This is a genomic window from Pseudonocardia acidicola (genome assembly GCF_012911935.1).
Lineage (GTDB): Bacteria > Actinomycetota > Actinomycetes > Mycobacteriales > Pseudonocardiaceae > Pseudonocardia > Pseudonocardia acidicola.
The window spans coordinates 1-113775 of sequence record NZ_JAAXLA010000011.1; the positions used below are offsets into that span (position 1 = coordinate 1).

The 113775-nt window shown below is 70.4% G+C and carries 106 protein-coding genes and 8 pseudogenes; 60 read left to right on the forward strand and 54 right to left on the reverse strand.

The window, feature by feature from the left end; genetic code table 11:
* The 4 genes and pseudogenes from HF526_RS08175 to HF526_RS08190 form a co-directional block, all read left to right on the forward strand.
* Positions 1 to 329 (forward strand): annotated as a pseudogene (locus HF526_RS08175) (bifunctional DNA primase/polymerase); the annotation flags it as partial.
* Complete coding sequence (locus HF526_RS08180) at positions 326 to 616, forward strand: hypothetical protein (protein WP_169380745.1); 291 nt, start codon at positions 326 to 328, stop codon at positions 614 to 616. The pseudogene HF526_RS08175 and the gene HF526_RS08180, both read left to right, overlap by 4 nt.
* 89 nt (positions 617 to 705) lie before the next feature.
* Positions 706 to 1389 (forward strand): hypothetical protein, encoded by a 684-nt coding sequence (locus tag HF526_RS08185; RefSeq protein WP_169380746.1) that lies wholly within the window; start codon positions 706 to 708, stop codon positions 1387 to 1389.
* A gap of 22 nt (positions 1390 to 1411) precedes the next feature.
* Positions 1412 to 2512 carry a hypothetical protein gene (locus HF526_RS08190; protein WP_169380747.1) on the forward strand — a complete coding sequence of 367 codons (1101 nt, stop codon included), beginning with the start codon at positions 1412 to 1414 and terminating at the stop codon, positions 2510 to 2512.
* Positions 2513 to 2546: 34 nt separating this feature from the next.
* On the opposite strand, the gene HF526_RS08195 is transcribed toward HF526_RS08190, so the two are convergent.
* Entirely contained in the window at positions 2547 to 3161 is a 615-nt protein-coding gene (locus HF526_RS08195; protein WP_169380748.1) for a hypothetical protein, read from the reverse strand.
* 160 nt (positions 3162 to 3321) lie between these two features.
* On the opposite strand from HF526_RS08195, the gene HF526_RS08200 reads away from it, so the two are divergent.
* From HF526_RS08200 to HF526_RS08220, 5 genes are all read left to right on the forward strand, one after another.
* Complete coding sequence (locus HF526_RS08200) at positions 3322 to 3510, forward strand: hypothetical protein (RefSeq protein WP_169380749.1); 189 nt, start codon at positions 3322 to 3324, stop codon at positions 3508 to 3510.
* Positions 3511 to 3881: 371 nt separating this feature from the next.
* Positions 3882 to 4250 carry a cupin domain-containing protein gene (locus HF526_RS08205; RefSeq protein ID WP_169380750.1) on the forward strand — a complete coding sequence of 123 codons (369 nt, stop codon included), beginning with the start codon at positions 3882 to 3884 and terminating at the stop codon, positions 4248 to 4250.
* Positions 4251 to 5269: 1019 nt separating this feature from the next.
* On the forward strand, positions 5270 to 6268 hold the full coding sequence (locus HF526_RS08210) for an extracellular solute-binding protein (RefSeq protein ID WP_169380751.1): 999 nt from the start codon (positions 5270 to 5272) through the stop codon (positions 6266 to 6268).
* Positions 6269 to 7105, forward strand: coding sequence for an ABC transporter permease (locus HF526_RS08215; RefSeq protein WP_169380752.1), 837 nt, complete (start codon positions 6269 to 6271; stop codon positions 7103 to 7105).
* Positions 7069 to 8232, forward strand: a complete 1164-nt coding sequence (locus HF526_RS08220) for an ABC transporter ATP-binding protein (protein ID WP_169380753.1) — start codon at positions 7069 to 7071, stop codon at positions 8230 to 8232. The genes HF526_RS08215 and HF526_RS08220 overlap by 37 nt, the downstream gene beginning before the upstream one ends.
* A 57-nt stretch (positions 8233 to 8289) precedes the next feature.
* On the opposite strand, the gene HF526_RS37320 is transcribed toward HF526_RS08220, so the two are convergent.
* The 4 genes and pseudogenes from HF526_RS37320 to HF526_RS08235 all read right to left on the reverse strand — a co-directional run bounded on the left by HF526_RS37320 (position 8290) and on the right by HF526_RS08235 (position 11115).
* Positions 8290 to 8520: an aromatic-ring hydroxylase C-terminal domain-containing protein gene (locus HF526_RS37320; protein ID WP_420821602.1), complete on the reverse strand. Its 231-nt coding sequence runs from the start codon at positions 8518 to 8520 to the stop codon at positions 8290 to 8292.
* 553 nt (positions 8521 to 9073) lie between these two features.
* Positions 9074 to 9497 (reverse strand): annotated as a pseudogene (locus HF526_RS37325) (IS110 family transposase); the annotation flags it as partial.
* Between the two features lie 67 nt (positions 9498 to 9564).
* Positions 9565 to 10059: a translation initiation factor IF-2 gene (locus tag HF526_RS08230; protein ID WP_169380754.1), complete on the reverse strand. Its 495-nt coding sequence runs from the start codon at positions 10057 to 10059 to the stop codon at positions 9565 to 9567.
* A gap of 228 nt (positions 10060 to 10287) precedes the next feature.
* Positions 10288 to 11115, reverse strand: coding sequence for a nuclease-related domain-containing protein (locus HF526_RS08235; protein ID WP_211176940.1), 828 nt, complete (start codon positions 11113 to 11115; stop codon positions 10288 to 10290).
* A gap of 337 nt (positions 11116 to 11452) precedes the next feature.
* Between HF526_RS08235 and mobF the strand changes: the two genes are divergently transcribed.
* The gene (gene mobF, locus HF526_RS08240) at positions 11453 to 16003 is read left to right on the forward strand and encodes a MobF family relaxase (protein WP_169380755.1); all 4551 of its coding nucleotides are present in this window, start codon (positions 11453 to 11455) and stop codon (positions 16001 to 16003) included.
* Positions 16004 to 16045: 42 nt separating this feature from the next.
* On the opposite strand, the gene HF526_RS08245 is transcribed toward mobF, so the two are convergent.
* The 10 genes from HF526_RS08245 to HF526_RS08290 form a co-directional block, all read right to left on the reverse strand.
* A complete protein-coding gene (locus HF526_RS08245; protein WP_169380756.1) occupies positions 16046 to 16714 on the reverse strand; it encodes a hypothetical protein in 669 nt (222 codons plus the stop codon).
* 244 nt (positions 16715 to 16958) lie between these two features.
* Positions 16959 to 17285, reverse strand: a complete 327-nt coding sequence (locus tag HF526_RS08250; RefSeq protein WP_169380757.1) for an SMR family transporter — start codon at positions 17283 to 17285, stop codon at positions 16959 to 16961.
* A gap of 97 nt (positions 17286 to 17382) precedes the next feature.
* Positions 17383 to 18402 (reverse strand): NAD(P)-dependent alcohol dehydrogenase, encoded by a 1020-nt coding sequence (locus HF526_RS08255; protein WP_169380758.1) that lies wholly within the window; start codon positions 18400 to 18402, stop codon positions 17383 to 17385.
* A 124-nt stretch (positions 18403 to 18526) separates the two neighbouring features.
* Positions 18527 to 20095 (reverse strand): purine-cytosine permease family protein, encoded by a 1569-nt coding sequence (locus HF526_RS08260; protein ID WP_211176942.1) that lies wholly within the window; start codon positions 20093 to 20095, stop codon positions 18527 to 18529.
* A 134-nt stretch (positions 20096 to 20229) separates the two neighbouring features.
* Positions 20230 to 20490 (reverse strand): ferredoxin, encoded by a 261-nt coding sequence (locus HF526_RS08265; protein WP_169380759.1) that lies wholly within the window; start codon positions 20488 to 20490, stop codon positions 20230 to 20232.
* Entirely contained in the window at positions 20487 to 21854 is a 1368-nt protein-coding gene (locus HF526_RS08270; protein ID WP_169380760.1) for an NADH-ubiquinone oxidoreductase-F iron-sulfur binding region domain-containing protein, read from the reverse strand. The genes HF526_RS08265 and HF526_RS08270 overlap by 4 nt, the downstream gene beginning before the upstream one ends.
* 153 nt (positions 21855 to 22007) lie before the next feature.
* Entirely contained in the window at positions 22008 to 22475 is a 468-nt protein-coding gene (locus HF526_RS08275; protein WP_169380761.1) for a hypothetical protein, read from the reverse strand.
* A 74-nt stretch (positions 22476 to 22549) separates the two neighbouring features.
* Positions 22550 to 23764 (reverse strand): aromatic ring-hydroxylating oxygenase subunit alpha, encoded by a 1215-nt coding sequence (locus HF526_RS08280; protein WP_211176943.1) that lies wholly within the window; start codon positions 23762 to 23764, stop codon positions 22550 to 22552.
* Between the two features lie 115 nt (positions 23765 to 23879).
* A complete protein-coding gene (locus HF526_RS36835) occupies positions 23880 to 24896 on the reverse strand; it encodes a LuxR C-terminal-related transcriptional regulator (RefSeq protein ID WP_169380762.1) in 1017 nt (338 codons plus the stop codon).
* A gap of 153 nt (positions 24897 to 25049) precedes the next feature.
* The gene (locus tag HF526_RS08290; protein WP_169380763.1) at positions 25050 to 25628 is read right to left on the reverse strand and encodes an SMI1/KNR4 family protein; all 579 of its coding nucleotides are present in this window, start codon (positions 25626 to 25628) and stop codon (positions 25050 to 25052) included.
* Positions 25629 to 25758: 130 nt separating this feature from the next.
* Between HF526_RS08290 and HF526_RS08295 the strand changes: the two genes are divergently transcribed.
* Complete coding sequence (locus tag HF526_RS08295) at positions 25759 to 26532, forward strand: TetR/AcrR family transcriptional regulator (RefSeq protein WP_169380764.1); 774 nt, start codon at positions 25759 to 25761, stop codon at positions 26530 to 26532.
* Between the two features lie 63 nt (positions 26533 to 26595).
* Here HF526_RS08295 and HF526_RS08300 read toward each other — a convergent pair whose 3' ends face one another.
* Entirely contained in the window at positions 26596 to 30084 is a 3489-nt protein-coding gene (locus HF526_RS08300; protein WP_338051367.1) for an indolepyruvate ferredoxin oxidoreductase family protein, read from the reverse strand.
* Positions 30085 to 30280: 196 nt separating this feature from the next.
* Here HF526_RS08300 and HF526_RS08305 point away from each other — a divergent pair, with 196 nt between their 5' ends.
* The gene (locus HF526_RS08305; RefSeq protein WP_169380766.1) at positions 30281 to 30721 is read left to right on the forward strand and encodes an Lrp/AsnC family transcriptional regulator; all 441 of its coding nucleotides are present in this window, start codon (positions 30281 to 30283) and stop codon (positions 30719 to 30721) included.
* A 9-nt stretch (positions 30722 to 30730) separates the two neighbouring features.
* Here HF526_RS08305 and HF526_RS35195 read toward each other — a convergent pair whose 3' ends face one another.
* From HF526_RS35195 to HF526_RS08335, 7 genes and pseudogenes are all read right to left on the reverse strand, one after another.
* Entirely contained in the window at positions 30731 to 30988 is a 258-nt protein-coding gene (locus HF526_RS35195; RefSeq protein ID WP_239028444.1) for a hypothetical protein, read from the reverse strand.
* 145 nt (positions 30989 to 31133) lie between these two features.
* Positions 31134 to 31796, reverse strand: a pseudogene (locus tag HF526_RS37330) (CRISPR-associated endonuclease Cas3''); the annotation flags it as partial.
* Positions 31797 to 32047: 251 nt separating this feature from the next.
* Entirely contained in the window at positions 32048 to 32227 is a 180-nt protein-coding gene (locus tag HF526_RS08315) for a DNA ligase-like domain-containing protein (protein ID WP_169380767.1), read from the reverse strand.
* A gap of 36 nt (positions 32228 to 32263) precedes the next feature.
* Complete coding sequence (locus HF526_RS08320; RefSeq protein ID WP_169380768.1) at positions 32264 to 33073, reverse strand: hypothetical protein; 810 nt, start codon at positions 33071 to 33073, stop codon at positions 32264 to 32266.
* Positions 33070 to 34803, reverse strand: coding sequence for a TraM recognition domain-containing protein (locus tag HF526_RS36840; protein WP_169380769.1), 1734 nt, complete (start codon positions 34801 to 34803; stop codon positions 33070 to 33072). Before HF526_RS36840 ends, HF526_RS08320 begins: the two co-directional genes overlap by 4 nt.
* Positions 34800 to 35927, reverse strand: coding sequence for a hypothetical protein (locus HF526_RS08330; protein WP_169380770.1), 1128 nt, complete (start codon positions 35925 to 35927; stop codon positions 34800 to 34802). The genes HF526_RS36840 and HF526_RS08330 overlap by 4 nt, the downstream gene beginning before the upstream one ends.
* Positions 35928 to 36113: 186 nt before the next feature.
* The gene (locus HF526_RS08335) at positions 36114 to 36422 is read right to left on the reverse strand and encodes a hypothetical protein (RefSeq protein ID WP_169380771.1); all 309 of its coding nucleotides are present in this window, start codon (positions 36420 to 36422) and stop codon (positions 36114 to 36116) included.
* A gap of 506 nt (positions 36423 to 36928) precedes the next feature.
* Between HF526_RS08335 and HF526_RS08340 the strand changes: the two genes are divergently transcribed.
* The 10 genes from HF526_RS08340 (at position 36929) to HF526_RS08390 (ending at position 47341) form a co-directional block, all read left to right on the forward strand.
* A complete protein-coding gene (locus HF526_RS08340) occupies positions 36929 to 37690 on the forward strand; it encodes a DUF6879 family protein (RefSeq protein ID WP_169380772.1) in 762 nt (253 codons plus the stop codon).
* Between the two features lie 11 nt (positions 37691 to 37701).
* Entirely contained in the window at positions 37702 to 38547 is an 846-nt protein-coding gene (locus tag HF526_RS08345) for a Scr1 family TA system antitoxin-like transcriptional regulator (RefSeq protein ID WP_169380773.1), read from the forward strand.
* Between the two features lie 325 nt (positions 38548 to 38872).
* A complete protein-coding gene (locus HF526_RS37335; protein ID WP_211176945.1) occupies positions 38873 to 39367 on the forward strand; it encodes a TetR family transcriptional regulator in 495 nt (164 codons plus the stop codon).
* Positions 39368 to 39692: 325 nt separating this feature from the next.
* On the forward strand, positions 39693 to 40757 hold the full coding sequence (locus tag HF526_RS08360; protein ID WP_169380774.1) for an ABC transporter substrate-binding protein: 1065 nt from the start codon (positions 39693 to 39695) through the stop codon (positions 40755 to 40757).
* 68 nt (positions 40758 to 40825) lie between these two features.
* Positions 40826 to 41770 carry an ABC transporter permease gene (locus HF526_RS08365; RefSeq protein WP_169380775.1) on the forward strand — a complete coding sequence of 315 codons (945 nt, stop codon included), beginning with the start codon at positions 40826 to 40828 and terminating at the stop codon, positions 41768 to 41770.
* Positions 41767 to 42603: an ABC transporter ATP-binding protein gene (locus HF526_RS08370; RefSeq protein ID WP_169380776.1), complete on the forward strand. Its 837-nt coding sequence runs from the start codon at positions 41767 to 41769 to the stop codon at positions 42601 to 42603. The genes HF526_RS08365 and HF526_RS08370 overlap by 4 nt, the downstream gene beginning before the upstream one ends.
* Before the next feature lie 49 nt (positions 42604 to 42652).
* On the forward strand, positions 42653 to 43753 hold the full coding sequence (locus HF526_RS08375) for a cupin domain-containing protein (RefSeq protein WP_211176946.1): 1101 nt from the start codon (positions 42653 to 42655) through the stop codon (positions 43751 to 43753).
* Between the two features lies 1 nt (position 43754).
* A complete protein-coding gene (locus HF526_RS08380) occupies positions 43755 to 45314 on the forward strand; it encodes an ethanolamine ammonia-lyase reactivating factor EutA (RefSeq protein ID WP_169380777.1) in 1560 nt (519 codons plus the stop codon).
* Between the two features lie 36 nt (positions 45315 to 45350).
* Positions 45351 to 46328: an EamA family transporter gene (locus HF526_RS08385; protein WP_169380778.1), complete on the forward strand. Its 978-nt coding sequence runs from the start codon at positions 45351 to 45353 to the stop codon at positions 46326 to 46328.
* Positions 46329 to 46348: 20 nt separating this feature from the next.
* Positions 46349 to 47341 carry a substrate-binding domain-containing protein gene (locus HF526_RS08390; RefSeq protein ID WP_211176947.1) on the forward strand — a complete coding sequence of 331 codons (993 nt, stop codon included), beginning with the start codon at positions 46349 to 46351 and terminating at the stop codon, positions 47339 to 47341.
* Positions 47342 to 47407: 66 nt separating this feature from the next.
* On the opposite strand, the gene HF526_RS08395 is transcribed toward HF526_RS08390, so the two are convergent.
* Together HF526_RS08395 and HF526_RS08400 are read right to left on the reverse strand one after the other, a co-directional pair.
* On the reverse strand, positions 47408 to 48397 hold the full coding sequence (locus HF526_RS08395; RefSeq protein WP_169380779.1) for an amidohydrolase family protein: 990 nt from the start codon (positions 48395 to 48397) through the stop codon (positions 47408 to 47410).
* Complete coding sequence (locus HF526_RS08400) at positions 48397 to 49014, reverse strand: MarR family winged helix-turn-helix transcriptional regulator (protein ID WP_169380780.1); 618 nt, start codon at positions 49012 to 49014, stop codon at positions 48397 to 48399. The genes HF526_RS08395 and HF526_RS08400 overlap by 1 nt, the downstream gene beginning before the upstream one ends.
* A gap of 109 nt (positions 49015 to 49123) precedes the next feature.
* Here HF526_RS08400 and HF526_RS08405 point away from each other — a divergent pair, with 109 nt between their 5' ends.
* From HF526_RS08405 to HF526_RS08420, 4 genes are all read left to right on the forward strand, one after another.
* The gene (locus tag HF526_RS08405) at positions 49124 to 50191 is read left to right on the forward strand and encodes a class III extradiol ring-cleavage dioxygenase family protein (protein WP_169380781.1); all 1068 of its coding nucleotides are present in this window, start codon (positions 49124 to 49126) and stop codon (positions 50189 to 50191) included.
* Positions 50188 to 51045, forward strand: a complete 858-nt coding sequence (locus HF526_RS08410; protein ID WP_169380782.1) for an alpha/beta fold hydrolase — start codon at positions 50188 to 50190, stop codon at positions 51043 to 51045. Before HF526_RS08405 ends, HF526_RS08410 begins: the two co-directional genes overlap by 4 nt.
* Before the next feature lie 123 nt (positions 51046 to 51168).
* Positions 51169 to 52368 carry a Rieske 2Fe-2S domain-containing protein gene (locus HF526_RS08415; protein ID WP_239028445.1) on the forward strand — a complete coding sequence of 400 codons (1200 nt, stop codon included), beginning with the start codon at positions 51169 to 51171 and terminating at the stop codon, positions 52366 to 52368.
* A gap of 220 nt (positions 52369 to 52588) precedes the next feature.
* A complete protein-coding gene (locus tag HF526_RS08420; RefSeq protein ID WP_211176949.1) occupies positions 52589 to 53770 on the forward strand; it encodes a Gfo/Idh/MocA family protein in 1182 nt (393 codons plus the stop codon).
* Positions 53771 to 53786: 16 nt separating this feature from the next.
* Here HF526_RS08420 and HF526_RS08425 read toward each other — a convergent pair whose 3' ends face one another.
* From HF526_RS08425 to HF526_RS08460, 8 genes are all read right to left on the reverse strand, one after another.
* Positions 53787 to 54683 carry an alpha/beta fold hydrolase gene (locus HF526_RS08425; protein WP_169380785.1) on the reverse strand — a complete coding sequence of 299 codons (897 nt, stop codon included), beginning with the start codon at positions 54681 to 54683 and terminating at the stop codon, positions 53787 to 53789.
* Between the two features lie 6 nt (positions 54684 to 54689).
* Positions 54690 to 55280: an NADPH-dependent FMN reductase gene (locus HF526_RS08430; protein ID WP_169380786.1), complete on the reverse strand. Its 591-nt coding sequence runs from the start codon at positions 55278 to 55280 to the stop codon at positions 54690 to 54692.
* A gap of 3 nt (positions 55281 to 55283) precedes the next feature.
* On the reverse strand, positions 55284 to 56321 hold the full coding sequence (locus HF526_RS08435) for an LLM class flavin-dependent oxidoreductase (protein ID WP_239028447.1): 1038 nt from the start codon (positions 56319 to 56321) through the stop codon (positions 55284 to 55286).
* A gap of 144 nt (positions 56322 to 56465) precedes the next feature.
* Positions 56466 to 57410: an AraC family transcriptional regulator gene (locus HF526_RS08440; RefSeq protein WP_169380788.1), complete on the reverse strand. Its 945-nt coding sequence runs from the start codon at positions 57408 to 57410 to the stop codon at positions 56466 to 56468.
* A gap of 631 nt (positions 57411 to 58041) precedes the next feature.
* Complete coding sequence (locus tag HF526_RS08445; protein WP_211176951.1) at positions 58042 to 58347, reverse strand: hypothetical protein; 306 nt, start codon at positions 58345 to 58347, stop codon at positions 58042 to 58044.
* Entirely contained in the window at positions 58344 to 59168 is an 825-nt protein-coding gene (locus tag HF526_RS08450; RefSeq protein ID WP_169380789.1) for a DODA-type extradiol aromatic ring-opening family dioxygenase, read from the reverse strand. The genes HF526_RS08445 and HF526_RS08450 overlap by 4 nt, the downstream gene beginning before the upstream one ends.
* Positions 59168 to 60115, reverse strand: coding sequence for an alpha/beta fold hydrolase (locus HF526_RS08455; RefSeq protein ID WP_169380790.1), 948 nt, complete (start codon positions 60113 to 60115; stop codon positions 59168 to 59170). The genes HF526_RS08450 and HF526_RS08455 overlap by 1 nt, the downstream gene beginning before the upstream one ends.
* Positions 60116 to 60349: 234 nt before the next feature.
* Positions 60350 to 61438, reverse strand: a complete 1089-nt coding sequence (locus HF526_RS08460) for an SDR family NAD(P)-dependent oxidoreductase (protein ID WP_211176952.1) — start codon at positions 61436 to 61438, stop codon at positions 60350 to 60352.
* A gap of 153 nt (positions 61439 to 61591) precedes the next feature.
* Here HF526_RS08460 and HF526_RS08465 point away from each other — a divergent pair, with 153 nt between their 5' ends.
* From HF526_RS08465 to HF526_RS08500, 8 genes are all read left to right on the forward strand, one after another.
* Positions 61592 to 62479 carry a LysR substrate-binding domain-containing protein gene (locus HF526_RS08465; RefSeq protein WP_169380847.1) on the forward strand — a complete coding sequence of 296 codons (888 nt, stop codon included), beginning with the start codon at positions 61592 to 61594 and terminating at the stop codon, positions 62477 to 62479.
* A gap of 631 nt (positions 62480 to 63110) precedes the next feature.
* On the forward strand, positions 63111 to 64433 hold the full coding sequence (locus HF526_RS08470; protein WP_169380791.1) for a Rieske 2Fe-2S domain-containing protein: 1323 nt from the start codon (positions 63111 to 63113) through the stop codon (positions 64431 to 64433).
* 2 nt (positions 64434 to 64435) lie between these two features.
* Complete coding sequence (locus tag HF526_RS08475) at positions 64436 to 64927, forward strand: aromatic-ring-hydroxylating dioxygenase subunit beta (RefSeq protein ID WP_169380792.1); 492 nt, start codon at positions 64436 to 64438, stop codon at positions 64925 to 64927.
* A 261-nt stretch (positions 64928 to 65188) separates the two neighbouring features.
* Positions 65189 to 65962: an alpha/beta fold hydrolase gene (locus tag HF526_RS08480; protein ID WP_169380848.1), complete on the forward strand. Its 774-nt coding sequence runs from the start codon at positions 65189 to 65191 to the stop codon at positions 65960 to 65962.
* A 77-nt stretch (positions 65963 to 66039) separates the two neighbouring features.
* Positions 66040 to 66879: an alpha/beta fold hydrolase gene (locus HF526_RS08485; protein ID WP_169380793.1), complete on the forward strand. Its 840-nt coding sequence runs from the start codon at positions 66040 to 66042 to the stop codon at positions 66877 to 66879.
* A 20-nt stretch (positions 66880 to 66899) separates the two neighbouring features.
* The gene (locus HF526_RS08490) at positions 66900 to 67853 is read left to right on the forward strand and encodes a DODA-type extradiol aromatic ring-opening family dioxygenase (RefSeq protein WP_169380794.1); all 954 of its coding nucleotides are present in this window, start codon (positions 66900 to 66902) and stop codon (positions 67851 to 67853) included.
* Positions 67829 to 68200 carry a bifunctional 3-phenylpropionate/cinnamic acid dioxygenase ferredoxin subunit gene (locus tag HF526_RS08495; RefSeq protein WP_420821600.1) on the forward strand — a complete coding sequence of 124 codons (372 nt, stop codon included), beginning with the start codon at positions 67829 to 67831 and terminating at the stop codon, positions 68198 to 68200. The genes HF526_RS08490 and HF526_RS08495 overlap by 25 nt, the downstream gene beginning before the upstream one ends.
* The gene (locus HF526_RS08500) at positions 68200 to 69129 is read left to right on the forward strand and encodes a DODA-type extradiol aromatic ring-opening family dioxygenase (RefSeq protein WP_169380795.1); all 930 of its coding nucleotides are present in this window, start codon (positions 68200 to 68202) and stop codon (positions 69127 to 69129) included. Before HF526_RS08495 ends, HF526_RS08500 begins: the two co-directional genes overlap by 1 nt.
* Positions 69130 to 69203: 74 nt before the next feature.
* Here HF526_RS08500 and HF526_RS08505 read toward each other — a convergent pair whose 3' ends face one another.
* Positions 69204 to 69344 (reverse strand): hypothetical protein, encoded by a 141-nt coding sequence (locus HF526_RS08505; protein ID WP_169380796.1) that lies wholly within the window; start codon positions 69342 to 69344, stop codon positions 69204 to 69206.
* Between the two features lie 139 nt (positions 69345 to 69483).
* Here HF526_RS08505 and HF526_RS08510 point away from each other — a divergent pair, with 139 nt between their 5' ends.
* On the forward strand, positions 69484 to 70281 hold the full coding sequence (locus HF526_RS08510) for an IclR family transcriptional regulator (RefSeq protein ID WP_169380797.1): 798 nt from the start codon (positions 69484 to 69486) through the stop codon (positions 70279 to 70281).
* Between the two features lie 30 nt (positions 70282 to 70311).
* On the opposite strand, the gene HF526_RS08515 is transcribed toward HF526_RS08510, so the two are convergent.
* The gene (locus HF526_RS08515; protein WP_169380798.1) at positions 70312 to 71529 is read right to left on the reverse strand and encodes an NAD(P)/FAD-dependent oxidoreductase; all 1218 of its coding nucleotides are present in this window, start codon (positions 71527 to 71529) and stop codon (positions 70312 to 70314) included.
* Between the two features lie 182 nt (positions 71530 to 71711).
* Here HF526_RS08515 and HF526_RS37340 point away from each other — a divergent pair, with 182 nt between their 5' ends.
* Together HF526_RS37340 and HF526_RS08520 are read left to right on the forward strand one after the other, a co-directional pair.
* Entirely contained in the window at positions 71712 to 72047 is a 336-nt protein-coding gene (locus HF526_RS37340) for a DUF6907 domain-containing protein (protein ID WP_420821601.1), read from the forward strand.
* Between the two features lie 76 nt (positions 72048 to 72123).
* Positions 72124 to 72786, forward strand: coding sequence for a TetR/AcrR family transcriptional regulator (locus HF526_RS08520; protein WP_169380799.1), 663 nt, complete (start codon positions 72124 to 72126; stop codon positions 72784 to 72786).
* Positions 72787 to 72843: 57 nt separating this feature from the next.
* Here the strand turns inward: HF526_RS08520 and HF526_RS08525 are convergent, their stop codons facing one another.
* The 7 genes and pseudogenes from HF526_RS08525 to HF526_RS08550 form a co-directional block, all read right to left on the reverse strand.
* Entirely contained in the window at positions 72844 to 73092 is a 249-nt protein-coding gene (locus HF526_RS08525) for a hypothetical protein (protein ID WP_169380800.1), read from the reverse strand.
* Positions 73093 to 73134: 42 nt separating this feature from the next.
* Positions 73135 to 73437 carry a bifunctional 3-phenylpropionate/cinnamic acid dioxygenase ferredoxin subunit gene (locus tag HF526_RS08530; RefSeq protein WP_169380801.1) on the reverse strand — a complete coding sequence of 101 codons (303 nt, stop codon included), beginning with the start codon at positions 73435 to 73437 and terminating at the stop codon, positions 73135 to 73137.
* Between the two features lie 49 nt (positions 73438 to 73486).
* Positions 73487 to 74375 (reverse strand): annotated as a pseudogene (locus HF526_RS35215) (3-phenylpropionate/cinnamic acid dioxygenase subunit beta).
* Positions 74372 to 74743: an aldo/keto reductase gene (locus HF526_RS35220; protein WP_239028451.1), complete on the reverse strand. Its 372-nt coding sequence runs from the start codon at positions 74741 to 74743 to the stop codon at positions 74372 to 74374. Before HF526_RS35220 ends, HF526_RS35215 begins: the two are co-directional and overlap by 4 nt.
* Before the next feature lie 28 nt (positions 74744 to 74771).
* Positions 74772 to 75089, reverse strand: a pseudogene (locus HF526_RS37345) (aldo/keto reductase); the annotation flags it as partial.
* A 21-nt stretch (positions 75090 to 75110) separates the two neighbouring features.
* A complete protein-coding gene (locus tag HF526_RS08545) occupies positions 75111 to 76478 on the reverse strand; it encodes an aromatic ring-hydroxylating oxygenase subunit alpha (protein WP_169380802.1) in 1368 nt (455 codons plus the stop codon).
* Positions 76475 to 77416 carry an alpha/beta fold hydrolase gene (locus tag HF526_RS08550; RefSeq protein ID WP_169380803.1) on the reverse strand — a complete coding sequence of 314 codons (942 nt, stop codon included), beginning with the start codon at positions 77414 to 77416 and terminating at the stop codon, positions 76475 to 76477. The genes HF526_RS08545 and HF526_RS08550 overlap by 4 nt, the downstream gene beginning before the upstream one ends.
* A gap of 561 nt (positions 77417 to 77977) precedes the next feature.
* On the opposite strand from HF526_RS08550, the gene HF526_RS08555 reads away from it, so the two are divergent.
* From HF526_RS08555 to HF526_RS08640, 17 genes and pseudogenes are all read left to right on the forward strand, one after another.
* Positions 77978 to 78949, forward strand: coding sequence for an aldo/keto reductase (locus HF526_RS08555; protein WP_211176956.1), 972 nt, complete (start codon positions 77978 to 77980; stop codon positions 78947 to 78949).
* 661 nt (positions 78950 to 79610) lie between these two features.
* Positions 79611 to 80990 carry an aromatic ring-hydroxylating oxygenase subunit alpha gene (locus tag HF526_RS08560; RefSeq protein WP_169380805.1) on the forward strand — a complete coding sequence of 460 codons (1380 nt, stop codon included), beginning with the start codon at positions 79611 to 79613 and terminating at the stop codon, positions 80988 to 80990.
* A 26-nt stretch (positions 80991 to 81016) separates the two neighbouring features.
* A complete protein-coding gene (locus HF526_RS08565) occupies positions 81017 to 81562 on the forward strand; it encodes an aromatic-ring-hydroxylating dioxygenase subunit beta (RefSeq protein ID WP_169380806.1) in 546 nt (181 codons plus the stop codon).
* 106 nt (positions 81563 to 81668) lie between these two features.
* Complete coding sequence (locus HF526_RS08570; protein WP_169380807.1) at positions 81669 to 82574, forward strand: VOC family protein; 906 nt, start codon at positions 81669 to 81671, stop codon at positions 82572 to 82574.
* 106 nt (positions 82575 to 82680) lie between these two features.
* Positions 82681 to 84141 carry a 4-hydroxyphenylacetate 3-hydroxylase N-terminal domain-containing protein gene (locus HF526_RS36845; protein WP_169380808.1) on the forward strand — a complete coding sequence of 487 codons (1461 nt, stop codon included), beginning with the start codon at positions 82681 to 82683 and terminating at the stop codon, positions 84139 to 84141.
* A 30-nt stretch (positions 84142 to 84171) separates the two neighbouring features.
* The gene (locus tag HF526_RS08580; protein ID WP_169380809.1) at positions 84172 to 85011 is read left to right on the forward strand and encodes an alpha/beta fold hydrolase; all 840 of its coding nucleotides are present in this window, start codon (positions 84172 to 84174) and stop codon (positions 85009 to 85011) included.
* A complete protein-coding gene (locus HF526_RS08585; RefSeq protein ID WP_169380810.1) occupies positions 85008 to 85520 on the forward strand; it encodes an aromatic-ring-hydroxylating dioxygenase subunit beta in 513 nt (170 codons plus the stop codon). The genes HF526_RS08580 and HF526_RS08585 overlap by 4 nt, the downstream gene beginning before the upstream one ends.
* A gap of 31 nt (positions 85521 to 85551) precedes the next feature.
* Positions 85552 to 86901 (forward strand): Rieske 2Fe-2S domain-containing protein, encoded by a 1350-nt coding sequence (locus HF526_RS08590; RefSeq protein ID WP_169380811.1) that lies wholly within the window; start codon positions 85552 to 85554, stop codon positions 86899 to 86901.
* Positions 86902 to 87145: 244 nt separating this feature from the next.
* Positions 87146 to 88240 carry a zinc-dependent alcohol dehydrogenase gene (locus tag HF526_RS08595; protein ID WP_169380812.1) on the forward strand — a complete coding sequence of 365 codons (1095 nt, stop codon included), beginning with the start codon at positions 87146 to 87148 and terminating at the stop codon, positions 88238 to 88240.
* Positions 88241 to 88271: 31 nt separating this feature from the next.
* Positions 88272 to 89438 (forward strand): acyl-CoA dehydrogenase family protein, encoded by a 1167-nt coding sequence (locus tag HF526_RS08600; RefSeq protein ID WP_169380813.1) that lies wholly within the window; start codon positions 88272 to 88274, stop codon positions 89436 to 89438.
* A 95-nt stretch (positions 89439 to 89533) separates the two neighbouring features.
* On the forward strand, positions 89534 to 90382 hold the full coding sequence (locus HF526_RS08605) for an alpha/beta fold hydrolase (RefSeq protein WP_169380814.1): 849 nt from the start codon (positions 89534 to 89536) through the stop codon (positions 90380 to 90382).
* A gap of 196 nt (positions 90383 to 90578) precedes the next feature.
* Positions 90579 to 91649: pseudogene (locus HF526_RS08610) on the forward strand (IS630 family transposase); the annotation flags it as partial.
* Positions 91650 to 91932: 283 nt separating this feature from the next.
* Positions 91933 to 92337, forward strand: a pseudogene (locus HF526_RS08620) (IS5 family transposase); the annotation flags it as partial.
* A gap of 463 nt (positions 92338 to 92800) precedes the next feature.
* A complete protein-coding gene (locus HF526_RS08625) occupies positions 92801 to 93043 on the forward strand; it encodes a hypothetical protein (protein WP_169380815.1) in 243 nt (80 codons plus the stop codon).
* 457 nt (positions 93044 to 93500) lie between these two features.
* Positions 93501 to 94610, forward strand: coding sequence for a hypothetical protein (locus HF526_RS08630; RefSeq protein WP_169380816.1), 1110 nt, complete (start codon positions 93501 to 93503; stop codon positions 94608 to 94610).
* Positions 94611 to 94937: 327 nt separating this feature from the next.
* Positions 94938 to 95198, forward strand: a complete 261-nt coding sequence (locus HF526_RS08635) for a hypothetical protein (protein WP_211176957.1) — start codon at positions 94938 to 94940, stop codon at positions 95196 to 95198.
* Positions 95195 to 95605 (forward strand): PIN domain-containing protein, encoded by a 411-nt coding sequence (locus tag HF526_RS08640; RefSeq protein WP_169380818.1) that lies wholly within the window; start codon positions 95195 to 95197, stop codon positions 95603 to 95605. The genes HF526_RS08635 and HF526_RS08640 overlap by 4 nt, the downstream gene beginning before the upstream one ends.
* A 335-nt stretch (positions 95606 to 95940) precedes the next feature.
* Here HF526_RS08640 and HF526_RS08645 read toward each other — a convergent pair whose 3' ends face one another.
* From HF526_RS08645 to HF526_RS08660, 4 genes are all read right to left on the reverse strand, one after another.
* The gene (locus tag HF526_RS08645; RefSeq protein WP_169380819.1) at positions 95941 to 96516 is read right to left on the reverse strand and encodes a hypothetical protein; all 576 of its coding nucleotides are present in this window, start codon (positions 96514 to 96516) and stop codon (positions 95941 to 95943) included.
* Positions 96513 to 97436, reverse strand: a complete 924-nt coding sequence (locus tag HF526_RS08650) for a ParA family protein (protein WP_169380820.1) — start codon at positions 97434 to 97436, stop codon at positions 96513 to 96515. Before HF526_RS08650 ends, HF526_RS08645 begins: the two co-directional genes overlap by 4 nt.
* A gap of 998 nt (positions 97437 to 98434) precedes the next feature.
* Complete coding sequence (locus tag HF526_RS08655; RefSeq protein ID WP_169380821.1) at positions 98435 to 98656, reverse strand: FDXHR family putative zinc-binding protein; 222 nt, start codon at positions 98654 to 98656, stop codon at positions 98435 to 98437.
* Positions 98657 to 98877: 221 nt separating this feature from the next.
* Complete coding sequence (locus tag HF526_RS08660) at positions 98878 to 100041, reverse strand: tyrosine-type recombinase/integrase (RefSeq protein ID WP_338051369.1); 1164 nt, start codon at positions 100039 to 100041, stop codon at positions 98878 to 98880.
* 247 nt (positions 100042 to 100288) lie between these two features.
* Here HF526_RS08660 and HF526_RS08665 point away from each other — a divergent pair, with 247 nt between their 5' ends.
* From HF526_RS08665 to HF526_RS08680, 4 genes are all read left to right on the forward strand, one after another.
* A complete protein-coding gene (locus HF526_RS08665; protein WP_169380822.1) occupies positions 100289 to 101071 on the forward strand; it encodes a hypothetical protein in 783 nt (260 codons plus the stop codon).
* Positions 101072 to 101957: 886 nt separating this feature from the next.
* Entirely contained in the window at positions 101958 to 102476 is a 519-nt protein-coding gene (locus HF526_RS08670) for a hypothetical protein (protein ID WP_169380823.1), read from the forward strand.
* A gap of 320 nt (positions 102477 to 102796) precedes the next feature.
* Complete coding sequence (locus HF526_RS08675; RefSeq protein WP_211176958.1) at positions 102797 to 103912, forward strand: type IV toxin-antitoxin system AbiEi family antitoxin domain-containing protein; 1116 nt, start codon at positions 102797 to 102799, stop codon at positions 103910 to 103912.
* Positions 103913 to 103922: 10 nt separating this feature from the next.
* Positions 103923 to 104870: a nucleotidyl transferase AbiEii/AbiGii toxin family protein gene (locus tag HF526_RS08680; protein ID WP_169380824.1), complete on the forward strand. Its 948-nt coding sequence runs from the start codon at positions 103923 to 103925 to the stop codon at positions 104868 to 104870.
* Positions 104871 to 104884: 14 nt separating this feature from the next.
* On the opposite strand, the gene HF526_RS08685 is transcribed toward HF526_RS08680, so the two are convergent.
* From HF526_RS08685 to HF526_RS08695, 3 genes and pseudogenes are all read right to left on the reverse strand, one after another.
* Positions 104885 to 105229: a tyrosine-type recombinase/integrase gene (locus HF526_RS08685; protein ID WP_338051370.1), complete on the reverse strand. Its 345-nt coding sequence runs from the start codon at positions 105227 to 105229 to the stop codon at positions 104885 to 104887.
* A 50-nt stretch (positions 105230 to 105279) separates the two neighbouring features.
* Positions 105280 to 105513 (reverse strand): annotated as a pseudogene (locus tag HF526_RS08690) (transposase); the annotation flags it as partial.
* A gap of 121 nt (positions 105514 to 105634) precedes the next feature.
* The gene (locus HF526_RS08695) at positions 105635 to 106363 is read right to left on the reverse strand and encodes a GntR family transcriptional regulator (RefSeq protein ID WP_211176959.1); all 729 of its coding nucleotides are present in this window, start codon (positions 106361 to 106363) and stop codon (positions 105635 to 105637) included.
* Between the two features lie 241 nt (positions 106364 to 106604).
* Between HF526_RS08695 and HF526_RS08700 the strand changes: the two genes are divergently transcribed.
* Together HF526_RS08700 and HF526_RS08705 are read left to right on the forward strand one after the other, a co-directional pair.
* On the forward strand, positions 106605 to 107648 hold the full coding sequence (locus HF526_RS08700) for an SIS domain-containing protein (RefSeq protein WP_169380853.1): 1044 nt from the start codon (positions 106605 to 106607) through the stop codon (positions 107646 to 107648).
* Positions 107642 to 108529, forward strand: a complete 888-nt coding sequence (locus HF526_RS08705; protein ID WP_169380826.1) for an N-acetylmuramic acid 6-phosphate etherase — start codon at positions 107642 to 107644, stop codon at positions 108527 to 108529. The genes HF526_RS08700 and HF526_RS08705 overlap by 7 nt, the downstream gene beginning before the upstream one ends.
* On the opposite strand, the gene nagA is transcribed toward HF526_RS08705, so the two are convergent.
* The 5 genes from nagA to HF526_RS08730 are packed head-to-tail and all read right to left on the reverse strand — an operon-like array spanning position 108501 to position 113663.
* The gene (gene nagA, locus HF526_RS08710; RefSeq protein WP_338051371.1) at positions 108501 to 109604 is read right to left on the reverse strand and encodes an N-acetylglucosamine-6-phosphate deacetylase; all 1104 of its coding nucleotides are present in this window, start codon (positions 109602 to 109604) and stop codon (positions 108501 to 108503) included. The two genes, HF526_RS08705 and nagA, sit on opposite strands and share 29 nt — an antisense overlap.
* Positions 109605 to 109627: 23 nt before the next feature.
* Positions 109628 to 110569 (reverse strand): ROK family protein, encoded by a 942-nt coding sequence (locus HF526_RS08715; protein ID WP_169380828.1) that lies wholly within the window; start codon positions 110567 to 110569, stop codon positions 109628 to 109630.
* Positions 110570 to 110606: 37 nt separating this feature from the next.
* Complete coding sequence (locus HF526_RS08720) at positions 110607 to 111641, reverse strand: zinc-dependent alcohol dehydrogenase family protein (RefSeq protein ID WP_169380829.1); 1035 nt, start codon at positions 111639 to 111641, stop codon at positions 110607 to 110609.
* A 34-nt stretch (positions 111642 to 111675) separates the two neighbouring features.
* Entirely contained in the window at positions 111676 to 112668 is a 993-nt protein-coding gene (locus tag HF526_RS08725) for a Gfo/Idh/MocA family protein (protein ID WP_169380830.1), read from the reverse strand.
* Positions 112668 to 113663, reverse strand: a complete 996-nt coding sequence (locus tag HF526_RS08730; RefSeq protein WP_169380831.1) for a Gfo/Idh/MocA family oxidoreductase — start codon at positions 113661 to 113663, stop codon at positions 112668 to 112670. The genes HF526_RS08725 and HF526_RS08730 overlap by 1 nt, the downstream gene beginning before the upstream one ends.
* Positions 113664 to 113775 lie beyond the last annotated feature (112 nt).

The following is a 113775-nucleotide window of genomic DNA, read 5'->3' on the forward strand; positions in this document are numbered from 1 at the left end:
CGGCGCCGGCCGCGCCGATCGTGCTGCCCACCCAGCGCGCCAGCGCCTACCTGCGCAAGATCCTGGAAGCCGAGGCCGACCGGGTGGTCGCCGCCGTGCCTGGCACCCGGCACGCCACGCTGCTGGCCGCCGCGCGGACCCTGGGTCGGCTGGTCGGGGGCGGGGCGCTCAGCGCGCAGGAGGCCCGCGACGCGCTCACTGCCGCGGCCGCCGGGCACGTCGGGGTGGAGGGCACCACCCGCGCCGAGGTCGACCGGACCATCGCCGACGGGCTCGCCTACGGCGCCCGGCTGCCGCGGCGCATCGACACCACCCGCAGCGCCCGGTGAGCGCCGCCCGGTATGTCGCCGAGGCGATCGGTCCCCGCCGGGTCGGCGGGGTCTACCGCTGCGGCTACTGGGGCATCACCTACCGCGTGGAGAGGATCCACACCGGCCCGGGCGGCCCGATCCCCTGGTCGGAGTGGGCGATCGCCGAGCCCGACCTCGACGGCCCGATGCCGGGCCGCACCCGCACGCACTGCACGGCCTGGGACCCCGGAGTCGACACCGAGCGCCCCGACCCTGGCCAGCGCCGGCCGCCACCGAACGAACGACAGGAGGGAGCAGGGGCATGACCATCGTGGCGAGCGCCGGGCCGCGGGCGGCCCGGCGCGCCCGCCGGTGCCGGTCGATCGGCCCGGGTGCGGTCCCTAGGCTGTTGCGGGTGCCGACCCCTGAGCGCCGCGTCCACGAGGGCCGCGCGGTGATCAACCGCGCCGAGCTCATGCGGCAGCTGCAGATCGGCGAATCCACCGCCGAGCGCTGGTATCGGGAGCGGGCCGAGAACGGCCACCCCGAGCCGGTGCACCGCGAGGGCCGGCGGCTGTACTGGGACGAGGACGAGCTGATCGGTTGGGCCCGCGACTGGATCGCCCGCGACGCCGAGCCGCAGCAGAAAGTGGTCGAGGGCCGGGCGCTGCTCAGCCGCGCCGAGCTCGCCCGCCGGCTGAACATGCGCGAGCAGACCCTGGCCGACCTGTACGCCGCACGGGAGACCAGCGGGCACCCGGAGGCGGTGCACCGCGAGGGCCGGCGGCTGTACTGGGACGAGGCCGAGGCGATGGCCTGGGCGCAGGAGCGGGAGGCGGCGAAGAAGGCCACGCTCACCTCGGTCGATCGCAGCGGCGAGCCCGACGAGTTGGTCGACGCCGAGGAAGCCGCCCGGCTCCTGGGCTACGCCAGCCCGCGGACGATCACCAGCTATCTCGCCCGCAACGTGGGCTACTTCCCTGACCCCGACGACGTCGAGGGACGGCGCTGGCACCGGCGCACGCTGTGGGCGTTCGCCGACCGGCGCTCCCGTCCTGGCCGCGCCGGCCACGCCAAGACCCGATCCGACCAGCGCTAACCGCCGCGCCGGGGACGAGACCATGTCGCTGACCAGTCAGCTCGCCCGGGGAGACCTCGGCCGGTGGTTCGCCCAGACGATGCCCGGCACGACGGCCGTGGCCGCCGAGGTGGCAGACGCCGCCGCGCGGGTGCGTCCGGTCCGCCCGCAAGCCGGGGCCGTGCTCGGGGACCGGCATTGGGCCGACGTCGGGGGCGCGTTCGGCGCCCGATTGGCCGCGCTGGTGCAGGCCGCCCCGCCCTACTACGGGCTGTATGGACTGGTCTCCCCTGGTCTACTGACGCTGCGGGCGGCACACGAGATCGCCGCCGGCTACCCGTCCCACGCCGCGCTGACCCCGGCCGAACAGCTACGCGCCCTGGACATGCGCCCGACCCCGGCCGGCTGGCGCGACCTCGGCGGGGCCTGCCCGGACCCGGACCCGGATCCGCCAGCGTGGGGTGACGCTGTGTTCGCTGAACTGGCCGCCCGCACCCGCGGCTACCACGACCGGCACGCCCCGACCGGCGCGGTCGGCGCACCCGGCGCCGAGGCCGGGCTGGCCCGGGTCTACGGGCTGTGGTCGGCGTGCGAGGACATCTACCGCTCCGGCGTGATCAGCGAAGAGCTCGAGGAGCTACTCGACCTCGACCGACCCACCGTCGACCAGTTGCGGGCCGCCACCCCGGTAGCGGTCGTGGACGAGCTCGTCGGGCTGACCCGGCGGCTGGCCGAGTCGGGCAGCCTCACCACGCTGCGCGGCTGGGCCGGGAACCCGGAACAGGGGCAGCCGCTGGGCTGCGCCGGCCCGGTGTTCGCGACCCACTGGGCCGACGGGGACCTACTGGTCGGGGACACCCTGCTCGACGTCAAGACGGTGATGCGGGCCGACCACCCCGACCGCACCGGCCGGTGGCTGTGGCAGATCCTGGCCTACGCCTGGCTCGATACCGCCGGCGACCGGTACCGCATTCGGGCCGCCGGGCTGTACCTGGCCCGCCACGGCGTGCTGCTGCGTTGGGGCGTCGACGAGCTGGCCGCCCGGCTGCTCGGGGACGGCCGCGCGGTATCGACAACGCAGCACGAGTTTCTGGAGATCGCCGCCCGCGCCGCGACCAGCGAGGGTGCCCGCCTAGCGGCTTGATCGCCGCGTCAGGCCGGGCGTTACACCGCGGCTCTCATGCGCCGAACCTCCACTCCCATCCGCCGCTGCCGCCGAAGAAGCCTGGCCGGAATGTGAGCGTGCCAGACGTGCTGCGGGTGTCGAGCACGATCGACCCTCGGTACTTGGATGCTGGGGTGAGGGGATCGGTGGGGAACATGTCGCTCGAGCGGAGACAGGAGAATGACGGCCCGGACGCGACCGACGACTCGGTCACTCCGTCTGGTCCGACGACCGCCCACTCGCTGGGGCTGATCGCGTACCCGGCGTTGGTCTCCATTGCGGTGGTGGTCTCTGCGCGAATGTCGACCCGCACGAAGTGACCGTTCTCCGGCTTCTGCGAGTACGAGGCCTCGCACTTCGGATCAACCGTGATCTTGTCAATGACGAAGGTGACCTCTTGGGTGCTGCCGTCGGCTGTGGTCCATCCGGCTGGCTGGCCGACCTGCTTGATGGTCAGGCCACGTTCGGACTTCGGCAATGCCGCCGCGGTGGTTGTTGGCGGTGCCGCGGTCGGAACGTTGGGCGCGGGGGGGTTGCTCGCGGGCGGGCTGTCGCTGCAAGCGGTGAGGACGAGAGCCGCCGTCGCGACGGCGGTGCAGAGCAGGGTGTGGCGGGCGGCGCGGCGCATGCTTGATCATCGCCGCGTTTCGCGTGAGCGTTATGGGTCGGTCGCCGGTTTATCGCCAGATCGCCAACTTTGTTGATCAGGGCTGACGAGGCGGTGACTTGAGCAGTCCCTGCGAGGCCCGCACGACCTGCGTCCGCACCGGGTCCGGCACTTCCCGAAGGTGCAGCGCGAGGACGGCGAGGACCTCTGCCACGGTGAAGGCGATGTTCTGCCGTTCGAGGCCGGCGTACTGCTAGTGGATCGCGTGGTGGCGCAGCCATCGGCCGGTCTCGTCGATCAGAGCCTGGCCGGCGCGCAGGGCTTCGAAGCGGCGGCGCTGGTGCTCGTTCACGGGGGTCTGTCGCGGTGACTCACTATGACCACCGACCCAGCTCAGCCTCCGCCCCGCCGGTCGGCTCTCACTGAGGAGGACCTCGAACACGCCCGCGTGCTCACCCGCAAGGCCCGGCCCATCGGCCCTGAGCAGGCCGTGGTGATTCGGGGGTCTTCGGGGCCCGCCGCCCGGGCGATCAACAAACCGGCCCGCAGGCTCGAGGGATGACCTCAAGGGGAACTGAGGGTGAGCGCCGCGGGTGACGTTCGTCGAGCCCGCCTCGGCGATAGGGCGCGCTGACCGAACTGGGCGCACCGGTCACGGTCACCGCCCTGGCCCCCCTTCGCCGAGACCACCGCATGCCTGGCCCAGCTCGCGCCGAGCCTCCACAGCTGAGAGAGACCGTCATGAACATCGTCGACGTTGCCGGCGCACCCGCACGGCGGGCCCCCATTCCCGACGGGCCGACGGTGCGGCCGCTTCTCGCCTCGGACAGCGGGGCCCCGGTCGCGGTCCTCCACGTGACCCTGCCCGCCGGCGGTCGCCTGCCCGAACACGACCACGGGCCTTCCCACGTCGTGCTGTTCCCACTGCAGGGTCAGGTCCGGCTGCATTACGACGGCAACGACCACGACCTGGGCCCTGGAACCGCGACCCACATCCGGGTCGGCGAGCGTGTCAGCCTCGCCAACCCGGGCCCTGACCCTGCCGAGCTGCTCGTCGTGGCCGCCCCGCCCGACTTCGCCGCCGCCCTTTCCGCATGGCCGACCGTGTAGTCCGGCGCCCGGGACCGACCAAGGGACGCTGCATCGCGGCTGCGGCGCGGTACCGGAAGCACCGGCGGGTCTGAGTTGGGTACCGGCGCCGGCGCCGCGGGCTCGGCATCACGGCGGCCGAGAGCTTCGGCAGGGTCGTCGGTGACGCTGCCGCTCAAGAGCGATCTTGGGACGTGTCGCAGCTGCTTTGTTCTTTATTGCTTGCCCGTCGGCATGCTGCGACGGCGACGCCGCATGCGCTGGAAGCGCTTGCCGCGCGGATTGACTACTGATACCTCACGAGACCGGACAGGCCGAAGTGCTCAGAGGGCCCGCATGATGTGGTGGCACGGCCCGGATGGCTACCGGCCCGCGTTCCCACATCCACGAGGCGGCCTACCTCACCCAGGATCTCGACGCGGCGCTGGCGATCACCCGCAGCCGACTGCGTGCTGGCGAATGCGCCGATACAGACCGGGGCCAGCACCGGAGAGGGCCTGCGCCGTTACCTCGCCGAGGACGTCCTGCCGCACGTGCCCGCCGACCTGGACTTTCGTCGCGTCTCCCGGATGGTGGACCAGCGCCGAGTCGTCGAGGAGGCCGTCGTCGGTTCACCCACGACCGGGAACTGCCGTGGCTGCTGCCGGGTGTTGCGCCGACCCACCGGCGCGCGCAGGTGGCCGCGATCTCCGTCGTCACGTTCCGGCACAAGGCGAATCCCGGTGTCGTCGAATCGCGGATCTCCACCCACCGCACGCTGTGGGACTACTTCGGGCTGCTGGCGCAGCCGGGCCTCGACCCCGAGTGGGATCACGCCGTGGGCGGCGCGGCGCCGGTAGGCGTGGCTGACGGTGGCCACCGTGGTGGCCCCGCTCCGGGCCAGGTCCCGGACACTGGCCAGCTCGGCGCCCGGCGAAGACCTGCCTGGCGGTGTCGGCGCCGGGCTCGAGGTAGCGGGTCATGGCTGTCCGCGACGTCCCCGTTCGGGATAGCCTCGTCCAGCTCTTGTTCGGTTCTGGCACCGTACAGAAGGGCTACAGATGCGACGTGGTCCCCGGTTCGTGGTGGCGCTCGCGGCGCTGTGTGTCGCGGCGCTGCTGGTTTCTTGCGGGTCGTCCGCCTCGCCCGCTGCCCCCGGCACGGCGACCGCCTCCGGCGCCCTCATCGTCAACGGCGCCGGCACCTTGGCGGCGCCGTTCGAGCAGGTCATCGCCGCGTTCAAAGAGCGCAATCCGGGGGTGACGGTGCAGTCGCGGTTCGCCGGCAGCGTCGAGTTGATCCGAGGGATCACCGAGCTGAACACGCCGGTCGACGTGCTCGGCGTGGCGGACTACTCGCTGATCCCGGCGAAGATGTTCGGCGCCGCCGGCGGCCGCCGGTTCGCCACCTGGTACGTCGGCTTCGCCTCCAACCGAATCACCTTCGCCTATACCGACCGCAGCAAAGGCGCCGCCGGGCTGACCCCCGACAACTGGTATCGGGTGCTCGCCCAGCCAGGGGTCCGTATCGGCCGCTCCAACCCGGACACCGACCCGTCGGGCTACCAGGTCCTGCAGATGCTCGCGCTCGCGCAGGCTTACTACCGCGCCCCGGACCTGGCGGCCGGGGTGCTGGCCAACTCCCCGCCCGCGACCCTGGTCGGCACCGAGACTCAACTGCTGCCGGCGCTGCAGTCCGGGCAGATCGACTATCTGGGGATCTACCGCTCGGACGCGCTGCAGCACCGGCTGCGCTTCATCGACCTCCCGCCGCAGGTCGACCTGTCCGACCCGGCGCAGGCCGCCACCTACGGGACCGTCAGCACCCCGACGTCCTCGGGCGCCCAGACCGGGAAGCCGATCGTCTACGCCCTCACCGTGCCCAGCGATGCACCGAACGCGGCGCTGGGGGAACGGTTCGTCGCGTTCGTCCTCAGCCCGGCCGGGCAGCAGATCATGCGCGACAACGGGTTCACCGTGCTCAGCCCGCCGGTCGCCGGCGGGCGGGTGCCCCCGTCGCTCCAGCCGATGACCACCCCGGCCGCGCTGCCCGGAGGCTGAATGCGGCCCGCAGCCGACATCGCACCGCGCCGACCGTGGCCCGCGGGGCTGTTCTCGGCGGCGCTGTGGCTGCTGAGCGGGCTGTTGCTGGGCTTCATCGCGCTACCGGTGCTCCGGCTGGTCACCGCCAGCTCAGTCATCAGCCTCGGGCACGCTCTCACCGACACCGACCTGCGGGCCGCCCTGGTCCTCAGCGTGCAGGACGCCGCCCTCACGGCCGTCCTCGCGACGCTGCTCGGGGTACCGCTGGGTTATCTGCTGGCCCGCCGCAGCTTCCCCGGCCACGCCCTGGTGCAGGCGGTGGTCGATCTGCCGTTGGCGGTGCCGCACACCGTCGCCGGGATCGCGCTGCTGTTGGTGTTCGGGCGAGCCGGCTGGATCGGGGCACCGGCCGACGCAGCCGGGGTGAGCTTCTACGGCAGCCAGGCCGGGATCGTCGCGGCGATGCTGTTCGTCAGCGCACCGTTCGCGGTGAACAGCGCCCGGGTCGCGTTCGAGGCACTCGACCCGAACATCGAACGCGCCGCGCGGAGCCTGGGCGCCACCCCGGGGCAGACGTTCCGGCGGGTCAGCCTCCCGCTGGCCTGGCGCGGGGTGCTGACCGGCACCGTCCTGGTCTACGCCCGCTCGATCAGCGAGTTCGGCGCGGTGGTGATCCTGGCCTACTACCCCGCAACGGCCCCGGTGGCGATCTACAACCGGTTCCTCACCTCCGGGCTCACCGACTCCGCCGCGGCCGCGGTGCTGCTGCTGGCCGTCGCGCTGGCCACCTTCCTCGTGCTCCGCACGCTGGCCTCGGGATGGCTCGTGGCCGGCAACCAACCGGCCCGGGGCTGATCCGGGTGCTCGCGATCTTCGGACTCGTCACCCGGGCCGGGTCCTTCCGGCTGGGCCCGGTCGACCTGGTCGTGCCCGACGACCGGGTCCTGGTCGTGCTCGGCCCATCCGGTGCCGGCAAAAGCATGCTGCTGGACACCATCGCCGGGTTCCGGGCCCCCCGGCACGGGCAGGTGCGCCTGGGCGGGCGCGACATCACCGCCCTGCCCGCCGAGCAACGCCGGATCGGGATGGTTTTCCAAGACGCTGCGCTGTTCCCACACCTGTCCGTCCGAGACAACGTCGGCTTCGGCCCGCGCCTGCGCCGGCGCAGCCCGACGGTCGATGACCTGCTCGATCGCTTCGGGATCGCCCACCTCGCCGACCGGGCACCCCGTTCCCTCAGCGGCGGGGAGCGTCAACGCGTCGCCCTGGCCCGGGCCCTGGCCACCCAGCCGGCCGCGCTGCTGCTCGACGAACCCCTTACCGCGCTCGACCAGCCCGTCCGCGAGGAGCTGCGCGACGTACTGCGCGGCACGCTCCACGACCTGCAGGTACCAGCCATCCACGTCACCCACGACCGCGACGAAGCGCTCCGCCTCGCCGACGACCTCGCCATCCTCGACGCCGGGACCCTGCGCCAGACCGGCCCGGCGAACCACCTCACCCGCCACCCCACCGACGAGGTCACCGCCCGCCTGCTCGGCTGGACCGAACTCGGTCCAGCCCACCGCGACATCGACGGTCTCCACGTCGGCGAGCTCCCGATCGACCACCCCGCCCCGATCCTGCCGGTGGCCGCACTGACCGTTTACTACCGGCCCGAAGAAGTCGTCATCGGGCCAGCAGCCGAAACGTCCGAGGCAGCACTGCGCTGCCATGCCCGGATCGCCCACGTGCTGCCCACCCTGCCGCTGGCCCGAGTGCAGCTGCACACCACCCCCACGATCACCGCGCTACTACTGCACCGCGAACTCGAACACCTGCCCCAGACCCCCAGCCTCGAAGTAGAGGTCGCGATACCACCCCACGCCATCCGCGTCATCAGAACCGGGGGAACAGCCGGCACCAACACCGCCCTGAACAGCGCCACATCACCATCACGGTGCCCCTCGGAGCAGCACACACGGATTCCTCATCATGACTGAGACATCCGGGCGCAATGACCGACGACCCCGACCACCAGGGCACGTCCCGGCGATGGATCATTCGCGAGGTCGAGGGCCCGCTGGGCCGTCGAGACCCACTACATCGACCTGTACCAGATGCACCGGCCGCGCGACGGCGGTGTCGTCCCAGGTGGCAGCGGGCTGACGCCAGGCGATGTAGCCGTCGGGGCGCACCAGCAGCGCCCCGGCTTCGCGGATCTCGCGGATACGGGCCCAGTCCCGGTAGGGGTCCTCGACAGCCCTGTCGCCGATGACGACGGCGCGCAGGAAGGCAGGCCGAGCTTCGCGACGGCGCGCTCACAGGACCGTCCGGCGAGGCCGGTCACGAGGGAGAACTTGCCCTTGCCGGTGACGTCGAGGGTGGAGATCCGCTGCCCGTCGGCGTCGACGAGCCAGGTGTGCCGGAGCTCGGCGCCGGGACGGGTGGTGGCCTGCAGATAGAGCTGCGGGTCCCGGGCGAAGGTCTCCTCACCGACGCTGGGGTCGGGCGGCATCACGCGATCGCCACCCGCTTCGACCTGCTCGGCACCGGCCCGGCCGGCAGGCGCTGCACCGTGCTGCGGATCGGCTGAACGCCGGCCACGACCGAAACGCCGGGAACCCAAAGGTCCCCGGCGTTTCCCCATGCTCAGCCGCGCGCCGCCGCCGGGTGGGAAGGCGCCGCGTTTCGGATCCGCCCCGGGCCAAGCGCCGAGCCCTGGCCCGCTGCGCGAGATACAGACGCAGAGCACATAGGTGCGGCTCCCCCGCCGGGCGTTCGCCCAGGTCAGAACCGCATCGACGTCAGCGCCGATGATCTCATGGTCATCCGAGGGCACCCGTACCGAAGGCAGCTCCCCGATCCGCAACAACCGCGCCAGCCACTCCGCATCACGCCGGTCGGTCTTCACCCGATCCCCGGGCGGGCGTTCCAGCTTCGACGGCGCCACCACCTCACACCGCACCCCCGCCGCGGCCAACGCCCGGGCCAGACCGAACCCCGTCGGACCGGCCTCATAGGTCACCGCCACCGGCCCCGGCAACGATCGCACCCAGTCGAGGATCGCCTCGGTCCGCGGCGACAACCGCAACGTGACGATCTCCCCGACCTCGTTGTCGATCATGCAGCCCACGACTGATCGGGCGTGAACATCCAGGCCCACGCACGTACGCTCCATCAGCACCGGCGCCTCCCGTAAATGCGGCACCGCCACCCGCCGTGACGGTGACCCGCGCCAACTTACGAGCGAGGCGCCGGCCCTCATACGGTCTAGTCGTGGCCCCCGCGCGCTAGACCCGTGAACCTCGCCGGCCGCAGTCGGCGGGCGCCGGTCAGCCGGCGACAGGGGCGGGTGGCGCCGGCTCCGGTACGGGCGCCGCCGCCACCGGCGCGGTGGCCATGGCCGCCGTCGGGGTGGCGTTGGCACTGGTCGCGGCGTGTCCCCGGTGCTCCCGCAGCAGCGCGCGGACCCGCTTGACCGGCAGGTCGAACAGTGCGGCCAGGTCCTCGGCGCGCCGGCCGAGGGCGTGTAGCTCGGCGAGCACCGTGGTCTGCCGCTGTTCGAGGGCGGCCAGCGCGGCCGCGGCGTCGTCCCGTACGGCCTGGCGCTGGCGGTCCAGGTCGGCCAGTGCGGCATCCCGGCGGGTGATCACCGCGTCGGCCTCACCGGCCGCCGTGGCGTAGTCGGCGAGCGCGGCATCCTCGCGCTTGCGTCGCTCGGCCTGCTCGGTGTCGAGCCGGTCCCGCGCCGCGGTGAGCCGCTGCAGGCGGTCTGCGCCGGCGTCGGAGCGGCGGGCACGGCGCGGCCGGGTGCTGTTGGAAGTCATCGTGGGTCCCCCATCCCTTGGTGATCATCCCTGTCTGGGTGAGCGTAGGTGGCGACCAGCGCGAACGCCTCAAGTTTGTGATCGCTGCGAGGGGGAGACGGGCCGTCGACCGCTGTGCGGGCGGGCCAGGCCGGAGCGAGAGCCACCGGAGCGGGCGGAAGCGGGCCGGAACGGCCGCTGAGGCCTCCAGCCGGGAAGCAGGCCGGCACGCCGCTCCCGATCTCCGCCTCATCCGCGCCACGTGTCGGCCTGGCGGGCTACCGCGTAGAGCTCGTGAACCCGCTGGTCGGACAGGGTGCGACGGGCGTGGCGCAGTGCCCGGGGCAGCTGCGGAGCGGGCACGATGAGGACGCCGTCGCGGGTCTGGCGGCGGCCGGTGACCCGCGCCCCGACTACGGCGGTCACCGGCCGTACCGGCACTGGTGCACCGCCGGCGGCGGCGGCCAGAAGCCGGGCCGCGCGGGCGGCTTCGGTGAGGGCGTTGCGGGTGTAGAACGTCGCGGCCCCGTTCACGGTGACGACGTGGTCCCCGACCCACACGGTGGCCCCGGGGTGATGCTTGGTGTTGACCGTGGCCACCCCGGCGGGGCCGAGCACGACGTGGTCGATGTCGGCGCCCTGGTCGCCGACCGGGACCGCGTGCAGCACGTGCCAGCGCGTCGAGCGGTCGGTCAGCCGGGCCCACCACGGGTCGGTCAACCGGCGCAGGTGGCGGGCGGTGATCCGCTCCCCGGCCGCGCCCACCCGCCAGGCACGTTCGCGGGTGCGCAGCCCGAGCAGCCGGGCCAGGGCACTGCGGATGGGCGTCGCGGCGCGCAGCTCGGCGGCGACGTCGGCGGCCGCCTGCCCGGGCCGGTCGGCCGGCAGGTCGTGCCCCTCCCCCGCGGGTGGCGGCCGCCGCGCGGTGGCGGGGCCGGCGGCCGGTGGGCCGCCGTGCGGGACCGCGAGATCGGCGTCTGGGTCGTCGTCGAACAGCCAGTGCGGCGGCGGGGCCGGTACCCCGGCGGCGGCCCGGACCGCACCGTCGGCCGGCTGCCGCGGTGGAGCGATATGCATCCCGATGAGGTCCGGGGAGAAACCGGTCCCGCCCAAGGACGGCGGCGGGCCCGGTTGAGCCGGCGCCTGCGGGCCGGGCCGGTCACGTAGAGCCGGTCATGTCCAGCGCGGCGCCAGCGCCACACCCTGTCTCGCCCCTCACCCATACGCCTCGTTGCCTCTCCGAACGCCTCACACGCCTCTACAGGCTCTCCAATCGGCCTTCCTGCGCTACTCCGCCTGCCGCACTTCCTCACCCGCCAACCTGCTCGCCAGCCTGCACTGGCACAAGCCAGCACAAGCCCAATCAGCCACAATGGACCTATGCATTAGTTAATGATCTTGGTATGGTGGCCCCGTGCTGACGATCACCGCGGTGTCCGCCGGGGCGGTGGACTACCTACTACGCGGCAGTGGTTGCGCTCAGCACGCCCACGCCTCCTCCCCCGCCGAGGCGGGCGTGGAGCGGGCGGTAGACCTGGATGGTGGCGGCGCGCAATACCTGCTGGCGTCGGCGGAGCACGAGCCGGCCGGGGTGTGGTTCGGGGCCGGGCTGGAGATGGTCGGGATCGCCCCGGGAACCCAGGCCGGCGAGGCCGATGTGCGGGCGGTGTTCGGCAAGTTGCAGCACCCGAGTGCGGTGGACGAGGACGGCAGCCCGGCGTTTCTGGGGCGCCGGCCGCGGCAGTTCCGCTCGACCGCGGACCGGGTCGCGGCGCGGTTGGCGGCGGAGCCGGACGCGTCCGAGGAGCGGATCCGGGAGATCAGCAATGAGGTGCGGGCGTCGGGTCGGAAGCCGGTGGCCTACTACGACCTGACGTTCTCCCCGGTGAAGAGCGTGAGCGTGTTGCACGCGGCGCTGCTGGCCGAGGGGCGGACCGCGGACGCCGCGAAGGTGGTCGGAGCCCACCGGGAGGCGATCGCGGAGGCGATGGCGTGGGCGGAGGAGCAGGCCGCGTACACGCGCTCGGGCTATCACGGCAAGACGGTGGACGGGCGCTCGGTGGGTGTCTACGAGCGGGCCACCGGGCTGGTGTGGACCCGCTGGGATCACTCCACGAACCGCAATCAGGAACCGCAGCTGCACTCGCACGTGGCGGTGCTGAACCGGGTGGTGACGGCCTCGGATGGGGAGATCCGGGCGTTGGACGGGGCCGGGTTCAAACCGATCAAGCAGGGCATCGACGCGCTCTACCGCAGCGCGTATGAGCGGCTTTTGGGTGAGTGGCTGGGGGTGGTGTTCGCGCAGCGTCCGGACGGCAAGGCGCGGGAGATTCTGGGCATCGACCAGGAGCTTCTGGCTGCCGCGTCGGGGCGGGCGCGCCAGGTCGAGGCGAACCTGGAGGTCATGGTTCGTGAGTTCGAGGCGACCCACGGTCGGGCGCCGTCGCCGGCGCAGCGCAAGGCGATGCACCACCGGGCCTGGGCGCAGGACCGGGCCGCGAAGACCCACGACGTCAGCCCCCGCCGCCAGCTGGACAACTGGGCCGCCACCCGCCGCGGTGAGCTGCGGACCAGCCTGGTCAACGCCGCCGGGCACGCCCAGCACGTGGCCGAGTACGGGCACCCCGACCAGCGCGATTATGCCCACCGCACCCGCGAGGAGGTGCTGGCCGCGGCGGTGGAAGCGGTGCAGGCCCAGTACCCGACGTGGCGGCTCGGGAACTTGATCGACGAGATCGAAAAGCAGGTGCGGCGCACCCCCAGCATGGTCGGGTCGTACCCGGAGCTGGCGAACGAGGTGCTGCGCCAGGGCGCCCGCTACGGGGTGGTCGCGGTGACCGCGCCGGACCCGGGGCCGGTCCCGGTGGCGCTGCAACGGGAGGACGGCAAGAGCAAGTACCGGGCGCTCAACGACGAGCGCTACACCACGGTTGACCAGCTGGCGACCGAGGTCGGGATTGTTGCCCGGGCCCGGCTGACCGGGGCGCCGGCGCTGGCGGGTGCGGAGCTGGAGCTGGCCCGGGTGGAGCTCATCGCCGCTGGTCTGGGCCCGGATCAGCAGGCTGCGGTGCTCGGCATCTTGTCGTCTGGCCGGTGCGGGGACGTGCTGATCGGCCCGGCCGGGGCGGGTAAGTCGACCACCGTGGGGGCGCTGGCGCGCACCTGGGAAGACCGGGTCGGGGGCCGGGTGATCGGGCTGGCCACCTCCCAGGCGGCGGCGATGGTGCTGGCCGATGACGGTGTGGCGGCGGTCAATACCACGGTGTTCCTCAACCGCTTCACCCCGGACGCGAACGGGAACGTGGCCGAGCGGGTGCGTCCGGGCGATCTGTTCATCCTCGACGAGGCCGGCATGTCCTCCACCGCCGAGCTGGAGGCGATCTCGCGGATCGTGGCCACGGGCGGGGGCAAGCTGCTCTACACCGGTGACCACGAACAGCTGGTCGCGGTGGGTGCGGGCGGCATGCTCGAGCTGCTGGCCCGGGACAACGGGGCGTTCGAGCTCACCGAGGTCCACCGCTTCACCCAGGAGTGGGAGCGCGAGGCGTCGGTGCGGCTGCGCGCCGGGGACGAGTCCGTGCTCGACCTGTATGAGACCCACGGACGGCTGCGCGGCGGGACACGGGACGAGATGGCCACGGCCGCGGTCCGCGGCTACCTCGCCGACACGATCGCGGGGAAGGAATCGCTGCTGATCGTCGGCCGCAACGACGAAGCGACCGAGTTGTCGGCGCAGATCCGGGCCGAGCTGGTCGCGCTGGGCCGGGTGGCGCCGGAGGTCATCGGCACCGCGCGGGACGGCAACCTGATCGGGGTCGGGGATGTCATCCAGGCCCGCCGCAACGACTGGACGATCCGGGTCGACGGGCCCGGGATGGTCACCAACCGGGTCACCTACCGGGTGCTGGGACGCGACCCGTTCACCGGGGCGCTGCGGGTAGCGGACAAGAACGGGCTGGTCGCGCACCTGCCCCACAGCTACGTCGAGCAGCACGTCACCCTGGCCTACGCGGTCACCGACTACGCCGCTCAGGGCCTGACCGTCGACACCGGACACGACCTGGTCGACATCTACACCCGCCGGTCCAGCGCCTACCCGGGCGGTACACGCGGGCGGGAGTGCAACACGTTCTACGTGGTCTCGGTCCAGGAGCCCGACGCCCACCAGCCGGAGCGGCTGGAGTCCACGGCGCGGGCGGTCATGGCGCAGATCCTGGCCAACGCCGATGCCGATGGGACCGCGGCGGAACTGGAGCGCCGGACCGGGGTCGAGGCCGGCCGGTCGCTGGCCTTCGTCGGGACGCAGTGGGACCTGCTGACTGCCGAGTACGGCCGCGACCGCTACACCGACACCCTCGCCGGGCTGCTGCCCGAGGGCTGGATGGACCAGGTGATCGGCGAGACCGGGTACGGGCGGTTGATGCGCACCGTGCGGGAGGCCGAGCTGGCCGGGCACGACCCCGCCGCGGTGCTGGAAGAGGCGGTGACCGCGCGCGGGCTGGTCGGGGCGGACTCGGTGTCGGACGTGCTGCGGTGGCGGATCCGGAGCCTGACCGGGGACCGCACCCCCGAGCGGCAGGTCCCCGCCGGGGACTGGGCCGCGCTGACCGTCCCGATGGGCGGGCCGGTCGGGGACTACGCCCGGGTGCTCGCGCAGGTTGCGACCGCGCGTCAGCGCGAGCTGGGGTGGCGCGCCGCCGAGGAGCTGCCCGCGTGGGCGTTGGAGCACCTCGGCGCGCCCCCCGCCGACCAGCAGCAGCGGGTTGAGTGGGAGCGCCGCGCCGGCATCGCTGCGGCCTACCGGGACCTGGCCGGGGTCGCCGACACCTCGATCTCGCTGGGGGCGGCGCCGTCGCGGGAGCAGGTGTTCCACCGCGTGTTGTGGCAGCAGGCCTACGCCGCGCTCGGGGCGCCGACCGACGCGCTGGACTACGCGATGGCCAGCGACAGCGAGCTGCGGGGGATGCGGGAGGACTACCGGCGCGAGCAGACCTGGGCGCCCTACTACGTGGCCGAGGAACTGCGCGATGCCCGGCTGGCCGCGCAGAGCTACCGGCAGGACGCGGTGCTGTGGCGGGCCGAGGCCGAGCAGCTGGCAGCGGGCTCCCCCGAGCGTGCCCAGGCCGACGCCGACCTCGCCCAGGCCGAGCAGCTCGCGGATCTGTACGCCGCCCGCGCTGAGCACCTAGCCGCCATCAACACCGCCCGCGACCAGTGGTTCCGCGACGCCGCCCCCGCGCGCACCCGGTACGAGATGGCCGGGGACGAACTGGTCCGCCGCGGCCTGCCTCGGGACCCGCAGCCCACCGTCGGGGAGCAGACCGAGCTGTTCGGCGTCGTCGAGCCCGACGAGACCCCCGCCCGCCAGCGCGGGCGAGATGTAGAGCCCAACGACACACAGCTGCGGCTCGACCTCGACCTCGACCGCGGCGACGAAACGGTCGCGGACGAGCCCGTCGTGGTGGTGCGGGCGCCGGCGCAGGGCGAGCCCGCCCCCGGGCAGGAAGCCGGTCGCGACCAGCACGAACACACCGGACCGCGGCCCACGAGGAGCGCCCAGGACCTGGATGACGAGTCGTTGCGGCGGGAGGTTGTCGATGAGAACCAGGTTGAGTTTTTCGCCGCCGCCCCCGCCGTGGCCGATGTCGCCGCAGCGGGGCCGCTGCGCGGCGAGCCGGGCGCAGTGACCGCCCCCGAGCACGGCGCCGGGGCCGGCCCGGTGACCGTCGGGGAGGCCCGTCGGCAGGCCAAGATCAGCGCAGCACTGCGCGCCGCGCGCGGTCAGGACCCGGAACCGACCGGACGAGTGCAGGACTGGGAGATAGACCGCGATCAGGCCGCAGACCAGCGCGCCGACGCCCACCGCAGCCGCGACCACGGCGAAGCCCCCGACCGCAGCCGCGAGCTTACCCTGGACCGCGACCTCGACAAGGACGCCGACATGGGAATGAGGATCGGCTTCTAGAGGCTGCCCGCCCGGCACATCAGCCGAGACTGGGTCAGGCGGTCAGCGCTCCACCCCAGGGGGCAGCACCATGTCCTGCACGATCCACCGACTCACAGAAGAGCTCGGACAGAACACCCGGGGGTAGTCGTCGACGTACTGCTCCAGTGGCGGCTCGACGAGCTCCATCTGACCGTAGGCCGGGATCGACCACACCGCGCCGATCGATTCCATCAGCGACCGGTGCAGCGCGCCGCGGTGCTCGGCGTTGAGGATCGACACGACCTGCGTGCGCAGGCTGTAAAAGTCGGTCGGCCAGTGCTGGCCGTCCTCGTCGGCGATGCCCTGGGCGCCGATGTAGATGTGATCGTGTAGCCGCGGGACATCGTCCCAGCCCTCGACCCACAGGTGCGTAATCCGGGTGATGTAGAGCCGGCCGGGAAGGAACAGCCCGACCGTGCCGCCGCCGGGCCGCCGGTAGTGCGGCCCGACCTTGAGGTGACTGCCCTCGCGACGCAGGCTCGCCAACGCGGCCGCCACCGCCGCCTCACGGGCCTGCTCAGCAGCGGTGACGATCTCCCGATGACCGCCCTCGGTCGCGGCCTGGTGCAGCACCCCCAGGGTCACCGGGGTCTCCAGGTACAGCTCCACCGCATCCCGCGGCGGCCGCTCCCCCGCAGCCGGATCGAACAACGGCAGGGCGGGGGTCCGCGCAGGGTTGAGGGTCGTCACTGGTCTTGCCCCTCCCCCAGCCGCCTGGAACAGCCCGTTCGGGGCATGAGGGTACGGCGTCGTCCGGACACCAGTTCCTCACCGAGGTCGGATGCTCTGCCGATCGGCCACGCACCCGCCGTCCCCGCCGGTACCTGCGGCGCAACGTTGCCACAGGGCAGGGAGCGGACTTGCTCCCAGCGTTCCTGCGGCAGCCCCGATACCGGGGCTCTCGCGCCTTTGCGATGGCGACTCGTGGGGGGGCTCAGTGCGCACTAGAACCGGTCAGGTTGAGCCCGACGACCCCGGCGACGATCAACAGGACGGAGGCGACCCGCACGAACTCGGCCGGGTCGCCGAACCAGATCATCCCCGCCAGCGCGGTCCCCACCGCCCCGACACCGGTCCAGGCGGCGTAGGCGGTCCCCACCGGCAGATCGCGCAGACCGGCCGTCAGGAACGCGAAGCTGATCACCGCACAGGCCACGAACGACACGGTGGGCCACAGTCGCCGGAACCCCTCGGAGTACTTCAGCGACACGGCGAAGGCAGTCTCGAAGAAGCCGCCGAGGACGACGAACACCCAGGCCACGGGAGACCTCCAGGGAGCGGGGACAGGGACGACCGCCTGCCCGGGTCGTGCAGAGGGCACAGCCGGGCAGGCGGTCAACGGCGTGGCTCTCCGCCGGTCACGGCACGAGGACCGCGCGGCCCCGGACGAGCCCCTTCTCCAGGTCGTCGAACGCCCGGTGGGCCTCAGTGAGCGGGTACGACACGACGTGGGACTGCAGCAGGCCCCGCTCGTACAGCGCGATCAGCTCCGTCAGGTCCTGATAGGTGCCGACCATGTTTCCCTGCACCCGGAGCTCCTTGAGCACCAGTTCCATGGTGGGGATGCTGCTGGTGCCGCCGTAACCGACGGCCGAGTACAAGCCCTGGGCGCCGAGCAGGCTCACGCTCAGGGCCGGGGCGTCCCCCTCACCCACGAAGTCGAAGACCGCGGTGGCGCCGGCACCGCGGGACGCCTCGGCGACGACCTCCGCGGCATCGTCACCGGCCACGTGGTCGGCGCCGACCGACTTCGCCAGGTCACGAGCCGCCTCCTTCGGGTCGACCGCGACGATGACGCAGTCGCTCATCGCCCGCAGCATCTGGATGGCCAGGTGGCCGAGGCCACCGCACCCCAGGATGACCGCGACGCTCTCGGAGGTGAGGTGGGAGACCTCCCGGTGGAGCGCGTGGTAGGCGGTGATGCCGGCGTCGGCCAGCGGGGCGACCTCACGGGTGTCCGTCGTGGACGCGAGCGGGACGAGCGCCCGCGCGTTCGTCCGCACGAACTGGGCCATCCCGCCGTCCACGGCGAGACCGACGAACTGGCCCTCGACGCAGTGCTGGTCCTCGCCGCGGCGGCAGGCCCGGCACAGGCCACAGGTCATCAGTGGGTGCAGGACGACCTTGGTTCCGAGGTCGACGCCGCGCGCGCCGGCACCCTTCTGGACCACGACGCCGGCGACCTCGTGCCCCAGCGTGAACGGTAGCGGGGTCGGGAAGACGTCGGCCAGCTCGCCGTGGACGGCGTGCAGGTCGGTCCGGCAGACGCCGGCGCCCTCGACCGCGACGATGACGTCGTCGGGGCCCTGCAGGACCGGCTCGGGCACATCGGTGACGGTGGGGATGTGACCGTACTGCTCCAGACGAACGGCGAGCATGACCGTCTCCTCCTTGGGATCGGCGTAGTGGACTCCCCCGGTACACACACCGGGTGAGGCGTGCCGGGGGGTCCCGGCTGGTCTTACGACCCGCCCGCGTCGGTGCGGGATGGGGCGGAGCGGTTCAGGCGCTCGGGACCCCTTCGGGTCCGTGCGGGGCGGTGGCTTCGGGGGCGGCTAGCGGCGCGGCGCGGTCCGCAGGGGCGACGCCGGCCGCGGCGGCGAGGTCGACCATCGGGGTCCCCGACGTGGCCGGCAACGCGCGCCCCGGGACGAGCCACAGGAACGCGCCGTAGATCAGGAAGGCGACCAGCGCGGCGGACAGGAAGCTGAGGTCGATGCCGCCGGCGGCGTTGCGCCACGGCCCTTCCATCAGCGGCGGGGTATTGGCGAACAGCAGCCCGAGGACCACCGAGGGCAGCCAGGCCGCCATCGCGTACCAATTGACGCCGCGACGGAACCAGTAGACCCCACCGGTCGTGCCGACGTTGAACACCTGCAGGTCCTCGGGCACGTAGCGCCCGCGCAGGGCCAGGTGCCCCATCACGTTAATGACCAGCCACGGCGCTGCGATGACCGTGAGCAGGACGGTGAAGGTCGACACCAGGCTCAGGGCGTCCCAGACGAGGGCGCCCAGGTACACCAGCCCCACCCCGACGACGCTGACCACGACGGTGGCGTTCACCCGGCTCAACCGCGGGATCAGCGACGAGGTGTCCAGACCGGTGCCGTAGAGGGCCAGCGAGCCCTGACCGAAGCCCCCGAGCAGCCCGATGACGACGATGGGCACCGCGTACCAGGTCGGCGAGACTTCGACCAGGCCGACGACGAAGTCGGCCGTCCCCGGAGCCATCATGGACGTGAAGAACGCGGCGAAGAGCAGGGCGGACCAGCAGCCGAAGAAGATGCCGGCACTGCCCCACAGGGCGCCGCGGCGCGCGGCCCGGGCGGGCAGGTACCGGGCGTAGTCGTTGGCGAAGGGGCCGTAGGACAGCGCGAGCGAGGCCGAGGCGACCATCGAGAGCACCCAGGTCGGCCAGAAGCTCCCGAGCACGTACTCCCCGCCCGCGTAGCCGGGGTCGAAGTCCGGCAGCTCGATCAGCACCCCGACGATCAACAGGACCGCGATGAGCGGCGCCATCACCTTCTGGGAGGCCACCAGTGTGGCGTGCCCGATCAGTGCGAGCACGACGGTGATCGCGCCGATCAGCCCGTAGGCGGTGGCGAACTCGAGGGTGTCCTGGGGTAGGCCGAACAGCTTGTGGGCGCCCGCGACCACCGCCTGCCCGCCGGTCCAGACCGCGAGAGAGTAGAACCCGATCGCGATGACGAGAACGACCAGCGAGCCGATCAGGCGCCCGACGACGCCGAAGAACGCCCCGCTGCTCACCGCGCTGTTGGTGCCGGTGCGCGGCCCGATCAGCCCGACCGGGCCGAAGAAGGCGGTCCCCAGCAGGGTGCCCACCGTGATGGCCCAGAAGGCCGCCCACCAGCCGAGCCCGAACAGGATCGGCAGCGCTCCGAGCACGATGGTGCCGAAGCACATGTTCGCGCCGAGGAAGACCGTTCCGATGTCGCGCGGCCGGTCCTGCCGGTCCTCCAGTGGGACGAAGTCGACCCCCCGGGTCTCGACCCGGCCGACCTCATCGATGGGGGGCCGGTGCGGGGCGTCGTTGCTCACCTGCATCGCCATGTCGTGTGTCTCCAGTCCGCGGAACGCGACTCGGAAGGGGTGTGGCGGCTGCCACAGAGGAGAAGGCCGGGAGAAATATGGCCGCGGTGCGGGGGTCCGCACAGTGGCGGAAAAGCCACTCTCCGGGCTTCGGTTTAGTCGGCCGGGCTCGGCGGCGCGGCACTGCCGGCGGCGGCGTCGGCCGTGCCGCCGCCGTCACCGGGACCCGCGATCCACCGGATGGCCCGCACGGGGCAGTCGGCGATCGCTTCGGAGACCGCCTCGACGTCGGCCTCGGTCACGTCGACGACCAGCGCCTGCGCGAATCCCCAGTCGTCGAGGGTGAAGTGGCGGGCCGCTATCTCGGTGCAGATGGCGTAGCCCTGGCACTTGACGGGATCTACACGCAGTCTCATCGAGCACCCATCACGGTCGGCACGAGCTCGGCGGCTCGCGGGTCGGTCGGTTCGCCGGTCGGTTCCGGCAGGGTGACGACGAGATGCGCCCATCGCGGGTCGCTCTCGACCCGGCGACACCGGTCGCACCCGGTGGCGATGTGCCGCGACACCGTCTGCGGGTGGTGGCGCAGGAGAGCGCGCAGCAGCACGGCGATCGCGTCCGGCACGGCGCAGGCGCCGCGGCCGCGCAGCTGGGCGGCCCACCGCGGGAGCAGCGCCGCGTAGTTGGGGGCGGGGCGGGGATCGCCCAGCTCGGCGAGGGCGGCGGCGATCGCGGTGGACGAGGCCATGCACATGCCGCACTGCCCCGCGTTGTGCTTGGCGTAGAACGCGATCACGTCGGCGGTGATCGCGACGGGGCATGCAGGCTGCTCGAGGAGGTGTAGGGAGCCGCAGCCCAGGCCGGCGCCCCGGCGCGCGACGCCGGGGTGGCTGAGCTCCAGGTCGGGCCAGGCCGGGATGACCCCGCCGAAGAAGCCTCCGATGAGCACGTCGAGGCTGGAGTCCTGGCGGCCCAGGTGCTCACGGAGCAGGTCTCCCAACGGAAACCCGGTGGGCAGCTCGTACAGGATCGGCGGCCGACCGGCCCCGGAGACCGTGGCGAGGAAGGTCGCGCCTGCCTCCTGCCCGCCGGGCTGACCGGCCCGCGCGATGCATGCCAGCGTCTCCACGTTGAGCACGAGCGTGGGCGCCCCCCGCACACCCACCTGGAACGGGCGGGGTGGTTTGTCGGTGGGGCGGGCGATGCCGGTGGTCAGGGCCCGCACCACGGCGGTCTCCTCACCGGCGACGTAGGTGTCCTGCGCCGCGAAGACGTGCACCTGGGTCGCCGGGTTGGAGTCCCCGAGCTCGGCCAGAGCGGTCTCGACCGCAGCCCGGGCCGCCGCGTCGGCCACATAGACGTAGGCCTCGGGTGCGCCGAGGGCTGCGGCGACGGTGAGCAACCCGTCCAGCACCAGATGCGGGCGGTAGCGCATGAGATAGCGGTCCTTGACGCTGAGCGGTTCGCCCTCCGCGCCGTTGGCGACCACCACAGGCGGGCTCGGCGCCGTGACAGCGCCGCGCGCGACCGCCCGGATCTTCGTCAGCGCCGAGAAGGCCGCTCCCCCGCGTCCCCGCAACGCGGGCATCCCGGGCGCGGCGGCAAGTCGGTCAAGGAGATCGGCGGCCCCCGCATCGCGGGCCGGATAGCCACCGATGCGCGCGTAGGCGTCATGGGTCTCCCGGACGAACGGTGCGGGTCCGAGGAGCCCGCTGTCGTCCCCACGCCAGGAGCGGACCTCGTGCAGGGCGAACCGGGAGGACAGGGGATCCACGACCATGGGGGGCTGACCCTTCGACGAACTTCGACGGAAGCGGTGCCGGTCGGTCGACCGGTGGAGTGGGGGAGCAGGGCGGCCGCGGGTCCGCTCTCGGCCCGGGAAACGGGGCGTGTCCCGGGCCGGGCTGGGTCGATCCGCGACGACCGGTACCGATCAGTCCGGGAAGGAGAACTGACCGGTGCCCTCGATGAACCCCATGACGCGGACCGGCTCGCCGGTGGTCACGGAGTCACCACTACGGGCCGTGCCGAACTCCAGGTCGATCGACACCGTGCCGGTGACGCCCTTCCACGGGCCCGTGCCGCCGTCGACGGTCAACGTGCCCTTGTCGCGCCCGTCCTCGATGAACCAGTCGACGTGCCCGATCAGCAGTTCGTCGGTGTGCATGTCCTCCAGGCGCACCGCGCCGTAACCGCGCGGGACCGAGCCGTCCGGGGCGACCTCGTCCTGCCCGGTGAACAGGGTGCGGAAGTAGGTCGGGGACTCCGAGCCCGCGACGACGAGCTTCGTGACGAGATCGGCCTCGTAGCCGACGGTCCTGTGGTCGCTGCCGCGCAGTGGAACCTGCCGGCCCCACTGTGCGAAGCCACCCGAGATCCACGTGACCTCACGCTGAGTCATGTCCGGGTTTTCCTTTCGATCGGTCGTCCGCCGGGACACGGGCCGCACCCGGCGGCTGAGCGGAGCAGCCGCGCTCAGTCCTGCGCGGGCAGCCGGGAGGCCAGGTACTTCTGGAGCTGCCAGAGCGGCTGCTCGTGGGTCTGCAGGACGCCGTCCGTGGCGTAGCGCGACTTCGACGACGACTGCACGGCCTCGTTGACGCTGGCGTCCTGGGCCTGCACGAGCTTCAGGAAGTCGGTCGCTTCCTTCATCTTCGCGTCGAAGTCCTCGGCGCCGAGGTTCTCCTTCGGCACCAGCAGGTGGATCTCGAGACGGTGGGTCTCGGGGCCCGTCGGCAGCGAGCGGAACCAGAACGTGATGTCCGGGCCGGGCGCACACAGATAGGCGGGGAACTTCGCGAGCAGCAGCGTGTGCGACCGCTGGAACGCACTCAGCCCCTGCTTGGCCGGCAGGAACAGCGGGTGCAGCAAGTGGCCGTCCTCCTCGCCGATCGCCACCTCGGCGCCGGCCATCATGCGGGAGTAGTAGAAGTCGGGACCGGTGAGATGGCCCTGCTGGCACTTACCGAGGCGCCACAGCGGCTGCAGCACGTTCTTGTGGATGCCGATGTGGTGGTAGACCTCAAGGAAGTTCTCCACGACGATCTTCCAGTTGACCCTGGACTCGCCCCAGTCGATGACCGAGGCGATCTCCCAGTCGGTGAGGTCGTAGCCGTCCTGGATCTCCGCGACGGTGGTCATGTCGAACGGGATGTCGGTGTCGTCGTCGAGGTTGACGAAGACGAATCCCTGCCAGATCTCGGTGCGGATCTCGCGCAGACCGTTGGCGTTCTTGTCGAAGCCGGGCCGCCCCGACATCTCCGGCGCGCTGAGCAGGCTGCCGTCGAGCCGGTAGATCCACGCGTGATACGGGCACTCGAACCGGGCCACGCAGCCGCTGACCCGTTCCTCGTCGGTGCGCTCACCACCCATCAGGTCGGCGTAGCGGTGCCGACAGACCCGGGAGAAGACCCGGACCTGCTCGTCGTTGCCGCGCACGACGATCAACGGCTCCCCCGCCAGGTCGATCGCCCGGTAGCTGCCCTTGTCAGGCACCTCCTCGACCCGGGCGATGCAGATCCAGTCCTTGCGGAAGATGTGCTCGAGTTCGTAGGAGTAGAACTCCGGGTCCCAGTAGGCACGGGCCGGCAGCGCGCGGCTCTCCTCCAGGGGCAGAGCGGCCTGCTCGCCGATCCGCCGCACCAGCTCCCGCACCCCGTCCGTCGTCGGGCGGCTCAGAACCTCAGTCACCGGTCTACCTGCCTTCGCCGAGTCGTCTGTGCTGGTGCCAGGTCGGGCACCCGCTCGACGCGAGGCTATGGCGGCGGTGATCCGGAGCACATTGGCCGAATAGCCACACCCACACTCAGGGCATGAGCAGGCCCTCGCGGATGGCGCGGGCCACGGCACCGGAGCGTGAGCCCACCGCGAGCTTCTCCATCACGCGCTCCACGTGAGCCCGTACGGTCCGCGTGGTGACGACGAGCTCCGCGGCGATCTCGTCGTTGGTGCTCCCGGCCGCCAGGTGGGTGAGGACCTCGAGCTCCCGGCGCGTGAGCCGGTGGCGTTGTTCGCAGCCGGTCATGGTGAGGACGACGATCCCGTCGCGGCAGCGCAGCAGTCGGCAGCTGTACCAGGCGCCCTCGTCGTCCAGCCAGGTGAACGGGGTGTCCGCCGACCGCCCGCGGGCCAGGCGGTCCGCCGCCTGCCGCAACCGCGATCCGCGGTCCAGCAGGTCCGGCGGGGCCGCGCCCCGTAGTGGTGCAGTGGTGCCGTCCGGCAGGATCGCGACGGCCGTCTGCTCGTCGCCGAGCACGGAGGCCAGCCGGCGCGCGTCGCCGAGCGGGTCCACCAGATTGCTGAGCAGAGCGGCGACGTGCCCGATGGACGTGATGGCCTCGTCCGACGGCGGGGTCCGGGCGTCGTCCACCGACATGATCAGGAACCCGACGTCGCGGTCGTCGTCGACCGTCAGTGTCATCAGCAGGCCCTCCGGGTAGCCCGCGGGGCGGAGGTGCTCGGCGATCGGCCGCAGTGACAGCGGGTCCATCGGCAGATCGCACTCGCGCATGGGCCACCCCCGCAAGCTGTGCGCGAAGGGCTCGATCATCTCGGTCCGGAAGCCGTCCCCGATCATGTACTCCGACAGGCGCGCCGGGTACCCGGACTGGACGACCTCCCGGGTCCGGCCGCTGACCGGGTCGGTTCCGGCGAGCATCACCGCCTGGTACGGCACGACCGTGCGGAGTTCGTCGAGGATCAGCTGGACCCGGTCCTCCACACGCGCACCGGAGGCGCCGACCGCGGCGATCCTGGCGACCGTCCGCAGGGCCGGTTCGCCGAGCGTGGTCCAGACGCGGCGGGGTACGACGGAAGTCGACACCGGCGTGTCCATTGCTCATCCACCAATCCGGGTCCTGGAAGCCGGACGGATGGTATGCCGCAGGTCAAGCCTGCAGGTAAACAATTTCGCTACCGTATCGAAAAAGCCACCGAGGAACCGGACATCCGGCCAGCGACCGGGCGTGAACGGTGGTCAGAGCACATGGGCGAGCGGATGGCCGGCCAGCCGCCCCCGGTCGAACACCCAGCGTTGCCGGGCCTCGTCCCAGGCCCAGGCCCGGGTGGTCAGCGCGAGCGTGAAGAAGCCGAACAGCTCCGCCAGCGAGGGCACCGACGGCGGTGCCGGCGTGACCCTGGCCATCCGCAGCACGGTCACCCCGCTGTCCGGACCGGGATCAGCGTGGCAGTCCACGGCGAGGATGTAGCCGTTGCCGGCCCGGAACAGCGGCAGCCAGCCGGGTCCCCACACGCCGTCGGCGTCGTCGGGTTCGCCCCCGAACTCCTCGCACGCCATCGCGCGCCGCACCTCTCGCTCCGCCAGGGCCCCACTCAACGACAGCGGCAGCCAGTGCCCGATCAGCCACGGCGCCAGCACCCGGGAGGTGGGCGCGACGCCGTCGTGCCGGCGCAGGTAGGCCCGGACCTCGGCCGGCAGCACCAGCCCGGACGGGCGGAGCAGTTCCTCGATCTCCGCGTCGCTGCGCCCCGGGGCGAACCGCTGCTCACCCAGTACAGCGGTGAGGGCACTGTCGAGTGCCTCGAGACTGGTCACTGGTCAGGTCCTTCCCGCGACACCGGGACCGTACGGCGGTGCAAGCCTAGCCCCGGCCCGGTGGTGTCCGATCGGACGTCGCTGGGCCCGGGCGCCGTCAGTACGCTGGAACGGATCATGAACGGGGGTCATGACGATGGCAGGGACCGGCAGCTCGGCCTCCGCCCGCCGGCCACTGGGCCGCCCCCGCCGCGACGGCTCCCCGCCGGCCGGACCGGTGCCCGACGTGATCGTGACGGCCGCCGCGAAGCTCTTCACCGAGCAGGGCTACGCGGCCACGACGATGACTCAGATCGCCCGGGCGGCCGGGCTGCGCCAGTCCTCGCTGTACTACTGGTTCAGCCGCAAGGAGCAGATCCTGCAGGCGGCCCTCACGGTCAACCGGCTGGCTCTGACCCACGCCTCGGTGGTGGCCGCCGGCGACGGGACACCGGGGCTCCGGCTCTTCCGGCTGCTGCGCTACGACACCCTCCAGCTCTGCCTGTCCCCGTGGGATTTCACCGAGATCGAGCAGCTCGCCGAGGCGCAACCCGACGACTTCGCCGACTTCTGGCGCGACTACGACGCGCTGGTCCGCCATGTGGCCGGTCACATCCGTGACGGCATCGCCTCCGGGGAGTTCCGGACGTGCGATGCGGAGCTCGCGGCGATGACCGCCCTCACTCTCAACGAGGGCCTGCAGAAGCGCTACCGGGCGCAGTCCCGGCACGGATCCGGCGAGAACCCGTTCTCACACGCACCACACGCGGCGGCCGAGTACGCCCTCACCAGCGCATCCACGACCCTCGCAGCGCTGAGCCGACGCCCGTCGACGGTCCCGCGTCTGGCCGCGAGGGCGGCGGCGCTCGATCCCGTCGCCGACACGCTGCGCCCTGAGCCGCCGCGGCCGCCGAACTCGACGTGACACCGGTCGAGGCCGTGATCGAACCAGTCTCCGGTCGAACCCGACGGCCGCGAGGAGGCGCTCTCAGGTGCGCGCGACCCCGCGGTCCCGGTCTGCCAGCTCCGCCAGCGCGGCCGCCGCGCGGACCCGGAACCGCTCCACGCCGGCGAGCTTGACGTCCTCGTAGCCGCGGACGAGGTCGGGCAGCTCGGCGATCGCCGTCACCGCGTCGACGGTGTCGGCCCGGAGGTGGGTGAGCGCCGCCTGGACCAGGCCCTGGTACTCGGCGATGAGCGTCCGCTCGATCCGGCGGACCCGGGCGTAGCCGAAGACGTCGAGCCGGGTGCCGCGGACCGCCCGCGCGGCGCGCAGGACCCGGAACGTCAGCTCGGCGGAGCGGTGCAGCCGCAGCTTGCGCTTCATGCCCAGGGCCCGCAGCACCGGCGGGTGCAGCAACACCGAGACGGTGGCGTCCGGGCCGTACTCGTCGTGCAAGCGTGCCTGTTCCACGGTGTCGAGGTGCAGCCGGGCGACCTCGTACTCGTCTTTGTAGGCCATGAGCTTGTGCAGGCCGCGGGCGTAGGCGATGGCGATCCGGTCGCCGTCCGCGGCTGCGACCTGTGTCCGTGCCAGCGTGGCCACCCGGCGGATCTCGTCGGCGTAGCGCTGCGCGTAGGCCTCGTCCTGGTAGCCCACCAGATCGGCCACCCGGGTGGCGAGGACCGTGTGCAGCGCGCCGGTCGCGCCGGTCGCCGCGGTGATCGTCCGTGCCGAGGCTCCGATCTCGACGGTCGGCCGGGGCGTCGGGACGGTGGCCGCCGCGACGGCCCCCGGGTCCACGACGGCCGTGCGTCCCCAGCGGAAGGCGGTCAGGTTGAGCTCGACCGCGGCACCGTTCAGCCGGACGGCCTGCTCGATCGCCTCGGCGCTCAGCGGGAGACATCCGTGCTGGTAGGCCGCACCCACTAGCACCATGTTGGCCGGCATGTGATCGCCGAACACCGCCTCGGCGATGCCCTGGGAGTCGAGGTACAGGTTGGCCGCGGCCGCGGTGGCCCGTTCGATGCGCTCGATCGCCTCGTCCGGTGAGCCCGGCAGTGGGACGCGGTGGGTCACCATCGCGGCGGTCGGCACCACGGCGGTGTTGACGACGGCGATCGTGCGACCGGGCACGGCGACGTCGAGATTGGACTCGGCGGCGGCGCCGAGCAGGTCGAACCCGAGCAGGACGTCGACGGTCCCGGTGGAGGCGCGCAGGGCGCCGGCCACGGGCTGCTTGGAGATCCGTACGTCGCTGATGACCGGTCCGCCCTTCTGTGCCAGGCCGGTCTGGTCCAGGCCCGCGGCGTGCAGGCCGTCGAGGTGTGCGGCCATCTGCAGGATCTGCGACGTCGTGACCACACCGGTGCCTCCGATCCCGGGCATCCGCAGCAGGGTGTCGTCGCCCGTGAGCTGCGTCGTCGGCGCCGGCAACTCCACGGCCGGTAGCTCGATCTCGCGGTGCCGGCGCGGTCCGGGCTCGACGAGCAGGAACGACGGGCAGTCGCCCTTCAGACAGGTGAGATCGGAGTTGCAGGACGCCTGGTGGATGCGGGTCTTGCGGCCGAACTCGGTGTCCACGGGCTGCACCGACAGACACGTCGACTTGTCCCCGCAGTCCCCGCAGCCCTCGCAGACCCGTTCGTTGATCACGACCCGCTCGGCCGGGGTGGGTAGCACGCCCCGCTTGCGCAGCCGGCGCTCCTCCGCGGCGCAGCGGTCGTCGTGGATCAGCACCGTGACCCCGTCCACGGTGGATAGTTCGTGCTCGGCCTCGGCGAAGTCGTCCCGGTGCCGGACGGTCGCGACGGCGTGCAGCGTCTGCCCGCGGTAGTCGTCGGGCTCGGCCGTCGTGATGATCACGCGTCGGACGCCCTCGGCCGCGAGCCAGCGGGTCAGCGTCGGGATGTCGAGGCGGCCTTCGGCCCGCTGGCCGCCCGTCATCGCCACCGCGTCGTTGTAGAGCAGCTTGTAGGTGATGGTGACTTCGGCGGCGACCGCGGCCCGGACGGCCAGCGACCCGGAGTGGTGGAACGTGCCGTCGCCGAGGTTCTGCACGAAGTGCCGGTCGGCGGTGAACGGCGCCAACCCGAACCACTGCGCGCCCTCTCCGCCCATCTGCGTGATCCCGATCCGGCGGCCCCGGCCGGCACCGTCGAGGGCGACCATCGCATGGCAGCCGATGCCGGCGCCGACCAGCGTGTCGTCCGAGGTCCGGGTCGAGGTGTTGTGCGGGCACCCCGAGCAGAAGTACGGCGTCCGGGACGCCACCATCGGCAGGTCGATGCGGGAGCGCCGCTGCGGGCTCACCGCCTGAAGGTGGAGTGCCGCCCGGCGTGGCAGCCGGTCGGCCCCGATGCGCGCACCCAGGGCCCGCGCGACCTCCTCGGCGCTCAGCGTCCCGCGCGCCGTGAGCAGCGGACGGCCGCGCTCGTCGCGGCGCCCCACGACGACCGGGGCGCCGTCCCGGCGGTACAGCGCCTCCTTGAGCTGCCCCTCCAGGAACGGCGTCTTGTCCTCCACGACCAGGACCTGCTCGAGGTCCCCGGTCATCGCCGCCAGCTCGTCGTGGTCGGCCGGGAACGGCATCGCGAGGCGGATCAGGCGCAGACCGAGATCCTCCATGACTGCCTCGTCGATGCCCAGGTCCTCCAGCGCCCGCAACACGACGGCGTAGGAGGTGCCGGCGGCGATCACGCCGAACCGCGCGGTGCGGGCCCCGAAGGCGACCGTGTTCAACCCGGCGGAGCGGGCGTAGGCGCGGGCGAGGTCGAGACGGCGGGTGAGCATGTCGTGCTCGGCGTCCAGTGACGCCGCGCCGAGGAGCGTGGGCGGCGCGCCCCGGTCCACCCGCTCCGGCACCGGGACACCGTGCCGTAGCGCTCCGACGTCGATGGTCGCGGACGCGTCGGCGATGTCGGCGACGATCTTCAGTCCGGTCCACAGACCGGTCGCTCGGGAGAGCGCGACGGCGTGCAGTCCGAACTCGACGATCTCGGCGACAGAACCGGGGGCGAGCAGCGGCATCGAGAGGCTCTGGCACATCGGCTCGCACGAGCTGGGGATCGTGGAGGACTTGCTGCCCGGGTCGTCGCCGATCCACGCGACGAGCCCGCCGAGCGCGGCCGTGCCCGCCACGTTCGCGTGCCGGATCGCGTCGGCGGCGCGGTCGAGCCCGGGGTTCTTGCCGTACCAGAATCCCGTGACGCCGTCGTGGCGGCGGCCGGGGACCTGGCCCAGCAGCTGCGTCCCGGCGACCGCGGTCGCCGCGAGCTCCTCGTTCAGCCCGGCCTGGAACACGACACCGGCCGGGCCCAGGAAGCGGGCCGCGCGTCCCATCTCCGTGTCGACGCCACCCAGGGGCGAGCCCTGGTAACCACTGACGAAGACCCGGGTGTCGAGACCCCGCGACTCGTCGAGCCGGCGCTGTTCGAGGGTCAACCGCACCAGCGCCTGCACGCCGGAGATGAGGACGCTGCCGCGGTCGGCGGTGTACTTGTCGTCCAGGGACACGGTGGTGAGGGGGGTGCCCACGAGGTGCTCCTTCGGGTCGTGCACGTTCCGGGGGGTGTGCGACAGCACACCGCCGCGCTTTCCGAGCACGCAAGTACCTATCGGGAGTTCGGCCGCAAGAGGCAATTCTCGATTGATTTCAGTCCGCAACAGCGATATTTCTTGCGTGGTTGGGCCCTGCCGAGCCTCGGTCAGGGCGGCGACAGGAGGCCCCGGCATGTCCGTCGACGTCGATGCGATCGACCACTCCCTGCTGCGACTGCTGAGGCAGGACGGCCGGCGTACCTACTCGGAGATGGCCGAGAAGGTCGGCCTGTCCGTCGCCGCGGTCAAGCGCCGCGTCGACCGACTCCGCGAGATCGGGGTGATCACCGGGTTCACCGTCGAGATCGACCACGCCAAGCTCGGCTGGGGCATCGAGGCGTTCACCGAACTGCGCTACCTGGGTACCACCGGGGTCGAGGAGATCGTCCGGTCCGCGTCGATGCTGCCGGAGGTGCAGGCGGTGTTCACCGTGGCCGGCGAGTCCGACGCGCTCATCTGGCTGCGGGTGCGCGACATGGCCCACCTCAAGCAGGGCATCGACCATCTGAGGCGCACCGGGAACGTCACCGGCACGAAGACGATGATGATCCTCGGGTCCTGGATCCGGGACTGACCAGCCGCATCAGGCCCGCTCGGCGGCGCCCGCGGGCACCGCCGCGCCGAAGTCGACGTCGCGGGTCTCCGGCCCCATCGCCGCCCCGACCGTGATGAGGACCGAACCGATCACCAAGAGCGGCAGGACCGTGTACTGCGCGGGCATGAACGACGACAGGCCGGACTGGTAGAAGGCGTAGAACGACGGGATCACGACGGCGAGGCTGTAGCCGAGGCCGAACCCGGTGGCCCGGATCCCGGTCTGGAAGCGCTCGTTGATGTACACCGTGCGAGCCCGGCCGGGGCGACCAGCGCCGCGGATGGTCGAGCTCCTTCCACCCGGCCGCTACCCGGGCAGCGGTCCGGCCCGGATCGGGCCGGCGCGCGGGTCCATGCGCGGTGTGCAGCGGATCCAGGGGGAACAGCTCGTCATTCGAGGCGATCCAGTCCGCCATGATCACCACGGCGGTGAGCAGCACCTGCGACGGCCGCCCGAACGTGGCGTCGGCGAACCGCTTCACGGCGGCTGGGCCACCGACCAGGTCCGTGGCCCAGCGCAGCACCGCCACACGGGCCTGCTCCCACTCGCCCTCACCCTCCAGGTCGGGCCGCTCACGCACCAGCACGATGTCGCTCAGCATCGACGGGATGCCGTGGTGGGCGCCGACGACGCAGGCGAGCTGAGCGGCCGCTCCACGGAAGACGAAACCCAGCTCGTCGGCCAGCCACCGCCGCACAGCGTCTTGGCCGACGAACTCGTGTCGAGCCCTCGACCGCTGCGGGTCGTCCTTGAGTCCGGGCGGTGCCGCCAGCACACGGTCCCGCATCCTGTCGGCCAGGTAGTCGTTCTGCACCGCGAACGCCGGACTCGCCTTGCCGACGTCGTGCACAGCAGCCAGCCAGCTGACCAGCCGGCGGACCTCGGCGACGTCTCCATCGAAGTCGCGGGCGAGCCGGGCGAGCACCTGCGGGGACACCCACCGATCCACCAGCAGACCCGCGACCCCCGCGGTGTCGGCGAGATGCTGGTGCAGCGGCAGCCAGTGCGTCACCGCCGTGGTGTCGAGCGGATCCCGCCCTGTCTTGGCCCACACGGACAGCCAGGCCTCCGCCTCGGACAAGGCGCTCCTCCGTCAACGAACACGAGTCGTGATCATGTCTCGGCTGTCGCGCCCGTTGTTACGTTCCGCAGCTCAGACGGCTGCGCTACGTGACCTGCGTCAAGGCGCCATAGGTCATCCAGGACGGACGCCGGAAGCCGGCGCTGGTAGATCAGCGCGCAGACCAAAGTTGGACGTTGCACGAACACGATCCCCGGCCAGCGCGGCCCGGTCGTCCACCGGCTTTACGTCCGGAATCGCGGCATCGGCGTGAGCACCAGACCCGGCGGGAGCCACTGCTGGAGAAGCCGTTCGAGCGCGTCGCGCCACTGCTGATACGACTCGTCGCGGAGGTCGACGCCGTCGTGGCCGAGCAGGTCGAACGCCACATAGGCCGGCGCCTTGACGAGCAGGCCCCGGACCAAACGGTCCGGGGCCTGCCAATGGGGTCGGGCTGGTTGTTACGACGGTGGGGACGTTCCCTCCGCATGTGGTGTTGCGGTGGCCGTGCGCTGGTCGCGTTCCCGGCGCCACGCCAGGTCGGTGTGGACGGCCTGTTGGTAGAAGGCCCACCAGTGGCGCGGTTCGGCGAGTTGCTGGTCGGGCAGCGGCTCCCGTTCGCCAGGCTCCCACGGCTGCGTGGGTGGGGGCGGGGCCGGGCGTCGTTGCCGGGATTCCTCTTCGGTGAGCAGGTGTTCCCCAGGCCGGCACAGCCGGGGAGAGATGACCGCGCGGACGCGGGCCATCGCCGCGGGCCGCCAGCGGGCGTGCCAGTCCGCGGCGAGGTAGGGCTCGGCGGCGGGCAGGTTGGCGTGTACGTAGGTGAGCCGGAGCCAGGACAGCTCGACGACCGCGGGGCGGTGCAGCGCCCAGCAGTCCGGGAGTTGTTCGCGGGTGACCTCGTACCAGGGCATGAGGACCTCGGCGATCCAGCCGCCGAGCAGGTCCCACTGCTCGGCGGCCTGCTCGGCGGTGAGAGCGGGCCAGTTGACCGGCGGGGTGCGCTCGGCGTCGAGCCGGCCCAGGACCCGGCGCAGCTGGGTCTGCTGGTCGGTGAGGTCCTGGCGCATCTCGGCCAGGACCGGGGCGAGTTCCTCGGCGACGCTGGAGGCCAACTCGGTGTGCAGCCGGTGGACCCGCTCGACCCGGTCCCGCAGGTGGCGCACCTCGGCCAGCACCGTGGCCTCGGCGCCGGGCGCCGGGTTGTAGGGGCCGCCGTCGGGGGCGGTCCGCGGCCGCTCGGGCGGGTCGGAGGGTGTGGAGGTGCTCATCGGGGCGACACGGTCTCCTTCACCGGGTCGGGCACCGGCGCCGAACGCTGCACCGGTGCGGGCGGACCGGGAACAGTCTCCGCGCTCACCCCCGGCTGGGCGCCGTGGTGGGCGGTGAGGGCCGGGTCGTGTCGGCGGGCGCGGCGCAGCTCGGCGCGGGAGCGGCGGTAGCCGGGCTGGAAGCGGACGACGGCGGGGTGCGGGCCCAGCCCGAGGACGTAGGCGTGCCAGCGGGGTAGCCCGTAGATGGTGTGCCCGGTGATCACCTGCTCGCGCACCACGGAGGTGCTGCGGGAGCGGGTGCGGCGCCCGTCGGCGGCGTCGCTGTGGCTTTCGCTGGTCTGGGTGACCTCGCGGTGCCCGCCCAGGTAGGCCAGCGCTTCGAGGTCTTCCTTGATCGCCACCCCGGGCAGGACAACCCGGGTGGGCAGGTTGGAGAAGATGGTCTGGGCGCGGGTGCGGCCCCACCGGGACTCGAGCTGGGACAGGTCCTGGGCGACCGCGCACACGGTGATGCCCCAGCCGCGGGAGTCCGCGGCCCAGGTGTCGAGCGGGACGGGGGTGATGTTGGCGATCTCGTCGAGGAACAGCCCGAACGGCGGGTCCAGCCGGCCCCGGGGTGCGCGGGCGGCGCGGCGCTTGGCGGCGGTGAACACCGCCTCGGTGAGTGCGGTCAGCAGCGGGGCGATGCGCCGGTCATCCTCTCCGGCGATCACGTAGAGGGTTCCGGAGGAGGCCAGGAACGCGTCGAGGTCGAGCTGGTTGTCCACTCGGGGCCGGCACGCGGCCGCGACCAGCGGGTTGTCCATGAACGACACCGCCGGGACCATTGCGGCAAAGTAGCCCGAGCGGGTGTTGGGCGCGGCGGAGAGGTTGGACTGCAGCGTGCCTACCCACCCTGGGGGGACTCGCGGTGCGTGCTGCTGCAGGATCGTGATCGGAGCGCGGTCGTCGGGGTGGAGCGCCCAGGCCATCACCGCGGCCATGTCCGCTCGGTGCAGGGCGGCGGCGAGCAGGTAGCAGCGGATGATCTCCGCGGCCTTGCCGGCCCAGAAGTCGGCGTTCTCCGCGCCGGCCACCCCTCCCCCACCACGGACCAGGGCCCGCGCCCGGGCATCGGCGATGGCGGGATCGACACACGCGGCGACCGGATCCCAGCAGAACGTGGAGGCGAGCCCGCCGAGCCCGGTCGGGTTGAACACGTGCACCGGACCCCGCTGGGCGCGCAACTGCGCCGTCAGGTCGGCCAGCTCCGTCTTGGTGGAGGTGACGTAGGCGGGCCCGGGGGCATCCAGGATCGGGCCGACCAACCAGGAGGTCTTACCCGAGCCCTGCGGGCCGAGCACCAGGATCCCGCGCGACCAGGGCGAATACACCGCCCGCCCGCGGACCCCGACCGGGCCGGACACCAGCGTGCCCACCCGCGCGCCGTACGTGGTCAGCGACCGCCGCCGGGCGGGCATGCCGGGGTGGGTCACCCCGGCGTGGGCGCGCATCGCCCGTGCCCCGGCGTGCTGGCGCAGCTCCCGGCGCATCAACCAGCCGGCGGCGCCGAGGCGGCGGCGCAACCGGTGTGCCGGGTGCAACCGCCGCCACGCGCAGATTCCGGCCCCGGCCATCAACACTGTCACCAGCACAGACAGCGGGATGAAGTAGATCGCCAGACCCGCCACCGCGGTGGCGACAGCAACGGTGGTCCGGGTGCTGGTCCGGGTCGGCGAGGTGGTCACTGGGACTCCCCCATCACGGCGGTGCCGCCGTCGTCACCGGGGCGGAGCATCTTCAGCGCGTCATGGGTGGCCTGGGCCTTGCGCTTCTCGCAGTTGAAGTACCGGGCGATGGCAGAGACGCTGGGCAGGCCGGTATCGGCCCAGGGCTCCAGCTCACCGCCGGCGATCGCCTTGCGGGTCTTGACCACCATCGACAGCGTGTTCACGGTGTCGACGCTCATCCGGCTGCCGCCGGCGTCGGCGACGTCGACGTGGGCCTCGGCGAGGATCCCTGCCAGGAAGGACGCCGCAAGGGGCTGGAGCACGACCGCGACCAGGATGAGCACCGGCGGGGCCAGGTGCGCGAGCAGCGTCGTGGCGTCGCGCCAGATGCCCAGTCCCGGCAGCACCGGGGCGGTGTTGATCAACATCGTCGCGAGGAGCAGCCCGACCTCGAGCGCGTACACCTTGCCGCGGTGGGTCTTCGCGGGGAACGTGCGGCCCCACTGCGCGGCGCGCGCGTGCAGCGTCATGATCACCAGCAGCGGCAGCGAGAACAGCGGCTCGACGACATAGGCCAGCGGTGAGCCATCCGGGCCGACCAGGGCGTCGTGCACCCCGGCCGAGGTCCACACGATCCCGGCGAGGGCGAGCCCGAGCAGCGCGAGGGTGGAGAACACGTGGGTGCGCTGCAGCGACGCCGGCCGCGAGGTCGGGTCCAGCAGCCGGGTTCGGCGGGCCAGCGCGCGACGCTGCCACAACTGATCGGACAGCTCGTAGCGGGCCAGACGCTGCTCGGCGCGGCGTTCGCGCCCTGCCGACCTCACCGTCGCCGTGGCTGCGGAGACCTGCTGGCGGCGGCTCATTGCGCGCAGGCGCTTCGCCGCCCAGCGCTCGCGGGCCACCTCGCCGGCGGACAAGACGTCCAACCAGGCGTCGTCACGCTGGAGCACGGCCTTGCCGCGGGCCAGCGCGAGCTGCTGGCGCATCGCGGTGAGCTTCTCCTCCACCGCGGGATCGATGGCCTCGATCTCCTCAGAACCCACCGTGGTGAGGGCGGGGGCAACGGGGTGGCCGTTGGCGCGGTGCTCGGGTCCGGTGCTCTCCAGCCACCGCTGCAGGGGTCCGGTGCTCAGCTCCGTCATTGGGTCGTCTCCTCGGAGCCCCGGGGCAGCGGAAGGGGGGCGTCGGTGATGACGAGCCAGGTCCAGCCCCCGCAGCGGGGGCACCCGGTGCTGCTGGGGTCGCTCCAGGCGGCCGGGCTCGGCGTCCAGAGGTGCTGACAGGCCGTGCAGGACAGCAGTACGCGGGGCGGGTCGGGCCGAGTGAGGTCAGGTCCATGACGGCGCACCTCGCCGGGGCGAGCCGTGCACGGCGTTTGAGCAGGTGCGCAGCCAGCCCGAGACCGCACGCCGCACCGAGCGGGAGTGCTGCTCGGAGGCGGCGAGGCCCGGAGCCGGAGACAGCGCGGCCGTGCAGGCCACGCAGGGCCGGCCGGGAGCGGCGGTCATCGACGTCGGCGCAACCCACGCCCCACACACCGCCCGGTAGCGGCCCGTGGTCGAACCTGCGAGGAGATCTTCTTCGACGATCTCGTGGGCCAGCCCATCGAGCTGCGAGGTAATCGAGGTGGTCTGCATGCGGGGACGGCGGCCCGAGCGGCCGCGGGCGCGGGCGCTCACCGCTGCCCCGCCGGAACAGCGGCGGTGTCGCCGAGAGCGGCTTGCGCGCGCAGCTCGGAGGTCCGGTCCCAGCGGGGGTCCCGGTAGGTCCGGCTGCCACGAGGGCCGGCGGTCACCGTCCAGCCCCGGGCCAGGGCGTCAGCGTCTTGGGCGGCGAGACGATCGCGGAGACGCTGTACTGGACGGCGCAGCGCACGAGGGAGAATGGACACGGATCGTTCCTCCTGGTGATGACGGGTTGTGCGATCCACTGGCCCCGGCAGGTGTTCGCAGCACCTGCCGGGGCCTTCCTCTGGTCCCGAGGGGGGGACGTCGCCTCGGCACCGGTCGTCTCGTCGTACCGAGAGGGGAACCCAGGCGACCAACGAGACGATCTGAGATTGCACACCGAGCATGCAATCTGTCAAGCGGGGTTGCACAGTCAACGTGCGACCCGGGAGACTCGCCCGCACCGGGACATCCGGGTGCGGGAGGGGAGCCCCATGAGGATCAGCAGGCTGTTGGCCGACGACTGCCCGAACAACTTCGACTGCCCGCGCATCTACGACACCGCGGATGGGGAGAACGTGATCGTCCAGGGATCGACCGTCACCGATCCGGAGGCGCTAGAGCGCCTCCGGATGCCCGAGCACGAGTCCGCTGTCGAGGTGCCCCGCAGGCTGATCCAGGGAGTCCGGCCGATCCTCACCATCGACGAGTTCGGCGAGTGGGTCGGCCGCCACCACGCCACCGACCTGTTCCGCCTGGAGACGCTTAGCACGTACGCCTCCGCCTCCGACGATCAAGACTTCCAGCGGTATCTGCGGGGGGAGGACGCACCGACCGCGGCCGCGAAGGAGCCGTGGCTCAAGCGCCTCCGAGCAGACACAGACGCCGGCCGGCGGTGGCGGAAGGTCCACCTCGTGCGGGGTGAACTCTCCGATTACGAGCGCTACGAGTTCGAGTGGGGCTTCACCTACACCGTGGAGGCAGGGGAGGACGTCCGGATCCTCGACCTCGCCCACGACGATCGTCTGGCCAAGCTCGGCGAGCTCGGCGACTTTTTCGTTCTCGACGGCGAGTACGTCGCCCGCAGCCGCTACGGCGACGAGGGGCGCCACCAAGGCTTCGAAATCCTGACCGAGCCGGCGGCGCACATCGTGGCTGCCGAATTCATCTGGGACGCTGCCGAGCCGTTCACGTCCTGGTGGGAGCGTCACCGGCAATACCACCGCCACGCTGCGTAGAAAGGGGGCCAGTGGGCACCGAACCGCCCGGCCGAGACGAGCTGTCCCGGTCACTCCGACGTCTACTCGAGGCCTCCGGGCTGACCGGCAAGGACGTCGCGGCCACGACCGGGTTCTCCAGGGCGAAGGTGTCTCGGCTTCTCCAGGGAAAGCTCGTTCCGACAGAGGCGGATGCCGATGCGCTGCTGCGGGCGCTGGATGCGTCGGCGGAGGAGCGCCGGCGCCTCGTCGACCTGGCTGCAGAGCTGCACGAGCAGCGGACCTCACGGGTGGTCGTCCTCCGCGGCGGCATGGCGACCTACCAGCGCCGCTACGGGGAGATCGAGCGGGAGTCCAAGCACATTCGGACGTTCTGCCCGCAGATGGTGCCCGGCCTCGTTCAGAGCCCCGACTACGCTCGGGTCATCTTCCAGTCCAGTGGCCGGCCGCCCGAGGAGGTCGAAGCGGGTATCGCTGCTCGGCTCGAGCGGCAGAAGCTGCTGAACGAGCTGGGAGACCGCCAGTTCACCCTGATCGTCACCGAGGGCGCGGTCCGCTGGAACCTACTGGGCCCCGAGGGCATGGCCGAACAGCTCGACCAACTGGCGGACCGGGCCCGCTGCCCCGGCCCCGTCAGAATCGGGATCATCCCCTGGCACGTCCAGGCCGACTTCGTGACCACGACATCGTTCGACCTGCACGACGAGCGCGCCGTCATCACAGCCACCGATGTGGGGACGAGCATCCTCACCGCGCCGCGGGACGTGGTCGAGTACATCACCCGGTTCGATCGGATCGAAACTCTGGCGTTCTTCGGAGACGCTGCTGGAGATGTCCTTGCGGGTATCGCCGACGACTTCCGCCGGCTGTTGCACTAACTTCGGGCGTTCACCGACGTTGATCTTGTGACGACACGCGGGCCCTGGATGCGCGAAGGGTGACATGTGGCGGGACCCCCTCGGCACGGGAGCATCGGTCCGGCGAGCTCGAAGCGTCCACCCTCGACCTCATCGAGTGGGCGGCGACGCTGGGACCGACGGCGCAGGCCGAGTGCGAGCACGCGCTCGCCGACGCCGGCCAGGCCTACCTGCGCTTGTTCGAGCGCTGTGACGTCGGGCTCAGCCCGACGCTCGCCCGTCCCCCTGGCCGCCGGGTCACGCCGTCGGCTACACCCCCGTCCACAACGCCGCGGGCTGCCCCGCGATGTCGGTCCCGCTGGGCCGTCACGACGGGCTGCCGGTCGGCATCCACTTCGCCGTCCGGCCCGGCGCGGACAGGCTCCTGCTGGCGCTGGCCTACGAGCTCGAGGCGGCCGCCCCGTGGGTCGGCGTCCGGCGGTCACGCCCGACACGGCCTGGCTGGCCCGGGCGGCTTGAATGGCCCAGGTCCTCAAGGAGGCCGTCCGCGCGCATCCGGGACGCCGCGCTGCGGTGCTTCGCCGAGCAGGGCTACGCCGGAACGTCGACGGCCGAGATCATCCGCGGGCACTGGGGTATCGAGAACCGGCTGCACTGGATCCGCGATGTCGTCCTCGCCGAGGACCACCCCCAGATTCGCACCGGCGCCGGCCCCGCGGTGATGGCCACCCTGCGCAACCTCGCCGTCAGCCTGCACCGCCTGCACGGCGCCACCAACATCGCCCGGGCGTGGCGGGACGTCGCCCGCCATCCGCACCGGGTTCTCGACCCACTCACATAACGGCCAGATCAACTTCGCCGAGGCCCTGGGTGCCCCCGCCCGTCGGGCCTTCCAGGGGATGTGTGGGCCGAAGTCTGCGGAGCGGACGCAGTGGGCCGGCGTTGACAGGTCGGGCGGCCGGTCGCGCCAGTCACAGGAGCCACTGGTCGACACCCCAGCACCTTGAGCGCGCCGCCGCAACGGGATCCGGTCGCCGACGAGTTCACGACCCGGGTAGACGCGGTTCAGTTGCTCACTGCTGACGATACTCTGGAGATTGAACATTATCCTTGCCGATAGTCAAGGTACGTGATAGACATCCAGCGGTCCAGACAAAGGAGTCAGGATGTCAAACCTCGTCGTTTGCGCTACCGGGCGGCTCCGCCGCACAACCGCAGTGATCACTGGTTTGCTCATCGCCACCGCCACCCTCGTAGGTTGCGGAAGTGGCGGAAGCGCGAATTCGAGCGGCCGCCTGACGATGAACGTCGGCGTGCAGTCGCTCGTGCTCCAGACCTATTACCCACAGTTGGCGAAGGCCCTTGGCTACTTCGACGACGAGAAACTCGACGTCAACATCACGGTCGGAGAAAGCACCGCGAACTCCGTGCAGGGGCTGCTCGGCGGCTCGATCGACGCCTACCTGGGCGGGCCGGAGGGCCTCACGGCGACCGAGCAGGGCGCCGACCTCAAGTTCGTCGCCGCCGCCGCCAACAGATCGATCTGGAACGTGGTCGCCTCCCCAGGCGTGACCTCCTTCCAGAACCTCGCAGGTAAGGACATCGGAGTGTCCGCCCTGCAGTCCATCAGCACCGTCACGATGCGCCAGGCGCTGAAGGCCAACGGCGTCGACGTGAACCGCCTGAACTACATCGTCACGGGAGGTACCGCCAAACGTTTCGCCGCCTTGCAGGCCAACCGTGTTGCCGCCGTACCACTCGGACTGCCGATCAACTATCAAGCGGCGGATAGCGGCGGGTTTGTCGACCTGGGGAATACCAACGACATCGGAGCTCCGCCGTTGGTGGCTGCTGTGGTCACGGTGAAGCAGTCCTGGGCGCAGTCGCACAAGGAGGAGCTGCGCCGGTTCCTGCGCGCTTATCAGCGAGTCATCAACGCTCTGTATGACCCGGCGATGACCCAGCGTCTCGTCGACCTCACGTCGAAGGGGCTGCAGGTGGAACCCAGGTACATGGAGCGCGCCATCAAGGAACTCTTCCTCGAAGGCCCGTCGGTGGGCCAGTCGATGCCGAAGGATGCCCATATCGACGCCGCCGCCCTGCAGACTTCGGCCGACGCGTTCCTCGAGTTCGGCGGTCTCAAGCAGAAGATGGACCCGTCAGGCCTGATCGACATGTCCTACCTCGAGGACGCCCAGCGCAGCCTGGCCACGAATCCGCCCGCTCAGTGATCCAGCCGCCATTCGAGCAGGAATACCCGGTCGATTCTCCTCAGAGCCGACGGAAAGGATGACAGCAGATGGACAGCGGGGATCCGACGGCCGGCTCGGTGGCTGAGCATCAACGCACGAACCATCACGGCCCAGAGTCGGCCACCCGGCCGGTGCCGGTGTCGCCGTCCGCGTTCGGGAGCAGGCAGCTACCGGAACGGACCGGCATTGCCGCGCTGCTGGGCGGCAGCAACCGGCCCAGCCGGCTCGGACAGATTTCCCTGCGCCGAGGTCTGGTCTCGGTCGTGGTCGTGTTCGCGCTGTGGGAAGCGGCAGTCCGGGTCTTCCGGCCCAGCACCGTGATCATCGTGGCGCCGAGCGCCATCGCCCAGTCGTTCTGGCAGCTCACCCTGAGTGGGGAGCTGCTGCGGCACTTCTGGGTCAGCATGTACCAGTTCATGCTCGGTTATCTCGTCGCTGTCGCGATCGCGATCCCGCTCGGACTGTTCATGGGGGCCAGCCGGCGGGCCCACGACTACGGCGACCCGTGGCTGACCGCGCTGTATGCGACGCCCAGCGTGGCGCTGGCCCCACTGTTCGTCGTTTGGCTCGGCTTCGGCGATGCCGCGCACGTCTCGATCATCGCGCTGGTCGCCTTCTTCCCGGTCATCATCAACACCATCGACGGCGTGCATGCGGTCGAGCGGGACCTGCGTGAGGTGGGAATCGCGTTCCGGGCCAACCGACGCGAGGTCTTCGGCCGCATCGACCTGCCGGGGTCACTTCCCTATATCTTCACCGGGCTGCGGCTCGCGCTAGCCCGTGCTCTGGTCGGCATCGTCGTGGCCGACCTCTTCGGCGCCCAGGCCGGCCTGGGCTACCTCATCCTGACCTCGTCGCAGTTGTTCCAGACCGGAGCAGTGTTCGTCGGGGTCTTCGTCCTGGCGGCGCTCGGGGTCGTGCTCACGTGGGCGCTGCGGGCGCTGCAACGGAAGTTGACGCCCTGGCAGCTCGACGTGAAGGGAAAGCTATGACGACCTCGGACGGCCCCCCCAGGATCGACGGCGTCGGTGGTGTGCGGGTGCGCGCCCTGACCAAGCGGTTCACCAGCCCACGGGGCGAGCCGCTGCACGTGCTGGACGACGTCTCGATGGACGTGCGCCCGGGCGAGTTCGTCTCCATCGTCGGCCCGTCCGGCTGTGGGAAGACGACCCTGCTGCGGATCATCCAGGGCCTCGACGACGCCGGCTCCGGCGAGGTGCTCGTCGACGGGCAGGCGCCCGGCAGCGTCGCGACCGGCTTCGTGTTCCAGCGGGCGTCGTTGTTCCCGTGGCGCACGGTCGAGCGCAACGTGGCCTTCGGGCTCGATCTCAAGGTCCTCCGGTCCACGCAGAACCGGCCGTCGAGCAAGGCCGAGCGCCGTAAGCGGGTGGCCAACCTGCTCGCGCTGACCGACCTGACCGACTTTGCCGACTACTACCCCAGCCAGATCTCGGGGGGTATGCAACAGCGCGTCAACCTGGCCAGGGCGCTGGCCATTCAGCCTTCGGTGCTCCTCATGGACGAGCCGTTCAGCGCGCTGGACGCTCAGACACGGGAGAAGCTGCAGCGCGATCTGCAGCGGGTCGTCGCCGAGACCGGTACCACGACCATCTTCATCACCCATGACATCCGTGAAGCCGTCTTCCAGGCCGATCGCGTCTTCGTGATGGCGGCGCGCCCGGGCCGCTTCGTCAAGGTCTTCGACATTGCGGAGCCACATCCGCGCACTGCGGAGTTCCAGCAGAGCGACCGCCTGGCGGAGACGGCCCGCGAGATCTGGGGCCTGCTGCACTCCAAGCCACCGGCGGTCCCGGTCACGAACTGACCGCACGAGCACACCCATCGATCGGCACTGAACCACAGGGGGTTTCTCCGTGACCATCGAAGCAAGCACAGCGCCGAGGTTCCTCACCGACCCGTACCTGGACTGGACCGCGGGCGAGGGGATCCCCGTGATCGAGGACTTCGGGGTCGACCTGCTGGCGGTCGAGACCGCACCGTGGGCGCGGCTCGGCGCGCACGGTGCGTTCGTGCACCTCAAGGGGCGGGGCGACTTCATCGATGTCGTCGTGGTCGAGATCCCGCCGGGCGGTAGCACCGAGCCGCAGCGCCACCTCTACGAAGAGGTGGTCTACGTGTTGTCCGGCACCGGCAGCACCACCATCGAAAGCGCCGACGGGAGCCGCACCCATAGCTTCGAGTGGGGCCCCAAGAGCCTGTTCGCGCTGCCACTGAACGCCCGTTACCGGCATTTCAACGCGAGTGGCTCTGAACCGGCCCGCTTCGCCTCGACCACCAGCCTGCCGATCATGATGAACCTGGTGCACAGCGAGGACTTCGTCTTCGACCACTCGGGCTCGTTCCCCGAGCGGCTCGGCGACGACCGCTTCTTCACCGGCGAGGGCGAGTTCATCAAGATGCGGCCCGGGCGGCACATGTGGGAAACCAACTTCGTCCCCGACCTCGCGACGTTCGAGCTGCAGCACTGGTCGGCCCGGGGCGCCGGGGGCAGCAACATGATGTTCGTGCTCGCCGACGGCACCATGCACGCGCACATCTCCGAGATGCCCGTCGGCACCTACAAGAAGGGCCACCGGCACGGCGCGGACTTCCACGTCTACGCCGTGACCGGCAACGGGTACTCATTGCTCTGGTACGAGGGTGACGAGGAGTTCCGGCGCGTCGACTGGCGCCACGGCGTCGTCTACGCCCCGCCGGACATGATGTTCCACCAGCACTTCAACACCAGCCCTGAGCCCGCGCGCTACCTGGCGGTCGCCATGGGCGGGCTGCGCTACCCGTTCACCACGGACAAGCGCAAGACGTTCATGGGAATGGACGTCAGCGTCCGCGACGGCGGCCGTCAGATCGAGTACGAGCACCAGGACCCGCGGATCCACCAGCTCTACATCGACGAGCTCGCCCGCCGCGGCTTGACCGCGAGGATGGACGCGGTCCTCGGCTCTGGTGCCTGAGGTGGCCGACCACCATCACCACCCCCCACCCGCGCACGAGGACCTTGCCGCGGTGGAGTCCGAGTTGTGGCGGCTTGAGAACGTCGAGCTGACCACCGTCGGCATCGACATCGGGTCCTCGACCTCGCACCTGATGTTCGCCCGCGTGCACCTGCAGCGGCAGGCGCAGGCGTTGTCCAGCCGGTTCGTGGTCGTCGACCGCGAGGTGCTGTGGCGATCACCGGTCCTGCTCACCCCGTACCTGGCCGACTACACCATCGACGCCGACGTGCTGGACGAGTTCGTCCGACGCTGCTATCGACAGGCCGGCCTGGAGCGCTCCGCAGTGGACAGCGGCGCGGTCGTGCTCACCGGTGAGGCACTGAAGCGACGTAACGCCCGGGCCATCGCCGACCTGTTCGCTGCCGAGTCCGGGAAGTTCGTCTGCGCGTCCGCCGGCCACCACCTTGAAGCCGTGATGGCCGCGCACGGCTCAGGCGCGGTGGCCGCATCGCGGGAGGAGCCGGGGGTGCGGCTCCACGTCGACATCGGGGGTGGGACGAGCAAGTTGGCGGTGCTGGCCGGCGGCGACGTCCTGGGGACCGCAGCCGTGGCGGTGGGCGGGCGACTCGTGGCCCTGGATGGCCGCCGCGTCGTGCGCGTCGAGGGACCGGCGATGCAGATGGCCCAGGCCGCCGGTGTCCCGCTTCGACTCGGCGACCAACTGTCCCGGACCGACGAAGCCCGGCTGGTCGAGGCGTTCGTCGAGGTGCTCCTCGGCTGCATCCACGGCAACACGCCTCCGAGCGGATACCCGGCGAACCTGCTGCTGGTCGATGACCGGCCACTCCACCCACGCCCCACCTCCATCAGCTTCTCCGGCGGCGTGGCCGAGTACCTCGACGAGGAGGGATCCGTCCCAGGGTTCGGTGACTTGGCCAGGCCGCTGGCCGAGGCGATCCGCCGCGCACTGGGCGATGGCCGGCTCGACCTGACCCGGCGGGTGGTACGGCACCGGATCCGGGCAACCGTCATCGGAGCCTCCCAGTTCTCGGTGCAGGTCAGCGGCAACACCTCCGGGCTCTCCGGCCCGACGGTGCTGCCCCTGCGCAACCTCCCGGTGCTCTACCCCCGCCTCGACCTGTCGGGGGCGGTGTCGGCAGACGAGACGGCGGCGGCGATAGCAGCGGCCGCCCGGCGCTTCGACGTCACTGGGGCCGAGGATCCCGTCGCGGTCGCGTTCCGCTGGCAAGGCGACCCCGCCTATCCCCGGTTGCGCGCGCTTGCGGAGGGCATCGTGGCAGGCCTCAGGCCGCACCTGAACAGCGGCCATCCACTGGTGGTGCTGCTCGACCGGGACGTCGCACAATCGCTGGGCCACCTGCTGACTCGTGAACTCGGCATCCAATCGCCGCTGGTCTGTCTGGACGGGTTGACGCTGCAGGAGTTCGACTACGTCGACATCGGCGACCCGATCCAACCCGCCAACGTCGTGCCACTGGTGATCAAGTCCCTCCTGTTCGCGGGACCCACCTCACCGCGGTCCGACACCGGGCTGCTGAGCGAAGGGGTCGCGTCGTGAGAGGCCTACAGCATGGTCCGATGACCGGCCGCCGCCGTGGGTGAGGCACTCGCGCTGCTGGCACTGGCGCTGTTCAGCAGCAACGTCCTGCTGGTCAAGATCGCCTCCCCCCGGTTGGGCCAGGACATCGGCTTCCTGATCGGGCTGGCCAGCAACGTTGTGTTCTCCGGGCTGCTGTTCCTGGGTGAACGCCGGCTGAGCGCGCAGCCCTTCCACATCGAGTGGCGGCCGTTCGTCATGTTCGTCATCGGCGGGCTCTTCACCGCCTATCTCGGCCGCCGGTTGTTCTTCCGGACAGTGCAGACGATCGGGCCGTCGCGGGCCAGCGCACTGCAGATCACCAATCCGGTGGTCGCGGGGATCATCAGTTGGCTATTCCTCGGGGAGGTCCTCGGGCCGTCGGCGATCCTGTTCGTGGCGCTGGTGGTCGGTGGGCTCTACCTCACCTCGCAGGTCCCGGCCCGGGCTGCAGTGACCGTGGCGCCGGGCACCGGCGACGTGCCGACCGGGACGGCGCCCGCCCAGCCGTCGGACAGCCGGCCAGCCGAAGCGCCGCCAGCCAGCCGAAGCGGGACGCTGCCCCGCCGTGAGCTCATGCTCGGTCTGGTCGGCGCAGGCTCCTACGCCGTTGGAAACGTCATCCGCAGCAGTGCGGTCCGCGACTGGAACGAGGCCGTCTTCGGCGGCTTCCTGGGCGCGATCGCGGCGACCCTAGCCTATCTGCTGCTGCACACCCGGATGCGCACGCTGATCCAGCGGATCCGCGAGGCCGACCGAGTCGGAGTGGCTCTGTGGGGACTATCCGGGGTGCTGACGATCTCGGCGCAGATCTCCCTCATCGCCTCGACCCGGCACATCCCGGTGGCCGTCGGTGTGGTCGTCGCGGCGGCGATCCCGGTGCTCGTGATCCCGGCCAGCCTCGCCCTCTTCCGCAACAGCGAGGCCATCACCGTGCGGACTGCAGTGGGCAGTCTGCTCATCCTCGGCGGGGTCGCCGGCCTGATTCTCACATGATTCGCTTAAAGGGGGCGCAGATGCCACAGACCGTTTCACTGACCTATGCGGGAGCCGTGTACGACCGGACACGGGCACTCTACGAGGGGACCATCCAGCCGGAAGGCATCGAGCTGCGCTATCTCAAGACCGGCATCGAGGAACTCTTCTGGCGGCAGGGCCGATACATGGAATACGACACGGCCGAGTTCTCCTTCGGCGCCTACCTCGCCGGCGTCGAAGACCCGGACCGGCCGTTCCACGCCATTCCGGTCTTCCCGTCCCGCGCATTCCGGCACTCCGCGCTCTACGTGCGGGACGACTCGGGCATCTCCGAACCCGAACAGCTCAATGGCCGCGCGGTGGGCACCCCGGAATGGAGCATGACGGCATCGCTGTGGATGCGGGGCATCCTCGGCGAGCACTACGGCGTCGACCTCGAGAGCATCCGCTGGCGCACCGGCGGGCTCGAGGAGCCCGGCCGACAGGAGAAGTCCCGGGTCAAGCCACCCGGCCGGCTCTCCGTCGAGCCGGTCCACGAGCGGACGAGCCTCACCGAGCAACTGCTGGCCGGCGGCGTCGACGCGGTGCTCACCGCCCGCCCACCGCGGGCGTTCCTGGCCGGGGATCCGCGCATCCGCAGGCTGTTCCCCGACGTGCGATCAGCGGAGGAACGGTACTTCCGCGACACCGGCATCGTGCCCATCATGCATACGGTCGTGCTGCGCCGCGAGGTCATCGCGCGCCATCCCTGGGTGGCCAACAACCTCCGCCACGCCTTCGAGCTCGCGCGCCGCCCCGCGGTACCCGAGCTCCGCGACACCGCGGTGTGCTCCACCTCATTGGTGTGGGAGTCGGCTTATGCCGAGCAGGAGGCGGCGCTGCTCGGCGACGCATTCGCGTACGGCCTGGAGGCCAACCAGGCGGCGCTCTCCGCCATCCTGCGCTACGCCGCGGATCAGGGTTTCACCTCGTCGGTGCTGGACGTCTCCGACATCTTCCTCCCGCAGACCTTGACCGACGCGAAGATCTAGGACCGGCGCGGTGGGCCGGAGTCAGCGGCACCCCCGGCCCACCGTCGCAGTCGGCGGCGGGGCCCCTCAGGAGTCCAGACCGAGCAGATCCAACGCGGTGCCGTGAAGCACCGCCACCGTGTCGGCTCCAGGCAGGCCAGCGGCCTCGACCGCGGCGCCGGCAGGGCGCTCGGCGATCGGGAACGGGTAGTCGGTGCCGACCATGACGCGGTCCGCGCCCCCGATCTCGACCAACCGGCGGACGCTGCCGGGATCGTAGACAAGCGAGTCGTACCAGAAGCGGCGGACGTAACTCGCGATCGGCTGCTCCGGTTCGGCGACCCCGGGCAGCATGGACGTACAGGTGGTAATGCGCGGCAGCATCGCCAGGAAGGCTCCGCCGCCATGGGCGAGGACGACTCTCAGCCGCGGGTGCCGGTCGAGCACCCCACCCAGTATCAGCGTGGTCGCGGCGACGGCGGTCTCCGCGGGATTCCCCACCGAGTAGGATAGCCCGTGTGCACGGAGCCGTTCGGCGCCGAGCACCTGCCACGGGTGCAAGAAGACCACCGCGTCGTGCTCCTCAACGGCGTGGAAGAACGGGGCGAGTTCTGCCGCGTCCAGCGGAGCGCCGGCGACATTGCTGCCGATCTCGATCCCGGGCAGGCCGAGGTCACGCACCACCTCACCGACCATGGTGGCAGCCATTTCAGGGGCCTGCAGTGGCACCGTACCCAGCCCGGAGAACCGGTCCGGGTGGTTGCCGACCACCTCGGCGATCCACTCGTTCTGAACCCGCGCCAGTTCCACGACACCGGTCGCATCGAGTCCGTAGCTGAAGGTCACCGGAATCGGCGAGATGACTTGGCGGGCCACACCCTCAGCAGCCATGTCGGCCAGCCGACGCTCGGGGTTCCAGCAGCGGTCGTCGACCGCGCGGAAGAAGTTCCCTCCGAGGGTGATGTCCGCCGTGCACGGTCCGGTCGAGACGAGTTCGGGCCAGGCCCCGGCGTAACGCTGCGCCAGACGGGGCAACCTGGGCGGTAACCCATGCGTGTGGATGTCGATCCGGTCCATCAGGATGCCGCGGTGGACGGACCAGCTGGCACGGGGGGCTGCGCCGGAGCGTCAGCCTCCTGCACCGAGCGCATCAGGCGCTCCAGGAGGGTGGTCAGCTGCTTGCGCTGGCGCGGGCTGAGCCCGCTGGTCAGCGACTGCAGATACCGCCAGTGCCCCGGCAAGAAGCCCGCCAGAAACTCCTCGCCGGTCGGGGTGAGGCCGACCAGGAACGACCGGCGGTCGTCGGGGTTGAGCCGGCGATCGACCAGCGAGTTCTTCTCCAGGCCGTCGACCACGCTGGTCAGGTTGGCCGGACGGACCGACACCGCATGGGCGAGCTCCCCCATCGTGAGTGGCCGACCGACTCGATGCAGCACGCTGATGACGTTGAACTGCACCAGGTTCAGCCCATGCGGGCTCAGCTCGGCCGTGTGCGCCCGGTCGAAGACACTCATCGTGCGATACAGCATCAGGGTCAGCTGAAGTACGCCTGGATCGAGCTCTGCTGCGTAGACCGAGGCGGATCGTGCCACTTGCTCAGACACCGAAAGCTCGGTGTCCTCACCCGACGCCATCGTGCGCTCCCCCTCGAAGTACTCATGTTTAGAAAGTTCACAGCTGAGCTTATCACTCATCCCGAGCATATTGTCTGAGACTGCGATACTAGTCCTTGACGATAGTTCTGATTCATGAGTAACGTTCTGTGAAAGCGGCCACCGACGCCCGCCGGTTGAGGAGGATCCCGTGGCAGAGCTGCTCGGAATCGGACTGTCGCACTATCCACCGTTCAGCGGGACCGACGAGGACATGGCCGGCATCCTGCGCCGGACCCTGGAGGACCCCGCGATCCCGGACCGCGAGAAGGACCCCACCAACTGGCCGGAGCTGATGCGCCGCGAATGGGGCTCCGACGAGGGCCGCGCTTCTGCTGCCGACCACCGGGCCGCGCTGATCAAAGGCTTCGAGCGCACCCGGCAGGCGCTGGACGACTTCGGCCCCGATGTCGTACTGGTTTGGGGCGACGACCAGTACGAGAACTTCCGTGAGGACATCATCCCGCCCTACGCGGTGCTCGCCTACGACGATCTCGAGGTCCGCCCTTGGGCGCACGCCGCCGATTCCTCGGACATGAAGGGCAGACCCAACGTCTGGGGCGAGCCGGCAGACACGACGATCACCGTCAAGGGCCGCCCGGACATCGGCCGCTACCTGGCCACCCAGCTGCTTGAGCGCGGCGTCGACGTGCCCTATGCGTACCGGCCGTTGCACCATCCCGGCCTGCCGCACGCCTTCCTGAACGCAGTGCTCTATCTCGACTATCACCGCGCCGGCTTCGACTACCCGGTACTGCCGTTCCCGATCAACTGCTACGGCCGCCGCGTGGTCAGCTACAAGGGCTTCATGAGCCGCTTCGACGACGTCCGCGAGCTGGACCCGCCATCGCCGCGCCCCTCCAGCATGGTCGATATCGGCGGCACCGTCGCCGAGATCCTCGCCGAGTCTCCATGGCGGGCCGCACTGGTCGCCTCCTCGAGCTGGTCGCACGCGTTCATCTGCGACAAGACCTGGCGGTTGCGCCCCGACACGCCAAGCGACCGGGCCCTCTACGACCATCTCGTGGCCGGAAACATTGACGCCTGGCGGTCGGTCCCGCTCGATGACATCGAGGCGGCCGGACAGCAGGAACTCCTCAACTGGTTCCCGCTGCTCGGCGCGATGGAACGCATCGGCAGGCCGACACCGACGTGGTCGGAGTTCACCGAGACCGACGTCTTCAACTCCAACAAGGTCTTCGCGACCTACGAGCCATGAGCGCGCGGACGGGTGTGATCCCGAGCTCCGACGTCGCGGAGCCGGTGCGAGCAGAGATCTCCCACGGCGGCTTCCGCACCGTCTACCACTGTGCGGGCGAGGGCCGGCCGCTGCTACTGATCCATGGATCTGGTCCAGGGGTGTCCGCGCTGGCGAACTGGCGGGGAACGATGGGCTCGGAACTGGCCGATTCGTTCCGAATGATCGCGCCGGATGTCGTTGGCTTCGGCGAGACCCAGGCGGACCCCACCATAGAGTTCACCCACTCGGCGCGGGTGGAGCATCTCGTCGATTTCCTGGACGCGCTCGGGCTTGACGGGGTCGACGTCATCGGCAACTCGATGGGCGGCGCACTCGCCCTCGCGCTGGCGCACCGGCAACCGAACCGGGTCCGGCGCATGGTGCTGATGGGCACCGTCGGCATCGGCTTCCCGATCTCACCCGGCCTGGAGGCGGTATGGGGGTACGAGCCGTCCGAGGAGAACCTCGCCTCGTTGTTCCGCATCTTCGCTTTTGACCAGACTCTGGTCAGTCCGGAGCTGGTCCGGCTCAGGCACGAGGCGAGCATCGCCCCAGGAGTACACGAGCGGTATGCGGCCGCGTTCGCCGCGCCCCGCCAGCGGCACCTGGACGCGATGGCGCTGCCCGAGGACGACCTCCGCCAGATCAGCACGCCGACGCTGCTCGTCCACGGAGCTGAGGACCAGGTGATTCCACTGCAGCAGACCAGCCTGCGGCTGGTGAGTCTGCTCCCCGCAGCCGACCTCGTCGTCTTCGGCCGCTGCGGCCATTGGACCCAGATCGAGCGCGCCGCCCACTTCGTCCGTGAGGTCGCGGCGTTCCTGGGCGACTGACCGAGACGCATCTCCACCACCACGAATTCGGGTCTTGACCCCGTCGTCGGCCCGAGAGAAGAGGTCAGCATGCTATCGCCGGCCCTGAACGAGCGCCTTACCCGGATCGGGCCCGGGACTCCGATGGGAACCCTGCTGCGTCGCTACTGGTACCCAGTCGCCGCCGTCTCCGAGCTCGGCCGGGTACCGATCTCCCGGCGGCTGCTCGGCGAGGACATCGTCATCTACCGCGACGGCACGGGAAGGCTGGGCTGCATCGAGGCCCAGTGCCCGCACCGGCGCGCCTCGATGCGCTACGCCGTGGTCGAGGAGGAGGGTCTGCGCTGCGGCTATCACGGGTGGCTCTTCGGCCGCGACGGCCAGTGCCTCGACCAGCCGGCCGAGCCCGCGGACAGCACGTTCAAGGAGCGGGTGCGCGCGGTGACCTACCAGGCCGAGGAACTCGGCGGGCTCATCTTCGTCTACATGGGTCCGGCACCGGCGCCGCTGCTGCCGCGCTTTGACCTGTTCGTGTGGGACAACTGCCTGCGCGACATCGGGCACGCGATGCTGCCGATGAGCTGGCTGCAGGTCATGGAGAACTCCGTCGACCCCCACCATGTCGAATGGCTGCACGGGCATTACATGAACTTCGTGCGCGACCTGGCCGGCGACCCCCGCGCCAAGGTGCTCGCCCGCAAGCACGAGAAGGTTGCCTTCGACCTGTTCGAGTACGGGATCATCAAGCGCCGCGTGCTGCAGGGCATGACCGAGGAAGACGAGGACTGGAAGGTCGGCCACCCCCTGGTCTTCCCGGCCATGCTCCGGGTCGGCGGGGGCGGACACTACCAATTCCAGATCCGGGTGCCCGTGGACGACACCCACACCTCCCATTTCTGGTACTCGGTCTACAAGCCCGACGGCGAATACACGGTGGAGCCCCAGGAGTCGGTCCCGCTGTTCACCGTCCCCTTCCAGGACGAGGAGGGCGACTTCCTGGTCGACTTCGTCGACGGGCAGGACATCATGGCCTGGGCCAGCCAGGGTCCGATCGCCGACCGCAGCCGCGAGCACCTCGGCAAATCCGATGTCGGCGTGATCATGCTGCGGCGCCTCTTCCAAGAACAGCTCGACCGCGTCGCCGAAGGTGAAGACCCGCTGGGCGTCGTGCGCGACGAGGCGACGAACGAGTGCATCGTGCTGCCTCAGGAGAAGAAGAAGTTCGGTGCGGGCGGAGCATTTCGCTCGGAGTTCCTCACGATGGGACAAGGACGCTACAGCCCCATAGCGGAGCAGGTGCTGGAGCTGTTTGAGCGGGTCGAGCAGCAGGGCGCCTCCGTGTGAGGACAGCGGACACGGATGGCAGGCCAGCTGTCAGGTTCTGCCCGCACTGCGGGCACGAACTCGCCGTCACGGCGTTCGTCCAGGAGTACTGGACGGGGCAGACGCGCGTATTCCATCTGTGGTGCCGGGCGTGCCGGTTCACCGCGGACGTTGTCCCGACGGAGCGGATGCTCGGCCACGAACCGGCCCACTGATGGCGTTTGCCAATGGAGGCCCGCTGATGGAAACACTGCGCCTCGGCATCGTCGGCCTGGGCGTCGCGGGTGAGGTGCTGCTGCCGTTCGTCGAGCGGCACCCGGACTACGTCGTGGCCGCGGGGGCCGACCCCGCGGCCGCGGCGCGGGACGCCTTCGCCGGTCCCGGACGCGCCGTGTTCGCCGAGCTCGAGCAGATGTGCGCCTCGGGTGCGGTCGACGTCGTCTACGTGGCCTCGCCCACCCACCTGCATGCCGAGCACGCGATCACCGCACTGCGGACCGGGCACCACGTGATCGTCGAGAAGCCGATGGCGGTATCGGTCGAGTCCGCTGAGGCGATGGTCGCGGCCGCGGACGAGGCCGGGCGCATTCTGGTTGTCGGCCACTCGCAGAGCTTCGAGGCCCCGGTGCGTGCGATGCGCCGGATCGTGACATCCGGCGAGCTGGGGGCCCTGCGGGCCGTCAATGCCTGGTACTACACCGACTGGATGTTTCGCCCCCGCACGCCGGACGAGCTGGACCCCACGATGGGCGGGGGCGTCCCGCTGCGCCAAGGTGCCCATCACGTCGATATCGTGCGCTACCTCGGCGGCGGCCTGTTGCGCAGCGTGCGCGGCCGGGTCGGGCGCTGGGACCCGCGGCGCCCAGGCGCGGGTGCATACTCCGCCTATCTCGAGTTCGAGGACGCCACCCCGGCCACGATCGTCTACAGCGGCTACGACCACTTCGCCAGCACCGAGCTGACCTTCGGCATCGGCGAGACCGGCCAGCCGATGACCGGCTACGCCGTTGCGCGACGCAGGCTGACCCAGGCCGCGGGCACGCCCGAGGCGGAGGTCAAGCGTGGCATCGCGGCCGCACCGAGTCGGCAGCGCGAGCTGTTGCGCGGCGGCGACCACCAGCCGTTTTTCGGACTCGTGGTGCTCAGCTGCGAACGCGGGGACGTGCGCGTCTCGCCCAACGGTCTGCGCGTCTACGGCGACGAGCGGGTCACGGAGATTCCGCTCGCCGGCGAGGAGGTGGGCCGCACCGCGATGCTTTCCGAGGTCGCCGACGCCGTCCGCACGGGCTCCGCGGCCGAACACGACGGGCGGTGGGGCCTGGCCAACCTCGAGGTCTGCCTGGCACTCGTCGACTCATCGCGGACCCGCTCGGAGGTGTTCCTCACCCGCCAGGTGCCGCTCCCTCGCCACCGACCTCGGTGACGGATGAGCGCGGGCGTCAGGTGTTCAGGAACCCGACGACCACGCCATTGAACGCCTTGGGCTGGTCGCGGAACACCTGATGACCGGCCCGGTTGATGATGTACATCGAACAGTTCGCCGTCTTCCGGGACAGGATTTCGAAGAACTGGTGTCCGAGCTCCACGGGCGCCGAGCGGTCGTCCTTGCCCCAAACGACGAGGACGGGAACCGCGAGGCCCGGTCCCTCCAGGTGATCAAGCGTCTGCTGCTTGGCGCGCACGAGGCTTGGGATCCAGTACTCTTCGCTGTTGCGCGCGTAGCCGTCCACTGACTCCTTGTGGTTGCTCCCCTCCATCATCTCGGCGGCGATACGCAGGTACTCCGGGGAAAGCGGGCCCTCGGTGACGGCCTGAGCGGAGTGGTAGTGGCTGATCACTCCCTCCGCCCCGGCGTCGGTCGGTGCGGTGGCCTCGACGTTGTCGTAGAAGCCCATGTCCGACTGCCCTGGGGGAGTAGGGGCGGTCGTGGCGCTCGACACGACGACGAGCCGGCTGACCCGGTCCGGCAGATCGATCGCCAGCCTGGTGGCCAGCAGGCCGCCGCGCGAGTGTCCGACCACGGTGATGTCGTTGAGCTCCAGCTGCTCGATGAACGACCGGGCATGCTCAAGGACGCTCTCGAACGTCCAGTGCTCATCGTCAGGGGGAAGGTCCGTCCATCCCTGCCCCAGCTTGTCGAACGCCACCACGCGGCCGTGCCGGGACAGCGCGTTGACGCTCTCGCTCCAGACCTCGATGCCCATCGGCACGAAGATGCCGAAGTGCCCACCGTGGATGAGGACGATGGGGCTCCCTGTCCCGGAGTCGAGGTACCGGGTCCGGATCCCGTTTACGGTCGTGTAGTGGATGTCGTCTGTGTTCAGCGGTTCGCCCATGGCGGCCTACCTCACCGGAAATGGATCACGGGATGGGGACTTCGTCGTGCTGCGATCTGGGAGCGGCGCTGTCCTCTCCAGCACGGTACGGCCGATCACCGGGCCCGCTTCGGTCATCCATCGCGCCACCGTCGAGTCGAGGTCGTCGATCTGGCTCTCTATGACGTACAGGCCCCGGGTCGGGGCGATTCCGCCGATCTCCACGAGGAGGGGCCGCAGGTGTACCTCGACGGCGAGCGCGTGATGGGGGGCCGCGCCGACCATCACCGGCACGACCACCGCGTCCTGCAAGCTCGTGCGGTCGAACCAGTCGAGGAAGGCCTTGAGCAGACCGGTGTAGGCCGCTTTGTAGATTGGGGAGACGAACACCGCGACCGAGGAGTTCGACACCTGCCGCACCCGTTTGGCTACGCGAGGGGAGGAGCGGTCGAACAGCTCGGCGGCGAGGTCGGCCAGCTCGATCGTGTCGTGCTCGGTCCGATCCGGTTCGTCGAACCGCACGGCGATCTGGCGCGCGACTTCTTCCCCCACTGTCCGTGTCCTGGAGTTCGCCTTCGGGTTGCCGACGACGGTGACGATGCGCAACCGCTGCTCCATCAGTCAGCTCCTGGTCAGCAGGGGCATGACCTCGCGCCCGAAGCGGTCGACGTCGACTAGGTAGTCCTGGAAGGACAACATGACGCCGGCGGTTCCGGGGACCTCCCCGAAGGAGCGGAGCTTTTCGGCGATGGTCTTTGCATCGCCGAGGACGAGCGGGAAGGAGATCATGAAGGCGTCGGAACCCAGCATGAGGCTCTTCGTCGACTCCTCATTCTCGGTGAGGTCTTCCCGGGCGATTCCCATGAGGTTGGTGACGGCCGGGAAATCCATGTTCTCGCGCCAGTTCTGCACGACGTCCTCGGCTTCGGCGAGGCTGTCCCGCAGCACGATCTGGAACAGCGGGAGACTGCCGACGGCACGGCCCGCCTTGTCCGCCTGTTCCTGGAGCCGGTTGTTCTGCACCCGCAGGCTGTCGACGTCGGGCTTGCCGACCACGAATTGGTAGTCGCCGACCTCGGCGCAGAACTGCATGCCTCGGTCGGACTGGCCCGCGCACACCAGCTCGATCGGCGCCGTCGGGAGGGGGCCGAGGCGGCAGTCCTCCATCTGGAAGTACGTGCCGACGAAGTCGGACTGCCCCTTCGTCCAGAGCTCGCGCATGATCCGTACGTACTCGTCGGCGTGATCGTAGCGGGTCTGGAAGTGCTGGTCACCGGGCCACAGGCCCATCTGGGTGTACTCGGGCTTCTCCCACCCGGTGACGATGTTCAGCCCGAAGCGGCCCCCGGACATGTCGGAGATGGTGGCTGCCTGCTTGGCGGCGAGGACCGGCGGAGTCAGCAGGGTGGCGATCGAGCCGAAGAGCTTGATGCGCTTGGTCGTCACGGCGAGGCCAGCCATGACCGACAGGGAGTCGAGCGAATAGTTCCACGGGTTGGTATCACCGTCGAAGCCCCGGAACTTCACGGCCGACAGCAGGAAATCGAAACCATAGTGCTCCGCCTTGGTGGCGGACTGTTCGGCCAGGTACCACTCAGGCATGGAGGTGGGTGACGTGTTGGAGAACACCCAGTTCTTATTCATGGTGGGCATGAACATGCCGACTCGCATGATGCTCCTCCTCGGAACCCGACTCCCGGCGGAATAACGCGACGCTACGGGTGGGTGGGGCACCGGGCTATCCGCATTGCGCCGGGCGTTCGCCGGATCGCGTACGTGCGCCGGGCAAAGGGCCAAGGAAGATCAGTGCATGCGGCGTAAGGTGTCCGAGGGCGCCACGCCATATTTCTTCCGGTACGCGGCAGCGAACCGGCCCAGATGGGTGAAGCCCCAGCGGTAGGCGACCTCAGTGGTCGTCAACTCCGCACGATCAGCATCCATCAGTTCCATGTGCACCCGCCGGAGGCGCACCTCGGTGAGGTAGGCCATGGGTGACATGCCCAGCTGCCGGCGGAAACCCGCCTGCAGCGCTCGGAGGCTCACGCCGGCGTGAGCGGCCAGGTCACCGGCCGAATATGGCACCTCCGGACGCGCGTCCACCAGCTCCATCACCTGCTGCACGGCCCGCGGCCGCACCGGCACGGCGGGGCGGGTCAGGGCCTCGGAATGGTTGTGCTGCTGGGCGAACAGGAGCGTGGTCATGAGCAGTCGCGCGAAGTGGGCACCGGCGAGCGGCTGATGGATCACGCTCTGGGGGCGTTCCATCTCGGCTAGGAGGAGGTACAGGCTGGCCAGCCAGCTGTATCCGGCCGAAGTCGTGACGTCCATGCCGAGCTCGAACCGCACCGTCGAGACCCGCTGACCGAGGATGTTTTCGAGCTCCGTCTGCAGCGCGTTGCGGTCCAGCTTCACCGCCAGCTGAGCGCAGTCCGGCGACCACCTGATGGTCATAGGCTGATCCGGGCTGAACACGGCCGCACGCCCGGTAGAACTGATAATGGAGCTGTGCCCGCAGGTTGACTCGGTGAAGCCGGAGCGGGGCACGTTGATGTGGTAGCACGAGGACAGTGGCGCGGGGATCATCCGGATCTCCGTGCCATAGCTCAGGTAGCCGACGGTGACGTCGCCGAGCACGGCCGCATTGAGCACTGCGCGCAGGTGCCGCTTCCGCTCGAGGACGATCGTCTGATGGGGCGCGTATACCCGGGGAACGATCTCGCGCACCTCGTCCAGCGCTGAGCTGTGCATGATCGCGTACCGCGAGAGCGGCTCTGCCCGGTGGTGCTGGTGAGGGGCGTTCGGTAGACCACTCATCGTTCTCCGCATGACAGAGGAGATCTCTGAGGGCTCTGTATAAACGGCGGCCCGGAGCGTGTCAATGCAGGTCGGACAGCCAGGGTAGGAAGCGGGCGCGTGGACACGACCCTGACACGTGGCGAGGTTGCCTCCGGAGAAGTGGTGTACGGCGTCGTTGCTGATCAGCGGCGTGGCGTCGGGATGTGAGACGGCCACCGCGTGATCCTTCGAGTGCTTCGGTTCTCGAGGGAGAAGACGTGATGGCCGCGTCAGACAGTGTGGACGTAGGCCCGGACCGACCAACCGTCCTTGATGACCAGCGACTCACCGGTAGGAGTCAGGCCGGAGCTGATTAGCCCGATGTACCCGAGCCCTGGACCGGTGACGAAGCCGGACATGGCCGACCCGGCTTGAACGATCCGGGTACGACCAGCTGACCGTAGAACAGCTCGTGGGCGAACCTCGCAGGGTCGGTGAACGCACTCGGGCCACCTCGATGCCGGGACGGCATCGCCTCCAGATCTGCGACCGCTGTGTCGGCCCCTTCGCCGCCGAGCAGGCCGGCCCCGAGGTCGGGCGGCGCTCACGCGTCGCCACTTCCCGCGCGATCTACACGGGCGGTGTTCCTTTCTGTCTGTATGGGGGCCGGGGCTGCAGAGTGGAAGCGGTCGATCGGGTCGATACCGAGTGCACCGGCCAGCTGCATGATCAGCAGCGGATGTCCGCCGCGGCGGTGCAGCGCGGACAGGTCGCCCTCGAGGACGGCGGTCAGGTCTGCGAGCGGGACACGGGCGCGGTCCGCGGCTTCCTGCGGCGCCCGCCGGGCCTCTTCGCGGAAACCGGGATCGCGGGCGGCCCAGCGAAGCAGCTCGTCGAGCGGAAGGTTCACGGCTCTAGTTCCGGGTAGAGGCGCGCGAGTGCGATCCCGGTCGCCCAGTCGGGCACGGGCTCGTAGGCCAGCACGGTGCCCCGGCTGGGCTGCGCCGCCATGACGGTGACCCAGTTGCGGATCTCGGGAGCGCCGTTGCCGGCCTCGGCGACGATGTAGGCGGTCTTCATCGCCACGATGGCGTCGAGGTCGCCGCCGCGTACGCATTCGAGGAACCGGCCGTCGAAGTCGGTGTTGACCGCACCCATCTGCGGGGTGCCCACCCAGTGCGACAGCCCCCCGGTGCCGAGCAGGACGACCCGCTCGGCCCCGGGGCGCCGGGCGACGACATCCCGAATCAGCTCGCCCAAGTCGGCCGACCGCCGCAGCGGCGGCAGTGGCTCGGTGCTCGCGTTCTGGAACACCGGGACCACCGGGATGTCCATCTCCGGCCGGAGGAGCGTCAGCGGTGCCATGAACGCGTGATCGATCCGGGGATTGGCCGAAAAGGCCAGGTCGAAGCCCGCGTCCAGACCGTCCTCGAGTAGTTGCGCGGCAAACCCTCCGGCGAGGGACACCCGAGCGCTCGCCACACCGGCGTCGCCCCAGCCAGTGCAGCTCTCCCCGATTCCCACACAGATCTGCGGAAAGGCCTCGTAGCCGAAGGAGTTCAGGTGCTCGCTGCTGATCACGACGATCAGATCGGGGGCCAGCCGGTCGAGCTCCTCCCGGAGCCGGCCGAAGGCCCGGTGCACCGTCTGGTGCCCGCTGTCCTCGGGCCGGTACTTGCGGATCATCATGGCCGTGTGGGAGACGCCGTAGCCGGCGACGAGGACGCCCATCAGACGATCCCGTCTGCGACGTCAGTACAGCCGGCCACCGAGCGCAGGAAGCCGCCGACCACCTCGAGGAACTCGGCCGGCTTCTCGAACTGCGGCCAGTGCCCGGCGTCCTCCATGAGGTAGAAGGAGGCGCCGGGGATGATGCGGCTGGCCGCCTCCCCCACCTGCCACGGCATCGTGGGGTTCTGCCGGGTCCACAGCACCAGCGTCGGACTCGAGATGCGGGCCAGTCGTTCGGCGGTGAGCAATTCATCGGGCCGTGGGTGGGCAGTGAACGCCTCCACGAGCCGACCTGCAACGGTGGCGAAGTCGGGTCGCGTGTAGATGTGCAACCGGGTCTCCACCAGCTCCTGGGTCACGACGGTGGGGTCATGCATCAGCCACTCCAGCCGGGTGCGCACCTTGTCCCGGGTCGGCTCGTCCAGGGCCTTCCTGGTCGCGTCCCCCACCTTTCGGCCCACCCGGGCGGTGAGGTCGGCGCCGTCCTCGGTCAGTTCCAGCCCGGCTCCGGTCGCGCTGACCAGCGAGGCGACCCGGTCAGGGTGGTGGATGGCGAGCCACGCGGCCACCCAACCCCCGAGGGACTGGCCGACCAGGTGAGCCCGGCGAGCGCCGATGGTGTCCAGGAATCCGAGCACGTGTTGCCCGAGCGCCTGGACCGAGTAGTCGAGGGCCGGCTTGGCGGTGAAGCCGTGCCCGAGCATGTCCAGGGCGTGCACGCGGAAGCCCTGGGCAAGGGGTGTCACCGTGCGTACCCACGTCTCGGCGTGCCCGCTGATGCCGTGCAGCAGGACCACCGGCTCGCCGGCCCCTGCCTCGATGCTGCGTGTGAGGTGACCACCCGCGTCCCGGAAGCGGACCTCGGCACCGAGCAGGTCGAGCCAGAACGAGCGCGTCGGTTCGGCGCCGGGTCCCGCTGCCCTCTGACGGACGTCCTCGACTGTCATGGACTCTCTCTCCGATGTAGTGACATCAGTGCCGGCCCGACTCTCCAGCCGTAGCGCATCGAGGTCCGCCTCATGGTCGGTGCGCAGGCTCCGGGCGGCCATCGCAGATCCGCCGGGCCGGCACAGGCGGGGGAAATCTCCGCCCGACGCGGTCCCGGCCCAGATCAGGTGGGCGGACTCGCGGCGACAGGAGATCCACGTACCCTCTCCGGATATTCCTCGGCCAAGGTCCGGTCATTGAGTAGGGCCGCCCGCCCAGTTCTCCTGCGAGCCGAGATTCGCCATAGCAGCCGCATAGAGTGCGCCTTGGGCGTCGAACGGTAGGTGCGGAACGCCGGCTCGCTCGTACTTCGGCATCGCCGCCTCGAGCCGGCTGTACATCTCTTCCATGTCCGACGGCAGCTCGTGGTCCAGCCAGGCGGCGTAGTCGCCGTAACCGTGGTCGTAGTTCCACTCAGGCACGTAGTACAGCCGACCGGCTGCTCCGCGACCATCCTGAGCAGAGAGGAACAGCGTGATCGGCAACAGGTGCTCGGCGATAGCCGGCCGCATGAAGTAGACGACGCCGATCTCGTTGAACGCGCGAGCCGTGGCGTCGAACCACGATGTCCGGGTATGCCCTGGCATGATCGCGTTGACCGCGACACCGTCGCTCCGCACCTCTTCACCGAGGTAGAAGGTGAGCGCGGTAACGGCCGCCTTGGTCGCCTGGTACGGCATCTCCACTGTCCACGGGCGCAGGCCGTGGTAGCCGCCTCCCGCGGCGACGGGGAGGACGCCGCTGCTGACGACGTTGATGATGCTGCCGCGTCCTCTTTCCCGCATCGGCTGGATGAACCGGCGGATGACCTTCAGAGTGCCGAAGACGTTGACGCCGAACATCGCTTCCCAGTCCTGGTCTGTCGTGTCCAGGGTGTTGCGGTGCCCGGTCGGGTAGAAGAGCGTCTCGGAGACCAGCGCGGCGTTGTTGATCAGGACGTCGACGGTCCCGAACCGGTCCATCACCGCGGCGAATGCAGCGTCGAGCTGGCTGTCGTCGGTGATGTCCACCTCGACGGCCAGCCCCTGCTCGGCTTCGAGCTGCTTGCGGAGGTCCTCGGCCCCGTCCCAGCTCTTGTCGGCGGCGACGACCTTCGCGCCGGCACGCATCAACCCTTCGGATATCGACCGGCCGATCCCGCGGGCACCGCCGGTGACGACCGCCACGCGGCCCTCGAGTTCACCCTGCCACTCGCGCAGCGCCCGCTCCACCATCTGGTTCTGCCTTGCCCTGACCGCGACTGCGCTCGAGTTCTCCGCGTTCCCCACCTCGTCCATCGCCATACTCGCTCCCAATCCGAAGGATCCCGCTCCGGCGAGTACGAGCCGGTTCAGATACGGCGGTCTCTCCGGGGTGAGGCTCATGGAACGCTATGGCGGCGATCACACGCGCGTCTATAGAATAGATTGGATTCCATCTATTCAGCGGGAGTATTAGTGGAGCTTCGCCAACTGCGTTACTTCGCTGAGGTGGCCCATGTCGGCTCGTTCCTGGGTGCGGCCCATCAGCTCGACGTGGCCCAGCCGTCGCTATGGCGGCAGGTCAAGGCGCTAGAGGCGGAGTTGGGCGTGACACTCTTCGAGCGCTCCGGGCGGGGGGTGAAGATCACCAGCGCAGGTTCGCAACTGCTCCCCCGCGCCGATCAGCTGCTTGCACAGGCGGAGGCGATCCGAGTGCTGAGCAGCGAGCTGACACAGGGTCGCGCCGGTGTGGTGACGGTCGCCTGCGCCTACCCCCACGTACCCCGCTTCCTCGCGCCACTCATCGGTCGCTTCCGCGAGACGCATCCGGGTGTCCACGTCGCCGTGCACGAATCAGCCGGGCTGCCGCCCGTGGAGCAGGTCCTCTCCGGCGACGTCGATTTCGTAACCGCCCTGCCGCGAACCGATGAAGGACTGGCCGGTGGGCGACTGGGGGACGCGGGGATCGTCGTCGTCACCTCCGAGGATCACCCCTGGCGGCACCGGACTCAGATCCCGGTGTCGGACCTGGCAGGAGTGCCGGTCATCATCGGCGGGCCCCTCAGCCTGACCCGACGCCTGCTGGAGCCCGCCCTGCGGGCCAGCGGATTCACGCTGAACATCGCCCTCGAATCGGGGAACACCACCACGCTCATCGCGATGGCGCGCGCTGGCCTGGGAGTCGCCGTCCTGGCCGACGACAACCTCGCTGGGGACCCGGTCGCGACCTGGCCGGTCCTCGTGGACGAGCGCTACCCCATGACCACCCCGATCTGGATCTACTGGGCCCGGGGTCGGTCCCTCGCTCCCCCGGTCCGGGCCTTCGTTCGCCACGTTCAGGGCGCAGAGATCTGCGAGGACTGAGACCCGACGTCGCCGACCTGCAGCACCCGAAGAGCCGGCGGGTCTGCTCTCGAACCCGTCGAGCGGCCACGCCCGGCGGTACCTCATGTGAGGTGAGCCGGGAGCCCGGCCATCCCGCCCGCATCGGTGTGGCTCCGCCGACGGCCTTCGATTCACCTCACGCCAGCGGAGGCGGCGCTCGGCCAGGGCGAGCCTGGCCGGGAGGGCGCCGGACTCGGGTGACGACCCAGCCTCGGATGTGCAGCCCAGTCACTGACGCCGTCGACGTGGCCGGCCTGCTCGGTCTCCGGCGCAGACGACACCCCGCCCCCTGATGTGGCAGGTCCGAACTGTGAGCGAGCAATGCTGAAACTGGATAATTTCAATCCGAATTATTCTATAGACATGAGTGTGACCGCCGCCATAACGTCCTGCTGCACACCGCACGACGGCGCTCTGCGGCTGGTATGGGCCCACGACTTTGTCCGGCGACGTCACCTACGCACAGGAGCGCAGACCCGGGACCAGGCGCCGACCGACTGATGAAGGGCAGCAACTCAGCACAGCCCTACAACTACTTCGAGCAGCGGTACGTCCGCATTCTCAACGAGAGGAAGCCATCGTGACGAGCGTCGGTGAGCTGCGGGGGTTAGTGGACTGGCAGAACGGCCTTGTCGCGCCCGCGATCCACTTCGATGAAGACCTGTACCGCCTCGAAGCAGACCGCGTCTTCAGCCGAGCCTGGCTGGTGGTCGGTCACGAGGACATGGTCCGCAAGCCCGGGGACTACATCACGAACTACATGGGCGAGGTGCCCGTCATCGTGGTACGGGACGCCGCGGGACAGATCCGTGTGCTGGTGAACAAGTGCGCACACCGCGGTAACCAGGTGTGCCTGTTCGACCGCGGCAACGTCAAGGGGTTCACCTGCTCTTACCACGGGTGGAGCTTCGGGCTCGACGGAACGCTGACCGGTGCACCGATGGAGCAGATGCTCTACCGGGGGCAGCTGGACAAGACGGCCTGGGGCCTGGAGGAGGCCGCCAAGATTGCGAACTTCCACGGGTTGCTCCTCGCCTCCTTCGACCCCGACGCTCCCGAGCTGCACGAGTGGCTCGGCGAGGACGTGCGCTGGTGGCTGGAGAACTTCGTTCTCGGCACCCCTCTCGGAGGGCTGGAGGCGTTGCCCGGATGGCACCGGTATCGCTCACCCGGGAACTGGAAGCTCATTTCCGAGAACTTCATCGGCGACGACTACCACGTGTACTCCGCGACGCATGTCGCGTGGCTGGGGATCATGCAGGAGTTCAAGGAGAAGGGCATCACGATCCCGATCACCAGTTACCCCGGTTACGCGGAGCCGCCGATGTACGAGGCCAGCAGCGGCTACGGCCGGGGCTGCCCGATGGGCATGGGCATGGTTCTCGCCGACAACGACTCGATGTACCACCGCGATCTCGCCGAGGCCAAGGAACTCGGCCCGGAGGCGGTCGAGTGGGTGGAGTACCGGCAGCAGAAGCTCCTCGAGGTGGTCAAGGACCGGCCCGTCAAGCCCTACAGCTTCATGAACGGGCTGCTGTTCCCCAACATGGGGCTCATGGGGTTCTTCTCCCCGATGCTGGGACGGCACTTCCAGATGTTCCACCCGCGTGGGCCCCTCGAGCACGAATGCTGGCAGTGGACCATGGTGGAGCGAGAGGCCCCGCAAGTGGTCAAAGACCTCGCGATCCAGCGGGTGTACCAGGGCCAGCACATGGCGGGCCTCATCGCCCCGGACGACGTCGAAAACCTCGAACGCATGGTCGAGGCCGGCCGTGCCGAGCGAAATTGGCAGCGCCCCTTCCACTACGGCCTGCAGGCCGGCCACGAGGACGAGGGTCCACAGGGGCTGCCGGGAAACCTCGGCCCCAACCCGAGCGAGGTCAACCAGCGCCAGTTCTACCGGTTCTGGCTCGAGCTGATGGAACGGAACTAGCGATGACGATCGGCTGGGAGCAGAAGCGAGAGCTCGAGGACTTCCTGTACCGGGAGGCGCACATCCTCGACGAACACCGCCTCGAAGACTGGCTGGACCTGTTCACCGAGGACGCCGAGTACCTGGTCCCCCTCCGGGAGTACGTGCAAGGAGACGTGGCTCCGGCCGGCCACCCCGTCATCAAGGACGACAAGGCGATGCTGACGGCGCGGGTCCGCAAGGACGCCACCGGCTACTCCCACGTGGAGACCCCGGTTTCGATGACCTGCCACCTGATAAGCAACATCGTGGTGGACGAGGGCCCCACCCCGGACGAGGTCGAGGTGCTGAGCGCGTTCACCGTGCGCCAGGCCCGGAAGCTGCGCGACGAGGCGTGGTGGGCAGGCCGGCGCCACGACCGAATGCGGCGTGTGAACGGTGGTTGGAAGATCGCGCGGCGTGAGGTGCATCTCGACGCGACGGTGCTGCCGCGAGGCATCGCCATCTTCTTCTGACCCGCTCACCGGGATCGGTGCCGGCCGGCTCACCAGTGGCTCCATCGACCAAAGGAACACGCAGGTGGCAGAAAACGGAGTAGAGAGCCCGCAGGACCAGCCGGCCCGTCGAACCGTCGCCCCCAGGCACAGCCACATCGCCGACCGAATGGTCGTCGCACGTGCGGCCGGGGAGCAGAACAAGTGAGGACCGGACCAACTTCAGTGGCTGCCCTGACCGAGGAAGGCACGAGTACCTACGCGCAGGCCGGGGCCTACCGGATGCACTACCACGAGGCAGGGCACGGACCCGCCGTTGTCATGCTGCACGGCGGGGGTCCGGGCGCGACGGCGTGGTCCAACTTCAGCCACAACATCGGGCCCTTCGCCGAGCGCCACCGCACCGTGCTGGTCGACATGCTCGGCTTCGGCCGCTCCGACTCAGTGGTGTTCGACAGCGAACCCGCCACCACGGTGCGGGCTCGTGCGCTGCGCGACCTGCTGGACACCCTCGGCATCGAGCGAGCCAGTTTCGTCGGCAACTCCATGGGCGGCACCACGGCGATGGCCTTCGCGGTCGACTACCCGGAGCGCACGGAGCGGCTCGTCCTCATGGGCGCCGCAGGGATGACACGCACCCTGATCGTGCCGCAGCCGACAGAGGGGCACCGACGCCTCGCCGAGGCCAGCGCCGACCCCAGCGTCGAAACCATGCAGGAACTCGTCAACACCATGCTCTACGACCCGAGCATCGTGAGCCGGGAAATGATCGAGGCCCGGGCGCAGGCGGCGCGGAACGAGTCCCATCGCGACGCCGCAGCACGCTCGACGGCGCTGTGGCGCGACCAGGCCGAAGAGCTCGCCCGCATCCGGGCGAGAACCCTCATCATCTGGGGACGCGAGGACCGTGTGAATCCACTCGAGATCGGTCTGCAGCTCCTGCGAGACATCCCCGGCTCCCGCCTGCTCGTCTTCCGCGAGTGCGGGCACTGGGCGCAGATCGAGCACGCGGCAGAATTCAACCGCGTCGCCCTGGAATTTCTCGCAGCAGCGTGACCGAAAGGTGGAGTGCAGTGGGCGAGACTACCTTCCAGCCCCGATCCCGATGGGTTGTGGTGCCACAGGTGCGCTCCATGCGAGAGACTGTCTACGGCATCCGGACCCGTTACGTCGAGGCGGGCGAGGGCGAACCGGTGGTGCTGGTGCATGGTGGTGGCCCCGGGGCGTCCGGCGCCAGCGGATGGGCGCGGATCCTGCCCCTGCTGGCACGGCACTTCCACGTGCTGGCCATCGACCTCATCGGCTCCGGTCACACCGACAAGCCACTGGTCGACTACTCGTTCCAGACCCTCGTCGACCACGTGGCGGGATTCGTGGACGCGCTCGGCCTGACGCAGGTGAGGCTCGTCGGCAACTCCCAGGGCGCCTACGTCGCGATGCGCTATGCCCTGGACCATCCCGCCCGGGTCAACCAGGTAGGGACGATCGCGACGGCGACCCTCGCGACTGCGGTCGGCCTGCGCGACGACGGGCGGGCGGTGCCGCTGCCGGCCTTCGACGGCACCCGAGCGTCCCTCGTCGCCTTCATGCAGGCCATCGTCAACGACCGGGCGAAGCTCACCGACGAGCTGATCGACGCGCGGTTCCGGTCGGCGTCACTGCCCGGGCATCGGGAGATGCTGGACTCTCTGTGGAACTACCGCAAACTCGTGACCGAGGACCCCGACCAGCAGCAGGTGTTCGAGGTACGGGAGCGGCTGACAAAACTCACCGTGCCGTGGTGTGTCATCTGGGGCGCCGATGACCGCACGGCCCCCGTGGAGACCCTCGGCGCGGGCCTACGCGAGCTCTACCCGCGGGTGCCGTTCCACGTGGTGGAGGGCGCAGGCCACCAGGCCCAGACCGACCAGCCGCAGGCGGTCTACGAGCTGCTCATGAACTTCTTCGTGCGCACCGCAGCCTCCGCCGGCTGACACGTCGGAGGTGTACAGCTATGGGAACGATCGTTGCGGGCCTGGCGTCCTCGCATGCGTTCGCGTTCATGGAACCCGAGCACTGGGACGAGTTCCGGGAGCGCAACCGGCAGATGCTGTTCCAGCGCAGCGGGATCCTGCCGCCGGTGCAGGACGGAGTTCACCACGAGAGTCTCGCGGAGAACCGGGAGCGGTTCTCCATGATCCGGGGCGGGTTAGACCAGTTGCGCGCGGTGCTGACCCTGCGGCAGCCGGATGCGATGGTCGTCATCGGGGACGACCAGGACGAGAACTTCACCGCCGCGAATGTGCCGCAGCTGGCCGTGCACGTCGGCTCTGCGTTCCAGCTGGGCAGCCCGCTGGTCGGGTCGCGCGCGACGTACCGGGTCCATCGCGAGCTCGCGATGTCGCTTCTCGAGCAGGGCGTCGACGAGGGATTCGACATCGCGTCGGTGGGTTCGTTTCCCGGCGGTGAGCTCAGATCGCACGCGCACGCCCAGGTGCTCGCGCACGTGGCTCCCGAAGCCGACATCCCGGTGGTCCTGGTGTTCATCAACGCCATCCACCACCCTGCGATCACCCCGCGGCGGTGCGCGGAGTTCGGCCAGCTGCTAGCCCGCGTGGTGCGGCGTCGCCCAGAAGGCGAACGGGTGGCGGTCTACGCTTCGGGTGGCTGGTCGCACTTCACGGCGGGCTACCCGTGGGCGGCCTACCAGGGCCCGCACACCCACGGCGCGATCGACTCCGCCTTCGACCGTGAGGTGCTCCACCTGCTGGAGACCGGCGAGGGGCGCAAGCTCGCCGAACTGACCGCCGCCGACCTCCTCGAGCACGGCGAGATCGAACTGCGAGCCTGGATCGCCCTGGTCGGCGCCCTCGACAGCCGGCCGGCGGACTTCATCGTGTACGAGCCATTCTACCGGGCGCTCATGGGGATGGCCGTCGCGGCGTGGACACCGCGGATGGGGAATTGAGGGAGTTCATGGCATCGGTGCTCGAGGTGTGCGTGTGCACGGTGGAGGACGTCCCCTCCGGTGAGGGGATCCGCGTCGACTTGGCGGACCTGCCCGAGCCGGTGGCGGTGTTCAACGACGCGGGCCGGTTCTACGCACTGAGCGACATGTGCAGTCACGCCGAGGCATCGCTGGCCGACGGCTGGATAGAGGACTGTCAGGTGGAGTGTCCGCTGCATTCCGCGCGCTTCGACCTCCTCACGGGCAAGGCCTGCTCGCTGCCCGCGATCCTGCCGGTCCGCGCCTACCCGGTGACCATGACAGACGGCAAGGTCTACGTGAGCGTGCCGACCGTCGGAGGTACGTGATGCTCGTCCTGGGGCTCGCCACGTCGCACGCGCCCACCATGCTGGTACCGGTCGAGCAGTGGTCGCTGCTCTACGAGATGCTCGTCGACGGCGTCCCGCAGCCACCCTCCGCAGCCGCGGAGACACCGGCGACGAACGCCGCTGCCAAGCAACGCATCGACGATGGCCTGGCCAGGCTGCGACAAGTGCTCGCAGACGCACGGCCCGACGCCCTCGTGATCATCGGAGACGACCAGGACGAGGTCTTCGGGCCGGCGTTCAACCCGACACTCGCCGTCCTCTGTGCGGATGAGGTCAGCGGGAATACCCTGCCGCGACTGCGCAACCTCACCGCCACCGACCAGCGCGTCCACCTCAAGGGCCACAGCGAGCTCGCGCGGCACCTCGCCGCGGGTCTCGTAGAACGCGGCTTCGACCCAGCGGTGATCTCCGAGCTCCGGCCGCTGAGCAGGCCGGATGAGGGGATCGGACACGCGTTCACGCGTCCGGCACACGCCCTGGGCATCGCGGATCTCGACATCCGGGTCGTGCCGGTCTTCCTCAACGCCTACCGCGACCCCCTTCCGACCGGGCAACGTTGCTACGCGCTGGGCCAGGCGATCCGCGAGATCGCGGACGGCAGGCCAGAGCGGATCGCCGTATGCGCGTCCGGTGGACTCTCGCACGACCCAAGGGGCCCGCGGGCAGGCTGGATCGACCAGCGGCTGGACACCTGGGTTCTGAGCTGCATCGCCCAGGGCCGCGCCGAGAAGCTCACCCAGCTCTTCACCGTCGACTCCGACACGCTGCGAGGCGGGACCGGCGAGATCCGCTCCTGGATCACCGTGGCCGGGGCATTCGCCGGCCAGGCCGGCACCGTCGTGGACTACATCCCGCTCCACCATGCGGTCACGGGCCTCGGGCTCGCCCACTGGCACCCGAGCGCGTAGCCCACGGCGAGTCAACGCCGTGCTCGCGAGCTGGACGGCTTGGAAGTCGGCGGTCGGCCTACCGAAGGTGCTGGCTACTCGGCGTACCGCCCCGCGGCGTCGTAGGCGTCCTGGGTGATCTCGATGCCTCGCCCGGCGATGTTGAGGCGTTCGATCTCCAACAATGGCCTGCGAAGACCGGCCCACTCGGTCTCGATCACCACCTGCCCGTACATGAAAACTCCGGCTTCGGCCCAGTACGTCCGGTCGTGGGCCAAGCTTTTCGGGTCAGCGCTCGCAGCCGACCGTTGACAACAGCTCGAGGCCGCCATAGCCTGTAAACCACAATTTACTTCAGCCTCAACCGAGGTCGCCATGGACGCGGGCAGCGCCGCCTTATCGCCAGACGATCGATTTCATCAGCGGCTGACCGGAGAATCAGCTCGAACCAATTCGGCCAGCCGGACGCTTGCCGTGCTAAGCGCATTCGATCAATCTCGCGCCGTGCTTGGCGTGAGTGAAGTCGCTTCTCATGCGCGCGTGCCGAAATCTACTGCACATCGATTACTTGCTGTTCTCATCGATCACGGATACGTGAAGAGAGATGGCAACCGGTATCGACTGGACGAGCACGTCTTCGAATTGGGGTCGCGTGCGCTGCGCCCCCAAGGACTGCGCGAACGGGCAGTTCCGTTCATGGCCGAACTGCACCATCAGACCCTCGAGACCGTGCATCTGGCCGTACTCCACGACGGTCACGTGCTGTACCTGGAGAAGATCTTCGGGCACCGCGCCCCGCCATGCCCGACCGTCGTCGGGGGACGCAACCCCGCACACAGCACGGCGCTCGGCAAGGCGATTCTGTCGCAGTCGGCCCCGGACGCGGTGGCACGCGTCGTGACCGGGGAACTGGCCCGCCTCACCACGCACACCATAACCAACCGCGAGGCGCTGTGTCGGAGCCTGGACCGGGCACGGGACGAGGGCGTGGCGCTGGACCTCGAGGAGTCCCGGCTGGGCCTGGCCTGTGTTGCGGCACCCATCGTTGATTCCCACACCGGCGAAGCGGTCGCCGCCCTGTCGATCAGCTCACCCACCTCGCGGTTCGACGAGCGGCGCCTCGCGGCTCGGCTCCGCAAGGTGGCCGACGCGCTGTCGCGCATCTGCTCATGAGTGAGCGATGGCTGCTGCGGAGGTGCTTGCTCAGACCGGCACCTTTCGCAGGTCCACCCCCACGTCCCGCAGGGCGTCCGGTTCGACCTCTGCCCGCCATTCGATCAGCCGCATTGCGCCGCGCACGTCCCGCGGCCGGTTCACCGCCAGCGCGGCACGGAGGATCCCGTCGCGTAGGAAGAACGCGCTGAAGTTCAGGCCGTCGACGTCGCCTCGCCACACGATGTCGTCCCCGGGTAGGGGGTGACCGGCCATCTGGAGGTTGAGGTCGTACTGGTCAGACCAGAACCACGGCACCTCGGCGAAAGGTTGGCGACGCCCCAGCATCGATCCGGCGGCCGCGACGGCCTGATTCTGGGCGTTCTGCCAGTGCTCGAGCCGGACCCGCTCGCCCACGATCGGGTTGGGGTGGTTGGCGACGTCACCGGCCGCGTAGACCCCGTCCAGCGAGGTCGCGCAGAACTCGTCGACGAGTATGCCGTCGCCGACCCGGGCGCCCGCCATCCCCGCGAGCTCGACCGCCGGGTCGATGCCGATGCCGACCACCACCACGTCGGTCTCGACGATGCTGCCGTCGGTGGTGACCACCTGGCGTACCCGCCCGTCGCCGAGGATTCGCTGCACCCCGGTGCCCAGGCGCAGGTCGATGCCGTGTTCCCGGTGGACGGCGGCGAAGATCTTCCCGAGGGCCGGCCCGAGCACGCGTTGCAAGGGGAGCTGGGCGATCTCCAGCAGCGTCACCTGACAGCCCAGGGCGTGTGCGGCCGCAGCCACCTCGGCCCCGACGAACCCGGACCCGACAACCGTCAGCCGGGCACCGGGCACGAGGCGCCGGCGGATCGCCAGCGCGTCGTCGATCGAGCGCAGGTAGTGCACTCCCGCGAGGTCGTGGCCCTCGACCCGGAGTCGGCGGACCCGTCCACCGGTGCACAGCAGCACCTTGTCCGCCTTGATCCGCTCCCCGCCATCGATCTCGATGGCCTGCTCGGCCGTCAGTAGACGGCGCGCCCGGACCCCGAGGCGGAGCTCGATGTCGTGTTCGGCCCACGACGCGGGGTCCGCGATCTGCAGGTCGTCCGCGCTCTGCGTACCCAGCAGCACCTCCTTGGACAGCGGCGGGCGCTCATAGGGCGGGTGCGGCTCGGCGCCGACCAGCACCACGCGCCCCCCGAAGCCCTCCCGGCGCAACGTCTGCGCCGCCCGGCCCCCGGCGAGGTTGGCGCCGACGATCACGAATGTCGACTGCATCGCTTCGGCCTCCGTTCCGCTGCACCGGTCTGCAAGTCTCGCCGGTCGAGACAGCGCCCGGTCGGATCCTGTTCCATTCCCTGGCACGCGATTCGTTCCACGGGACGGCACAGCAGGCCCCTCACGATGACCGCCGCCGGTGAAACTGAGTTCATCGTGCGATACGACCGGTGAGGCGGACGATGGACGAAGACCCAACCATCGGGATGGAATCGACCTGTCCGACATGGTGCGTCATGCACGGCTCTTCAAACCACAGCGCGCTATGGCACGTCAGCGAGGCCCACCTGCTCGAACTAGGCCGATCCGCCGAACCGCGACGCAAGGAGTCGCTGGACGTGCGAGCGGCGCAATACCTCTCGGACGACTCGGACGGCGCCACATGGGAGCCGGCGGTCGAGCTCGCACATCATGTCGGGAATCGATACCGCGTTATTCAGTTGACCCCGGCTGATGCCCGACGGATCGCGGAGTTGCTGTCGCACGCCGCCGATGACGTGGATACCCATGGGTCGTAGCCGACCGGGCCGCCCCGCAGTGGTCGCCGACTATGCTGATCGACGTGGTGCCCTTGCCCGTTCGATGCGAGTGCCGGTGAAAGCACTCGATCCCGCGCCAGGGGCCGCGGGCGCCGGCTGCGATGACGTGGGCCTCGGGGAGCGACCCGCTCGGCCGCGTCGCAAGAAGTGTGCCGAGCAGACGCAGCGGGACATCCTCGTGGCAGCGGGCCGGCGGTTCGCCCGAGCCGGCTACGCGGCGGTCACTCTCAAGGACATCGCCGCCGATGTGGGGGTGACCGCCCCGCTCCTGGTGCGCTACTTCGGCTCGAAACGCGATCTGTTCCGCGAGGTGGCGCAAGCCGAGCCCGATCCGACGATCGACACCGCGGATCTGGAGGGCCCCCTGGAGACGTTGGGTCGTCGGCTGGCGCGCCTGCTCGTGACGTACTGGTTGGACCCCAATGTCAGGTTCCCGGCGATCGCGCTGGTGCGGTCGCTGGACGTCGAGGAGGCGAAGTCGCTGTTCGCCGAGGAGATGAACCGGCGCCTGGTCGATCCATTGGCCGCCGTCCTCCCTGGCTCGGACGCCCGGTTGCGGGCACGGCTCATCGCCGCCCAGGTGGTCGGTGCCGGCCTGTTTGCCCTCGGCGTGCTCCTCGAACCCGACGCGGGTCCCCCGGCAGCGGACGAGGTTGAGGACATCGTCGCCTTGATGGGCGCTTCGCTGCAGGCCTTTATCACACCCGAGCGAAGATGACCGAGTGGCGCAGAAGGGCTCGCCCAGCAGCGGGGCCCTGCGTCCCGGGCTACGCCGCTACGGCGAGTCCTCCTGCAGGCCGGTCATCGCCGCCTCCATTCCTCGCCGCCCGCTGATCTCGATCCCCGTCGCAGTTGTGCGCCGACCCGGCTCCCAGAGCGCGTCACGGGGCAATGCCTCGATCGAGGTGCCGAAGGCCCATACGTCGGCACTACCGATGGTCGTATCGAGGCGGCCGAACATGGAGAGCATCTCGGCGCCGGCCCGCTCACTGCCGGCGACGCAGGTGGCGCCGCCCCCGACCACGACGAACTGGTCGCCGACGTCGTCGGTGAGCGTCCTGTGGTCTCAGATGTCGATGAATACGGCGTCGTCCTCAACCCGCACTGGGTAGGTCGCGATGGGCTGGGTCGCCGGCAGGGTGAGCGCCCGACCGGTGCGCAGGCAGAACTTCGCGAAGTGCCAGGCGCACTCCACCTCCGTGCCGTCGATGTAGCCGTCGGCCAGCGACGACTCTGCATGCGTGCACGTGTCCGCGGTGGCCAGGAATTCGCCGCCGACGTTGAACACCGCCACCGGCGGGTCGACGTCGACCGTGATCGCCTCGCCCGGCTCGACATCCCCGACGCCGCATGCTCTTATCCACGCCATTTGTCGACTATCTCCGTTCCCGTTCGATCGCCGCGATTGCTCCGGTTGCTCAGAAGAAGGCACTAAGGTTCTTCGACAGGATGGTGGCCTGGTCGATCAGGATCGTCCGGCGGCCGATCTGCCAGGCCCCACGACGGATCCGGCGCAACAGGTCGTTCCGCTTGCCGGCCCAGATGTCGAACTCCGTGTTCCCGCGGCTGCGGTAGGTGAGGAAATAGGACTCGACCTCGTACTCGTCGGCCGCGTCACCGGGTCGCACGAAGACGTTGGTGACGAGACGGCGGATCCTCGGCCCAGGCCATGCCGGTATTCATGCGGAACACCCGCTGCCCGAGCGACCGCTTGTCCTCGTCGAAGTTGGCGATCTCGCCGGGCCTGGCGACCTCTTTGTCCATCTCCCGCAGTAGGCGGTTGTAGCGCGCGGGCATCCAGTAGTGGACGTCGTCGCTGAACAGGTCGTACCACTCGCTGAACCGGCGTTCGTCGAGTAGCCGGGCCTCGAAGAAGAGGAACTGCTCCACTTCCCGCTGGGTCTCCGGATCAACCGCCAGGCCGAAGGTGGGAATGCCCGTCCCCAGGGCTGGGTCGATCGACATCGTCTCGCTCCCTGCATCTCGAATCACGCCGCGTGGGCGTACCCGGGCGCCGGAATGTGGCCGGCGCTGCAGGCGCGGGTAGGGCGGGCGCTCGGGATCGGGTGGTCCGGCCGGTCCGCTGACGATCGCGTCCACGGCGCGCTTGTCCTCCGCACTCAGGTGCCAGCCGGCGGCGACCACGTTGGCCTCGAGTTGCGCCGGGTTGCTGACGCCGGTGATGACCGACCCGACCAGCGGGTTCGCCAGCAGCCAGGCGATGGCCAGCTCGCCGACCGTGTGTCCCCGGTCGCGAGCGAACCGCTCGAGCTCGCCGAGCAGCGCGTAGTTACTCTCAGTGCTCATCGCGGTGACGATGCCGCTGCCGGCGGCCCCGCGGGTACCGGGCGGCGGGGGTGGCCGCGGCGGTACTTCCCGGTGAGGAAGCCGCCGCCCAGCGGGTGGTACGGCAGTATGCCAAGCCCGTATGCGGCGCAGAACGACGCGACCTCCTGCTCCGTCTGGCGGGCGAGCAGGTGATAGTAGTTCTGCACCGACACGAACGTCGCCGTGCCGAGTTCCCGCGCCGTGTGGGCGGCCTCGGCCAGCCGCCAGGACGCGTAGTTGCACGTGCCGATGGCCAGTACCTTGCCGGCGGCGACCAGCCGGTCGAGAGCGGTCAGGATCTCCTCGGCGCGCCCCGGGTTCGGGCATGTGCAGCTGGTAGAGGTCAATCCGGTCCGTGCCGAGCTTGCGTAGGCTCTCCTCGGCGTGCGCGGCGATCCGACCCGTAACCGACCCGCCGTCGAGACCGACGAGGTTGAACTTCGTCGCGATGACGACGTCGTCCCGGCGCCGGCCCAGGACGCGGCCGAGGAACTCCTCGGACTGCCCTTGCCCGTACACGATCGCCGTGTCGACGAAGTTCACCCCGAGGTCGAGAGCCGCGTGCACGACCCGGCGGGTCTGCTGCTCGTCCAGTCTCGGTGGCCCGAACGTGTTGCCGCCCAGCCCCACGGCGGAGATCTGCAGGTCCGACGTACCGAGCCGGCGGCAGGCGAGGCCGATCGCAGTAGTCATGTACGCGCTCCTCGCCACGGCCTAGGCCAGCGGCGCCACGACGGGCGCCTCGGCCGGGAAGTGCTCGCTTTCCATCAGCTGCACGTACCGCCGGTAGAAGCCGCGCGCCGCCATCTCACCCATCACGAAACCGATGCGCCCGGGGTAGTCCGGGTCGTCAGTGCGCTCGTGCCCGAGCCCCATCTGGTAGTTGAAGGCGTACCGCCGCTGGACGGCCCCGCGCAGCACGTTCTGGATCTCGCCCCAGTTCTCGCCGTCGTCCTGCTCCAGCAGCCCGCTGGGGGAGAACGTCCGGACGGTGTGTAGCCGCTGCGCCTCTTTCACCTCCGCCGGCATGTCCCTGTCGACGAAGATCCACGCGAAGACCTCCATCTCCCCCGGCCCCCGGGGGTGCCACACCCGGACGGTGTTCGTCGTCGGCAGGTAGGAGAACGTGGGGAACACCGTCGCGTGCGCGCTCATCGGGCCCTTGACCCGCGCCTCGCCGAGGCGCTCGCTCAGCTCGGCCCAGCGTTGCTGGTAGTAGAGCTTGAGCGGGAGCGGCATTCCCGACCGGAATCCCTGGCCGGCGTCGGTGAAGAACCCGGTTCCGTGCCCCAGCGCCGAGCTGAACTGCCGTCTGTCCGGCCTGAACGTGTTCTCGATCGCGGCGACCTCGGCCTCGGTCAGGTCCTCGTTGTGGGCCAGTGCCATCGTGGCCGAGGCATGGCTGATCGGGGCGTGGTACATGTCGCTGGCGAACTGCTCGGCCGCGAGCTTCCAGTTGCCCTTGAAGATCCACTTGTGGACGCCGCCGATGACCTCCATGCCGGCCTCGGTCCGGTCGAACATCGCATCGAGGTAAAAGCGCATGTCGCCGAGGTAGTCCGGCAGCGACGGGACCGACGGCTCCCAGGAGCCGAACACCAGGCCCTTGTAGATCTCGAGCCGCGGGACGCGCGGCAGGCCCCAGTCCCGCAGCGGCAGCTCACCGTAGTAGGCGTCGTCGTAGTTCGGCACGTTGACCAGCGCGCCGTCCACCCCGTACGCCCAGCCGTGGTAGGTACAGGCGAACCCCTTGGTGTTACCCATGTCGGCCCGGCACACCTTCATGCCCCGGTGCCGGCAGCTATTCAGGAATGCGACGACGGATCCGTCCTTCTGCCGGACCACCAGCACCGGGTCCTCGCCCATGTTGGTCGAGAAGAAGTCACCGGGCTTCGGAATCTGCGAGTCGTGGCAGAGGAACAGCCAGCACCGGGCGAAGATCCGCTCGAGCTCCTGCTGGTAGATGCCCTCGTCGGAGAAGATCCGCCGGTCGATCAGCCCCTCCTCCGGCCGGGCCAGCGAACCGATCGTTCCGGTGGCCACGGGCCCGTTGCGGGCGGTCCCGTCGCCGTTGTACGTCATCGCCGTCCCTCACCCTGGCCCGGCTTGATGAAGTCGATCAGGACCTGGTCGTGCTCCTCAGGCTTCTCCCACTGCGGCCAGTGCGCGGCGTCGGCCATGTTGTAGAACTTGGCGCCCGGGATGAGCCCCGCCACGTACTCGCCGTAGTCCGGCCCCTGGCCCGGGTTGTGCTCGGTCCAGAAAATGAGGGCCTCGGGGCGGAACTTCTGGACGTCCTCTTCCTCCCACCGCGGCGTCCACCGCCACTCCTTGCCGATCCAGTACACCTTCTGCATCGACTCGTAAATCTCGGGGAAGGAGTAGAGCCGCAGCCGGATCTCCACCATTTCGTCGGTCATGCGATCCGGGCTGGCGACCAGCCATTCCATCCGCTGCCGAACGGTCGCGAACGCCGGACTCACCACCGACCGGACCGACAGATCTTGCAGCGCGGACCCGCCGCCCGGCTGCTCCCGGAAGTCGGTCTTCTTCAGATTCACCAACCCGAAGCCGGTGTTCATGACGAGCCTCCCGCACATCTGCGGGTACTTCATGCCGAACTCGAAGGTGATCATCGCCCCCATCGACTCACCCTCGATGTGCGCCCACGTGTGGCCCAGCGCGTCGATCAGGTCTGCGAGCGCGTCCACCTGCAGGTCCCACCGCTGCTCGTCGCTGTAGGGCTCCTTGTCGGTGAAGCCGTGATATAGCGCGTCGATGGCATAGACGTGGAACCCGTTGGCCGCAAGGTTGTGCATGTTGCGGGCGTAGGTTTCGGCGTGCCCCCCGATGCCGTGGATCAGGATCAGCGGCTCGCCGTCTCCACATTCGATGACCCGGTGCCGCCAACGCTTTCCCTGAACGATCCTGATCTGCGTGCCGAGCAGTTCCGTCGCGACGGACCGCCACTCATCGAGCGGCTTGCACGTAACTCTCTTCGACAGCTTCAGGATCTCCATGCGAAGAAGAGAAGCCCAACCCGGGGGGCCGCCGGAACCATGTTGTTCCAACCGGTGGAACCCTCCGGCTGCGCCAGACCCGCGCCGACGGCGCAGCGGATCGGTTCCGTTCGATGGAACATCCCGCTGGGCCGCTTGTGTCCCCGATCACAGGATTGACCCGCGCGCCCATCGGCGACCTGCGCGGGCAGGCTGATCATGTTCCCCACCCGGCTCGGAGGGTGCGTTGTCCGCAGCCGGATCAGGGAGAACCTCATGGCCATCGCGGCCGAGAAGTTGCGCCAGCTCGTCTCCAACTGCAGACGCCGTCGGGGTTCGACCGGGGGTACGGCTGCTACGGCCGCCGCATCGACGACGAGGGGGCGATGAGCCACTACACCGCCCCGGCTTCTGGGGCCATCAGCGACTGCGCCCGCTCCCCTTCCCGGATGAGTCCCGATCACGCCGTAGGAGGTCGGCCGGCGAGGCGGCGCCGACGACCTTCAGCGACGGGAGCGACGTTCCACCACCGGCCGGGCCGAAAGGAATGAGAGGTACATGCGGTATCAAGTGTTGAGTTCCATGGGTACGAGCGTCTCGCGTGTATGCATCGGCACCGCGACGTTCGGCGTCGCGCCGCTCGCCGAGGACGTCGGCAAGCTGGTCCACCAGGCACTGGACGCCGGGGTCAACTTCATCGACACGGCGAACTCCTACGGGAACCAAGGGCGGTTCGACCGCCCCGGCGTTCCGCCTGCGAACCAGCGTGCTTCCGCTGAGGAGCTCGTCGGCGCCGCGCTCAAGGGTCGCCGGGACGAGGTCGTCCTGGCGACGAAGGTGTCCGAACCGGTGGGCGCCGGGCCCAACGACGGCGGTCTGTTCGGCGGCGGCCTGAGCCGGGTGCACATCATGCGGCAGGTCGAACGCAGCCTCCGCCGGCTCGGCACGGACCACATCGACGTCTACTACGCCCACCACCCCGACCCGCTTACCCGAATCGAGGAGACCCTGCAGACGTTCGAGGACCTCATCCGCCAGGGCAAGATCCGCCACTACGCGCTGTCCACCTACGGCGGTTGGCAGCTGACCGAGGCCGTGCTGCGCGCCGACCAGCTGGGCCTGCGCCGGCCGGTCTGCCACCAGACCCGTTACAACGTCGCGGACCGGTGGGTCGAGACCGACGTACTGCCCGCGTCGCGCCACCTCGGGATCAGCACCACGGTCTTCAGCCCGCTCGCCGGTGGGCTGCTCGCCGGGGTGGGGAGGCAACGGGAGTTCGCCGGCGACACACGCTGGGGCGGCCGGGGCTTCAGCGAGCAGCAGCTTCAGCTGGCCGAGCGGTTCACCAACCTCGCCGAGTCCTGGGGGCACCGTCCCGCGCATGTCGCTCTCGCGTGGCTGCTCGCCCAACCCGGCATCGGCAGCGTCATCATCGGGCCAGAAAGCGTCGAGGAGCTCGAGTCCGCCATGCCGGCCGCTGACCTGGAGCTCGACGAAGCTCAGGTGGCACAGCTCACCGCGCTCGTGCCGAGCCCTCCCGGCTTCTGGGGCTGAGCGCGGTGGCGCATTCCGACAACGGCTCGTTCGAGGCCATGGACACCTAGCGTGCGATCCGAAGCTTCCGCACGGACCCGGTGCCTAGGAAGGTCGTCACGACGCTCATCGAGGCCGCCACGAACGCCTCCGAGCGGCGACAACACCCGGTCGTGGGTGGTCGTCGTCGTGGACGGTCCTGGCGGCCCCCGCCGTTTCCCCGCCTCAGGCCATGATCGCTGGGCGGCGTACGACATGCCCGCCATCAAGGACCTGCTCAGGCTCCCGAGCACCGTGGAGCCCGTGGCCGTGCCCTCGGTCATCCGACCGGCGAGCGGTACGGACCGACAACGCGCCGACCGGTCGCAGAGGTCACCCACTGGAACGGCCGGGAGGGCGAGAAGGCCAACACAGCCGCCCTCACCGACCGCTGAGCACATGCGGCGCAGGGACCCGACCGCGCCGGATCGAGGGCCGGCGCAGCGGGATCGGTTCCGCGACATGGAACGGCCCGCTGGGCGGGCTATGTCGGGAATCACAGGATGGACGTGCGCGCCGACAGCCTGTCGAGCGCACCGGGCTTCAGCGCAGGCGCAGTTCAACTCGCGGCCCGTCTCAGAGGGCGACGGCCGGCCGGCACGGGCGGCGGGCCGATGCCGTGAGCCGGATCAGGGAGGACACCATGGCGATCGCGGCCGAGAAGTTGCACCAGCTCGTCTCTCTCGAACGAGGCGAGATCAACCGCAGCATCTTCAGCGACCCGGAGATCTTCGAACAGGAGATGAAGACGATCTTCGGTCGCAGCTGGTTGTTCCTGTGTCACGAAAGCCAGATCCCCAAGAGGGGCGACTTCTTCGAGGCCCCCATGGGGCGCGACAACGTCCTGGTGGTGCGCCAGAAGGACGGCAGCATCAAGGGCCTGCTCAACACCTGCGCCCACCGCGGCAACGCCGTCTGCCGGGCCGAGGAGGGCAACGCCCGCAACTTCATGTGCACCTACCACGGCTGGACCTACGACATCTCCGGAAAACTCGTCGGTGTCCCCGGCCTGGAGGAGCTCTACCACAACGACCTCGACCTCGCCGCCAACGGCCTGCGCCACGTCGCCCAACTCGACACCTACAAGGGCTTCGTCTTCGCCACCTCCGACCCCCAGGCCCCACCCCTGCACGAGTTCCTCGGCCGCACCGGCCGCCTCGGCCTGGAAATGATCGCCGGCCAAGGCGACATGGAGATCATCCCGGGGATCCAGAAGTTCGTCATCCCCTGCAACTGGAAATTCGCCGTCGACAACCTGTTCGACTGGTACCACCCCCAGATCACCCACCTGTCCGCCTTCCAATCCGGACTCAGCCTCTCGCCGCCCGACCTGACGGGCGGACGCATGAAGACCGACGGCGTGGCGGGTCCCGATGGCTCCGCAATCCAGCTGCCGGGCGGCGTGGTGGGCGGCGACGCCGGTGACCAGCTCGTGTTCATCGACGCATTCGGCCACGCCCTTGCCGGGCCGACGATCGAGGCGTTCGGCGACTTCAACGGGTTGATCGACCACTCCTGGCGCGACACCCCCGAAGCGCGGGAAAACCTCGGTCCTATGGGCCGAAGGTCGATCGGCCACACGAACATCTTCCCGACGCTCTGGATCACCCCCGCGTTCAACCAGATCTCGCTGCGGGTGCCCCGCGGTCCGCAGGAGACCGAGATCTGGTGGTTCACCTTCGTGCCGCGCGAGGCCACCCCGGACGAGCGCGCCATGATCCTCCAGCGGGCCATCCTCACCTTCGGCCCGGGCGGGGCGCTCGAGCAGGAGGACGGCGAGAACTGGGCGCAGAGCACCCTGCAGACTCGCGGCTCGGCCAGCAGCACCATCCCGCAGCTGCTGCAGATGAACCTCGGCCGCGGCAAGGTGATCCACGGCGACGACGACCGGGACCCGCCCTACATCGAGTGCAGCATCAATGAGCACGGCCAGCTGTGGACCTTCGCCTCCTGGGCGGAGTGGCTCTCCGGCGGCGACTGGGACGAGCTGCGTGAGCGCACGACCCCTCCCGACGTGATCTGACCGGCCGACGCGAGGACAGGACGACCATGACCATCGACCAGGACATCGCAGTCGGGAGCGACCGGCTCGCGGAGATGCTGCGGCAGTTCGAGGTGGAGCGCTTCTACACCGACGAAGCGGCACTGCTCGACGCCCACCGCTACGAGGAGTGGGCGCAGCTGTTCAGCGACGACACCCACTACTTCATGCCGATCCGGCGGACCCGTCTGTGGCGTGAGCTGGACAAGGAGTTCACGAAGCCTGGGGAAATCGCCTTCTTCGACGACAACAAGCAGATTCTGCTCGGTCGGGTGGCCAAGCTCGGGAGCGGCACGGCATGGGCGGAGGACCCGCCGTCGCGGACGCGGCACATCGTCACGAACGTGCGGGTCGTCGAGGACCGGGGCGGCGAGCTGGAGGTGCACTCGAACTTCATCCTCTACCGCACCCGCCTGAAGTCGGAGGAGACGACCTGGATCGGATCGCGCCAGGACCTGCTCCGCCACCACGAGGGCTCGTTCCTGATCGCCAGACGCCACATCCTGCTCGAGCAGACGCTCCTGCTGTCGCAGAACCTCAGCAACTTCTTCTGATCCACCGAGCGACCGCTCGCCGCCCGCCGGCTCGGGCGGCGCGCGGCCGGACCCCGGCCGGTTGTGCCCACGGGTGGCGCCGCCATCCCGGCATCGAGGAGACAACATGAAGATCACATCACTCGGCTACCTGCGGGTGGAGTCACCGGATGCGAAGGACTGGGCCACGTTCGGCCCCGAGGTGCTCGGCCTGGCGGTGTCCGAGGATCCGCTCGGCCGGCCGAACACCGTCGCGCTGACCAACGACGACCGGCCCGGCCGGATCGTGATCACCGAGGGGCAGCAGAACCGGCTCCAGTGCGCCGGCTGGGAGCTGCCCAGCGCGGAGGACCTCGCCGACGCCGTCGAGGAGCTGGAGCGGGCCGGCGTCGCGGCGCAACGGGCCACCGCCGAGCAGTGCGAGGCGGCCCGGGTGCGCGACCTGGTCAGCTTCACCGACCCCGCGGGGTTCACCCACGAACTGTTCTACGGTCAGCTGGTCGTGCCCGGATCGTTCAAGCCGGGCCGGGCCATGTCGGGTTTCGTCACCGGCGGCCAGGGATTGGGGCACATCGTGCTCGTCGTCCCGGACCTCGTGCAGTCGCTCGACTTCTACCGCAAGGTCCTGGGGTTCCGGATCAGCGACGAGATCGACATGGGCGGCAACCGGCTGATCTTCTTCCACGTCAACCCGCGCCACCACACCCTGGCGATCATGGCCATCCCCGGCATGCGCGGCCTGCACCACCTGATGCTGCAGGTCGACTCCGTCGACGACGTGGGCAGGGCCCACGACCTGTGCCTCGACCGGAAGATCCCGCTCGCCATGACGCTCGGCCGGCACACGAACGACCGGATGCTGAGCTTCTACCTCCGCTCCCCGAGCGGCTTCGAGATCGAGTACGGCTGGGGCGCACAGACCGTCGACGACGAGGACGACTGGGTGGTGACCCACATGAAGAGCACCAGCATCTGGGGCCACCGGCCGGGTGACGCGCCGGCCCCCGGCTGCGTCGAGCCCATCCAGGGCTGACCCCGGTCCTGACCGCAATGCGTCGGGTCGGCCCGTCCCGCCGCCGGACGGGCCCGGCGCGGCCGCCGCACACCGCATCACCGATCACGAGGAGCCGGAGCACGCCGTGGGCATTCGCAGTGGAGCGCAGTACGTCAAGGGCCTGCAGGACGGCCGGTCGGTCTACGTCAACGGGGAGGTGGTCTCCGACGTGACCGACGACCCGGCCTTCAAGGGGATCATCACGACGATGGCCGGGCTGTACGACGCCCAGCACGACGAACGGTACATCGACACCCTCACCTACGTCTCGCCCACGTCCGGGGAGCGGGTCAGCACCACGCTGCTGCCGGCGCGGACCGCCGAGGAGATGGGCGCCCGGCTGCGCTGCGAGTACCTGCGCACGGACCTGACCTACGGCCTCATGGGCCGCATCCCCGACTTCGTGAACGCCTTCATCCTGGACGCCGCGTACTCCCTGGCGTACATGGGCAAGGACGAGGCCGCCGCCAGGGTCCGGGACTACCTGGAGTTCCTGCGCGCGAACGACCTGTCGACCACGCACGCGCTGATCGACCCGCAGACCGACCGATCGAAGCCGGACGCTCCGCAGGAGGCGGTGCAGATCGTCGACGAGACCTCCGACGGGATCACCGTCCGCGGCGCCCGGCTGCTGTCCACCTTGGCCCCGGTCGCCGAGGAGATCGTGGTGGGACCGTTCGTGCCGCGCCGGCCAGGCGAGGAGAAGTTCGCGCTGGCCTTCGCGATACCGGCGAACACGCCCGGGCTGAAGATCGTGTGCCGTGAGCCGTACGACACCGGCGGCAGCGCCTTCGACCAGCCGCTGACGAGCCGGTTCGAGGAGGGTGACGCCGTCCTCCTCTTCGACGACGTCTTCGTGCCGCGCGAGCGGGTCTTCGTGGGCGGGGACGTGGAGGCCTACAACGGCCTGATCCCGAACGGCCCGGGCTACACCGGGCTGCAGGCCGCCGTCCGCGGTGCCGCGAAGCTGCGCTTCCTCACCGGCCTGGCCGGGGTCGTGGCCCGCGTGAACGGGCGTACCCAGTCGCCCCGCCACCAAGAGGAGATCGGCGAGCTGGTCGCCTACGTCGGCGTGGCCGAAGGGCTGCTGCAAGGGGCCGCGCTGGACGTCGCGCGCCGCATCGAGGCCCGCGAGCGGGCACGGGCCGGCGAGACGCCGGCGCCGCGCCCCGGCGAGCCGGTCGTGGACACCCCGATCGGGCTGTCGGCGACCATGGTGTTCTTCCCCAACGTGCTCGCCCGTGCCGTCGACGTCGTGCGGATGGTCGCCGGCAGCGGCGTCATCGCCATGACCGAGAAGGACTTCCACAACCCCGAGCTCACGGGCCTGCTCGAGCGGTTCATGCACGGGCCCGACGTGCCCGCCGAGGAGCGGCTGCGGGTCATGCGGCTGGCCTGGGACGCGACCGGCGGCCAGTTCGGCAGCCGCCAGGCGCTCTACGAGCGGCTCTACAGCGGCGACCCCATCGGCAACCGCATCAGGTTCTTCGGCCTGCCGAAGCGCAGCGAGTGCGAGGACCTCGTACTGCGGCTCCTCGCTTCGTAGGCACTCGTTCAGGAAGGGGGTAAAGCTGCAATGGCCGACAACGGCAAGAACAACGGCAAGTACGTGGCGACCGGGGGTTTCCGGACGCACTACATCGAGGACGGGTCGGGTGACCCCGTCATCCTGCTGCACGGCGGCGGGGCCGGGGCGGACGGCCGCTCCAACTGGACGACGTGTCTGCCCCACTTCGCGAAGCGCAAGCGCGCGATCGCACCCGACCTGGTCGGCTTCGGACACACCGACAAACCGGATCCGAGCAGGTTCGACTACACCCAGGACGCGCGCAACGAGCAGATCATCGCGTTCATCGAGGCGCTCGGGCTGCAGCGGGTCAGCATCGTCGGCAACTCGATGGGCGGGGCGACCGCGCTGGGCGTCGCCATGCGCCGGCCCGACCTCGTGGAGAACCTGGTCCTGATGGGCAGCGCCGGCCTGGGCGGGGCGCCGAGCCCGGAGCTGGGAGCCATCCTCAACTACGACTTCACCGTCGAGGGCATGCGTCGGATCATCGCGGCACTCGCCAACCCCGGCTTCGTTGCCGGCGAGGACCAGGTCCGCTACCGGTACGAGATCTCCGTGCAGCCGGAGACCCGTGCCGCATACGCCGCGACCATGGCCTGGGTACGCGAGCACGGGCTGGTTTACCCGACCGAGGAGATCGCGAAGGTCACCACCCGCACCCTCGTCGTGCACGGCAAGGACGACCTGGTCGTCCCGCTCGCGAACGCCTACCGGTTTCTCGAACTGCTGGGCGACTCCGCCGGGTACATCCTCCCCAAGTGCCGGCACTGGGCGATGATCGAGTACCCGGAGACGTTCTCGAGCGTCACCCTGGACTTCCTCGACCACTACGGCGCGTCCGATCGATGAGTACGGTCCAGGCGGAGCAGGCCGTGGCTGCAGGCGGCGTCGAGCGCGGCGCCGCTGAGGCCCTCCTGTTCCGCGAGGCGCGCCTGCTCGATGCCGCGGACCACCGCGGATGGCTCGACCTGCTGACCGAGGACGTCGTCTACTGGATTCCCAGCTGGCACTGCGAGTCCGAGCTGGTCGACGACACGAGCCGGGACGTCAGCCTGTTGCTGCTCGACCGTTCCGGCCTCGAGGACTACGCCACCCGCGCGTTGTCCGGCCACGCCCACGTGATGGACCCGCCCGGCCGGACCGACCGGCTCGTCAGCAACGTCATGGTCGACGACCCGGCGCAGGGTGTCGTGCACTGCAAATGGCTGCTGCATCTCTACCGCGGGGGGCGCCAGGAGATCTTCGGTGGGAGCTGCGAATACCGGCTCCGCCGCGAGAACGGGCAGCTGAAGATCGCCTCCAAGAAGGTCGTGCTGACCAACGACGGGATCCGAGCGGGTTTCCTGCCCCTCGTGTAGAGGGCTGTCGACTGCGGAAGGGAAGTGGGCTGTGATCGGTGGACCGTCCCTCGCGGAGCGGATCCGGTCGGTGCTCGTCGATGACGCGGCGGGCCGGCGTTTCCTGCTGCACCGCGACGTCTACACCGACGCCGAGCTCTTCGCGCGGGAGATGGAGGCGTTCTTCGAGACCGGGTGGGTCTACCTGGCACACGAGAGCCAGGTGTCGCAGCCCAACGACTACCAGCGGGTCTGGATCGGGCGCCAGCCCGTGATCCTCGTGCGCACCGAGGACGGAACGCTGCACGGGCTGCTCAACCGGTGCATGCACCGGGGGGCCACGGTGTGCCGCTCGGAGGCAGGGAACTCCGCCCGGTTCCGCTGCTTCTACCACGGCTGGACTTACCGCAACTCCGGGGAGCTGGTCGGCGTGCCCGACCGTGCCGGCTACGCCCCGGACTTCGACCTCGACGGGCTCGCCCTGCGGCGGGTGGCCCGCGTCGAGTCCTACCGGGGCTTCGTCTTCGGCAGCCTCGACCCGGACACGCCGCCGTTGGCCGAGCACCTCGGCAACGCGCGGCCCTATCTGGACGCCATCGTCGGCAAGTACCCCGGCGGCGTCGAGATCGCGCGCGGCACCACGCCGTACGGCTACCAGGGCAACTGGAAACTCCAGGTGGAGAACGCCCTCGACTTCTACCACCTGCCGACCACGCACAAGAGCTTCCTCGACGTCATGAAGGCCAAGGGGGTGCCCGTCCCGTCGAGCCACCGCCTGATGGAAGGCGACAATGCGGTCTACCTCGGCAACGGGCACGGCACGGTGGTCTCGCGCACCTACGACGCCGACGGACACAGCCACGTCGACTCCGAACAGCGCCGCGCACTTGAGGAGCGGTTCGGAGCGGCGGCCGCACCGCTGGCCGGCAGCATCCACCAGCACCTGCTGATCTTTCCCAACCTGGTGATCCTCGAGCACCCGGGTCCACAGATCCGGGTGATCCGCCCGCTGGCGGTGGACCGGACCGAGGTCCGCGGCTACGCGTACTTCCCGAAGGGCGTCCCGGACCACGTGCGACGGGCTCAGCTGCGCGCCTACGAGGTGTTCTACGGGCCCGCCGGGATGGGCACCCCCGACGACATCGAGGCCTTTGATTCGTGCACCGAGGGGTACCGGGCGGGCGCCGCACCCTGGAACGACCTGTCCCGGGGCATGCATCGGGAGGCCACCGACCTCGACCTCGCCGCCATCGGCCCGTTCGAGACGGCCGGGAACATCACCGATGACACCGTCTACCGCGGCCTGTACCGCTGGTGGGTCGGTGCGATGTGCCGCGGGCTCGACGGCGACGCGCTCCGCCGCGCCGATCGTCGTCACACGGACGCGATGACCGGCGCGTGAGCGGATGGAGAGACATGCCCGACGGGGATCCCGGATTCGAGCTCAGGAGCGAGTTCGCGCACGTGTCGATCAGCGTCGACCGGGACGCCAACGGCCCGCGGCTGCGTGTGGTGGACCAACGCAGCGGCGCGGTTCGGTATCTGGATCCGCTCGAAGTGGAGTGCATCGTCCGGATGCCCACCACGGCCCTGGATCGATACCTGCCCTACGAGAGCGGCCGCGATGAGCGACGGAGAGGAGAGCCATGCCCCGCAGCGCGGGCAAGGCGGTAGCGGCCGTCGCGGTCACGCCCGGCCGCACCGAACTCGACGAGTTCGACCTGCCCGACATCGGGCCCGACGACGCGCTGATGATGATCGAGGCCACCGGCCTGTGCGGAACCGACCTGTACTTCTACCACCAGGCCCCCGACATGGTGCGGTTCCCGCTGATCCTCGGCCACGAGCCGGTCGGGCGGGTGGCCCGGATCGGGGATCGCGCCTCCCGGCGCTGGGGGGTCCGGGAGGGGGATCGCATCGTCGTCGAGGAAGTGTTCCCGTGCAGCCGCTGCCGTAGGTGCCGGTACCTCAACTACCACCTGTGCGAGAACGGAGGGCGCTACGGCGCCGTGGCGACCACCGTCGAGCCGGCGCTGTGGGGCGGGTTCAGCGAGTACATGTACCTGCATCCCGACTCGCTCGTGTACCGGGTGTCCGACGACGTGCCCGCCGACCTCGGCCCGCTGTTCATCCCGATCGCAAACGGCATCCGGTGGGTCCAGCAGGTGGGTGGGCTCGGCATCGGGGACACCGTCGTCGTCCAGGGGCCGGGGCCGCATGGGCTGGGCTGCGTGATCGCCGCCCGCGAGGCCGGCGCCGGCACGATCGTCGTCACCGGCACGGCCCGGGACGCGCCCCGGCTCGCCGTCGCGCGGGAGCTCGGCGCCGACGTGGTGGTCGACGTCGATGCTGAGGACCCGGTCGCGAGGGTCGCCGAGATCACCGGCGGCCGGCTCGCCGACCTGGTCGTGGACGTGACCGCCGGCGCGCCCGACGCGTTCGGCGCCGCGCTTCGACTGGCCGGGTTCGGCGGCACGGTCGTCGTCGCGGGGGCGAGGCACCGCGGTTGCCCGGACGTCGCGGTCGACACGATCTTCCTCAAGGAGCTCACGGTCCGCGGGGTCTACGGGCGCGACAGCCGCGCGGTGCGACCGGCCATCGCCCTCATCGAGTCGGGCCGGTATCCGCTGCACCGGCTCGTCACCCATTCCTTCGCGCTCGAGGACACCGCGGCCGCCCTGGATGCCTTCGCCCGCAGCGATCCGCGGACCGACGCGGTGCACGTCTGCGTCCGGCCCTGACAGATCTTCGACGACTCGAGAGAGGCACGACATGTCACTGGTCGACGTGGCGCGTGACGTCGCCCCGCAGTTACGGGAACACGCGGACGAGGGCGATCGCCTGCGCCGTATGCCGGACGCGGCATGGAAGCTGCTGGTGGAGTCCGGGCTGGTCCGCGGCATGCAGCCGGCCCGCTGGGGTGGCGGTGAGGTCCCCCTCGCTGAGTTCCTCGACGCCGTCATGGAGGTGGGCCGCGCCTCCCCGTGCGCCGGCTGGGTCCTCGGCGTGATGGGCGTCCACCCGTGGCAGCTCGGGCTGTTCCCGGAGGAGACGCAGCAGGAGATGTGGGCCGGGGACGCCAGGCGGATCCCGTCGTCGTCCTACGCCCCCACCGGGAAAGCCGAGCGGGTCGACGGCGGCTACCGGGTGAGCGGGCGCTGGTCGTTCTCCTCGGGCTGCGACCACGGCCACGGGGTGATGCTGGGCGTCGCCACCGGGAGCCGGACGGTCGAGAGCGCGGAGCTGCCCGAGTTGCGTTCGGTCCTGCTGATGCCGGGGCAGTACGCCATCGACGACAACTGGCACACCGCGGGAATGCGGGCGACCGGCAGCAAGGACATCGTCGTCGACGGCGCGTTCGTCCCCGACCACCGCACCCAGTCCCACCTGGACTACCAGCTCGGGCTGCCCCTGCCCGGGCAGGAACGCAACGACGGCCCGCTGTACCGGATGCCGTGGTCGGTCATGTTCAACTTCGTGCTGGCCGCGTCGGTGCTGGGCGCCGCGCGCGGCTTCGTCGAGCTCTGGACCGAGCTGACCAGCACCCGGTTCTCCGGGCTCGGGGTGCCGATGCGGGAGGAGCCGCTGGTCCGTGAGCGGCTGGCGCAGGTGACCTGGCGGCTCGACGCCGCCGAGCTGAAGCTGCGGCGCGACAGCGCGCAGGTCTACGACCTGGTGGCGGCCGGCGGGCGCTGCTCACCCGAGCAGATCGCGTTCATCCGCTGGAACGCCAACCACGGCGCCGAAATCGTCGCGGACGCCGTGATGACCCTGTATCGCGCGTCCAGCGGCCGGACTGCATACATCGACCACCCCCTGCACCGGTCGTTCCAGGACATCCAGGCGATGCTCGGCCACACCTACCTGTGGGCGGATCCGCACGGCCTGGCCTACGCCGGCTCGAAGCTCGGCGTCGAGCTCAAGATCGCGGGGGTGTGAGCGAGATGTAGCCGTCAGCGGGTCCGCCGCGGCCCGGGCCGATCAGCGGACCACCCGATCTCACCGCACCCAGCGATCTCAGGAGAACCCGAACGATGACCGCAGTCACCGCGACCGACGTGAAGGCCGGCGAGTACACGATCCGTCTGAACCGGGCCGGCGAGGGCAACGCCGAGGCCGTCCTGTTCCTGCACGGATCGGGACCCGGTGCGACCGGGATGTCGAACTTCTCGGGCAACATCGACGCCTTCGCCGACGACTACGACTGCCTGGTCATCGACCAGGTCGGTTGGGGTGACTCCAGCCACCCCGAGGAGCTCGCCCCGGGCGGGCGGATCCGCCAGATCGTGACCGCCAACTTCGCGATGCTGGACGAGCTCGGGATCGACAAGGTGCACCTGGTCGGTAACTCCCTCGGCGGCGCGGTCGCGCTGAGCATGGTCGCCCGCGCCCCCGAACGCATCGGCAAGGTGATCGGCATGGGTAGCGCCGGCGCCGGTGGCCCGGCCGCCACACCGACCCGCGAGCTGATGAAGCTGATCACTTTCTACGACGACCCCTCGACCGAGAGCATGAAGGAGCTCATCTCCTACATGATGGTCAACCCGGGCCTGTTCGGAGATCGGCTGGACGCGATCGCCGAGGAGCGGCTCAAGGTCGCGCTGCGTCCGGAGGTGCGCCGGTCCCACCTGCTGACCTTCGCGCCGACCGGCGTCGCCGGGCTGGGCCTCCCGGAGACCGCCCTGCGCAGGATCACCAACGACGTGCTGTTCATCCACGGCCGCGAGGACCCGGTGGTCCCCCTGGAGGGCAGCGAATGGCTCGTCCGCCGGATCCCGAACGCGCGGCTGTTCGTCATCCCGAACTGCGCCCACTGGGCCCAGATCGAGGCTGCCGACACCTTCAACTCAGCGGCGAAGGGGTTCCTCGCCGGTCAGCTCTGAGAAGGCGATGTCGGTCGGCTGGTCGTCCCACCAGATGAGACCAAGCCCGGCGGAAGTGGCAGACCGGCAGCCAACGGCCCCAGCCCGGCGGGTGTGCTCACCGGGGACACCGAGGCCCCTGCCCGGCCGAACGGTCGCGCCCTTCGCGCCTAGTGTGCTGAGTCAAGAGTTTCGTTCAGATGTGTAGGGTCGTCGAATGGCGAGGACCGGACGCCCCAAGGCCGAGTTGATCCTGACCGACGACGAACGGTCGGCGTTGGAGGAGTGGGTGCGGCGTCGGTCGACTCCTCAGGCGTGGGCGTTACGGTGTCGGATCGTGCTGGCGTGTGCGTCGGGGGCGTCGAACAAGGATGTCGCCGAGCAGGTGGGGTCGACCCCGCACGCGGTCGGTCGCTGGCGCAGTCGGTTCGTCGAGCATCGCATCGCCGGGCTCGGTGACCTGCCGCGCTCGGGTGGGCCGCGCACGGTCACCGACGAGCAGGTCGCCGAGGTGATCCGCAGGACTCTGGAGTCCACGCCCGCGGACGCGACGCACTGGTCGACCCGCGGCATGGCCGCTGCGAGCGGGCTCTCGCAGTCGACGGTGTCGCGGATCTGGCGGACCTTCGGCCTGCAGCCCCACCGCACGGAGTCGTTCAAGCTCTCCACCGACCCGTTCTTCGTGGAGAAGGTCCACGACGTCGTCGGGCTCTACCTGGACCCGCCGGAGCGGGCGCTGGTGTTCTGCGTGGACGAGAAGTCCCAGATCCAGGCCTTGGACCGCTCCCAGCCGGTCCTGCCGATGATGGCCGGGACACCACAGCGACTCACCCACGACTACGTCCGGGCCGGCACCACCACACTGTTCGCCGCCCTCGACATCGCCACCGGCAGGGTCATCGGATCACTGCACCGCCGCCACCGGGCCGAGGAGTTCCGCAAGTTCCTGGCCACCGTCGACCGCGAGGTGCCCGACGGCCTCGACGTGCACCTCGTGCTGGAGAACTACGCCACCCACAAGACCCCCGCGATCCGCAAGTGGCTCCTCGCCCACCCGCGCTTCCACCTGCACTTCACCCCGACCGGGTCGTCCTGGCTCAACCTTGTCGAACGCTGGTTCGCCGAGCTCACCGGCAAGCGGATCCGCCGCGGGGTCGACACCTCCGTCCAGGCCCTCGAGGCAGACATCAGGGCGTGGATCGCGACCTGGAACGACAACCCACGCCCCTACGTCTGGACCAAGACCGCCGACGAGATCCTCGAACGACTCGCCGGATATCTGAACAGAATTCCTGACTCAGGACACCAGGAGCTGTTCAAGAAGTCCTGTTGGCGAGGGCGCGGTAGCCAGATGTTGATGGTGGCGACGTGCACGGTGGCCTCGTAGCGGACGGCGAGCTTGTCGTGGCGGGTCGCGACCGCTCGGTGCTGATTGAGCAGGTTGATGCCGCACTCGACCGCGTGTCGATGGCGGTAGGGCTGCGAGTCGAACGCCGGCGGGCGGCCACCGGCCGAGCCGCGGGCGTGTCGGTCCTGTGTGGATCTGCGCTCGTTCCTGATCATCACCGTCGATGGCGAGACGATCCTGTGTCGAGCGGTTGGTCAGCGACGAGCTGTGGGAGCTGGTGGAGCCGCTGATCCCGCAGCCGCGGAGGGCGAGGCGAGGACGGACCGGGCGACCGCGGGCGCCCAACCGCGCGGCGCTGGCCGGGATCGTGTTCGTGCTCAAGACCGGGATCAGCTGGAACGAGCTGCCCCGGGAACTTGGGTGTGGGTCCGGGGTCACCTGTTGGCGGCGGCTGCGGGCGTGGCGGGACGCCGGAGTGTGGCGGGAGCTGCATCGGGTTGTGCTCGACCGCCTCGCTCAGCAGGACCTGCTCGATTGGTCCCGGGCGGCGGTGGACAGCGTGAGCGTGCGGGCCAAGCGCCGTGGCGAGGCCACCGGGCCCTCGCCGACCGACCGGGGCAAGGCCGGCGACATACCGATCCGACGTGTTCCGGTGGACCGACTCCGTGGTGCTTGCATCGCAACGGCGCGGTCATCACCGCCACCGATGTGCAGATGAGCATCGGTGGCGGCGCGGCGGGACGTGGGCGAGCACCTCAGCTGGTTCGACCGGCTCGCGGCCCTGGCGGTCGTCGGCGACCCCAGTGATGTCTTCACCGACCTCGCCAGTGAGTAGCGAGGCCCGGAGAGTGAGCCGACGCCGCGCCTGCCTGCCGCGCAGCCAGGGGCCGCGGACTGCATCGGTCGCGCTGGCTGAACCTTTCGGCGTCCGCAGGCCACTCCTGGCACTGTCGCCCAGCTGTCAACCCGAACCGCCTACCGGCAGCTGGCACTGCCGAAGGGCGCACCGGCGCGCGCAGATAGCAGTTTCGGTTTCATATTCTCGGCGCGTCGCTGCCGCCACGAGGTTGGTCACCGGTATAAAGCCGGACATGGAGATCCGGGAGCGCAGGAAGCCGGGACGGCCGGCCAAGGGTGACCGCGTCTTCACCGGCGTGCGTCTGCCGCGGGAGTACCGCGTCGCGGCGGAGGCGATCGCCAAGAGGGATGGGGTCGATGTCACCGACGTCGTGACCCGGCTCGTGGGGGAGGCGCTCGGGTTGCCCATCCCGGACTACTGCTTCCCGAAAGCCACCAGCCAGCAGGAGGAACTGCCGCTGAACAAGGCCTCATAACAACGAACGAGGCGGCCCCTGCCAGAGGGCCGCCTCGTCTAGTCGTCACGTCAGCCTGGGCCGCCACCCGAGTTGACGTCAGCGCCCCGGCGTAGCCGGGGCCATTTCCCCCCTCTGCCAGAAGGGGCGCTTTCGCGTGTCCAAGATACCTCTTGGGCCGGACCTTTTGCGAGCCCGACACGGTTCGGCCCTGCTCGACGCCGGCACCGGCTGGTGTGCCGAGTGCTACCGGGACGGCGCATTCGTCCTGGCTACCAGCCCCGACGGGATGCAATGCCTGCTCCACGGCACCGCGGGTGAGCACGGCCACAGCCCCGACGCGTTCGGTGTCAACAGGCCGCCAGTCGCGGCGAGACCGCTGCGCCGACCGCGCACGCCACGTGGTCGTGCGGCCCGCGTCGAGCCGCTTTCCCGCCCACCGACCCGGCCTGGGCACCCGCGGCTGCTCCCCCGCGCCGTGCGCCGCGAGCGGGACCGCTCCGCCGCCCGCGCGCTGGCCTACGGCCGAGAACGGGCCCGCCGGCGCGTCGACTCGGCACGCTGGGCGCCGCATCCGGGATGGCGGCAGTTCATCGAGACCGGCTGGCGGGTGCTCGTCGACCAGGCCGAGGCGCTCCGCCGCGTCGAGGAGCTCGTCGACGCCGAGGACTGGCGCAGCGACAAGCGGCACAGCTGGCTGCAGATCCTCCGCCGGCTCGTCCACTCCATGGACTGGACCACCGGCCTCGTCACCGGCGTCACCGCCGAGCGGCTCGGCACGGCCGGAAGCCGCGCCACCCGCACCGTTTCACGCGTCCTGGCGTGGGCGCGAGACATCGGCCTCGTCGTCGTCGTCGAGGCGGGAGCCTCCGCCGAGTTCCTCGGCTCCCGCACCAACCGCACCCCCAGCTATGCCCTCGTCACCAATGCCCCACTCCCCCAGCCCGCCAATCCATCACCCCAGCTCACCTGCCCTGTGGATCAAAGTGGCGACCTCCCCGAATCTCACGTAAGCACTAAGCCCTTGCAGGGCGGCAGACGGCCACGACCGGCTAGTCAATGTGTCATTGACTGGCCGGTTTTCCAGATCCCCGACTCCCCATCCGAGCGCACTGCCGCCGCCATCTGCCTGCTCAAACGAATGGGCCTAGACCCCCGGGGGGTATCCGAGGTGCCGCTGTGGCGCGCCCGGGCCCTGCTCAAACCCTGGTGGACCGCCGGCGCCTGCGTCGCCGGCATCCTCTACGCCCTCGACCACCACCCCGACCGACCCGACCACCACCGCGGGGACGCCCTGCGCGGCGCAGCTGACCCGCTTCGCGTCCTCGGGCATCGGCTCAAGCCGTGGAAGGGCCGCCTTCACCAGCTCCCCGCGGCGGTTGTCGGCCTCCGCGGTGACCACCTCCGGCTCACGGCCGAGGCTGCGGCCGCCCGGCGAGCCAAGGGCATTCCCTCCCCCGCCGCTTTCCTCCCGGCGCAGCAGCACAGCAGCGGCGCCGCCCGCGCAGCAGCGCGCGCCGCCGTTGCTGAACACCTCCGCCGGCTCCGCGACGCTCGCTCGGGTCGCCCCTCGCGGCCCGAGGCATGAGCTCTGCGGATCGGGCTGGAGGGAGCTGCTGGCAGCCCACCGATCAGCCGGCGTGACCGCGCCCCCGAGACCCCATCCCTCAGGAAGCAACGGCGGCGCTCGCGGGCACTGGCTCGAGGAAGGCGATACACAGCGGCACAGATCGGGACAACGCCACCGTCTCCCGGCCCGTGGGCATCGTCGGGGTCGGTTCGTCGCTGGCGTCGACCAGGGCGGCGAGGACCCGCCTTGTGCAGGCGGCAGGCCTTGACGGGGGAAACCGGCAACGTCGCACCCCCGGGACGTGCGATGATGAAGCAACGACGGACCGAAGGAGGTGAGCGCACCATGAGCATGCCGGCGCGGCACGACGACGTGCATGAGTTCGTTGTGGCACCCGAACTGGCCGAGGTCGCCGAGCGTCTGGGCCTACCGCTCCACACCGGCGATCGGGTGCGCTTCGAGGTCATCGAGGGCGGCCAGACCGACAGCGGCCCGACTCGACGCGAGCCGTGGCCGCCGGCCTGGGTTGGTTCCATCCAGACCGACGAGACAGACCTCGGCACCCGAGCCCGCGAGATCATGAGGGCTGAGCACGCCGCCTCGTGATCATTGTCGACACCGGCCCGATCGTCGCGGCGGCATCGGCAAAAGACGCCGACCACGCCCGCTCCCTCGACGCCCTCGCTAACCTGCGAGAATCGCCCCTCATCTCGCCATTCGTGGTCACAGAGGTCTGCTACTTCCTCTCCACCCGAGCGACCCCGGCCGCTGAGGCGGCGTTTCTGCGCTCACTCGTCGTTGGCACATTCCAGCTGGTCGACCTCACTCTCGCCGACCTCGAACGAGCAGCCGAGCTCGTCGAGCAGTACGCCGACCTCCCCCTCGGCGCCGCCGATGCCAGCGTGATCGCTCTGGCCGAACGGCTCGACGTCCGCACAGTGATGACCTTGGACCGGCGACACTTCTCGATCGTGCGCCCCCGGCACGTCGGCGCCTTCGAGCTGCTGCCGTAAGGGACCTGGGCAGGCGCCGCGTTGCGTGGATGCCGGGGGTTCGGCACGCCGCTCCGGCCGGCGGGATGCTTGCACCGCCAGGTCATCACCAGGCCCGGATAAGGGGGAAAGCGACCGCGCGTCGGCGCGACCGAAGCGACCTGGTAGTGACCGTCCCTTCGTCCGGCCACGACCGCGCGGGTCATTCCGCCTGCCGGCGGACCCAAGGACAACGCGGCGGCGCAGGTCCGCTGCGCAGATCTCCGGGCGAACGCCGTCTCCCCGGTGCTGAAGCAATCGCACCAGATTCATCCCGGGTGACCCTGCGCTCCCCCAGCCAGGACGAAGGTCGGGAGTTACGGCCCGTCGAGCTGAAGCTCGACGACGGCGGTGATGAACTCGGACTTACTCGGACCGCCCAGCTCGGCACGCTTCCGCTCGAGCACGTCGATCTCCTGTTCGGTCAAACGGAGCTGAATCGCCGTCGGCTTCTCGACGTGGCGGCGGGGCGACCGGGGGCGAGGAGGGAGGCCGGAGTCATCGGCCGCAGGCGGCGGCCCGAACACGTCGGCGAGCCGCGTGTGCACCCGCCGGTAGGCGGCCAGGACCCACTCGGCATAGCTGGTGACGCCTGCGGCCTCCTTCAACCGATCGGCGAGCGGCCCGGGCAGATACACCGGGTAGGGGCGCTTGCGCCCGCCCGGGACGGGCGGCTTCGCCTTCCTGGGCTTGGGCCGCTCCGTGCTCTCCCGCACCGGCGTGGCGACCACCGCCTCGACGACCTCGGGCTCGCTGTTGGTCTCGCGTTCGGGCTCCGTGTCGGGGGCGCGGAGCGGGGCTGCCGGAGCGGTGCGACGCGGCGGGAGCGTGAGCCCGGCCGCGCGGGGCGTCGGGGCGGTCAGATTCGACAGGTCCCGGCGGTCGGCGGTCATGCCGTCACCCCCGACATCGCTGCGATCCGGGTGGTGACTTCCTGCGCGAGGGCTGCGTAATCCTCGGCGAGGCCCGAGGCGGAGGCGGCAAGACGGGGGGCGCCGCCGTCGTCGTCGGCGCGGTGTTTCCCACCCGCGCGGCGGGATCGCAGTGCCGCGAGCCGCGTCTTCTGCGCCTGGGGTAGCTCGGCCTCGATCTCGTGGACGAGCCGGCCGAGGTCGCGGGTGTTCACCGCAGCGCCCTCGACGTGACGGATCCGGGCATCGAACACGAGGTCCGCAGTGCCCAGGTCGCGGGCCACCGCGGCGCGGGCGTCCTGCGCGATCCGCTTGGCGCTGGCCCCGATCCCGAACAAAACGACCCCGAGCAGCTGCAGGTCCGGGTTCGTGGTGGCGCGGACGGCGCCGAACAGCTCGGCGACCTTGACCAGGCCGTCGAGGCTGGCGGAGTCGGACTTGGTGGGAATGAGCGCGAACTCCGCGGCCGTCAACGCCATCTGCTGCAGCTGCTGCTCACCGGGGGGGCAGTCGATGAGCAGCAGATCGTAGTTCTCGGCGATCGGGGCCACGGCGTCGCGGACGGCGGTGGCGGTGGCGACCCCGCGGGCGGTGCGCGAGTGGAGTGCGCCGACCATCTCCGCGATCCGCCCTCCCCCGCACACGACGTCGAGGCCGTCGCGGACCCCGGTGACGGGCCGGAGCTGCTGGCCGGTGGTGACGGCGGAGAACAGCGCGAGGCCGTCATCGTTTTCCGGGGTGTTCTTGTAGCCGAGATCGCGGGCGAGGTTGCCCTGCGGGTCGAGGTCGATGGCGAGGACCCGGTATCCGGCCGCGGCGATAAGCCCGGACAGGTTCGCGGTGAGCGAGGTCTTCCCGACCCCGCCCTTCCCGTTGATGACGGCGACGGCGCGAGACAGCATCGAGCGTGCTCCCTGCCTGTTGAGTGCTGGTTGAGTGCTGAGCGCAGGCATCCCAGCTGCGGGCCGGGCGCGTGCGTGGTGCGCGGTGATTGCGGGAGGCCAGTAGATCACGTGCGTGGAGCCTGCCGGTGACCTGCCCTCTGTCGGCGTGTCGCAGGCATGGTGTCTGCGATAAACGTGCTGATCACAGGCATTTCGCCTGCGGGCCACCCGCGCACATGGTGCGGTGCACCTGCTGGGGACCCGTGGGTCACATGCATCAAGGCTGCTGGTGACCCGCCTCCTCACTGCTGGTCACAGGCATGGTGCCTGCGACCCGCAGCCTGAGCACATGCGGGCGAACTGCGCGTCGAGTGCTGGTGGCATGCGGGATACACGCAGATGACTCGTGTGTCACATGCGTGGTGACTGCGGTGGTCAAGCGGCCTATCCGCGTACTGCATGCAGGGCGACCGCCGCAAGCCAGCGGATAGCAGGCATGAAAAGAGCGTATTACTTGCTTAAAAGATGCGAGGAACATGCAGATAACCAGTATGACAAGTGCGTGAAGCAGGCGATCAGTGTGCTGTCAAACTACGTGGCACGTGCGTTGCAGATGCTGACTACATGCAGAGGGCATGCGGTCCTCAGACGTGTCCTTTGCGTGCAGGGTGCGTGCAGGCTGCGGGTAGCAAGCTTGAGGCGCGCGTGCAGCGTGCGTGTACTGAGCGTGCCGCGGGAGTGAATCACGCCCAGAAGGGCGGCCGGGCGGGAGCAGGAACCGCAGCGGGTCGCTTTCAGGCCCCTAGTTTGGCCGGAGGCGGCCGGGATGATCTTCGGTAGGGGATGGGGGCAGGGTGGGCCCCGGGATGCCGCAGAGAGCGAATCAGGGCCTGCGCCAGGTGTGCCCGGGTGAGCGCTGATCGCCGGGTCTCCACCGTCGGTGTCGTCGAGATCATCGACTCACGCGACGACGCCACGCAACACGGCCGGCGAGGGGGCCGGTGCGAGGCGGGACGCTAGTGGCCGGACGCGTCCTCCAGCGCCCGCAGCCAGATGCCGTTCTTGGTCGGCACGAGCCCCAGATCGCGGGGGTCCGCACAGATCCCGCCGCTGCGGTGCGCGTCCCACAAGGCGGCGTCGTCGAAGACTCCGCCGCACCCGCCGGTCCGGTGGCAGCAGTGCGCCCGCTCGACCCCGACCCACGAGGAGCCGCAGCACGACATCCGCAGCAGCTGCACGGCCGCAGCGTAATCATCGGCGGGGACCCGCCCGGGAGAAGCCAGCCCCGCCGCGCCGCCCGGCACCGTATCCCTAGTCCTGCATCGCGATAGGGCGAGAAACCGATCCGGGATCCACCCTCAACCCCCGCGGTGCACGGATCGGCTCCTCGCCCCCGGCCCCGGCCCGGCGCTGCTGTTGGGCTGCTGTCCGTCCGCGGGGCGTGCGTAGCGGATGGCGGTCACAGCCCGAGGCGGGCGGTCGGGTTGTCGGTCCACACCGAGCCCTCCTCGATGTAGCCGCGCATCGCCGAGCTCGAGCGCCACCGGCCGTGCCGCATGATGGCCAGCTCGGAGGCCCCGTTGGCGTAGCCGGTGGTGGCGAACCCGCGGCGCAGCGAATGCCCGGCCCAGTGCCCCGGCAGTCCGGCCGCGTCCGCCCGGCGGGCGATGATCCGGGCGATCGCCCGATCCGACAGCCCCCGCTGCCCCAGCCGGCCGTGCCGATCCACTGCCACAAACGCGGCCGCGCCAGGCAGATCTCGCGGCGGCAGAAGAAGGGGATCGGCGGGATCCGTGGCCGCCGAACCGGAACCGGGCCCGGCGGAGGGGTGGGCTGCCCGGCCGGCGGCGGCTTCCCCCCGGTGGAGCAGCCAGGACCGCCAGGCGCGGACCGGGCAGCTCGCGGGGTGGGCGCCGTAGGCCAGCCCGCGGGTGGTGCCGACCGCGTCGGGGTCGGTCTTGGAGCGGACGATGAACACCCGCAGGCCCTCGTGGTCCTCGACCAGGTCGGCCACGGTGAGCGCGGCGAGCTCGGAGCGGCGCAGCGCGCCGGCGAAGCCGATCAGCAGCAGGGCGCGGTCGCGGACGTCGGCCAACCGGTCCGGATCGAGGGTGGCCAGGATGGCCCGCACAGCGTCGAGGCGGGCCGGGGCCACCCGGGCGGGGCGGGTGCCGTGCCTGCGCCGGATCCCGGCCAGGACCGTCTTGACCTGCTGGTCACGGGTGGGCGATGGATAGCCGGCCAGGTCGTGCGCGGCCGCGATCGCCGAACACCGGCGGGCTAGGGTGGCCGGCCGGTGGGTCGCTGCCAAATCGGCCAGGTACCGGGCCAGCGTCGCCGGACTGGCCGGCAGCGCCGCGACCGGCGGGGCCTGGGCGGCGCACCAGCGCTCGAAATGCGCCACATCGCCGCGGTAGGCCCGCCACGTGTTGGCGGCGCGGGAGGCGGCGGCGTAGCCGCCCACCGCCTGGTCCAGGTCGCGCGGGTGCTGCACGCGGCGCTCGCCGCCCGCGATGACGGCCAGGGCATGTCCCGGCGGTGGGCCTGCCGCGGCCGCGACTTCGGCATCGGCCGATGGGGGAGCGGGGGAGGGCTCGGGAGCGGCGTCCGACGCGGTGCTCACCGAGCGACCCCGAGCGTCTGGCCGGGTCCGCCGGTGCTCGATTCCCCCCAGTGATGGCTGCAGTTATGACAGCACCCGCGCACCCGTCCCGCCTTCCCTATAGGGCCCGCCCGGCCTGATCTTGAGCCCGATAATCGAACTTTATCGGGCCCCAGATGGATCATCGGCGGGTCCCCGGGCCGCGGCCCAGCGTGTCACCACAGTGGCCCAAATCTGTCCGGTTCAGCGTGTGTGAAAATCTCACGCGATGGCCACCCCGCCGCGGATCACCGACGCCGAGCTTGCCGCGGCCCTTGAAAGGATCGCGCGGCGGCACGCCCGGATCGACGATCCGCGCAGGTCAGCGATGGGGTCGGAACCACGCGACGTGCTCGACTACCTCGCCGCCCGCGGCGCCGCGGGGATTCCGCGCTGGGTCGCGGCCGCGGACACCGCGGACGCCCTGGTGTTGCACACCTGGTGCTGGTGGGACGAGCGCCGCCGGGAGCACCGGCTGCTGCGCACCGGCCGCAATCTCGGGCTGTCGCTGGCCGAGCTCGGCGCCCCGCTGGGCATCACCACCCGCCGCGGCACCCAGGACCGGCTCGACCGCCTCGACGCGCTCTTGAAGTACGACCGGCCCGACGAACAACTCACCCGCACCGCCCGCCGCGAGCACCACAACCGCGACGCCCGCCAGGTCTGGATCGACGAGCACCGCGACGAGGTGTGCGCGGTCCTCGCGGGCTTCCTCGCACAGGCCCGCCGGTTCCTCGACCACGGTTCACCGACCGACCGCGAGGCGGCCGCCGACGCAGCGCTGGGCGCCGGCGACGACCCGCCGTTCGCCGGACCGGGGGAGTGGCTCGATGAGCTCGCTGCCGACTACGCCGGCGACGCCATCACTCCGGCCACTCTGGCGGTCGCTGGCCTCGCCGCCGCCGAGCTGCGCGCCGCGCCCGCGGTGCTGGCGCTGGATCAGCGGCACCGGCTGCACGCCGCGCTCCGCGAGATCGAGGCGCTGCGTGCCCGGTACGCGGGGGCGGTATAACCGCGACCGCCGCAGCAAGCAGCTTGAGCGTGGCGCCGTCGTTGAAGCCGGCGGCCAACCATCGGCCAGCCGCGTCACGAACCCCTGGGCGGTACAGCTACATGAGGAATCGGTCGAGCGTCTTGATGATGTTGTAGGCGACGCGCAGCGTGGGGATCTCGGCGGGCCGGACCCTCCGGGGGCCGGGCTCCGCCCGGACCCGGCCTCGCTCGGAGAGCCCCCGTACACCGTCACAGCGCCGCAGCTGGGCCTGGCCGCGGCGAACGACCGGGACGGGACCGTGGAGGAGGGCTGCCAGTTCCCGACCGGACCCGGGGGTGCGGTGTGCGACCAGAAGATCGAGCGGTCCGGGGTGCCAGGGCGGCCGTCGCGCTACTGCGACAACCCCGACCACCCGGGCCCGGGCGTTCGCCGCGCGCCGCAATCTGGAGCGGGCCGCCGCCGGCGGGGTAGGACGACTGGTCGAGGATGTGCTGGTCGCGCCGGAACGGCCGGTGTCCGATGGCCAGCTCTCGTTGGGCGCGTTGCTGGTGCGGTTCGAGGAGACCGCGGAGTGGACCCGCCGAGCCGGTGCGGAGCAGCAGGCCGAGCTGGCCGCGATCCTGGAGCGGGCCACCGAGGTTGCCCGGACGGTCGCCGACCCGGATGCCGCGTCCTACGAGGTCGAGCAGATCCGGCGGGATGCCGACGTGCGGATCTCGGAGGCTGAGGGAGCGCGGTCGGCTGCCGAGCGCACAGCGGCCAACGAGCGCCGGCGGGCGGATCAGGAGGTCGAGCAGCGGGCCCAGGCCGACGAAGCGGCGGAGGAAGCCTTGGCCGCCGTCGAGCAGGCCCGGGCCGACGCCCCGGCCGCGGTCGGGCAGGAGCGGCAGGCGCCGAGCAGGCCGTGGCGGCCGCCGCGGCCGCGGGCGAGGTGTCGGACCGGATCCGTGCCGAGGCAGCGCAGCTGGTCGAGCGAGTGCGCGCCGAGTCCGCCGAGCAGGCCCAGGCGGCCGCGGAGGTGCAGGTCCGTGCAGCGGGGGTTGAGGCGCAGACCGCGCGGCAGGAGGCCTCGGAGCCCGGTCTGGCCCGGACTCGGGCGCAGGCGGACAAGGCGGCCGCGGACCGGGCTGCGGCGGCGGACCGGGCGACGGTGGAGCGGTTGCGGGGTGAGCTCGAGGAGATGCGGGCGGCGCACCGTGAGGAGCTGGCCGAGCTGCGCCGCAAAGCCGCGGCCAAGCGGGCCGAGCTGCGCCGGGTTACCTCCGAGCAGATCGCCGCGATCAGCGCGAGCTTCCAGCAGGCCAGCAACGCCAACCTGAGCGCCGGCGGCGAGGTCGAGGCGGAGGGCCGGGGCGGGCGTGCCCGCGGCCGCCGGGGTGCTTCCGGCGGAAGCCCCGACCACGACCGCGCCGGCGACCAGTAGCCGCGACCGGAGAGGAAGGACACCGATCACCATAACCAGCGGCAACCCCAGCAGCACGAGTAGCAGTAGCAGCGCGGGGGACACGCCCGGGCCCCGGAAAGCAGGAACCCCGGTGGTGACGACGGGCAGTAGGTGCAACACCGGGCTGCCCGACGTCCGGGTTCGGTTCTGGTGCTCCACGGGCCCGGACGGTGAGCGTTGAATTGCTGCGTTAGTAGCACCGCAGGCGCAGTGAGTGCTGCAAAAGTATCCCAAGTGAGGTTATTATTGCAGCAACTCGTGAGTGACTAGTGCAGTCACATAGGTGTTAGGGGTGAGATGTGAAGAGCGCTGAGGTGGCGCTGGTGGTCACCGATCTGGCCGCCGGCCAGTGGGGGCTGGTCACCACGCCCCAAGCGGTGGCGGCCGGACTGAGTCGTATCCAGCTGTCGCGGCTGTGCGCGGCGGGGATCCTCGTCCGCCTCACCCACGGCGTCTACGCGGTGCGCGTGGCGATAGCCACCGAGAACATCGAGCTGTTCGCTGCGTGGCTAGCGCTCGACCCGGAGCGGCCGGCTGCGGACCGGCTGGGGGACGGCCCGGGCGGGCCGGTGGTGTCGCACGCGTCGGCCGCGGCCTTTTACGGGTTCGGTGACCTCGACGCCGACCGCCACGAGTTCACCACGCCCGCGCGTAAGCAGACCCGGCGGGCCGACCTGCGGCTACACCGGGGCGCGCTGCCCGAGGGCGACGTCACCCTGCACCGCGGGCTGCCGGTCACTACGCCGGCGCGCACGATCGTCGACCTGCTCGCCGATGGCCACGACGGTGGCCACGTTGCCGGGGTGCTCGCCGACGCGGTCCGGGCCCGGCAGGTCGACCTCGACGAGCTCGGCGGCCGCCTGGCGCCGTTCGCAGCCCGGTTCGGTCTCGCGCGCCGTGACGGCGAGGCGCTGCTGCGGCACCTGCTCGAACTCGGCGGGGCCGCCGAACAAGCCGACGCCGACGATCTCGCCAGCCTCGCGCGGACCAACCACCTGCCGGTCGCCGCGGTGGCCGCCGCGCTGGCCGATCACGCCGCCCAGAACCGGGTAGCCGAGATCAGCCGGCTGCTCGCCCTACCTGATGTCCAGGCTGCGGCGGAGAGGGCGATGCCGTTCCAACGGATCGCTGCGCTCCAGGCCGCGATCAACGAGCAGCTGTCCCCGTACCGGCGGATGGCCGAGCTCCAGGCTGCGATCAACGAGCAGCAGCTCTCGCCGTACCGGCGGATGCAGGAAGCGCAGCAAGCGTGGGCCAGCCAGGTCGCGGCTGTTGCGGCGCAACAGACGTCGCCGGTCGGGCTCAGTGCGGCCCTGGCGCTGGCACAGGGTCAGGGGCGCGGCGAGCGCGCCGAGACACCCCAGCCGCCGCAACGGCCGGGCGGGGACGATCAGCGTGACGGGGACGATCAGTAGCCTGTCGCCGGTGACCGAGGTGACCCACCCGAGCGGGTACGCCACACCCCAGGCGATGTGGGCTGCGGTGTCCAGCCGCGGCAGGACCGCGGCGAAGGCCACCGGCATCCCGGCGGACAAGCTGCAGCGGCAGTTCGTCTACGACCGGTTCCTGGCGCGGCTGTTCACCTACGCCCCCGACGGTGACTGGGTTCTCAAGGGCGGCACCGCGCTGCTCGCCCGGGTGCGCACCGCCCGGCACAGCCGCGACATCGACCTGTTCCGCCGGACCGGCACCCTCGACAACGCCGTCACCGAGCTGCGCGCCGCGGCCGCCCTAGACCTCGACGACCACTTCCGGTTCGTGTTCACCTCCGCCGCCCCGAAGTTCCAGGACGAACGTCCCGGCCAACCCGACAGCCGGCTGGCCACCGTGAAGATCACAAGCTACGCCGGCGTGACCAAGGCGGCCGACTTCACCGTCGACGTCGTCATCGGCTCGATCATCACCGGCGACCCCGAGCCGCGGCAGTCGGCCCCGACCATCACGATGCCCGGGATCGAGCCCCCGCGATGCCTGCTGTATCCGGTGGCCGACCACATCGCCGACAAGGTCTGCGCGACCTTCGAGCGCCACGGCAGCGCGCTGCTGCCCTCCAGCCGAGTGCGTGACCTGGTCGACCTGGTCGTCATCGCCCGGACCCAGCGGGTCGACGCAGACGCCCTGCGTACCGCAATCATCGCCGAGCGAGATCACCGAGGGCTCGACCCGATCACCCGCTGGGCCTGCCCTCATCAGTGGGCCAGCTCCTACCCCCGCCTCGCCCGTGACGTCGCCGAGTGCCAGGAACACCGCACCTTCGAGGCCGCCACGGCGTTCGTCGGGAGCTTCCTTGATCCCATCCTGGCCGCCGGCCTCATCAACGCCACCTGGCACCCGCACCAGCGCTGTTGGACCAACTCGGCTCTCGCCGGCTAAGGGCGTCCCTCCGGTCAGGCCAGATAGGCGGTGAGGGTGTAGGCCGCGTGGCGGTCGAGCGAGCTTCGGGAGCGGTCGTAGCGGCGCGTCGTGCGCGGGTCGCGGTGGCCGGCGAAGTCCTGCACGTCGCGCAGCGGTGCCCCAGCGTCGAGGGCAAGGGTGATGGTGGTGTGGCGCATCGAGTGCGGCGACAACCGCGCCCAGGACGGCACGCCAGCCGCGCGAGCCAGCCGCCAGACCAGCCGCCACAGGGCGGCCTGGTCGAGCCGGGCCGCTGCTGGAGACCCGCCGCCCGGCCGGCCTGTAGCAGCTGCGCCAGCGGGGCCCCTTGTGTCAGAAGCGGCGGCGGAGCTGCACACCGCGGCGATCCGGGGTACCTGGCCGACATAGTCGCGGGCCGGGAGTCGCTGATGCCGCGCTCGCGCAGCAACCGGCGGTACTTATCGAAGTCGTAGCCGCGGTCGGCGAACAGCTCCCGCGGCGTGCGCCGGGGCCGGCCGTGGAGCCCGCGGATCGGCGGGATCGCGTCCAGCAGGGGCAGAAGCTGAGTGACGTCGTGGCGGTGGCCGCCGCTCAGGGTGACCGCCGGCGGGATGCCGCCGGTGTCGACGATCAGGTGGTGCTTGGAGCCGGGATGGCCGCGCGTGCCAGAACCAAATTGGCTTGCCGTTGACAGCCCGGGGGACAGTGCACCGTTTCACCCGCGCTGACCGGCCCGCGGGCATCTCGCGGAGTCACAGATAGTTTCATTGAGTTCTGAGGCATCAGCGGCGAGAGCTCATCCGTGCAACGAAGGTGTATCGGTCGCCTCGGTACCAGCTACGGACCCATTCGACCGGGGCCCCGGACTCATCGAAGCTGTGCCGGGTGAGGACCAGCATGGGGGCCCCGGTATCGGTACCGAGGAGCTCGGACTCGCGGGGGGACGCAGGCGCCGTTTCGATCGTCTCGACCGCCTCCACGATGGCGACGCCCCACTGCTCGGACAGCACCTGATACAGCGAGCCGGACCGTCGGAGGAGTCGGGCCAATCCGGGGAACCGGGCGGCCGACAGGTGCGACTGCTCGAGGGCCATCGGCGCTCCGTTGACCCTGCGCAGTCGCTCGATCCGGTGCACGGCGGCATTGACCTTGATGTGGAGCAGCTCGGAGATCTCCGGGGTGGCCCAGACCCGCTCGGCGGCGATCAGCGAGGTCTGCAGTTCGAGGCCGGATGCGGCGGCCTGGTCGGTGAAGCTCGCCATCTCGAGGGGCCAAGCGAGCTTGGGCTCGGCCACGTAGGTACCCGAGCCGTGGCGACGCTCGAGACGCCCCTCCGCCACCAGCTCGCTGAGCGCCTGGCGGACTGTGCTCCGCGAGGTCTCCAGCAACTTGGCCAGTTCCCGTTCCGCGGGCAGTGGGGCCCCGGGTTCGAACTCGGCCAACAGCCCCAGTAGGTGCCTTTTGACCAGGTAGTACTTCGGCTCGTTGGTGTGCTCGTCGGCCCGCATCATCGCGCATCTCCTACCTGCCCCGAACTCGACGGAGCGCGAATTGGTCTGTACCATTATTCAGGGCGAGGCAAGCGTGGCGCTTCTCCGGGAGTCGCCCACCCTACGTCCGCAGGATCGACACCAGCTGCACGTCCACACTGACATCAGCGCATCACGCGACGTGGTCGATGACGCTGTTACCGGGTCGGAGGCTTCCTTGAATCGATCGGCACCCGTCGTCACGTCACCGCCGGGTCGGCTGATGGAAGCCGAGATCAACGAACAGCCCGCCATCTTGCGCCGGTTGCGCGCCGACGGCTCGGACGCGATCGGCGCCCTGTCCGGGGAGCTGGCCCGGCGCGACATCAGGTTCGTCCTGCTGGCCGCCCGTGGCACCTCCGACCACGCTGCGCTGTACGCCAAGTACCTCGCCGAGGTGCAGCTCGGGCTGCCGGCCGGGCTGGTGTCGCCGTCCTCGATGACGGTGTACGGCGCGCGGCCCGATCTGACCGGCGCGCTGTTCATCGCGGTGAGCCAGTCCGGGGGCTCACCAGACCTCGTCGAGTCCGTGGCCACTGCGCGGGCCGGTGGGGCGACGACGGTGGCCGTGACGAACAATGTCGGTTCCGAGCTGGCCGCGGCCGCGGAGTTCGTGGTCGACATCCGTGCCGGGCTCGAGCGCGCAGTCGCCGCGACGAAGACCTACACCGCGGAGCTACTCGCGCTGTACTTGCTGCTGATGCCGCTATCCCCTTCGGAAATCGACGTCGGAGAGAGGTCAGCGTCGCTCGCGGACGCCGCCGAGCAGACCCTCGCCGGTGTGCAGGACGTGGCCACGGCCGCTGCCCGGTACCGCTTCGCAGACCGCCTGATCACCACCGCGCGCGGGTATTCCTACCCAACAGCACGCGAGGCCGCACTGAAGCTCATGGAGACCGCCTACGTCGGGGCCCATGCGTTCTCCGGCGCGGACCTGTTGCACGGGCCGATGGCGATCGTCGACACCACTGTCCCGGTCATCGCGGTCGTGACTCCCGGCGCCGGCGGGGCCGCGATGCAGCCGGTGGTCACCGCGCTGCGCGCGCGGAACGCGGATCTGCTGGTCGTGTGTGGTGGGTCGGTGAGTGCGGACAGCGACGACGGTCGCCAGCTGACCCTGCGCGTAGCTGATGAGGGCGTTCCCGAGGAGCTGCTGCCGATCGTGGAGATCCTTCCGTTGCAGCAGCTCGCGCTGCACCTGGCGCTCAGCCGCGGCGGTGATCCCGACGCGCCGCGCGGGCTGAACAAGGTGACCTCGACGTGGTAGATCACGGGGCGCTCGACCTACTCGACACCGAGGACCTGGTCGACGCCATCGTCACCGCGCAGGCCCACGTCGTGGCGGTCGTGCGGGCGGCAGGTCCGGCGATCGCGGCCGCAGCCGAGCTGCTGGTCACGGCCTACGAGCGGGGCGGTCGGATCCTGCTCCTCGGGGCCGGCACGTCCGGCCGGCTGGCCGTCATGGAGGCGGCCGAGGTCCCCGGTACGTTCGGTGTCCCGGCCGAACGGATCGTGGCGCGGGTCGCCGGCGGGTCCGCCGAGCAGCTCATCGGCACCGACGGCGCCGAGGACGACACCGCCCTCGCCCAGCGCGACATGACCGACCTGTCGGCCAGCGAGCCGGATGTCCTGGTGGCCGTCGCGGCCAGCGGCACGACCCCGTACACCCTCACCGCAGCCGAGATCGCTCGCGCGAGGGGCGCCCCTGTCGTGGCCGTCACCAACCGGCCCGAGTCACCGCTGGCCGGCGCCGCTGATGTGGCCGTCACTCTCCCGGTCGGCGTCGAGGTGCTGTCCGGCTCCACTCGGCTGGCGGCCGGCACCGCGCAGAAGATCGCTCTCAACGCCCTGACCACGGCGGCGATGGTCCGGCTCGGGCGCGTGCACGATCGCTACATGGTCGACGTGGTGGCGGCCAACGAGAAGCTGGTGCAGCGTTTGACGACCATCGTCGCGGCATGCACCGATGCCTCCCAGGCAACGGCCGAGGAAGCGTTGCAGCGCTGCGATGGAAATGGACGTGCGGCGATCGTCCACCTCGCCACCGGGCTGCCGCCGGACGCCGCCGCGCGCCACGCGGCGGCCCACCGCACCGTGCGGGCGGCCGTCGAAGCCGGCCTCACGGCTGCCGGCGCCCGCCGCAGATGACGTTCTTGACCTGAAGCTCGTCGTCGAGGTGCACCAGGTCGGCCGCCAGACCCGCAGCGATGCGCCCCCGCCGGCTGCTCTCGCCCAGGACACGTGCCGGGTTAGTGCTCGCAGCCGCCACTGCGACCTCGAGCGGGAGGCCGCACTCGACGACGGCGCGACGGACCGCTACATCCATTGTCAACGTGCTGCCAGCGAGCGAGCCACTGGAGGCGAGCCGGGCCTGCCCGTTCTCGACGAGGACGGGCTGCCCGCCCAGGGTGTACTGCCCATCGCCCATGCCGGTCGCCGAGATCGCGTCGGTGACGAGAACCAGCTGAGAGGGATCGCGTTCCGCGACCATGCGCGTGATCGCCGCATGGACGTGCACACCGTCGTTGATCACCTCACAGGCGATACCGGAGTCGAGGGAGGCGAGCACCGGTCCCGGATCGCGATGACGCAACGGGCGCATGCCGTTGAACAGGTGCGTGGCGACGGAGGCGCCGCGCACGATCGCTGTGGCGGCCTGGGCGAACGTGGCATCCGTGTGGCCGAGCGCGGCGACCACCCCGGCCGCCCTGGCTGCTTCGACCACTTCACCGGCGCCGGGCAGCTCCGGCGCGATCGTGATCATCTTCAGGGTGCCCCGGGAGACGTCGACCATCTTGCGGAACGCACTGACGTCGGGCGCCGTCAGGAAGGCGGGGTTCTGGGCCCCGCACCGCATCTGTGACAGGAACGGGCCTTCGAGGTGTGCTCCGAGCAGCGGCGTGTCGGCTGACTCGACGATGTCGGCAATCACGGCGAGCTGCTTGCACAACTCCTCAATCGGCGCGGTGACCAGCGACGCCAACATGCCCCCGGTGCCGTGGTTCCGGTGGTAGCGCGCGGCACGGTCCACCTGCTCGGCGTCGGCCGAGCCGAAGTCGGCGCCGGCACCGCCGTGGCAGTGGATGTCGATGAACGCTGGCACGAGGAACCCACCGCCCAGGTTCTGGGCATCCGTCGCCGGCGGGGCGCCCCGGCCGATCGCGTCGATGCGGGCGCCGGCGGTGGCGATCCAGCCCTCGGTGATGATCTCGTCCGGGGTCACGATCGATGCCCCGTACAGCACAGTCACGCGTGTTCGTCCAATGCCTTCCAGGCGACCAGGGCCGCACCGCGACGCCCGGCGTCGCTTCCCAGATCCGAGATGACGATCCGCGGCGCGGGCCTGAAGGCCAGGCCGCGCTCGACTTCGTCGCGCAGTGGCTCGGTGAGCGCCGCACCTGCTCGAGCCAGGCCACCGCCGATGACGACAAGGGCGGGATCCATCACCAGCGTGTAGATCACCAATGCTCGGCCGAGGGCGACGATCGCCTCATCGAGAACGCGCTGCGCGATGCGGTCGCCGCGGCCCGCGCGGGCGATCACGTCCTCGGCGCGGACCGGGCCCGCACCGCCCTGCGCCAGGTAGCGTCGGGGCAGCGCGGCCGCGCTGGCGTAGGCCTCGGTGCACCCCAGCTGGCCGCACGCGCACCGGTCGCCACTGGGATGCACAGGCAGATGACCGAGCTCGCCGGCCGTGCAGGACGCCCCGGCCACCACCGAGCCGCGGGTGACGACCGCGCCGGCGATACCCGTCCCGATGGCCAGAAACAGGAACTCGTCGACCCCCCGCCCAGTGCCTAGCCGGGCCTCGGCCAGCCCGGCTGCCCGGACGTCGTGGTCGATCGCGACCGGCACCCCTACCCGCTCGCTGACCAGGCGGCGAATCGGCAGATCACGCCACCCGATGTTGGCCGAGAACCGGGCCACCCCGGCGGAGCTGTCGACCACACCGGGGAAGATGAGGCCAGCTCCACGGGCGGTGAGCAGGTCGCCGGGAGCCGGCCGGAGCTCCTCGGCCGCGGTGACCACTGCGGCCAGCACGGCGCCCACACCGTCGGCGACCGGAGTCGGCAGGTCGATCCTGCGATGCACAACGCCGTCACGCGTCTCCAGCGCGCCCTTGATCGCGGTGCCGCCGACGTCCAGCGCGATGACGGCCGCCTGGGCCGCGCGTGCTGGGCCCGTCATGTGCGGGCTCGCTGCCGCGCGCCTGAGCTGCGTGCTCTCATCGCCGAGCCACGCTCGACAGCTCGATCGATTCGGCGGCGTTCGGTCTGATCTGCAGCTTGCCGCCGACGCCGCGCCGGAACATGTCCATCGCCTCGGCGTAGTCGGCCAGCGCGAACGCGTGGCTGATCATCGGGATGCTCCTGATCGCGCCCGCGGCGAACATCTCGACCGCTCGGCCCAGCGTGTTCAGCGACGCTGCGGAGCCGACCATGCTGACCTCGTCACGGACGATACTGATCGGCGAGTAGGTCGCTCTTGCCTCGGCAGGAGAGACCCCGAACTGCTGGAACGTGCCGCCGGGCTTCACCCGTGGCAGGCCGTCCTCGATGGCGGCCACCACCCCGCTGGCGTCGATCACGACGTCCCACTTGTCGCGGTCGAGGTCGTCGGCGCTCGCGGCGACCGTCTCCACGCCCACCTCGCGGGCGAGCTCGTGCCGGCTCTGATTGGGGTCGACCACGCAGACCGTGGCCGCGCCGGCCCGGGGTGCGAGCTGCGCAAGCAGCAGGCCCATGGTGCCGGCCCCGTAGATGAGGTAGTGCTCGCCGAGTCGACGGGGCAGGACGTCGAAGGCCCGCATCGCGCAGGACAACGGCTCGATCATGGACGCCTGGTAGAGGTCGACCTCCGGCGGCAGGCGGTACGTGTTGCGCGCGGGGGCCCGCAGGAACTGCGCCGAGGCCCCGTTGTCGCGGGTGACCCCCATCGAGTTCCAGTGCAGGCAGAGGTTGTAGCGGCCGTTGACGCAGTAGTCGCACTCGCCGCAGGACAGCGTGGGGTCCACGGCGACCCGATCGCCGACGCCGAGCCGGGTGACCTCCGCCCCTACCGCCACTACGGTCCCGGTGGCTTCGTGACCGGGGATGATGGGGAACTCGGTGCCACCATAGTGGCCCTCGAACACGTGGATGTCGGTCCCGCAGATACCCACGCCGGCTACCTCGATGACGACGTCCTTCGGGCCCGGGGTCGGGTCGAGGACCTCGGACACGGCGAGTTGGCCCGGCGCCTCGAATACGATCGCGCGCATTGCGTGATTACCAACCTCTCCAGATCGCGACGGATCAAACGGACAGAAAAACCGGGTCGCCCGAGGCAGCGGACTCGAGCGCAGCCAAAGCGACCCGGGTCGCGAGGAGCCCGTCCCGGCCGGTGACGCTGGGCTGACGCTGCTCCCGGATGGCATCGAGGAATTCGTCGATCATCAGCTGGTTCGTGTCGAGGCCCCAGGGCACCCAACCGAAGGTGCGGTCGCCGCCGAACTGGGTCAGCTGCTGGCGGGTCGGATCGACGTCGACGGTGCCGCCGTCCGCGATAACGCTCAAGGCGATCCCGCCCCACGTGGGGTAGCTCAGCGGGCGGTTCCAGCTGCAGTCGATCGAGGCGAAAACCCCCGAGGGGTAGCTGACCAGGACGAGCCCGGAAGTCTCCACCGTGACGATCTCGGCGTGGACGATGCGGTTTCCGACGGCGTAGACCTCCGTCGGCGCCTCGCCCATGATCCAGTTGACGATGTCTGCCAGATGGACGATGTGGTCCATCATGGCGCCGCCGCCGGCGAGGCGGGGGTCGGCAAACCAGGAACGCTCGCGCAGCGGCATCACGCTCTGGTTCGTCCCGGAGAACGCCCGGATAGCGCCTAGCTCGCCCGTCGAGGTCATGCTGTGCAGCTGACGCACCGCAGGGTGGAACCGCACGGGGAACGCGGTCATGAGACTCACCCCGGCCTGCTCACAGGCGTCGACGATGGCGTCATTGTCCTCCGCGGACACGCCGAGCGGCTTCTCGCACAGCACGGCGACAGCGGCGGCGGCGGCGCGCTCGACCAGGGCACGATGGTGCAGGGTCTCAGCGCAGACGACGACCCCGTCCAGGTCCTCGCGCAGCAACCGGTCCACATCGCCGAAGAACGCGACGCTGTGCTGCGCTCCCCATGCGGCACCGCGCTCGGCGTCCCAGTCGTGCACACCGACCACCTCGGCGCCGGCGGCTCGCAGATTGACGATGTAGGCGTCCACGTGCAGATGCGCGACGCCGAGAATGCCGATGCGAGCCATCAGCTGCCTCCTCCGAGGGGCCGGATACAGACGGGTTTCCCGGTTTGGGCGGATTCGCAGGTCGCCGCCGCTAACTGGACCGCCTTCAGGGCGTCCAGCGCGGTGAGGGCCGGCCGCGCGTTGCCGTCAACGACATCGAGGAAGTGACGGACCTCGATCTCGAACGGATTGGCGGCCAACGCGATGTCCCCGAGCCCGGTCGAGGCGGCGCTGGCCGTGATGTGCCTGCGTACGGCCACCGGCGAGGTGTCATCGGAGGAGAAGCTGATCAGCCCACGGGAGCCAGCGATCTCGAGCAGCGTGCGGAACACGGGCCGGGGCTGTGCCCACGAGGCCTCGACATGACTGAGCGCGCCGCTCTCGTGCCGCAGGATCGCGGTGCCGTGGCCGGCGCCCCCGGCGGCCGATTTCGCGAAAACGGTGCTGACATCGCCTGCGATCCAGCGCGCATAGTCCAGGTCGTGGATCATGAGATCGAAGAAGATCCCGCCGGACTTGGCATCATCGGCGAACCAACTGCCCGGGCCGCGCTCGGGGGCGAACGACAGCCGCGAGAGCCGCAGCACGGCGGGGGCACCCAGCTCGCCGCTCGACACCGTCTCCCAGGCGGCCCGGTACTCGGGGCTGAACCGCAGGATGTGCCCCACCTGCAAGGGGACATCGGCGCGCTCGAAGGCCTCCAATACCGCCGAGCCCTCCGCCACGCTCAACGACAGCGGCTTTTCGCACAACGTCGGCTTGCCCGCGCGCGCCGCGGCCAGCGCCAGTTCGGCATGGACGTGCGTCGGGGCGCAGATGTCGACGACGTCCACCGCCGAGAAGAAGTCGTCGAGATCGGTGTACAGGGGCGCACCGAACCGCCCGAGGTCACCGAGATCGGCTCCCCGTTCCCGGCAGAGAAAGGCCACCGGCGCCTCACCGATCGCCTGCCAGGCCTCGGCGTGCACCGTTCCCATGAAGCCGGTTCCGATGATGCCCACTCTGCGTGCGCTCACCCGTACATCTCCTCTTCGCATGACGACGTCGTTCGGCCGGGGAAGCGAGGCAACTGCGCCTTCCGCGCGGGCGAACGGGCGGTTGGGGTCCGGCGGGGGAGGACCCGCGCGC

Excerpts from the sequence above, each read along its gene's own strand:
- HF526_RS08190 (WP_169380747.1), top strand. The coding sequence starts at position 1,412 with ATGTCGCTGACCAGTCAGCTCGCCCGGGGAGACCTCGGCCGGTGGTTC.
- HF526_RS08195 (WP_169380748.1), bottom strand. The coding sequence starts at position 3,161 with ATGCGCCGCGCCGCCCGCCACACCCTGCTCTGCACCGCCGTCGCGACG.
- HF526_RS08205 (WP_169380750.1), top strand. The coding sequence starts at position 3,882 with ATGAACATCGTCGACGTTGCCGGCGCACCCGCACGGCGGGCCCCCATT.
- HF526_RS08210 (WP_169380751.1), top strand. The coding sequence starts at position 5,270 with ATGCGACGTGGTCCCCGGTTCGTGGTGGCGCTCGCGGCGCTGTGTGTC.
- HF526_RS08215 (WP_169380752.1), top strand. The coding sequence starts at position 6,269 with ATGCGGCCCGCAGCCGACATCGCACCGCGCCGACCGTGGCCCGCGGGG.
- HF526_RS08220 (WP_169380753.1), top strand. The coding sequence starts at position 7,069 with ATGGCTCGTGGCCGGCAACCAACCGGCCCGGGGCTGATCCGGGTGCTC.
- HF526_RS08230 (WP_169380754.1), bottom strand. The coding sequence starts at position 10,059 with ATGACTTCCAACAGCACCCGGCCGCGCCGTGCCCGCCGCTCCGACGCC.
- HF526_RS08235 (WP_211176940.1), bottom strand. The coding sequence starts at position 11,115 with ATGCATATCGCTCCACCGCGGCAGCCGGCCGACGGTGCGGTCCGGGCC.
- HF526_RS08255 (WP_169380758.1), bottom strand. The coding sequence starts at position 18,402 with ATGCTCGCCGTTCGTCTGGAGCAGTACGGTCACATCCCCACCGTCACC.
- HF526_RS08260 (WP_211176942.1), bottom strand. The coding sequence starts at position 20,095 with ATGGCGATGCAGGTGAGCAACGACGCCCCGCACCGGCCCCCCATCGAT.
- HF526_RS08265 (WP_169380759.1), bottom strand. The coding sequence starts at position 20,490 with ATGAGACTGCGTGTAGATCCCGTCAAGTGCCAGGGCTACGCCATCTGC.
- HF526_RS08270 (WP_169380760.1), bottom strand. The coding sequence starts at position 21,854 with ATGGTCGTGGATCCCCTGTCCTCCCGGTTCGCCCTGCACGAGGTCCGC.
- HF526_RS08275 (WP_169380761.1), bottom strand. The coding sequence starts at position 22,475 with ATGACTCAGCGTGAGGTCACGTGGATCTCGGGTGGCTTCGCACAGTGG.
- HF526_RS08295 (WP_169380764.1), top strand. The coding sequence starts at position 25,759 with ATGACGATGGCAGGGACCGGCAGCTCGGCCTCCGCCCGCCGGCCACTG.
- HF526_RS08305 (WP_169380766.1), top strand. The coding sequence starts at position 30,281 with ATGTCCGTCGACGTCGATGCGATCGACCACTCCCTGCTGCGACTGCTG.
- HF526_RS08320 (WP_169380768.1), bottom strand. The coding sequence starts at position 33,073 with ATGAGCACCTCCACACCCTCCGACCCGCCCGAGCGGCCGCGGACCGCC.
- HF526_RS08330 (WP_169380770.1), bottom strand. The coding sequence starts at position 35,927 with ATGACGGAGCTGAGCACCGGACCCCTGCAGCGGTGGCTGGAGAGCACC.
- HF526_RS08335 (WP_169380771.1), bottom strand. The coding sequence starts at position 36,422 with ATGCAGACCACCTCGATTACCTCGCAGCTCGATGGGCTGGCCCACGAG.
- HF526_RS37335 (WP_211176945.1), top strand. The coding sequence starts at position 38,873 with ATGTCGGTCCCGCTGGGCCGTCACGACGGGCTGCCGGTCGGCATCCAC.
- HF526_RS08360 (WP_169380774.1), top strand. The coding sequence starts at position 39,693 with ATGTCAAACCTCGTCGTTTGCGCTACCGGGCGGCTCCGCCGCACAACC.
- HF526_RS08365 (WP_169380775.1), top strand. The coding sequence starts at position 40,826 with ATGGACAGCGGGGATCCGACGGCCGGCTCGGTGGCTGAGCATCAACGC.
- HF526_RS08370 (WP_169380776.1), top strand. The coding sequence starts at position 41,767 with ATGACGACCTCGGACGGCCCCCCCAGGATCGACGGCGTCGGTGGTGTG.
- HF526_RS08390 (WP_211176947.1), top strand. The coding sequence starts at position 46,349 with ATGCCACAGACCGTTTCACTGACCTATGCGGGAGCCGTGTACGACCGG.
- HF526_RS08395 (WP_169380779.1), bottom strand. The coding sequence starts at position 48,397 with ATGGACCGGATCGACATCCACACGCATGGGTTACCGCCCAGGTTGCCC.
- HF526_RS08400 (WP_169380780.1), bottom strand. The coding sequence starts at position 49,014 with ATGAGTGATAAGCTCAGCTGTGAACTTTCTAAACATGAGTACTTCGAG.
- HF526_RS08410 (WP_169380782.1), top strand. The coding sequence starts at position 50,188 with ATGAGCGCGCGGACGGGTGTGATCCCGAGCTCCGACGTCGCGGAGCCG.
- HF526_RS08415 (WP_239028445.1), top strand. The coding sequence starts at position 51,169 with ATGGGAACCCTGCTGCGTCGCTACTGGTACCCAGTCGCCGCCGTCTCC.
- HF526_RS08420 (WP_211176949.1), top strand. The coding sequence starts at position 52,589 with ATGGAAACACTGCGCCTCGGCATCGTCGGCCTGGGCGTCGCGGGTGAG.
- HF526_RS08425 (WP_169380785.1), bottom strand. The coding sequence starts at position 54,683 with ATGGGCGAACCGCTGAACACAGACGACATCCACTACACGACCGTAAAC.
- HF526_RS08430 (WP_169380786.1), bottom strand. The coding sequence starts at position 55,280 with ATGGAGCAGCGGTTGCGCATCGTCACCGTCGTCGGCAACCCGAAGGCG.
- HF526_RS08435 (WP_239028447.1), bottom strand. The coding sequence starts at position 56,321 with ATGTTCATGCCCACCATGAATAAGAACTGGGTGTTCTCCAACACGTCA.
- HF526_RS08440 (WP_169380788.1), bottom strand. The coding sequence starts at position 57,410 with ATGCACAGCTCAGCGCTGGACGAGGTGCGCGAGATCGTTCCCCGGGTA.
- HF526_RS08450 (WP_169380789.1), bottom strand. The coding sequence starts at position 59,168 with ATGGGCGTCCTCGTCGCCGGCTACGGCGTCTCCCACACGGCCATGATG.
- HF526_RS08455 (WP_169380790.1), bottom strand. The coding sequence starts at position 60,115 with ATGACAGTCGAGGACGTCCGTCAGAGGGCAGCGGGACCCGGCGCCGAA.
- HF526_RS08460 (WP_211176952.1), bottom strand. The coding sequence starts at position 61,438 with ATGGCGATGGACGAGGTGGGGAACGCGGAGAACTCGAGCGCAGTCGCG.
- HF526_RS08475 (WP_169380792.1), top strand. The coding sequence starts at position 64,436 with ATGACGATCGGCTGGGAGCAGAAGCGAGAGCTCGAGGACTTCCTGTAC.
- HF526_RS08480 (WP_169380848.1), top strand. The coding sequence starts at position 65,189 with ATGCACTACCACGAGGCAGGGCACGGACCCGCCGTTGTCATGCTGCAC.
- HF526_RS08485 (WP_169380793.1), top strand. The coding sequence starts at position 66,040 with ATGCGAGAGACTGTCTACGGCATCCGGACCCGTTACGTCGAGGCGGGC.
- HF526_RS08490 (WP_169380794.1), top strand. The coding sequence starts at position 66,900 with ATGGGAACGATCGTTGCGGGCCTGGCGTCCTCGCATGCGTTCGCGTTC.
- HF526_RS08500 (WP_169380795.1), top strand. The coding sequence starts at position 68,200 with ATGCTCGTCCTGGGGCTCGCCACGTCGCACGCGCCCACCATGCTGGTA.
- HF526_RS08505 (WP_169380796.1), bottom strand. The coding sequence starts at position 69,344 with ATGTACGGGCAGGTGGTGATCGAGACCGAGTGGGCCGGTCTTCGCAGG.
- HF526_RS08510 (WP_169380797.1), top strand. The coding sequence starts at position 69,484 with ATGGACGCGGGCAGCGCCGCCTTATCGCCAGACGATCGATTTCATCAG.
- HF526_RS08515 (WP_169380798.1), bottom strand. The coding sequence starts at position 71,529 with ATGCAGTCGACATTCGTGATCGTCGGCGCCAACCTCGCCGGGGGCCGG.
- HF526_RS37340 (WP_420821601.1), top strand. The coding sequence starts at position 71,712 with ATGGACGAAGACCCAACCATCGGGATGGAATCGACCTGTCCGACATGG.
- HF526_RS08530 (WP_169380801.1), bottom strand. The coding sequence starts at position 73,437 with ATGGCGTGGATAAGAGCATGCGGCGTCGGGGATGTCGAGCCGGGCGAG.
- HF526_RS08545 (WP_169380802.1), bottom strand. The coding sequence starts at position 76,478 with ATGACGTACAACGGCGACGGGACCGCCCGCAACGGGCCCGTGGCCACC.
- HF526_RS08550 (WP_169380803.1), bottom strand. The coding sequence starts at position 77,416 with ATGGAGATCCTGAAGCTGTCGAAGAGAGTTACGTGCAAGCCGCTCGAT.
- HF526_RS08555 (WP_211176956.1), top strand. The coding sequence starts at position 77,978 with ATGGGTACGAGCGTCTCGCGTGTATGCATCGGCACCGCGACGTTCGGC.
- HF526_RS08560 (WP_169380805.1), top strand. The coding sequence starts at position 79,611 with ATGGCGATCGCGGCCGAGAAGTTGCACCAGCTCGTCTCTCTCGAACGA.
- HF526_RS08565 (WP_169380806.1), top strand. The coding sequence starts at position 81,017 with ATGACCATCGACCAGGACATCGCAGTCGGGAGCGACCGGCTCGCGGAG.
- HF526_RS08570 (WP_169380807.1), top strand. The coding sequence starts at position 81,669 with ATGAAGATCACATCACTCGGCTACCTGCGGGTGGAGTCACCGGATGCG.
- HF526_RS08580 (WP_169380809.1), top strand. The coding sequence starts at position 84,172 with ATGGCCGACAACGGCAAGAACAACGGCAAGTACGTGGCGACCGGGGGT.
- HF526_RS08585 (WP_169380810.1), top strand. The coding sequence starts at position 85,008 with ATGAGTACGGTCCAGGCGGAGCAGGCCGTGGCTGCAGGCGGCGTCGAG.
- HF526_RS08595 (WP_169380812.1), top strand. The coding sequence starts at position 87,146 with ATGCCCCGCAGCGCGGGCAAGGCGGTAGCGGCCGTCGCGGTCACGCCC.
- HF526_RS08600 (WP_169380813.1), top strand. The coding sequence starts at position 88,272 with ATGTCACTGGTCGACGTGGCGCGTGACGTCGCCCCGCAGTTACGGGAA.
- HF526_RS08605 (WP_169380814.1), top strand. The coding sequence starts at position 89,534 with ATGACCGCAGTCACCGCGACCGACGTGAAGGCCGGCGAGTACACGATC.
- HF526_RS08625 (WP_169380815.1), top strand. The coding sequence starts at position 92,801 with ATGGAGATCCGGGAGCGCAGGAAGCCGGGACGGCCGGCCAAGGGTGAC.
- HF526_RS08635 (WP_211176957.1), top strand. The coding sequence starts at position 94,938 with ATGAGCATGCCGGCGCGGCACGACGACGTGCATGAGTTCGTTGTGGCA.
- HF526_RS08645 (WP_169380819.1), bottom strand. The coding sequence starts at position 96,516 with ATGACCGCCGACCGCCGGGACCTGTCGAATCTGACCGCCCCGACGCCC.
- HF526_RS08650 (WP_169380820.1), bottom strand. The coding sequence starts at position 97,436 with ATGCTGTCTCGCGCCGTCGCCGTCATCAACGGGAAGGGCGGGGTCGGG.
- HF526_RS08665 (WP_169380822.1), top strand. The coding sequence starts at position 100,289 with ATGGCCACCCCGCCGCGGATCACCGACGCCGAGCTTGCCGCGGCCCTT.
- HF526_RS08695 (WP_211176959.1), bottom strand. The coding sequence starts at position 106,363 with ATGATGCGGGCCGACGAGCACACCAACGAGCCGAAGTACTACCTGGTC.
- HF526_RS08700 (WP_169380853.1), top strand. The coding sequence starts at position 106,605 with ATGGAAGCCGAGATCAACGAACAGCCCGCCATCTTGCGCCGGTTGCGC.
- HF526_RS08715 (WP_169380828.1), bottom strand. The coding sequence starts at position 110,569 with ATGACGGGCCCAGCACGCGCGGCCCAGGCGGCCGTCATCGCGCTGGAC.
- HF526_RS08720 (WP_169380829.1), bottom strand. The coding sequence starts at position 111,641 with ATGCGCGCGATCGTATTCGAGGCGCCGGGCCAACTCGCCGTGTCCGAG.
- HF526_RS08725 (WP_169380830.1), bottom strand. The coding sequence starts at position 112,668 with ATGGCTCGCATCGGCATTCTCGGCGTCGCGCATCTGCACGTGGACGCC.